This is a genomic window from Populibacterium corticicola, assembly GCF_042683685.1.
GTDB classification, from domain to species: domain Bacteria; phylum Actinomycetota; class Actinomycetes; order Actinomycetales; family Cellulomonadaceae; genus Timonella; species Timonella corticicola.
This window is the reverse complement of sequence record NZ_JBHUOP010000003.1, coordinates 230687-344582: the sequence shown is the minus strand read 5'-3', so window position 1 is coordinate 344582 and position 113896 is coordinate 230687. Positions and strand designations below refer to the sequence as shown.

The window sequence follows — 113896 nt, the reverse complement described above, 5'->3', positions numbered from 1 at the left end:
CGTCGAAGCGGGCCAGGAGTGTCGCGATCGTTGACTTCCCGGAACCGGAGGGCCCGATCAGCGCCGTGATGGTCCCCTCTGCGAGGGTGAAGGAGACATCGTGGAGGGCGAACCCGACGTCTTCGGTTGTGCCGTACGAGTAGGTGATATCGGTGAACACGACATCGTGGCCCTCAGGCGTGGTCTCAGAGGCGTCCTCGTTCAATGTCGGTGTCTCAAGGAGGTCTGTGAGGCGGGTCGCGGCTGCTCCTGCCAGTTGGGACGACCAGGCCGAGTTCATCATGACTTCCAAGCCGTACGGGATAAGGAGAGCGATCAGCGATGTTGCAAGGACATCGGCTGTTGTCACGATGCCCTGCTGTACCAGTAACGTGCCGCCCCCAAGGTTGATGATGAGGATCAATGGTGCTGCCAGAAGCGATGTTCCAAGTGAACTCACGCGAATTAGAGGGCGCACCCACGCATAGTAGAAGTCTTGGAACTCCTCTGCGGATTCCTGATAGGCGCGATGTGCGCGTCCAACCTGGCCGAAGGCCTTCACGACGGTGATGCCAGTGACGAACTCGACCATGCGGGCAGAGACGATACCCAGTTTCTGATCCATCTGCACCGTTTTCTCCCCCATCCCGCGCATGCTGAGACTCATGGCACCCGCATAGAACGGCAGCGTGGCGATAGCCAGGAGGCCGAGCCGCCAGTCGATGAGGAAGGCATATCCCATGAGCGCGAGGGGCATGACCATCGCCACCGTCCCGTCGACAGGCTGGTGTGCGATCAGGTGGTGGACAGTGCCGATGTCGTCCTGTAGCGCCTTGCGCACCCGACCGGAGTTGGTGGATGTGAACCAGACCAGCGGAACGCGGGAGAACCTGTGAACCATTCGCTCTCGGATCAGGTGTCCGAGCTTGATGTCTGCCAGATGGGTTATCAGGAGTGCGGCGAAATAGAAGACCAATCGGAGGGTGAACGTGAGGATCAGGATCGTGATCCAACGATTGACCTCCTGGGCGTTGAGTGTCGTGTCAGCGGTCGCAGCAGCAAGTAGGAGGGCACCGATCTTCACGAGTGAGATGTAGGGGACGACAGCCAGGATCGCCGAACCCACGGCCAGGCCGCGCCCCAGCAAGAGAGGTGCTGCCACTGGTTTCATGAGGTCCTTCAGTGCGCGCGCATCGGCCTTTTGCTGAAGTTTTGCGGCTGCTGCGGCATCGACTTCCGGCCGTTGTGAGCGCGTTTCTGCGGCTGTTGTCATGACTCTCCTCATCCTGACGGCTTCACCCAAGACTATTAGGTTAGGCATTCCTTACTTATTTGTGAATGAAGTTCAGAATATGCCGAAGATGGGTTTCCCACAAGAGGGTGAATAGGTATGGACCCGTGGGGCTGCTGCTCGACACGGTCCCCTGCCGGGGAAATCGTCGAGTTAGAAGGTGCAGGACACGACACGGTTAGCCGTTGGCAACCAGGCATACATGACTCGATAGGGTTGAGACATGAAGAACCCCGAGGACATAATTGGCCTGTTCGCTCATGCTTGGGCGGACCGCGATGCGCAGGCACTCGCGGGCCTGTTTGCCCAGGATGCAGAGTTCGTGAACGTGGTTGGCCTGTGGTGGCACGACCGTGAGGCGATTCGAGTTGCGCATGCCTATGGGTTCGACATGATCTTTGGGGATTCGACTCTCAGCTTTGTCGAGTCTCGGTCCCGGCGGATCGGCGATTCGGCGGCAGTGGTACACGGCAAGTGGAAGATCACGGGCCAGGTGGCCGCAGATGGTTCAGTGGCAGGTGAACGGTGTGGGATCTTCACTTTTGTGTGCGAGAAGCTCCCTGCTGGTGACTGGCAGGTCGTCGCCGCGCAGAACACCGACATCATTCACAACGCCGAGTCGATTGCCGTGATTGACGGGCAATCCGTTCCGAGCGACTACCGGTAGTTCCGGATGCTCGTGCACCTGACGATCTGACCGACTATCCCTCTGTGACCTCGTGATCCGGTGCTGGGATCTCATGTGGTTTGTAGCGTGGAAGCCGTGACGCGGGAACCATGGCTATCGCGCTGACGCCCGCCAGAACGAGTAACCCTAGTTTGAGTGCCTGCAAACGTTGTTCCTCGTTGAGTTGAACCGCTTGTTTCACCTGTTCAGGAGTGGCATCTGTCTGCGACAAGAGCACTTCTTCAAGGTCAGCGTTTGACACAAAGTTCACGTCGTCCAAGTCGACCTGCGCGACCAACTCTTCCGGTAGTTCCGGATGCTCCAGGACCGCACGCCCGACGCCAACGCTGAGCAGGGCCACCAACAATGCTCCAACCACTGCCGTGCCCACCGCTGAGGCCAGGTTTTGTGTACTGCCGCGGATGGATCCCACATCGCCCGCCAGTTCTGCGGGGGCAGCCGTTACCAGAACGTTGAATACCAACGTGACAAGAGCTCCTTGTCCGATACCGAAGACAACGAGACCGAAAACGGTTGGAATGGTTTCCCAGTTATTGGTCACCACGAACGAGAGCCATGTCAATGCCGCAGTCGTGAGTGTAAACGCGGCGACCCCGATCGTTCGCGGAGAATAGCGCCTGTAGAAGCGCACCACGAGTGTGGCTGTGATGAAGACAGTCAAATTGAAAGGCATCATTGCCAAGGACGTTTCGAAGGGCGTTCGTCCCTGCACGATCTGTATATACAGAGGAACAGTGAAGTTCAACGCCGCCTCAAGTGCAACGACAATGAACATTGCGTAGACTGCCGCGCGCTCACGAGACGATCCCAAAACCGACAGATCCACAAGAGGGGCCTTACCCGCACGCATCCGACGCCGAGTCCATGAAAAGAAGGCCTGACCCAACATAATGCCGATGAGGATGAGGATAGGCGCCGGGGATACGCCCATGACGTTGAACGGAGCGCCGACGCTGGCGAGAAAGGCTCCCCATCCATTCAGATTGTTGAAGCCAAGTGTGAGCGACATGATGGCAAGGCCAATCAGGATGGATGCCACGAAATCGATGCTTACGCTTGAATCGCCGTGGTCCGAACGCAGTTTGAAACTGAAGAGGAAAACCACAATGGCGATAGCGAACACAATCATGAAAACTGGTCGCCAACCTACAAGCGTTCCGAGTGTGCCGCCAATCAAAAATGCGCTGATCCCGGAAAGCGCTCGTGCTGAACCGAGCGATCCGATCGCCGTTGCCTGTTGATCGCCGCTGTAGTTCTCCGCGATGAGAGCCACAAGCGAGGGAACAATGATCGCGGCTGCGGCACCAGCCAAGGCCTGTCCGGCAATGGCCCAGCCAACAGATTGGGAAAAGATCATCATCAGCGATGAACCCGCGAAGACCACAATGACGCAGCGGAAGATGAGGACCCAGCCGATACGCTGTCCGAGTTTTGCACCGGTCATGACGAGGGCTGCCACGACAAGACCGTAGACCACGATCGTGGAGCTGGCCACGGTTGGTGCCACACCGAAGTCGGCAACCATACCGCCAATCGATATGGGCAATGCCGCCACATTGAATGACATGAGGATCTGCGCCAAGAACAGACCGATCATAGGAACCCATGATCGTCGTTCCGCCTGCGTTGGGATCGCCGTCTCAGTGGTCATCACACTATCCTTGCGTTCGGGAAGATGCTTTGGAAGCGAATAGATTGAGGCCGAGACCTCGTGAAAGATAAGCGATGGCACGTTGACCACGCACGCTGTTTCCAGCAGAGTTCAGACGAGGTGAGAATGCGCCGATAGCGCCCTTTCCAGGAGCGATGGCCACGATGCCTCCGGCCACTCCGGACTTGGCAGGTATGCCGATTTCAAACAGCCATTCGCCGGAACGCTCATACATGCCACTCGCCGCGAGCATCGCGAGGGTGTCTCCGCATACCTCGGGCGATACCACACGCTGTCCTGTCATCGGGTTTATACCGCCATCGGCCAGTGTCGCCCCCATGATCGCCAAGTCGTGCGCATTGACCAGCAGCGCGCATTGTCTCGTGTAGATATCCACTGTCTCGAGTGGATCGGCGTCAATGCGACCGTAACTCTCAAGTAAACGTGCGATGGCCTTATTGCGGAAGTTGGTGGCCATCTCCGAGGCATACACCTCACCGTCCATGACGAGTTGACGACCAGCGAATGCCGACAGGCCCGTGCGAATCACCTCCCACTGTTCCGCGGAGGACGTGCCGGGGATTAAAGCTGTGGTGGCGATCGCTCCGGCGTTCACCATCGGATTCATGGGATGGCCATCATTGAGTTCCAAGGCCATGACGGAGTTGAACGGTAGGCCCGTATTGTTGACTCCGACCCTCTCCTTTACGCCTGCATGCCCGTATTCTTCGCAGACAAGAGCGTAGACGAAGGCTTTGGAGATGGATTGGATCGAGAACGGATGGCCGCTGTCGCCCGCATCATGTGCTGCTCCGTTGACCTCGATAACTGAGAGGCCAAAAAGTGAGGGATCAACTGCTGCCAAAACGGGGATGTAGTCTGCGATTTCGCCATCATCCAGAGTGAGATAGCGTTCGTGGGCTGCTGAGGTCAGTGATTCCACCTCGTTCCAGCCGGGCAGACTGCCTGTTGAAACAACTCGTGCGATGCTGTCGGATTCAGACGTGATCATATGGTCTCCATGAACCTTCGAGCACAGATGGATGGCTGGGTTGGAGCTAAGGACACCTAGTTTCGTTTCAGCAAAATTGTAGCCCCATCTGTTACCCGTGTCACAAGATAGGTTTGTCTCCTTCAGGCCGAATGGCGTCAACCATCCAGGCGCTTACCTGCCACTATGACATCGGAGTGCTCATATCCAAGCGCATCGTAGAATCCCAGGGCCGCGGCATTGTCACTACGGACCATGAGTTGCACTTTTACGCAGCCCTGCGCCGCAAGTCGACGTTCCGCCTCGTGGACGAGTTTGCTTCCGAGTCCGTTGCCCCTGTGTTCGGGCGTTACGGCGAGGTAGTACAACCATCCGCGGTGTCCGTCGAAGCCGCTCATGACCGTGCCTGCGATATGAACTGGTGTGTCGGTTGCGACGAGGAAGTTTTCAGGCCACGTTGTGTGTGCGCGTTCGATATCGATGACGGGGTCGTTCCACGGACGTGTGAGTCCGGCGGCGTTCCAGAGGTCTATGACTTGTGCGGTATCGGCGGGCGCGAACGGCCTGAGGTGAAAGTCCATGTCGTCATCGTGCCAGACGGACGATGACTCGTGGTGAGCCTTTTAGTCTTATGTACGGGACAGGGCGCCCGGATGGGTACTACTCGTCCGTGCAGATTTCCGACGAGTCCTGCATTTTTGCCTCGCTCCTGCGACTGGTGTTTGTACTGGTGAGGGTCGTGTCTTGTGTTTAACGCAGTGAAACAATGTGACGGCGACCACTAAAATATGGGTACTGCTATCCATTGGTAGGAGGGTCGTTTCTCCAGTTTTTCACCCATAATCGAAACTATACAATTTATTTGTTAGCAAGACTAACAAATGGATTCACAGCGACGTGGATGGAGAGACGATGAGGTCATCGTGGAAGAAAAGGGCGCTCGCGGCCGTAGCAGCCGTCGGGCTCCTCGCAATGGGTGTTGCCCCTGCCGCGCAGGCAGCCGACACCTCGAACACAACGAACAACACGCGCCAATGGCTTACGGGCTACTGGCACAACTTCGACAACGGATCAACCCTGTTGAAGCTCAGCGACATCCCAAGTGCATACAACCTTGTTGCAGTTGCATTCGCTGAGAGCCACCCGTCCATTCCCGGCGGGATTGACTTCACGCTTGAGTCCGAGGAACTTGGCGGATACAGCGAGGCCCAGTTCAAGGCCGACATCAAGGCAATCCAGGCCGAGGGACGCAAGGTCATCATCTCGGTTGGTGGCGAAAAGGCTCATGTCACCATCAACACCCCGACCCACGCGAAGAACTTTGCTGACACCGCGTACGACATCATCACCGAATACGGCTTTGATGGAATCGACATAGACCTCGAACACGGTGTGCACGCAGAGTCGCTGTCCACCGCGCTGCACGATCTCCACAACCGTATCGGCAACGAGTTGATCATTGCGATGGCCCCGCAGACCATCGACTACCAGGCGACCTCGATGCAGTACTACCAGTTGACGCAGAAGATCAAGGACATCTTGACCATCGTCAACGTCCAGTACTACAACTCTGGTGGCATGATGGGCTGTGACCAGAAGATCTACTCCCAGGGCACACCACAGTTTGCGGCAGCACTCGCGTGTATCCAACTCGAGATGGGTCTGCGTCCAGACCAGGTTGGGCTTGGATTCCCATCCGTTCCACGGGCAGCCGGTGGCGGATACATGTCCAATGCCGATGTCGTGAGGGCCGTTGACGCACTCGAACTGGGAACCCCTGTCGGCGGATTCACCGCACCACGCGCCTACGGCCCGATCGGTGGCGTTATGACCTGGTCAATCAACTGGGACGCGACCAACAACTACTCGTTTGCTCAGGCAATGGCCAATCGCCTCAACCTCGGCGGTGAATGGGTACCACCGACCGACCCTGTCGATCCAGATCCTACCGATCCCACGGACCCAACTGATCCGGTTGACCCCACCGACCCAGTCGATCCAACTGACCCCGTTGACCCAGGCACCATCACCTGCGATGGCGTAGCGCTGTGGAATGCAGCGAGTGTCTACACCGGCGGTGCTCGCGCTGTCTACCAGGGCACAGTGTACGAGGCCAAGTGGTGGACCCAGGGTGCCGCACCGGACAGCGATTCCGCGTGGAAGGTCATCAAGATCTGCGACGACAACGGCACCAACCCGGTTGATCCGGACCCAACAGATCCCACGACGCCGGTTGATCCAGGCGAGTGCCCGGCCTGGGTGAGTGGACAGGTCTACGTTGGGGGAGACACGGTTACCTACAACGGCGCAACTTACACCGCCAAGTGGTGGACCAACACCGATGTTCCAGGTGCCTCGCCGTGGGGCCCATGGGCAGCGGGCGGTTCCTGCAACTAAACACAGAGACTATGCGGCCCGAAGTCACGAGGACTTCGGGCCGCATAGACCTCACCGAGTAGCCGCTCGCATCCTATTCGGTGAGGTCAGCACCGAGGCATCACAAGAGGCGGATCACGATTGGGCGACCCAGTATGTGCTGGGTCGCCCAATCGTGCGTTCATGCAGGTGGAATGTCTGCTTTTCTGACAGACTGTCACCCCATACGTCCCAGACGCGGTGGGAAAATGGTGACTAGGGTGAGATGAGATTGGATGCTCGAGCCGCAGGAGAATGTGTGATTACCCGCCCACCCGCAGTCATCTTGGTCAACCTCGGCACGCCCGAGGCCCCAACCGCGTCGGCGCTGCGCGGTTACCTGAGGGAATTCCTCTCTGATCGGCGAGTGGTGGAGATGCATCCCGCCCTGTGGCGTCCGATCCTTGAGGGAATTGTTCTGCGGGTTCGCCCAAAAGACTCGGCGCACAAGTATGCGACTGTGTGGCAGGAAAATGGCTCACCGCTCATGGTGTACTCGCAGCAGCAACGTGATGCCGTTGCACGAGAACTTGACGGTATCGCTGATGTCTTTGTTGCGATGCGATACGGAAGGCCTGCTCTCCATGACGAGCTGACTCGTTTGCACGAGTTGGGCTATCGACAGGTCTTGATCGTTCCGCTCTATCCCCAGTACGCAGCGTGCAGCGCAGGAACCGTGTTTGACGAGGTGTATCGCTGGGGCCTCAGATCTCGTGATCAACTCGAGATTCGCACGATCCGATCCTTCCCGACCGATGCGGGATACATCGATGCCCTCAGCTCAGCACTCACGGATCATTGGGAAGAGGCTGGTCGACCCGACTTCGACGCAGGGGACAGGGTCATCCTGAGCTATCACGGTATCCCTCAGGCAATGCACGATGCGGGCGATCCATACAAACATGAGTGCGAGGCGACGCTTCAGGCCCTCGCGACGGCCCTCGGGATTCCCGTGGTTGATGCGGACGGCGACGAGGGTGGTCTCGCGATGACCTTCCAGTCCGTATTCGGTCCGGCAAAATGGCTGACGCCAGCCACAATCGACACGATGGATCTCCTGGGTAGGAAAGAGATCAAACGGGTTGATGTGATCTGTCCAGGTTTTGTGTCCGATTGCCTCGAGACCCTTGAGGAGATCGACATGCTAAACCGAGAGGCGTTCCTGGAGGCCGGCGGCGAACGGTTCCACTACGTTCCATGGGGGAATGGGCGTGAGGCCTGGACCACGGCCCTGTCAGATGTTGCGCGTCAGCACCTCGGCGGATGGGTTCGTAGCCTCGTGTGAGACAGACTCTGTGAATCATTTGTGCGAGTGTACGCGGCTCACTCGTTCAGTGAGCACTGACAGGGCATGCTTGACACGATAAGCATCACATATCGCTGGTTAGGAAAAACATGCCATTCACGGTGAGTCACATCGCCGGGGTCCTCCCCTTCACGTCCAAAAGGCTGTCGCTACCGTTTGCCGCGCTCGCGATAGGTTCAATGGCACCTGACCTGCTCTATTTCATCCCGCCACTGATTCAGTACGGAACGAGAACGCACGAGGCCCCATACCTGTTCACCGCAAACCTCGTATTGGGGCTTGCAGCCTGGGTTATCTGGCGTCTCATCGCACCGCTCCTACACGACGTGGCACCTGAAGTGGTGCGTGAGCGCTGGCGTCCGGACACATGGATGAGCCATCCGTGGTGGTCAGTTCCGGTGGCGATATGGATCGGCATCGCAACCCACATCGTCCTTGACCATTTCACGCACTCCTGGGGCTGGGGGACTAGGAACATTGAGGCGATCGCGGCCACATACGCAACACCGGTTGGGCTGAAAACCGGATATGAGTTGATGCAGATCGGTCTGAGTGCGCTGGGACTTGTCATCATCTTGGGCGTGCTCTTGTTACAGAGGCGCAGCGTCATCCAGCCAAGCCCCGTTCCGACAATCCAAAGACTGACCTTTCCTCTCGTGCTTGGTGCTGGTGTCTTTGGTGCCATTGCGCGCACCGCTGTCGTTGGAGGGTTCGACTCGCGATTCGAAGCCCTTGCGTTCTATCTTTTGACCGGCGCTGTCGCAGGGATCGTCCTTGCGCTCACGGCCCTTTGCCTCCTCGCCGCAATCGCACGTGGGAGAATCGCGGAGAGGAAGCCAGAAGGAGAGATGGATGACCCAGCAGCGACCTGACCCCGCATCGGTGACTGCCGAGGAGTTCGACACGACTGGACACAAATGCGTCAAGATGCTGCTCAAGATTCGTTCGCGACTCAACGCTCTGCCGGTGGGTGCGCAACTCATCGTCATCTCCGATGATCCCACCTCGGTCTACGATCTACCGGCCTGGTGCCACATGACGCAGTACGACTACCGCGGATACACGAGCGAAGAGGGCATCTACCGCCACACCCTCGCCGTCACTGAGTCCTCCATCCGTACCACCACAAAAAAGGTGTGGGCAAACCCGACGTGACCGACTCGTCGTCAAGCAAGAATCGAAGGCGCCGTGGCGCTGAGACAAAGAATCGGCAAAGGTTCGTGAGTCTCGGCAAAACTCTGTTGGCGCAAACGTAAATTTTTCGTGTTGCGACGCAGTTCACGCCCAAAAAATAAAGACGTACCCGAACGAGTGGGCGTAACATCGAATCGATACGATCGAATCGATTCGAAAACTCCGAGAGAGTCGAACCGAAACGCTCGACCCAACCCCCATCCCACCGCACCACCCCTATCGGAGCAAAGTGTCCCAGCCCAAGAAGACCCTCACCGTCGGCACGCCATGGCGAGTGATTCTCCTCTTCACAGTGCCTCTCCTGATCGGCAATATCGTTCAGCAGATGTACCACGTCATCGACGCGGTGGTCGTGGGTCAATCGCTGGGCGTCAATTCCCTTGCCGCCGTTGGCGTGACGGGCTCGCTGCTGTTCCTGTTCATCGGATTCGCCTGGGGCATGACCTCCGGATTCGCGATCCCGACTGCCCAGGCATATGGCGGCGGCAACTATGCCGCAGTGCGACGTTCCGTCGCGGCTGGCACCATCCTGACCGCAGGCATCTCGCTACTGCTCACCGTTAGTGCGCCGTTCCTGGCAGAACCGCTGCTGCGCCTCATGCGTACCCCGACAGAACTGCTCCCAGAAGCAACCACGTTCGCGGTCATCAGCTTCCTTGGCGCTGCCTCGACCATGTTCTTCAACTACCTCTCCGCAATCATCCGCGCCATCGGTGACGCGCGAACCCCACTGATCTTCCTCATCGTGTCGTGCGTGCTCAACATCGCGCTGGTCGTCCTGTTCGTCTCGATCATGGGCCACGGCGTTGGCGGTGCCGCGTTTGCGACAGTGCTCGCACAACTGGGTGCTGTGATCGGATGCTTCTGGTACCTCAAGGCCAAGCTTCCAGTCCTGCACGTGGAGCGGAAAGACTGGAAGGTCTCATACCAGGAACTCTCCCATCACCTGCGCATCGGCGTTCCCATGGGGTTCCAGGCATCGATCATCGCGATCGGAACCGTGGTAGTGCAGGTCAAACTCAATGAGATGGGCGCTGAGGCGGTTGCCGCCTACACTGCGGCAACTCGCGTGGACGGACTTGCGGTTGCGTTCCTTGCTTCTCTTGGCCTTGCTGTCTCAACGTTCGTTGCCCAAAACTACGGTGCACGACAGTTCGGACGGATTCGCCAGGGCGTACGTCAGTCGCTCGTCATGGCGACCGTCGGATCGATCGTTCTCGCTGTCACGTTGATTGCCGCTGGTAGCCCAATCGTGCGCATGTTCGTTGGAGATGCCGCAGAGAACGTGGTGTCGATGGCGCACTGGTACCTCGTGGTCAACGGCGTCCTCTACTTCACTCTCGGCCTTCTGTTCGTGCTCCGCGGTGCCCTCCAAGGACTGGGACGCACTTTTGTGCCGATGATGACCGGCGTGACTGAACTCGTGGGCCGCGTTGGCGCTGCGATCATCCTTGGCTCGTACTTCGGATTCTCCGGAATCGTGTGGGGCAACCCGATCGCGTGGATCGCTGCAGTTGTTCTGCTCTGGCCCGCCTGGCGCCGCGCGCTCAGGGATATCAGATCAGACGAACTCGCATTTGACCTCATCTCGACTGAGAACGCTCCGGTCGTTGCGGGCGTTAGCGAGGCCGAGCGAGCTGCGGCGGCAAGCATGACCCAGGCAGAGTCCGTAGTGGTGACGGATGCCTGCGAACCGGCTGCACTATATCCAGACGCCATATTGGCCGCCACGGCGGCAGAACCAGATGGTGAACCGCTGGATCTAGAGCAGTCGATCCCAAAGCGCGAGGTGTGCGGGGTCACGACTAACTAGCGAGGAATCGGCTCGATACCCCCGTCATCGACGTTCGGCTGGTGTACGAAGATGATGTGAGTATCGTTTCTCATAGTGGCTGCGCCCCGTGTGGAAAGACCCGTTTGTGTGGGTTTTTCACTCGCGCTATGCAACGCCCACTGACTGTCGCATCACAGTCAGTGGGCGTTCTTTTTGCGAAGCACCTGATCAGCGAGTGAAGCTACAAGAGATTGTGGACAATGCACAAGAACCCAGCAGAAACTAGTAGTTTTCCTAGCAAACGTTAAGCCTTTGATGTTACGCTGAATGAACATTTCGATGATCTACATCCTCCGCTCTGGAACATATTCTGGGCACAGGGACACGATCCAAGGCTGTATTCCCGGCGAGGGTGCTGGTACGGAATTCGTACAGTACCGGTCAGGAATGTAACCTCGGCGACGATTGTTGAAAATGACGAGTTGCAATCCTGACTCGTCACCATATTCCAGCGGGTGTGCCGGGTTAGATCACGGTGACTCGCTCAGTAGCGACTAGTTCGCTACGCGATAGAGGCCCCGGGCATATGCGGAATCGTTTTCGCTCATCGATTTCGCTCAGTTTGGTTTGGCATGCCGCTTCCAATCGGTACTGGATGGTATGCCTGATACCAGGTTGGCTTCGGGGTCCTTGTCGTTCACGGAGAAGAACCTTTAGTCCGGTTTCTCCCTAAAATGATGGTTATGCGTTTAACGTATTTCTTGTCGCATTTCCAACGGTGTAAAGAATGCGGAATACCGGATACGGAAAATACGTACGTATATAGAACCGCGACGACACGGGCTGAGCGGTATACCGACAGCAATTTGGCACACCGCTCTGTAAGAGGTGTTTGCGCTGGCCATAGAAGTGCGGCTCCGCTGTTGTCGGGTGCGGGATAAGTGTGACCTGGAGCACATGTGATGACCTGAATGTCAGGTATAGAACTGTTCTTGGGGAGGAATCGTCCCAAATTTTGAAAAAAGTTGAGGAAATCTTCTCAAAGGTATCCACAAAACATGTGAAGTAGTGCATTATTAAAAATGCGTAGAGGAAGTGTTCAACTTCCAAGACGTAGGAGACGATTAGTCTACTGACGAGTCAACTGAGCGCCGGTACCGCTCAGTTCCGCACCACCGTAGCTGGCGGATTTTTCGCTCATTGAAGTCAGATACGTTGAGGTGTATGCGTGTGAACTCGCAATGATCGCCCCGCAGCCCTTGGGCTGCGGGGCGATTGTGTTTTCCAACTGAAACCTGCCGATTTGGGCACAATCGGCGGTGAACCGGTGCCGTGTTTTGGGTTGGCTGCGAACGTGTGGCTGGCTTGGACGCATTGGTGGCGTGTCACGATGTCGATGGGTTGCTTTTGGTCCGGGTGCACAGTTTTTGTGTGTGCACTTGGACGTTTTTCGGCCCATCGAGTGAATGGACGGCATGCGGATGCATAGTTTTTGCGTACGCCTTTGGATCATATCTGGCCCCATCGACTTTGATTGGCGACGAGATGGCTGGGTTCCCAGAGGTGATTGGTTCTCGGCGGGCTGCGTGAGTACAACGCCGCTTGCCGTGCTGGCGCAACGCGAACGCTCTGTGATGGGGCCTATATGTCCATATTTTGAGAGAGCTGCACGAAACTCGAACCGTGAACGGGCACAGGTGTTGTGAGGCGCAAAAACATGCGGCTGAACAGCGCTAAAAACAAGGAAATTCGTGTGGGACGCTCACTCAGGGAATGGTCACGAGAAGGTTACAATTTTGCGTGGGTCGGATTTTTATAACTGAGTCAGAAAACTGGGACAAACTCAGTCAAACCTGTATCAATTCTCTCAGGAAAACCCCAATCCGTGCTTGAAATTCTCACTGAAACCGTGACCGATATGAGGACGGTGAGTGGCCGTGAGTTCGAGCAAACTGACGCGAGAAGTACAGGGGGTCGTCGTACCCACAGTGCGTTGCGATCTCAGCGATCGGTATCTCCGTCGTCGCCAGAAGTTCCCTGGCCCGTGCCAGGCGGAGATCGTTTTGATAGCGCAGCGGCGGTACTCCCACCCGCTGCTTGAACAGTGCCGAGAACTGTGAAGGACTTAGTTCAGCGAGTGCGGCAAGCTCCTCGACGGAGACCCGCTCCGGGCTGATCCTTTGCAGGTGTTCGAGTGCCATGTCAACGGCGTCTATGGAGTCGCTCGTTGGGCGTTTGCCCGCAGAGATAACGTGGGTGAGCACGTGCCAAGCGGCTCCCGATGCGCGCACCAATCCACCATTTGTGGAGGTGTCGAGCGCCTCGATGACCTGGGCGGTCAGTGCCGCTATCGCGGCGGTGTCCCTGAGATGCGCAACATAGCCGTCAATGATGCTGATCGCGGAGGCAAAGAGTTCGTCCGCATCGGGACCAACTGTATGGAACCACCAGAGTGTCCATGGATCGTCTTGATCGGCTCGGTATTCGTGGGGCAGCCCGGCAGGCAGTAGTACAGCGTCGCCCTTGGTGATGTTCGTTCGCCCTGCGGGCGTGTGGACGTGACCGCTGCCAGCCGTGCATATCAAGAAGATGTGCTCCCGCGCTCCTTCGGGACGCTCGCACTCGTGGCGATGAGCGTGTGGAAAGAAGCCGGCGTCGGTGACCAATAGTTGTTTTGTCACAGGTTGTTTCAGTGCCGCCTGCACGGCTGGCTCGGGAACTACGAAAAATCGGGTTTCAGTAAATCTGTCATCTGAGGCTGTACCTGGCACAGTCGGCGTTTCGTCCATATACGGCATCGAATCACTGCGCGTAGTCTTTCGTCAACCAGTTGAAATCAACCCCAATGGTCAATACGAGTTCACCGTATGGTCCAGTTTGTACAACGATGTAGAAATGTGTTGTGCTCTGCCATGCGAACCACGTGTCCCAGGACAGGTGCTGCACCACAACTCATCGGCACCAGTGATGGCTCGTAGAAAATCACCACGGGCGCTCAACACTGCACGCAGTGGAAGGCGCCGCACCACGAGACACAACGGAGAGAATCGTGAAAAAGATCAGTCCCTGGATCGCAGCAGCGACCGCTGCGGTCCTCCTCGCGTCCTGCTCAAGCGGCGGAAACGGCACCGAGCCAAGTGCCAGCCCAGACGCGTCAGAAACCTCAAACGGGGCTACCGAGGACAAGGAACCTGTAACCCTTGTCGTGTGGGAATCCCCAGACGGGCATGACGAGGTCATCAAGCAGGCGGGCGAGGCGTACACAGCGAAGAACCCGCACGTCACCATCGAATACAAGGCAGTTGAGCTCGGAGACGCCAAGACTCAAATCGCACTCGATGGCCCAGCGGGGGTCGGTGCTGACATATTCGCGGCGCCATCGGACAACGCCGGTGACCTTGCAGCAGCCGGACACATCCTGGCAATCGCGAACCCTGACGCACTCAAGGCTGAACTGGTTGAGGCAGCAATCGCGAACGCAACCTCGGGTGGAACCCTCTACGGCGTCCCCGTCACCGTGGACACCTATGCGCTGTTCTACAACAAGGACCTCATCGATGAGCCGCCAACCACGTGGGAAGGCGTCATCGAGTTCTCCAAGGAGTTCAACGCCGAGAACTCTGGCAAGTACGGCTTTGTGATGCAGCCAAACTTCTACTACACCGCACCATTCCTCTTCGGAGGTGACTCACTTCTGTTCGGTGACTCTGGTTCAGACCCTGAAACCCCAAACACCAACTCTGAAGCTGCAATTGCAGGCATGGAAGAACTCGTGGCGCTCCGCGAAGTCCTGAACGTGGCAGCAGACGACCTCGACACCGCAACGGTCGACGCACTGTTCTCCGGTGGGCAGGCTGCCATGCATGTCTCCGGGCCATGGAACATCAGCGTTTTCGCTGAGGCAGGAGTCAACTACGGTATCGCTCCATTGCCAGCACGTGCAGGCAGCGACACCCCATCGGGCGGTTTCTCCAACTCGCGCACCATGTACGTCTCCGCGTACTCCAAGCACCCGGAGGAAGCACAGGACTTTGCAGCATTCCTCGCATCCCCTGACATGCTGAGCCTCGCATATGGCCTCACCGGTTCCATCCCAGCGGCAGAGATCCAGATCGACAGCGAAGCCACCCTTGGAATAGTCAAGCAGGGTGAGTACGCCTTCCCAACCCCTGCGATCCCTGAGATGGGAGCCGTATGGGCGGCAATGGACGCGGCCGTGGCAAACATCTGGAACGGTGCAGACATCAAGAAGGAACTCGACGCAGCCACCGAGGTCATTCTCAACCAGTAGTCGTGCCCGGCACGGCTCCCTGGCCTGGAGCGCCGTCCCACGCATGTGGGGCGGCGCTCCAACCCCACGAAAGGAACATGGATGACTGCGATGTCGTCTCACCCCGCACCGAAACCATCGCGGGCGCCCTCGTCTCAAGTGCCTGGCAAAGGCCCAGCGAAGGGCTCAACGCCAACCCCAACGATCATCAGGGGTGCGAGTAAAGAGGACCGCGACCTCACCCGGTTGCTGGCCATACTCTTTATGGGCCTTGCCCATCTGACGGTCCTCCGCCAGCGGGTGAAGGGCGCCTTCTTCGCCCTCATCGAGGTGTTGTTCATCCTCGCGATCCCATCGCTGGTCCAGCGCCTGAGCAATCTCGTCACGTTGGGTGAGCAGAACCTGTCCGTCCCGGTCATGGAACGGGACAACTCGATGTTCATGCTCATCGACGGTGTCCTTGGGGTGGCGGTCATCCTCGTGTTCGCGACCATTTACGCGATCTCGGTCCGGAGCGCCCTCCAGGACGCGGACGCTCTCGCGCTGCGTCCGGCACCGACCGCACGCCAGCAGGTCGAAAGCATCACCTCACGGGCGTTCCCGACCATCGGTCTGATGCCGATGCTCGGTCTGATCTTGTTCTTTGTCGTGGTGCCGCTCGTGTTCTCAGCGGCCGTCGCCTTCACCAACTACTCGGCACCCAACAACATCCCACCGGCAAACACCGTGGACTGGGTGGGCCTCGAAACCTTCAAGGACCTGCTCGGCGGGAATGCCCTGTGGACCGGCGCACTCGTGCGCGTGTTCGGATGGACCCTCGTCTGGGCCATCGCGGCAACGATCACCTGCTACTTCGGGGGAATGCTGATTGCGGTCATCCTGCAGGAGTCGAAGATCCGCATCAAGCCTGTCTTCCGGGCAATCTTCATCCTCCCGTACGCGGTGCCAGCGGTCATCACGATGCTGGTATGGCGCAATATGCTCAACGGAGCGTTCGGGGCAGTCAACAAGGTACTCCTGGACTGGGGCATCATTGACGCAGCCATTCCGTGGCTCTCAGACCCGTTGCTCGCGAAGTTCGTGGCAGTAGCCATCAACCTGTGGGCCGGGTTCCCATACTTCATGCTGCTCACCCTTGGGGCGATGACGGCGATCTCGCCGGACATCAAGGAAGCCGCTGAGCTTGACGGCGCATCCAAGGTGCAACAGTTCCGCCGCATCACGCTTCCGCTCGTGCTCTACCAAACGGCTCCACTGCTCATCATGTCCTTTGCCGCGAACTTCAATAACTTCGGCGCGATCTTCTTCCTCACGGGTGGTGGCCCAACCGTCTCCGACACCACGCAGACGGGTGCCGGCGGCACGGACATCATGGTCACGTGGATCTACTCACTGACGATCGACCTACAGAAGTACAACTACGGTGCAGCGCTCGCGGTCATGATCTTCCTTGTCCTCGCACCAGTCGCGATCATGCAGTTCCGTCGCACGAAGTCCTTTAAGGGGGAATTGTGAGCCGTCAAAAGTTTGCCTCGATCGTATGGAATGCGGTCATCTTCCTTGGGCTGGTCCTGGTGTCGGTCGTTGTCCTGTGGCCGATCCTGTACACGGTGTCGAGCGCGTTTGCGCCGGGCAATTCGATTGCCGCGCTCTCGCCGATTCCGTTTGCCTCAGGGTTCACCGCGAGCCACTTCGGCTACCTGTTCAGCAGTACGCTGTTCTTTCGGTGGTTCCTGAACTCGCTGATCATCGCGTTGTCGGTGTCTGCGGGCACGCTGCTGTTCGCCTCGGTCGCGGCGTATATCTTCTCCCGCTTCAACTTCGTGTTCAAGAAGGGTCTGCTCACGACCATGCTGGTGCTGCAGATCTTCCCGTCGTTCGTGGGCATGATCGCGATCTACGTGATCCTGCTGCGCATCGGTGCCCTGGACACGCTGTGGGGCCTGATTCTGGTGTATCTGGCGGGAAACATGCCGTACCAGATGTGGATGGTCAAGAGCTACATGGACAACATTCCGCGTGGCCTCGATGAGGCTGCCCGGTTGGACGGCGCATCGCACCTGCGCGTGTACCTGCAAATCATCTTGCCGGTGGCTCGTCCGATTCTGGTGTTCCTTGCGGTGACCACGTTCGCTGCTCCGTGGATGGACTTCATCTTCCCCAAGCTCGTGCTGCGCAGTCCTGAACAGCAGACCCTGGCGCTCGGTCTGATCAGTTTCGTGTCGGACAAGAACTCGGACTTCACCACATTCGCGGCCGGTGCGATCACGGTTGCGATTCCGTTCATGATCTTCTTCCTTGCAACTCAGAAATCTTTGATCTCCTCGCTTTCGAGCGGTGCGTTGAAGGAGTAGTCGACCGGTACGCGATGTGCGTGCCAACGCGCGCCGAGCGCAGCCTGTGCCGTATCGTCGGCAATTTTTAGGGGGCCAGTTCTGTGAACTGGCCCCTTTGCCGCGTCCCTTGACGACGATCCGGCCACCATGTGGTGTTGCGCTGTAGTGAGCGGTGGATGCGTTGTGTTGCCGTGGAAGTGAGGGGCGTGGACGTAGGCTGGATGCTGAGCCTCCTATCCCGCAGTGCGGGGCCACATCTTGAAAAGAATCGTCTCATGATCCACCGCGTCACCGCCCACACGACTGTGGGCGTCCGTCCGCTGCCTGCTGCCCTTGTGCTTGTGGGTCTCCTGCTCGTCGCTGGAAACCTGCGCGCTGCGATCACGACCGTTGGGCCGGTCCTGCCCCATATTCAGGCCTCGCTGGGAATCTCCTCGGTCGCCGCATCGGTGCTGGTGAGCCTGCCGCTACTCGCGTTCGCGGTGGTCTCACCGTTCGCACCGAGGCTTGCCAACGCGCTTGGCCTTGAACGGGCCATCGCACTGAGCTTGACGGTTCTTGCCGCGGGGCTGGTGCTACGCTCAACGCCGCCGATTGCGCTGCTGTGGGTGGGAACCGCCCTGATCGGTCTCTCCATCGCCGTGTTGAACGTGGTTCTTCCAGCCCTGGTCAAACGAGACTTCCCCACCAAGATCGGTCAGGTGACAGGTGCCTACTCCGCCGTACAATCGATTTTTGCCGCGATAGCCGCAGGCGTTGCGGTGCCGGTGGCGGGTATGTCGGATCTGGGGTGGCGCATCCCCCTGGGCATGTGGGCTGGACTCGCGATAGTGACCATCGGGGTGCTGATCCCGCAACTGAATCATCCGTCATCGAAACCGATGCGCGGTATGAGTTCGCGTCCCACGGGCGATACCGGCGCCGAGGTCGTCGCAGATACAGAACCCACAGGACGAGTGGTGGGCATTCGAGCTGTCGACAATATCAAGGGGAGTGCGGATACCGGCGAGGTCGATGGGTTCAATCCGTGGCGGCGGGTGCTGGCCTGGAAACTCACAACGTTCATGGGCATTCAGTCGGTGGCGTTTTATGTGTTCATCACCTGGCTACCTGCGATAGAGGCGGATGCCGGGATCAGTGAGGCCGCAGCCGGTGGGCATCAATTTCTCCTGAACGCATCCGCAATCATTGGCAACCTCGTGTGCTCAACCCTGATCGCCCGCCTCCCCGACCAGCGACTGCTCGGGGTCTTCGGGCCGACACTGCTTTTGACAGCCACACTGGGCATTCTCTTCGCGCCGCAGTGGGCGGCGGTATGGGCCTGCGTTGCCGGACTGGGCGGAGGATCATCCATCGTGCTTGCACTGTCGTTCTTCGGGTTGCGTACGCGTAATCACACTCAGGCCGGGAAACTGTCTGGCATGGCGCAGGCGGTGGGCTACCTCTTCGCTGCCGCTGGGCCGATTGCCGTGGGTGCACTGCACGATGCCACCGGATCGTGGGTTCCAGCACTCACCGCGCTGGCGGGTGTCCTTGGCGTTCTGGTGGTGGTTGGCTATCACTCCGGGCGCGATCGTTTCGTCGATTAGGGTTCGTTCTTGGTGTCACGCGCTGGGGAGCGTCAGGATCTCGGCCCCATTCTCGGTGATGGCAACCGTGTGTTCGCTGTGCGCAGTGCGTGCGCCGGTTTCGCTGCGGAGGGTCCAGCCATCCGCGTCCGTCACGAGACGATCCGTGTCGGACATGATCCATGGTTCGAGCGCGAGCAACAGGCCGGGTCGAAGTACGAATCCGCGTCCGGGTTGGCCATCATTGGGTACATGTGGGTCCTGATGCATCGTGGAACCGATGCCGTGACCGCCAAAATCAAGGTTGATCTGATATCCAGCGTGTGAAAGAACCTGACCTATCGCATGCGAGATGTCACCGATGCGATTGCCTGGCCGGGCGGCGTCGATAGCGGCAGCGAGGGCCTTCTCCGTCGTGTCGATCATGCGGAGGTCTTCAGGTGCTGCGTGTGTGCCAATCATAAAGCTGATGGCCGCGTCAGCAGCAATGCCGTTCTTTGACACTGCGAGGTCGAGGGTCAGCAGGTCGCCATCCTTGAGTTGGTAGTCGAATGGCTTGCCGTGCAGCACGGCATCGTTGACCGAGGTGCAGATGTAGTGGCCAAACGGGCCACGCCCAAAAGAGGGCGCGTAGTCCACGTAGCAGGAATCAGCGTTCGCGCTCTGGATCATCGCCTTGGTCCACTGGTCTATCTCCAGCAGATTGGTGCCCACTTGGCATCTGCTTTTCAGGGTGTGCAGAATATTTCCGACGAGTCGGCCCGATTCCCGGGCACGCTCGACTTCGCCTGCGGTCAGTATCTCGATCATGCTGCATCCTTCCGTACTGCCAATAACTATACCGGTAATAATATACCGGTATTAGAATGGGTTCATGGTCAGACTGCCACTCACTGCTGAAGAGGTCGAACGCGGAGAACGCCTCGGCGTGATCCTCCGCCAAGCGCGGGGAAACCGCTCCATGCTTGATGTCGCGCTCCAGGCGGGGGTGTCCCCGGAGACGCTTCGCAAGATCGAGTCCGGACGGGTGGCGACTCCCGCATTCCCAACCATCGCGGCAATCGCCGCTGTGCTCGACCTTTCCCTCGACGAGATCTGGGCCCAGATCAGTCGTGCGGATTCTGACACCCTGATGAGCGCATAGAGCGTTCGCCCCTGCGGTCGGCAAGAACTCAGTGGTTTAGCGTCCGGTACGATAAAACGCTATGAGCGAGCAAAACCGGGACGTCATAAAGACTCAACAAGCGGAGTTCCTCGCGCTCTTCAAGGAGTGGGAAGTTCCCGTCATCGAGTCGCTGCGGCACAGAAAGTTCAGCCGCAAGATCGCTTACACCAGTCCTGAGAGCCAGACGGCTGCCGGGATCGAAGTACAGTTCGTTAAGAACTATCGGTTGATGGAGTGGGGCGCTTTATGGGCGGCCACGGTCACGGTGAGTGCTACCGGGGGTGTGCTGTCCACGGTTCCGGCAGCCATTCTGCAGCAACTGTCGCCCCAGAGGGAGGCTGCCCCGGACCTACTGATCTCCTCAACCTATGATCCACTGCAACTCCCACCGCTACGCAGGGATGGAACGCTGACGTTCACGGCGGACACTAGCGTCAGCGCAAACTTCCAGACAATCACCGAGTACCTTCGCGTAGTGTCGTTTCCCCTGCTCAATCACTTTATCCACGGTGAAGACCTTGTCATCGAGGACATTCTCTCGCGCGATGGTTTTGGCTACCGTTATCCGGCGGCGACGATAGTCGCAGCGTGCGTCGCACTTGATGATCCAGAACGACTCTCCTCGGTGGCAGCCACCGCACGGTTCCGTAAACTTCCCGATGCGCGTGCGCAGGGCCGTAAAGTACTCCTCGAATGGGCATCCACGATGATCTAGGGGTCGCACTCCTCACAGCCAACCACGCTGCCACTTTCCATGATCCAGCGGGCCGCGTTCTTGCACCTTGTCCAGCCGCCAACCATATTCTGTCCTGCGCAGGTGGAACCGTAGTTCCTGGTCACGGTGCATCTCACGGGAATCGCGGAGCACCACCTCTGCGAGGGTCTTTCGCGCATCCACCGACACGAGTCGTTGTTCAGGAGAATATCTAGGGGGAGACCCGATAGACCCCTGCGCCATGCGGTCGGCCTGGACGGCATACTTTTCGACGATACGGTCACCCTGGGTAAGTAACTGCGGCATCAGGTTCAGATCCTGGGCAAGGGCAGCATGCGCCGAGGTTTCCCATTCCGACATTTCGGTGACGAACCGGTAGACCACAAGTTCCGGAGAGAGTTCGTCTAGCGAGGCTCCGTCATCCTGTGGCCATTCGATGGTGTGCGGTTCTTCGAGTGTGGAAGCCATGGCTCCTTGGTCACGTAGCAGTGCGGCACAATCAGGGCTATTGCTTTCGAGGGCAACGTCTAGTGCAGTACGCTGCCACACGTCCTTTAGATCGACACGCGCTCCAACGCTCAAGAGAAGCTCGGTGAACTCCACGGCATTGAGCGGCGCGCGTACCGCGTGATGCAGTGCAGTGTCTTCGATGTCGTGAGCCTGTAAGTTCACGTCCGCACCAGCCTTGATGAGAAGTCGAGCAGCGGTGACATCGCCCGTAAACGCAGCGAACATCAACGGCGTGTAGCCCCACTGCCGCAGTAAGACACATTGACTGACATTAACGAGTACTGCTCACTGGCCATAAACATAAATTAGAAACCCTTGGTCAAACTGAGTATCACCCAAGCCCCTATGGTTCGCTCGATGGGGTGAGCCAGGCACAGTGAGCGTTAGAATCAGACACAATCACGTCGGAACGACTCGAAATTTTGTCCAAGCAACTTCTGAGGCACGAGGCCTGTCCAACCAACATGAATGTAGGTGGGAAGCGAGGACTTCCGAGCGCCTACGCGGGTCAAGGATTCTTCATACGCAACCCTGCAACTCGATTGCACACCACTTCTCGTCACGCTCAAATATCCAGGTCAGTTGAGCTCTCGCGATGTGCGCCCATCCAGGCAGCCCCGACCCTGATCACCAGAGTTGAGCATGAACGTCGAGCCCAGGTGACCACCCGTGAAATGAAGCACACCCGTCGACCTGTCCACCCTCGAGGGGCTAGCGCGACCGCCTAGTGAGCTCGAGTGCGTGCCGAATATGATAAATCTGTGTCTCAGTAAGTGGCGTTGCGGCAACTCGAATCGCGGCAACTTGCTCCTCGTGAATTCGGCGTTGATCGATCTTGTCGAGGTCCTGAACACGGATCATGTGCTTGAGCACGTAGCGGCCATCTCGCCCGAGAGAGCAAGCCTTCTCCGACGGCAACTGCCCCGTCCGGATCAGGTGGTAGATGGCATGAACAAGTCGCCCCGGTCTCTCTGCGGCGGAGGGGATGTCTATTCGTTTGTCGGGTTGTTGACTCCGCCCTTCTCAACACCCTCGTCGAGAACTTGTCGTCGCCACCCACAAGTATGACTCATAGTCCGTGGATTATGAGTCACTTTATCTTCATCGTTGAAGTATGACTACCCCTGCGCATCGCATCGCCTTCGGCGATCAACTGCGCAGACTGCGTCAGGAGCACGGTTGGGCATCACAAGAAGCCTTCGCGCATCACGCGGGACTCGATCGCACCTACATCAGCTTGATCGAGCGCGGCCGCCGGAACCCGACGCTCGACGTGATCGTGAGGCTGGCGCACGCGCTAGAGGTCCAGCCCGCGGACCTGCTTACGACGCTTGAGTAGCAAGCAGTGACGAACGTTCCTGAGTTCGAGGACCTCGTGCACCGCATGCGTGCAGCGATCCTCACCATCGACGCGGAACCGAGCCGAAACCGCAAGACGATCTTCCCCGCGATGTGGTGCGAGTACGCATCCATCGTCATCGCGGAGATCCTGGAGCGGAATCATTCGGCCTCGTGGGCGTTCGTCGATGCAGGCCTTCCTGAAGCGCCGAACGGGCATGCGTGGCTCGAGTTACGAGACGACGCCACTCTCGATCAGTTCTCCTGGAACGGCGACGGTTTGCACGTCGGCGCAGAGCAGACGCCGGCCGTGCAAGTCTTCACGACGCGACGATACGAGGGACCTTGGGAAGGATGGAGCGTGCTGACGTACGACCCTTCCTACCACAAGTATGCGGACGGCTTCGCAGCTCAATCTGGCCCCTGATCACATGCGCCAGATTCGACAGCAACTGGGCAACCGAACCTACGGTCGCAACGCAGCCCAGCTGATCTCGCTTTAACTCCTGAACAGGTGTTTTCTTTCCCAGCCGGGTTGACTTGACTCAAGGCCATTGAATGGCGCACTACAACTGAACAGGCGGGGTTCTCTTGACCTCAGCGACGCAGCGCATCGCGCAGTACAACAAAGAAGTGGGCCAGCCGCGCGGCGGGCTGATGAGCCTGAAACTGCTGACTGTAATCCAGCTCGATGACGGGCTCGGAATGCTGGATTATGAGGGCGAAAACGTACGCGCGAGAGTCGTCAGGCTTGCGGTCCACCACCCCAGTCGCCTGACGGACGTCCTCGTCGAGTCGCAGGACGAAGCGCGACAGGTAGCGGAATCAGTTTTTAGAGCGTCGTTGGTCGGCGCTCGACGGCTCAGTGACGCTGGACTGTTTCCTGCAGCGCATCAGGATGCAACGCAGACCTTGCGGGACTTCACGCTCTCGACCTACGCCGACGGCGTTGCTTCAATCAAGTTAGATGAACGTGCTGTGCAATCCGCTTGCCGTCTCGCGTCCTACGAAATCACCAGGCATGCGGGCCTCGCTTGGTACGACCCTGCAGATACTGACCGCTTCCGGGATGCGACGACCGTCTCGCACATCATGATGACGGAGCGGACGCAAGACTTCCTCCGAGAATATGGGCCAGCCATGGCAGTCGAGTTCGCGTTCGCCAGCTAGCATGATGAGCTTGAGAACGAAGATGAAGACGGATATTCGATCACTCTCGACGGCGGTGATGGGGATTTCATCACCGAGCAAGCAGTGTGGGATTAATGAACCAAACCTCACCTCCGAGCAAGGAGCACCTGCTGAAGCTCCTGGTTCACTACCTGATGGGCGCGGGGTCAGGGCTCCCCCAGTTCCGTACGCAGACTCATCTTGGGATCTTCAACCCGAGACTGAACACCGCGTACCGCGTGGCGATCGATGATGTTCCGAAAGATGTGATCGAGACTGTCCGATGCGACATCATTGGATCAGGGAAGATCTAACCATGAGCCTGCCGAGTGAACTGCGCGACGTGGGATCTCTCCGATCCGTGCATACCTCGACGGGGTCTCTCCTGTTCTGGCTGGATCGACATCATTCGGTTAGGCGCATAGTCGATGTCATCCAGATGTCGTCTGCGTTCGGATCGTGTTGATGCATGCCACTGCCCGTTCCAAGGGGATGCGTTCCTGCTCGATTCGACGGTGCCCTGAGAGCTGAGGCCTGAGGAGACGTAGGTACAAGTTCTTCTCGTCAGCGCGAAGTTGTTCAACGGGCCTCGGATCGCTCGCGATGATCAATTTTCCATGCTTGTCATGGTTCGTGCCGTATCGCTCGAATTCGTCGTACGTTGCCACGTCCATGAGCATGGTGTCGATGTCTCGGTTGAAATCGGCGCGGTACCCGTTGAGGATCTCGAGTCCTTCCTTGTCGATGTCGCCCCAGTAGACGACGACGGAAGCGTCGCGAATCCAGTCGAACGCTGCCAACGTCCTGCCACCGCTGCCACCGCCTTCGACACTGATGCCTCCGGTGATGGGTGGGAAGTGGATAGCGGTGTCCTTGTTTTCGGAGATCACCACGATCTCGGGCTCGTACGCTGGTCGGAACGCGTCGTCGACGGTGGCCGAGTCGTGAATCCGTCCGCCCGATGCTCGATGTTCCGGATCAAGGTAGGTGAAGTGGATGCGCGACGGGTGGTTTGGCAGGAGTCCCAGGTCGTCGAGACCTGTCAGTGCGCGCACGCCCGCCCCATGGTTTTGCAGCCACTTCGCGTGGACGCCAGGGATCGGCACCTGACGTGGCGTGATGCCAGCCGTCGCGCGCGACGGGTCGGTAAGGTACCAGTCCGCGGCCGCAAGTAGCAACTCGAAGTCCACCTCGCTGTAATTGTCGATCATGCGGATGACCCGCCCGGCGTCGGCGACTTCGGGGAACCGCACACGCACGACGTCGAGGCGCTCACGCCCGCGGACGAGGCGCGTCAGCCAGTCACCGGCGACGACCGCCGCGGCATGGTCAATCGAATCGATCCGCGCATGCGTCGGCACTGCCTGCGTAGTGCCGCCCTGGGCAGCGCGGTTCGTGTACTCGAGCGTGACGCCGTGGATGTGGGCCCAGTCCTGCCATGTGACAGTCTTTGAGTGAATCGCGGCGTAGTCCTGGCGCAGGTCGGCAGCCGTCGGCCGCCCAAGCGGGAACCTGTGCGGGAAAGCTTGCTCGACGCCGGAGAGATCCGCGTGCCATCGGGCGCTCAGACGCCGACGGATGTCGTTCGTGATGGCCTCGGGCATCTTCATGCGACGTCCTCGGCGTCCGGGTCGTCCTGAAGGTCGACGACAAAGGAGTAGCCGCGCTCGTTCTTCGTGACCGTCAGGAGCAGATCCATGTGCGGCTCCAGCGCCGTGACCTTGTCCAACGGCGCACCGATGACGAGCTGGAACCCGAGGTCCTGCCAGGCGCGGACTGACCGTCCGGCGAACTCACTGTCGGATTTCACGAAGCCTTCGTCGAGGAAGACTGGCGCAAACCTCGGCCGCGAGCGGGTCTCGTCGCCGAGCTGATAGCGCAGGGCCGAGCCGACGATGAACGCGACGAGTTCCTGCGTCTCGCCACCGGACTTGCCACCAAGTGAGTCGTGGGTCGCGATCTCGCGCCGATTCCTGATGTCGTCGAGAACGACCGCGGTGATGACGACGTGCTGACGCACGTCCAAATAGCGATCCCGTTGCGACGTCGAGGCCCGGCCTTCGGGGATGGCGATGCGCGTCATGAAGTCGCGGAGCCTCGTGAACCGCGCCATGATCTGCTTGTCGGACATCTCGAGCGCGAGCCCGGACGACAGCTCTCGCAAACCCCGGCGGAACTTGGTGAGGTCATCGCTCTGCAGGCGTCGCGACTTGATCTGCAGGACACCCTTCCCGCCGAACGGGAGGTTCTCGAGGATTCGGTTGATCGGTACGAGGCGCTCTTCGATGTCCTCGAGGGCGAGGTCGAACGCGTCGTTGAGGCCAAGGAGGTCGTCGCTGGACCACGTGGCGAGCTCGCGCCGCCAGCGGTCGCGTCGCTCGTGCAGACCTTCGGAGCGGATCTTGTCGAGGATCTCGCGGTAGCCGTCCGCGGATGCGGCAGCGGTGCCGAGGTTGTGTTCGTCCCACCGCGCCTTGTACGCCTCGAACATGCTCTCCATCGAACTGATGGCCCGGTGAGCACGCTGCCGGGCGGCGACGGTTTCATCGCTCAACCGCTTGCGCAGCGCACGCACGTTCGCGCTGAACGCCTCGAGATCTGTGACGTCCCAGTTAGCGGCGAACAGCGTGTCAAGATACGCCTGTTGGTCATCGGCGACTGCGGCCGTCTGCGCGGCGACGATCGTATCGATGCCGTCCTGGACACTGTCCTGCTCGGAGACGAGGTCGCCGTGCTCCTTGGTGAGCGTCTTGAGCCGTTCTTCGGCGAGGACCCGCACGCGCGTCGCCTCCTTGAACAGCGGCTTGGTCCTCCCCTCCTCAGCCTCGAGCGCGTCGAGGATTGAGTTCGCTGCGCGCAGCCTCTGGACCTCGCCCTCGAGCTCTCGGATCCGCACGCCGATACCGAGCAGGTCGATGCTGGCCCAGTCGGCGTCCACCACGAATCGGTGCGCGTCGCGCTGCAGGCGGAGATTGCTGACCCGCGCTCGGATTGCCTTGATCTGGCTCTGGATGGCATCGATCTGTGGATCGAGCTCGGCGAGCTGTATCTCGATGTCGGCGAGCCGACGCTCGTTGGAGAAGCCGATGATGTTGCCGTCGCCGGATTCGCCGTGCGCTCCACGGCTCCCGTTACGCGTCTGCCCGGATGGGGTGACTCGTGCACCGGGGCCGCTGAGAGATCCGGAGTCGGGTACGCAGAGGTGGTCGACGTTGTCGCCGCTCACGCGGTCCTGGACCCATGCGGAGAAGGGCGAGCCCTTGAACGCGAGCTTCCCCGAGATGTAGCTCGGGTTTCCGCGCCACTCCTGGTGCTCCTCGAGTTGGACGGCCTGGTAATTCAGGCGGGGACTGATCCGGAGGCCGTCGATCGCTGCCGAGAACCTATCGCGGATCCGACGGTCGATGAGGAGCGTGCGCGCGATGCCGCCGAGCGTGTTCTCCACGGCGGTGCGCCAGTGCGCCTCGTCCGGAAGCACGTCGATGAGCTCGGCGACGAACGGCAGGTCGATCTCGGGGTCAAGCCCGGCCGCCTCGGCCATGGCGACCCTGGCTAGGTGCATCCGTCTCGGCACGGCGCTCTTGCGGTTCGCGAGCGAACGCTTCTCATCGAGGAGGTCGATCTGACGGCTCGTCAAGGGTGCAAGCTCGAGCTGGGCGGCGTCCTCCTCGGCCTGGAGCGTCCGCTCGCGTTCCTCGAACCCGGCAAGGAACTCGGCGGAGGCACGCTGTGCTTCGACGAACTGCTCGGCGGTCTCGGGCGCGACGAGGTCGATGGCTTCCGTGCGGGTCTGGAACCTGATGAGGGCCGTGTGGACATCGCCTTGGCTGCGTTCGAGCCGGGCGATCTCTTGTCTGCGCTCCTCGATGGCTTCGCCGCCGTTACTGCGCTTGTCCTCTCGGATTTGGGCAAGCCGCGACTCGTACTGGGACTCCTTGGCCTTCGCCTGCGCGAGCGTGGACGAGATCCCGACGTGCTCGGCCCGGTTCTCGTCCACGGCCGTGTCGAGCAGCGCGCGTTCGGTCCGCAGTCGCCACAGCCGGAAGGGAGAGGGACCTTCGAGGTCAGCGCCGAACTGACTGATGATCTGCGACGTTGCCTCGGCGTCCGCTAGATCCTTCTGCAGATCGGGCAGCCGCGCCAGAGCCTTCTCCTTGTTCGCTGCATCGACCATCTTGGAGTATGAGGCCTCGAGGTCGGCGAAGTGCAGGAGCGCGGTGTCGGCTGCTTCGTAGGTGATCGGCTGCTCGAGGACCATCGTCTTGTACAGTCCATCGACGCGCTTGACCTCCATGCCCGCCTGGACACGGGCGAGCAGGCGCATGGCTTTCCTGCCGCCGTCACCGCCGCCGATGTCCAGGCGGGTGTGGATGGTGGCCTCGAATTCGCGGAACGTGTTGAAGGTGGCCATCCCGGGGATGCTGGTCTTGAGCGCACGCTTCTCGAAGCGTGAGGAGGCCAGCGGTTCGAAGCGTGAGATGTCGAGGTAGCCCTCGTAGGTCGCGTAGGTCGTGGTGACTTCGGAGGTCGCGCTCGCGCCAGCCTTCGCAAAGTAGATGCGTGTGACCGTGTAGCGACGGCCGCTGTCGTTGATGAACGTGCCGGCCAATGCGCCCCAGATCGGCTCGCCATTACCGCCGCGCAGGACCTGGTCGCGCATCTCGCCGGTGCCATCGACGCTACTGGAATCCATCTTTCCTCGCAGATAGCTCAGCAGGTTGCGCTGATCAGCCGAGCGGGCGCGTCCGCCGGCGTCGTTGGACGCACCGTTGAACGGGATATCCGAGGGCATCATCAACGCGAGGTACGCGTCGAGTACGGTCGACTTACCGGTGCCGCTCGCGCCAGACATCAGCGTGGAGCCCGGCGAGAACTTCACCTCGTGACGGCCGTGGAACCCGCCCCAGTTCGCCATCTGCAGCGACTCCATGCGCCACTGCGCATGATCGAGAACGGGCGCAGGTTGAATGGGTGTCACTATCTCGAGCGTCACTCGCTCTCCTCCATCTCGAACAATTGGCCGGGCCCGCCGTCTGCGTCGAGCACGATGTCAATATGCGCGCCAGCATCGGTACCGTTCTGAGCCATGAACCACGCCAGTAGCGCGCGAAGCTTCTCGATCGGCATGAGTACCTCGATGATCGGCGAGATCCGGAACCGATCCGGGTCGCCGGTCTTCAGGATCACGCCCGCCGTGTTCAGGTTCTCGATCGCCTTGTCGGCGCGCTTCTGATCCATGGCGCGGTCCGTCGCGTGCTCCGGCCGCTGACTGGCCACCTCGTCGAGCAGGCTCTGTCGGTCGACGAATACGGCATCGTCGTTCTCCTGGCGCTGTGCGAAGAACCGCTGTCGGAGATGGATCATGACGATGGTCTCCTCCTTCTGGTGCGCGAGGTCGTTCAGCAGCGACGGCAAACGATCTCCGGTCTCGGTGCGGGCCTGGCGCTTGAACGCGACCTGGTACTCGCGGTCGATGTGCAACTCGAGGTACAGGTCGTTGAGGCGGCTCTTAATCAGATCCTGGTCGGCGACCAGCGTCGCCCACTGCTCGGGATGCCGATCGGCCGAGATGTACCGCTGCTTAAGCAGTGCGTGCAGGCAGCGGCGCTGCTCAGGGTAGAGCGTGCCGGTGTCGCCCTCGAACATCGCCAGGCTCTGCACCTCGGCCTCGTCCTCGAGGTTCGGCGCAGGCTGGTCGAGCGCCTCGAAGAAGCTGAGCGCGTCCTCGCCGGTGCCGTCATCGGCGTCGTCAAGCAGAGTTTCGGTCAACTGGGTTCTCCTTCGTCAGCGACGTCGGTTGTCGCCTGGATGGCCGTGGCTGGCATGTGGAATCGGCGGGTGCTCCCGTCCGGGCGCACGGCCAGGACCTGCTCCCGCAGCGCTGGATCGATCTCGGCCCCGATGCGGGTGAGCAAATGCAGCAGCCCGAGTATCTCGACCGGGCGGCGCAGATCCACCGGCAGGTCGTTGAACAGCGCCGCCGCGGAATCGAGATCGCCCGCGCTCAGCATCGCGTCGATGCGCTCGCTCAACTTATCGAGCGTGGGCCCTCCCTGCTTGCGGATCTCGTCCAGGGACAACGCCGCTGGCGCTTGGCTGGACACGTCCTCGAGCGGCGCAGGTGCTTGTTCGCTGTCGGGGTCGAAGGTGCGGAATCGGAGCACGGCGATGTCCATGGCCGGCGGGATGATTTCAACGTCCACCCGGTCACGAGCTCGGGCCGCCTGCATCCACACGCGCATCTCGCGGTCGATGCCCTTGAGCGCCGCGTCGAGCTCGCGGTTGCGAATGTGGTCGTAGTTCTCGATATGCTCGCGCAGCGTGGCGCTTGCGCGATGGCGCTGTTCCAAGACGTCATCCCTTCCGCGGCGAATCACGTTCACGGCCGTCCGGAGCTGACGCGTCTCGTCAGGCAGGAGCATGCCTGCCAGCGGATGCGCAAGGATGCGCTCGAGATCGTCGCGCAAGTTCATCAGCCAGTCGCGGTTGCGCAGCAGCTCCGTCGCGCCCTCGAATGCCCGCCCTTCCGGAGTCCCGGTCAGCAGCATGGCCGACTGCTCAAGATAGTCGTCGACTACTTCGCCGATGGGGCGTACCTCCTCGCGGAACTTCTTCGTGATGGCCTGGTGCATGTCCCGGACAGCTTCTTCGACGCGGCGGAAGTCCGACGGTAACCCGTCGAGCTCGCGCAGCACGTTCGAGAACTGCTCGGTTACCTCAGACTCGGTTGCCTGCGGCATCTCACCGCCCGAGTCGAGATGATCAAACTCGGCCTGCAGGCGCGCGATCTCTTCAGCGAGCCGGCGCTTGCGCTCCTCGCGATCCGGATTCGCGGCCAAGGCAGCCTCGGAGATGACGCGGCGCATGGTCTCGATGCGCGATAGGGAGACGTTCAGCTGCGTTCTCGTCGCCCTGGTGACGTACTCCAGAGCCTGCTTGGCATCGCCAGTCAGCTGGTACGTCTCCTCGCCTTGGCCCGGGTCGCGGTACAGCCAGCGCTCACGGACCCATTGCATCGCCAGCGTCTTCCCACTGTTCGTCTTCGCGATGCTGTACCCGCTGGCGTTCAGCTCATCGAGCAGCGCGTCGACGACTGTGTGGAACTGCTCGACCGGGACCGGCTGCGCGTCCTCGGGAAAGGCGTTGGCGAACAGCGGCAGCGCGATGCTGGCGGACTTACGGTCCAGCAGCTTCAGTGTTGGCGTGTTGAGCGCCGCTTCTATCCGAGCGACGTCGCCTTCGATCCTGCTCCCCATTGCTCCCCTCCGTTGACGCGATCTCCCAGCTCATGCGCACGCTCAGTATGGCGGGTGCCACTGACATTGCGAGCAGTCTTCGTGATTGGGAATCTACCAGGTTGCGTATGACAATGCTGCACTAAACGTCATACGCAAATACCTGTGGCTATCTGGGGCCACTTGGGTCGAAGGGAGCGCGGCTGTGGCCGTTGTGAACATCAGAGTTGAAGACCACGTCCGCGACCTCCTCAAGCGCAAGGCCGACGACGAGGGTGTGACGCTCAGCGAGTATGTGCGCGAGGTGCTCGTGGCGGCGATCATCCCAGTTGGCACGGCAGCCACCACGGAGCATGGTGACGAACAAGCTCCGGAGACGATGACCTTGTTCAAGCGGCACGATGGCGGGAACTCGCACATCCCCACGCTGGCCTGGTACTCGCGACTGCTCGCGGAGTACCGACGCATCATGGACGCACGTGAGCGCGGCCACACGCGAGAGAGCTACTTGCTCTCAGCCGCAGAGCTACGGCAGGTGAAGGATGCACGGACACACCCGTCGACTCGGCGGAACATGGGGACTGCTGCACGGATAGGTGATAGGTCACCTACTCTTGCAGCAGTCCCGTCTGAGGTCGAGTCGGGCGAGATCACTCCCGACACCCTGTAACGGCTGCTCGCGGGCACCGCTACCGGGTCGAGGATCCCCACACGCAAGTCGAGATAGCCAACGGATAGACACCGAGGGGATGCAGCCAGAAGATCGAAAAGAAAAGATACCCCGCGAGCATTCAGCCCTCGGGGTATCTCCGCCAATGTCCATCGCATCTGCGCTCTATGTATTGATCCGGGCAGAGTCACTGGCGAGGTGCAGTCGCAGAGACTCGTCCATGGTCGCGCGCGCAGCTTCAACCTTCATGTGGTCAGCCACAGGCCAGACAGAGAACCGGCTCTGCATCGCCCCGACCTGTTCAAGCAGCGAGTGAGGCGCACCGCCCGCCACCAGATCCTCGCATCGGGTTTCGGAACCCCTTCTGCGAACGAGCCCGCGCTTCTGTTCTCGATACCGCCTCGTTGAGCGCAACCGCACAGCGGATGCTCCTCTCCCCCGGTATCGGCCTGGTGCGCACCACTAGCGACACTCAGGCTCGCCATCCGGAACGCTCAGCGAGCGCGTGGAACACGCCTACGAGCACCTGCTCACTCATCGTGAAGAGCGTTCCGAGCGCACTTTGAACAATTGAAAGCAGGAGATCGAAGTGACATTAATGGAGAAAGAGCGCTATTAAGCGCGATTAATAGATACTGGCCCTGACCAGGTAAAAATCTGCATCTAACTTGTGGCTACGAAGAGCGCTTGCGCTGACACTGAGGACAGAAAAACGAGGATCGGTTCATAAATTTCACTCGTCGAATGGGTGATCCACACCGCGAGCAGGGTTGCTGCTCGCGGCCATAAGCACATAAATGCATATGGAATGAACCGACTGTCGCATAGGCATTTACGTCTGCCCGTGCTCGATCAATAACTCAAGCACGGGTAGGTGCCCCTGTGAGATTGCAGCGGTCAGTGGCCGATGACCGCCACCCTTACGCATCCAGTCAGGGTCTGCTCCCTGTCCGATAAGCGCTGCAACTTTCGTGACATCTCCACGCTCGCTCGCTGTGACCAGATGATGTGACATGGCTTCTTCTCTCCTGCTCTCCTAGGAGCACTGAAAATGGCTGAGAACGCTCTTGATGTAGTTTAGGCTGACCGCATGAGCATCTGGGTGGCGCTTCTGCGCGGGGTAAACGTCAACGGCATCACTGTGCGTAGCGCAGACTTGGCCGGGCTTTTCCGCGACTTGGGGTTCGAACAGGTAAAAACGGTTCTTGCCTCGGGAAACGTACGATTTAACGCTTCTGGTGACGACAGCGCGGACACGCAGGAGAAACTAAAACAACGAATCGAGGCCGGGTTACGCGAGCGATTCGGGTATGACGCCTGGATCGTGCTTGTCCCACATGAGGCGCTCGCCGATCTGATTGACGCCTACCCATTTGCGCAGGACTCCGAGCATCACGCCTACGTCGTCTTTGCATCCACCGAAGAGGCTCGCGATGACCTTCTGAGCGGCGTGCAGGAGGGCAGTGCTGATGCGGTCGAGCACGTCGCAGGGGGAGCGGGAGTTGTCTACTGGCGCTGCCCCAAAGGCGGCAGCACCGATACGCCGTTCTCCAAGCATGCGGCCAAAGTCCGTTTCAAAGCCACGACCACCAACCGCAACATCAACACGCTGCGCAAACTCCTCTGACTACCTCATGCGAGGTCGCCAAATCAGGCCTCTCTTTGATGAGCGCCCGGGATCTATCGGTCACATCACGCTACCGCCAGCCAAGCCCGGGAGCCACGTGGGTCAGGATTGACTCGATGACGTGTGCGTTGTAGTCCACACCGAGTTGATTTGGCACGGTCAAAAGAAGGGTGTCTGCTTCTTTGATGGCCTCATCGCGTGAGAGTTGTTCGATCAGTTGATCTGGTTCGTCGGCATAGGTGCGTCCAAAGACGGCAAGGCCTTCACTGCCGATCGAACCGAACGAGTCCTGACGCTCTCCCGCAAGCCCGAAGTTACGGCGGTCCTCGTCGTTGACCAGGGCGAAGATGGAGCGTGACACCGACACTCGAGGCTCGAAATCGTGTCCCTGCTCTTTCCAGGCCTCGCGGAAGACTCGGATTTGCTTAGCCTGTTGGATGTGTAGTGGCTCGCCTGATTCATCGACCTTGAGGGTTGAACTCATCAGGTTCATGCCTTTTTCTGCGGCCCACACAGCAGTTGAATCAGAGCCTGCTCCCCACCAGATGCGTTTGCGCAGGGTTTCGGAATGTGGTTCAAGGCGCAGTGGTCCTGGCGGGTTGGGGAACATCGGGCGGGGGTTGGGCTCCGCGAATCCTTCTCCCCTGAGCAGCGTCAGGAAGACATCGGTGTGTTCGCGGGCCATGTCCGCGTCCGTTTTACCATCTGCAGGCACGTGGCCGAAGTGGCGGTAACCGTCTATCACCTGCTCGGGTGAGCCACGGGAGATCCCGAGTTGCAGGCGTTCCCCCGAGATGAGGTCGGCGGCTCCCGCTTCCTCCGCCATGTAGAACGGGTTCTCGTAGCGCATGTCGATCACGCCCGTTCCAATCTCAATGCGGTTGGTGCGTGCAGCAATCGCGGATAGCAGAGGGAAGGGCGAAGCGAGTTGGCGTGCGAAGTGGTGTACGCGGAAGTATGCGCCGTCTGCCCCCAGATCCTCCGCTGCTTGCGCGAGGTCGATGGACTGAAGTAGCACGTCACGCGCCGTACGCGTCTGGCTGGCGGGATGTGGGGTCCAGTGTCCGAAGGAGAGGAATCCGATGTTCTTCATATGCGCTCCAACGTGCGTAGACACCCAACTATTCCGAAATGCTTGAAACTTCATCTATTTATTCCCGACGATACGCGCGTTCCATCCCCGGCGCGCTTTGGCACTCTGCCCGTCTTCCGTGGACGGGGCGAGATTTCGGGTGCCTTCCTTGAGGAGTCGTCGGCGCGAGTGCTGGAAGGCGGCCTTGGCTGCCCACTGCGTGACGCGGGTGGGCGCTCTTGAAGGAGCGACTCGTCGGCAATGGGCAAGGTGCCGGCTGCGCCGAGGCGCTTATTGTGTATATCTCGCAATTCGAGACAATCCCTATTGTCTCGAATGTGTCCTACCTCACTCATTGATTTCCTATGTTAACTACCGGGCGGTCGGTAGAGGGTGCGGAAGCGGTGGTCCGGGCGATGTGGTTAAGAGCGGCCTCCGAGAATTGATTTTCATGGTTTAACAAGGGGAAACATTGAAGATTCGGCTGCTGATGGAGTCGGGGAAACCGATGACGTTAACCCTTTAACATTGAGGACCAGCGGGATCTCCCCGCCACAACATTTCGCACGCTTGGAGGATTCTCGTGACAACAACGAGACGATCGTCATCACGTGCCGGTATTTTTGCTGGCGCGATTGCAACTACCCTGTTGCTCACCGCCTGCAGCGGTGGCAACACGGACGCAGAATCCACTGCGTCGACCGGGGAGAAGACCGAGCCGCAAAGGCTCAAGGTAGCCTTCAGCCACGACTCCGAGAACTACGATCCGCAACAGCCACCGCAGACTGTCACCCGTCTTATCTCGCGTCAGATCACCGACACTCTGACCGAGCAGGACCCCAAAACTGGAGAGATCCTCCCGCACCTCGCAACCGAATGGGAGATCTCTGAAGATGCCAGCACATTCACGTTCACACTCCGCCAGGACGTCACCTTCTCGGATGGAACCCCATTCAACGCTGAAGTTGTGAAGAACAACTTCGACCGCATCATCGAGCTGGGCGCGCTTTCTCGAGTCGCAGGTGGACAACTCCGCGGATACCAGAGCGCTGAGGCAGTTGACGAGTACACGGTGCGCGTCACGTTCGATGGTCCCAACGCACAGTTCCTGCAGGCTACCGCTTCGCAACCACTGGGAATCCTGGCACAGGCGACCCTGGAGCTGTCCCCGGAGGAAGCCGCGGCGGGCAATGTCATCGGAACAGGGCCCTACACCCTTGAGTCGTACTCCCCGGACAGCGGAATCGTACTCAAAGCACGGGAAGACTATGCCTGGCCATCGCCCATCTACACCAACTCTGCTGGCGAGGCATACTTCGACACCGTGGAAATCTCATTTGTCAAAGAACCGACCACTATCGCCGGATCGTTGACAGGCAAGCAACTGGACCTGGCCTTCGAGATCGACCCGGCATCCGTCTCCACGGTTGACGCATCGAGCACCGCCTACATCGAACAGTTGCCAACGCCGGGTATCTCAATTCCACTGCTGCCACTTCCACAGAGCGAAGTACTCAGTGACGTCAAGGTTCGCCAGGCGCTCAACCACGCAACCGACCGAGAAACCATCGTCAAGACCGTCTATCAGGGCCTTAACGATCCGGCGACCTCGGTGCTTTCGCCAATCACCCCGTACTACACGGACTTGAGCGAATACCTCACGTTCGATGTTGACAAGGCAAACCAGCTCCTCGACGAGGCGGGCTGGACGGAACGCGACAGTGACGGGTTCCGCACCAAAGACGACAAACGCCTATCGATTGAGACCAAGTACTCTGGCGCAGGAACCAGTACAGAACTGCTCCTCCAGGCGCTCCAGGCACAGTGGAAGACGGTCGGCCTCGAATTCGTGCTGACTCCAGTACAGGCGCAAGAAATCGCGGAGTTCCAACTGCACACCTACCCATTCGACATCACCACGTGGAGTCAAGGTCGAGCGGAACCCGATGTGCTCCGTACCGTGTTCTCCTCGTTCTACGAAGGGCAGTCGGTACGCTTCGACAACGCTGACGAGGAACTGGATGAACTTCTTGTTGCCCTGCAGTCTGCAACCGGCGACGATCGTGCAGCCGCTGCAGAATCTGCTCAGCGGGACATCCTGGAAAAGGGTTACGCCCTACCGATCTACGACCCCAAGCGCTTCATCGGAGTCTCCAATGAATTGCAGGGCTTCAACGTCGACATCGAGGCAAAGCCGATCTTCTACGATCTGAGCAAGTAACGAGAACTTCCATGAACCACCGCATCACTGGAAACGCCGCCACGCGACGTTACGTCTTGCGCAGGTTGGGACAGGGGGTGATCGTCCTATGGGGGGCGATCACCCTCTCTTTCCTTGTCCTGCATTTTGTGCCCGGCGACCCGGTAGACATCATGCTCGGAGGCGACGGCTCCAGCGATTCCGGGTCCACGGCATCAGCCGAACAGAAGGAAGAGTTACGTGCCCAACTGGGGTTGGACCGGCCCATCATCGTGCAATACCTGACGTTCGTGTGGGGCGCACTTCGACTGGACTTCGGGAACTCCTACTCCACGATGCGGCCAGTATCGGATCTTGTCCTCGAAGGGCTGCCGCATACTCTCCAACTAGGAGCCGTCAGTATCCTTCTGACGGTCGCACTCGGTTTCGTGTTCGCCCTTGGCAGCGTTTTACTGCCAACCGCCGCACTTCGATCGCTGTTCCAAACCATCACCGTTGTGGGAGTCTCGTTCCCCTCCTTCTGGGTCGGAATCATCCTGCTTCAGGTGTTCTCGTTTGGGCTTGGCTGGTTTCCCGCATTCGGGAATGAGGGATTCCAGACCCTGATCCTTCCCGCATTCACCCTCGCGCTCATCACTGCCGGGTCTCTGGCCCAGGTACTCACTCGAGGTCTCAACGATGCGTTGGCGCAACCGTATGCCGACACCGCACGAGCAAAGGGCGTCGCCCACGTGCGTCTTGTTGTGAACCATGCGCTGCGTAATGCCTCGCTTCCGGTGTTCACCATGGTGGGCATGCTGGTCGGCTCCCTGCTGTCCGGTGCCACGATTGTGGAGACGGTGTTTGGGCGTTACGGCTTGGGCAGCATCATGGTCAGAGCCCTGCAAACCCAGGATTTCCCTGTCATTCAGGCATTTATCGTTCTATCCGGTGGACTGTTTGTGATCGTGACGCTCATCGTCGACCTGCTTTACCGGTACATTGACCCCCGCGTCGTGCTCCCTAATTCTGGCAGCGCGAAAGCCTCCCTGTTCTCCAGACGATCCACCCAACAAAGTGCTTCCACCGGAGGTGTCTCATGAGCGCACCGGTACTCCCATCCGTTGTGGTCCCTCCCCAACAGGATCTCAAGCAGCCTGCGAAATCGTTGAACACCAGGCGTTCAGGTGCAGTGGACAGCAGATCAAAACGGGCTGTCAGGGCGCTCATAACGCAGCCCGGTCTCCTCTTGGCACTACTGTTCTGTGCGGTGGTCATCGCGTGGACGATCGCTCCATCGGCTTTCACGTCGATTGATCCGGTTGACGACCTGGATTCCGCGGCATCGCTTTCGGGGCCAAGCAGTGCGCACTGGTTTGGCACCGACGCGCTTGGACGGGACGTCTTCTCACGGGTCGTGCACGGGACGCGGGTCTCCGTCATCGCCGCGGTCATCGCGACATCGCTCAGCCTCGTTGTCGGCAGCATCCTCGGGGTCACGGCAGGATATATTGGCGGCTGGTTTGACTCCGTCATCTCACGCACGGTCGACGTACTGGTGGCAATACCGTCGCTGCTGTTGTCAATGGCTGTGGTTTCGATCCTTGGGTTCGGAGTCACTAACGTTGCGATTGCGGTGGGTGTCGCCGGTATCCCATCATTTGTCCGAATTACCAGGGCTGAGACGCTGAGAATCAAATCGTTCGCCTACATCGATGCCTCGCGTGCGATGGGTCAGGGGAATCTGCGGATTATCTTCGCCCATGTGTTGCCCAATGCCGCAGGGGCAGTGTTCGTTTTGGCCGCATTGGATCTGGGTGGTGCGGTGCTATCGATCTCCGCGCTGAGCTTCCTCGGTTTTGGAAACGTGCCACCCACCCCGGAATGGGGCTCAATGGTGTCCGAGGGCCGCGTACACATCGCCGGTGCCTGGTGGTTGACAACATTCCCGGGGCTCGCCATTGCGGGTCTGGTGTTGTCCGCAAACCGAATCAGTCGTCAGTTTGGAGCGCGTAGAAGATGAGTCGACAGATCCTCGACGTACGGGGCCTAGACGTTGTCTACAAACTGTCCGATCGAACTAATCATGCCGTGCGTGCCATCGACTTCGGCATTGCAGCGGGTTCCATCACTGCGCTTGTCGGTGAATCGGGCTCTGGGAAATCCACGGTGGGTAAAGCCATCATGGGGTTGCACCACGGCCGCACCAAGGTTCGCGGGGCGATCAGCTTCCACGGACGGAACCTGCTTGAGAACTCTTCAAGGCAGTGGCGTGACGTGCGTGGACGTCAGATCGCCCTCGTTCCACAGGATCCGCTGGCAGGGCTCAATCCCCTCAAGACCATTGGCCAGCAGGTCGGCGAGGTGCTGTTCATTCATGGGCTTGCCCGAGGTGAGCAGCTCACGCAGAAGGTAATTGCGGCTCTGGAGTCCGCTGGCCTGCCGGATGCTCGCGAGCGCCTGGGAGACTATCCGCACCAGTTCTCCGGGGGACAGCGTCAGCGTATTCTCATCGCCATGGCGCTCGTGGCTGAACCAGACCTCATCATTGCGGATGAACCCACGTCTGCCCTGGACGTGACGGTGCAGCGGCTCATCCTGGACAATCTGGTCGGCAACGTTCGCGAAAAGAACACGGCACTGCTGCTGATCACGCACGATCTTGCGGTTGCCTCGGATCGAGCCGACTCGGTGATCGTGATGAACCAGGGCGAGATCGTGGAGCACGAACGAGCGGCCCAGTTGTTTACTGCTCCGCAACACCCCTACACCATCAAGCTCCTGCAGTCCGCTCCCGCATTACATTCCGAGCCGCTGATCGCTCCCCGTGTGGGTGTCGGCAACGTTACGAAGCCAGTCCAAGACCTCACCGACAACCGCGTTGAGAACACGGGAGAAAAAGACACCGAGACAGGAGGAACCCTGCCGGTAGTCGCCTCGGTGAGAGCCGTGAACAAGACCTTCCTGTCCGCCAGCGGTCGTTCAGTGGCGGCGGTCCAGGACGTGTCGTTGACTCTGCACAGCGGAGTCAGCTACGCGTTGGTGGGGGAGTCTGGCTCCGGTAAGACCACGACAGCACGCATCCTCCTGGGGCTGGAGACGCCAGACAGCGGCAGCATCCAGGTGGGTGGCCAATCTTGGAACACCACACCGACACGAGTTGCGCGGCGAGCACTCGCCAGCGTCATGCAGCCCGTGTTCCAAGACCCGTATTCCTCCCTCGATCCCACCCACAAGATCGGCAGATTGATCACGGAGCCGATGCGGGTGCTGGGCGGTAGTTCGCGTGCCCAGAGAACAGCGCGACTGCGAGAGCTCCTGGACCGGGTGCGACTGCCCCAGGACGTCATCGGGCGCAAGGTGTTCGAACTGTCTGGTGGTCAACTACAGCGGGTGGCGATTGCTCGGGCGTTGACTGTCAACCCGGATCTGGTGGTGCTTGACGAGCCGGTGAGCGCATTGGATGTCTCGGTCCAAGCGCAGGTTCTGGAACTGCTTGCCGAACTACACCGAGACGCAGGGCTGACCTATCTGATGATCTCCCATGATCTGGCGGTCGTGCGGCTTATCTGCCACCAGGTAGCTGTGATGCAGCAAGGAAGAATCGTGGAACGAGGTGCCACGACCGATGTGTTTGAGCGCCCGCAACATGAATACACGCGGGAACTGCTGGATGCGATTCCAGGCCGTGAGGTAAACGTGTGAAACTTGGCCAACCCTAGTCAGGAGACGACTGGGCGCTTTGAAAGCGTACCCGCTGGGAGGCGAGTGCAGACGGAAGTGACAGGATCGTCGCCAATCCCACAAGACGCGCTCGCGGATCGAAGCGGGGCGTAACGGCTTTGATAGCCTGACGAAATGCGCGCCATGACCATTAGCAAGGATCATCGTCTTGAGTTGGCCGACCTCCCCGAGCCGGTTCCGGCTGACGGGGAGGTGTTGATTGACGTCGTTGCCGCGGGCGTGAACCGTGCGGACCTTGTGCAAGTGGCTGGGAAGTATCCGCCACCGCCCGGCGCGTCTCCGCTGCCAGGACTAGAGGTATCTGGACGCCGCCGCGATACGGGCGAAGAGGTTGTCGCGCTCCTTGCTGGTGGAGGCTACGCCGAGGTGGTTGCCGTACCTCACGAACAGTTGCTGCCCGCCCCACCCGGGCTCTCACTGGTAGACGCCGCTGGCCTTATCGAGGTTGCCGCGACCGTGGTGTCCAATCTGGTGATCGAGGCGGGTGTGCCCGTGGACTGCGCTGCCTCGCAAACGGTGCTCGTACACGGTGGCACTGGGGGAATTGGGTCGTTCGCCATCCAATTTGCCCATGCGCTAGGGCACCGTGTGCTCACTACCGTTGGCTCGGACGCTGGAGTGGAGCAAGCCTTGAAACTAGGTGCTGATCAGGCATGGAATCGGCACACTACGGATGTTCGCGCGGCGGTTTCCGAGGCTGGCGGTGCAGACGTCATCCTCGATGTTGTGGGCGGGTCCGGCCTTAGCGACAACGTGCGCATGCTGCGTGAGCATGGTCGCCTAGTGGTCATCGGCTTGCTGGGTGGGCCACGCGGGGAACTCGACCTCGGCGTGCTGATGTCCAAGCGTGCGCGGGTCATCGGAACTACCCTGCGTTCCCGGCCCCCTCAAGACAAGGGCGCTATCCTCGCTCGTACGCAGGAAATAGTGTGGCCGCTGCTCGCATCGGGAGCCATCCAACTGCCCATCCATGCACGCTTGCCCCTGACGGAAGCTGCTCAAGCACATCGGATACTGCGCGACGGAGGACACCTCGGCAAGGTCATCCTAGAGGTGTGAACCGCGGGTGCGCGGACTAGTCGAGGCAGAACTCGTTTCCCTCAACGTCCTGCATGACCATGCAGGATTCGTTGAAGCCGTCCGCAGGTAGGAGCCGCACCCGCTGCGCGCCAAGCTCTTCCAGCCGCGTTGCCTCCTTCTCAAGGGCTGCAAGGCGTTCCTCGCCTCGAAGACCGGTCACCACACGCACGTCAAGGTGCACGCGGTTCTTCACGACCTTGCCCTCGGGAACGCGCTGGAAGTACAGGCGTGGACCAACGCCATTCGGGTCTTGGCATGCGCTCGCGCCACCCTGCTGTTCGGGCGGGAGTGTGGCATCGAACGCGTCCCACGAGTCAAAGCCGGGAGGCGGATCTGGAAAGACGTACCCAAGGACATGGTTCCAAAACTCTGCGACCCGCATCGGGTTTTCGCAGTCGAACGTAATCTGCACCTGCTTCACATCAGCCATTGAAAAAGTCTATTCGAGTGCCACAGCGTGCGCTTGGTAAGCCATCAAGAATTCACGTGAGTGCTGTAGTGTGCTCGCCATGCAACCCCACGAGTCAAAGCCCAGTGTGCTGTTCGTCTGCGTACACAATGCAGGTCGATCCCAGATGGCCGCAGGCTACCTACGTCACCTTTCTGGCGACCGCATTGAAGTCTGTTCCGCCGGGTCGATGCCCGCCGAGCAGATCAACCCCGTGGCAGTTCAGGCGATGCAGGAAGAAGGCATCGACATCACCGGCGAACAACCCAAAATCCTCACGGTTGACGCGGTCGCGGCAACCGACGTTGTGATCACGATGGGCTGCGGCGACACCTGCCCCTACTTCCCCGGCAAGCGGTACGAGGATTGGAAACTGGATGACCCTGCAGGGCAGGGCATCGAGGCTGTCCGCCCGATTCGCGACGAGATCAAGACTCGCGTTCAACGCCTCGTTGCGGATTTGCTCGTTCAGTAGCGGCTTGGGCACTCAGCGGAAATTCCGGCTGATGGCGCTACTCAGTTGCGAAAGTTGCAGCCACACTAAGGCTCGAGCCAGGGGGCGCATAACCCAAGCGATGAGCGGAAGTCGTGTACGTTGCGGGTTCCGTTCCCACGTCAGGCTTAACCGCAAGTGCGTTCCACCTGCGGCTGGCTCCAACTCAACCCGAATACGTCTAGCGTTGGCGGAGGGTGCATCGGGGTAAGTGAATCGCCACTCAAGCGTGTGTGGCTCGCTTTTTTGGAGTAGTTCGACCCGCTGCTGAATTAGTGAGGGTTTGATTTTGATCGGCTTTCCATCCAACCGTTGCGTGCGGGCGTGAGCCTGCCATGTTGACCCGGTGACGGCTGTTTCTTCATCGTCAATGGTGACTGCGCTGATGCTTGGTTCCCAGTCCGGCATGCGGAGCGGGTCAGCCAGCAGGGCCCACACCTGCTCAACAGCAGCTGGTGCGAACCCTTCCGAAACGCCTGCTAGGTTCTGCCGTGATTTTTGAGCAGACCGTGTCGCCGACCGATACTGTTCTGCTTTATCGAGCGTAGAAATGACCTGCTGTGGCGTTGTGTTGAGGCGATGCAAAATGGCTTCGATCATTCCGCTGGGCTCGACTACAAGTTCGCGCAAGGCGGCTGCTGCGTCTCCGCGAGCACCGCTCTCATTGGCCTTTTTAATGACGACTAGCGGACCCTCGCCCCATTGATAGCCAGCAGTCTGGTGAAACACGATCTCGCCAGGCTCCGGCATGGTTGTGGAGATTCCTAGGGATTCGAGTTGTGCGGCATGCTGTGCCGTGACTGCATCACGCGCCGAATCGAGTGTGATCCCTAGACTGCGTAGGACTTGACCGGCAAGTTGTTCATTGACCACGAGAGCCAGAAACATGTGGTCGATCTCTGCCGTGCGCTGACCATACCGTGAGGCCTCTTCCATCGCGGTGAGTGAGAGCGTGTGTGCAGTGGCTGCCGCATTCGTGAACTTGCTCAACGGTTCCTCCGTGGGGTTGGGATCGTCTGATCGATCTTCTTCGAGTACTTTTTGTGGACTGCCTGCCGGCTCACCCCGAGAGCTTCTGCAACGTCCGACCATCCCATACCTGCGCGTAATGCTGCTTCGACTTGAGTGAGTTCTAGGCGTTCAGTCAAAACTCTCAACGAGGCAACAGCGCGTAGGCCGGATCGTGGATCGCTTGTGTTGGCTGCGATATCTGTTAGATGCATAGACTCCATGTTGTCAACCTATGTTGCTAAGGATTTCTTGTCAACCTTGATTGCTAAGATCCGGTGTTGCGAACCGAGGGCTACTGCACAGATTGGCGACGACACGGTTCCTTCCAGCGCAACTCACCTCCCGGCGGCGGTGCGCTGGAAGAAATGGCTCGTCGACAATTTCGTCTGCTTAACAGCTTCGCGAGTGGGGAGCCCACACGCAGTGGAGGCGTTCACGAGACGAATAAAGTTGGGGTGTCGGAGGGGAACTATAGACTGCTGGCATGATTCGAACCCTTGCCGTGGAGAACTATCGGTCGCTACGAGAGGTCACTGTGGGCCTCGGGCAGTTGACCGTTGTGACCGGTGTGAATGGCAGTGGAAAATCGAATGTGTATAGAGCGCTCAGGCTGGTCGCGGATATTGTCCGGGACGGCGCGCTACAATCCCTCGTCGCTGAGGGTGGGCTGCGCAGCGCTTTATATGCGGGGCGGCGGGAACGCGGCAAAAGAGTCGCGTTGCGGCTCGGGTTCGCGACGGATGACTATTCCTACGCAATTGACCTTGGGTTGCCACAAACCCCGGCATTCGATGTTCCCGGCGGGGTGCTCCTGCTCGATCCAGAGGTCAAGAACGAGACCATCTGGCATGGAACAACATTGCGCCCGTCCGCGATAGTTGCGGAGCGCCGGTCGCTGGCCGTGAAGTATCGCGGCGCCGACGGTAAGTTGTCGGTACTGGATGCGAGGGTGCAAGAGAGCGAATCGATGCTGGCGATGCTCGCGTCGCCCACCGAGACCCCGGAACTGTTTGAGTTGCGCGAATCGGCTCGTCGGTGGCGGTTTTACGACAACCTGCGCACCGACTCGTCTGCTCCAGCGCGGCGTCCGGGGCCTGTGAGCTTCACTCCCGTCCTCAACCCGTCCGGCTCCAATTTCGCTGGCGCTCTGGCGACAGTCCTTGGGTCAGGCGATGGGCTGCGCCTGCAAGCGGCGATTGCTGATGCGTTCAACGGAGCCCACGCTGGGCTGGTCGGAGACGACTCCGGGATCGCGCGGGTCTGTCTGCACCAGCCGGGTCTCGAACGCCCCATCGGCGCAGCCGAACTATCTGACGGCACCCTGCGATTCCTGCTGCTGGCCACAGCGCTCCTAAGCCCACGCCCGCCCGAGTTGCTCGTGCTCAACGAACCCGAGGGCAGTCTCCATCCACGTCTGCTTCCTGCACTTGCGGGACTCATCCTGAGTGCCGCCAAACGTATGCAGGTTGTTGTCGTCACACACGCAGAGCCGCTGGTCGAGGCGCTCGCGAAAGGATCCACCCTCATAGAGCTTGAGAATGACGGATCCGAAACCTCAGTGCGAGGACAACTGCGTTTTGACGGGCCTGACTGGCGCTGGCCCAAACGCTGACTGCGTGTTCGGGTCTTCTTGCGTGGCCTCGAACTAGTCGTATCGTCTAGGCGGCGTAACTCCGGTTCGTCCTGTCAACGGGCGGATTGGCGGCACCCCGGACTGCCAGTGCGGGGTCAAACCTGTGAGTGAGCCGAATCGTAGGCCGCGCGAGCAGTCTCGATGCGTTCTCGATTCTCCACGGCCCACATGCCAAGCCCAATGGACAGTTCCATGAGTGTGCGCCCCAGGTCGGTTAGCTCATACTCGACCCGTGGCGGTACTTCCGCGTGGACCGTGCGGCTGAGCAGTCCATCGCGCTCAAGGTGGCGGAGCGTAAGGGTGAGCATACGCTGCGAGATCCCCGGGATGTGCCCCTGCAGTTCGGAGAACCGCAACCGACCGCCGCGCAGCGTGGCCACCACGAGCAGGGACCACTTGTCTCCGACCCGCGACAGTACCTCGCGGATCATCCGCCCCTCCTCGGCACCATGTTGCCCCTGGCAGGAGCCCTCGTATTCTGTGAGGGGAGCGCAGTCCTCATTCGCTGACGGCATCGAATGTCACCTACTTACTTCAATGTGCCTTTTGCAAGGCCTTCAAACCTGATGCACGATGGGGTTACTTACACATCGTAACCAACCCTACCTACAGTAATGGAGACATAGATGACGATCGCACTGTGGATCATCAACATCCTGCTTGCCGTCGCGTTCCTCGGCGCAGGCAGCATGAAGCTCGCACGGTCCAAAGAAGCCCTCGTTGCGGCTGGTATGGGCTATGCGGAGGACTTTTCGGCCGGGGCCGTCAAGGCTATCGGTGCCGCTGAGGTACTCGGGGCACTGGGACTGATCCTTCCCCTCGCAACCCACATCGCTCCCGTTCTTACCCCAATTGCGGCTGTAGGCCTCACCATCATCATGGTTGGCGCCGTCGTGGTGCACCGGAAGCGCACGGAAAGTGCCACCCCGGCTCTGGTGCTCGCAGTGCTCAGCGCCGTGAGCGCAGTCCTCGGGTTCCTGACACTCGCCTGATGTGAGCGTGTGGGGGATTACTTCTGTGTGCGCAAAAGGAATCGCACACCGAAGCAATTCCCTACACGTTCAGCGGCAGTGTGACTTCGCGGTCGAGATTGGCGACGATACGGCCTCTCCCACGCAACCAACCTCCCAGCGTTGATGCGCTGGGAGGTTGGAAGCGTCGCCAATCAGAGGTGGTTCAGTGCGAGCAGCACCCGTCATCACAGGTGAGAGATCCCTGATCTGTTGCGACAAGTCTGCTGACGGGAGCCGCACAGCAGGCATCGCCCCGCCATGCCTCGATGCCTTCACGCACCGCAACGGCGGCAATGACCAACGCGGCGACCGAATCCGCCCACGCCCACCCGAACAGTGAGTTGAGCAGCAGGCCAGCCAGCAGCGCCGCCGAGAGGTAGGTGCAGATCAGTGTCTGCTTTGAGTCGGCGATGGCTGAGGCGGAGCCAAGTTCCTGCCCGGTTCTACGCTCGAACCAACTCAGGAATGGCATCACCAGCAGGCTCAATGTCGCAAGGACGATGCCAATGGTTGAGTGTTCGGGGTCGCGGAATCCCGCGAGCGACAATACGGCCTCGATGGAAACGTAGGCGGCCAGTCCAAAGAAGGACACCGCGATGATCCGCAACGCGATCTTTTCACGAGACTTGGGGTTGGGCGAGGCGAATTGCCAGGCTACGGCGGCGGCGGAAAGAACCTCGACAATTGAGTCGAGACCGAAACCGATGAGCGCCGCCGAGGAGGCGGCGCCACCTGCTATGAGTGCGATCGTCGCTTCAATGACATTCCAGGTGATCGTGATGGCCACGATGATTCGGATGCGTCGTTGAAGTACTTGGGTGCGGGCCGAGGCCTTCTCAAGTATGGTCACCGTGCATCCTCCGCTTCACTGTTGCCGCAGCATCCGGGAATGGGGCAGGAGGGGTCGATGCATGGTTCGTTCTCATCCACGGCCAAGGTGACGTCGACGAGGGCCGAAAGTGCGGCAGCGAGGTGCGGGTCGGCGATCTCGTAACGGGTCTGGCGGCCCTCTGGTTCGGCTACGACGATGCCGCAGCCGCGTAGGCAGGCCAGATGGTTCGACACGTTTGTACGGGTGAGGTCCAGGTCTCGCGCCAGCTGAGCGGGGTAGCCTGGTCCGTCGAGGAGCTTGAGGAGAATCTGCGCCCGGGTGGGGTCGGACATCGCGCGCCCCAAGCGGTTCATCGCGTCGAGACGGGAAGTAATGGTCAGCATGTACTGACCATACATTGATCACTGTATAGTCAGCAAGGGCTGACCAATCTTTTGCGCAAAGGGTGGGATGTTCAACCCTCAGCAATGAGGCGTATAGGTTTTGTCTTGTGTGTGAGTGGTCTAGACACTAACGAACAAGACAAAACCTATACGCCTAAATGTAGTTAAGCGCCCGGAGGCGTGATCTGAGAACCATCAAAGTTGTCATCAAGCCCGCCGCGCGGTGTCTTCGGTGCGATCAGGCGGGGCGCAACATATAGATAACCAAACGCGAGCAACGCGAAGTCCGCTGCAACCAGCCCCAATATCACCGGCGTGGTCAAAGAGTTCAGAGCCAACAGAACCAGCACGATGAACCCCGTGCTGGAGAAGAACGCCGCCATGATCCACCGTGCCGTGGCCTCGTTGGCCGCAGGAGCCGCGAATCTCTGAGCAAACAGCGCGCCAAACCCGCCAACGACGCCGACCACACCACCGAGTGCAGCGCACACCAGGATGGAGAAGACTGCGAACGTCACGTGATCCGATCCCGCACGCATGGACCACCAGACCGACATGCCGATCCCAAGAACCATGCCAACCAAAGACAAGATCAGTCCGGCCTTCAAAATGGTGAGGACATCGTTGCCTGGGCGAAGGTGCGAGAACTGGTTTTCCATGCGGCCCATTGTGCCACGCGCACATGAGGACAACGGGGTACGTACCGGGCGCACCACTGCAGGGCAGACAATAGAGGTATGAACCCAATCGACAGCCGATCCCACATGACCACGGGTGTCTCACTGATGTTCCTGGCCATGATCTGCCAGGAGGTTGGCGCGTCGATCGCGGTCCTCGTGTTTCCGCAGGTTGGTCCTATCGGCGCGGTGGCACTACGGTTGGCGTTCTCCGCACTGGTTCTGGGAGTGATTGCCCGACCAACGCTGCGCGGTTTGACCCGTGGAAACTGGTGCACGGTCGTCGGGTTCGGGCTGGCGCTCGCGGCTATGAACACGAGTTTCTATCTTGCGCTGGAGCGTATTCCGTTGGGCATCACGGTCACGATCGAGGTCCTTGGCCCGATGATCCTCTCGATAGTCTTGGCGCGCCGCTGGTTGAACACCCTGTGGGTGGCGTGCGCGTTTGGTGGGGTGGTGTTGCTGTCGCATGGACCGCTGCGACTTGACCCGCTGGGCGTCATGTTCGCGCTGATTGCGGCGCTCATGTGGGCGTTCTACATTCTGGGTGCGCGGCGCGCTGGTCGCGAGTTTGAAGGGCTGTCCGGCCTGGCGCTCGCGATGGCCGTGGGCAGCGTGGCGGTTGTGCCGTTCGCCGCAGCGACGACGGGGGCGGTGCTCATCGCACCGCATATCCTCGCGATTGGGCTGGGTATTGCGCTGTTGTCCTCCGCGATTCCCTATGCTCTTGAGCTTCTTGCTTTGCGACGAGTCCCCGCCTCCACCTTCTCTGTCCTGCTCGCATTCGCTCCGGTCGTGGCCGCGCTCGCCGGCTGGCTGGTACTGGGACAGGCGCTCACGCTCGTGCAGTGGTCCGGGGTGATTCTGGTTGTGGCCGCATGTATTGGGGCGATCCGTATGACGACTCGTTCCGCTCGCTTAGATGCGCGCTGAAATATGGGCGACAACCAGCACATAGACTGCGTAGGATCAGTACATATCCACGCAATCTTTTCGTGTGAAACGAGCGAACATGGCAAACGACAAGTTCTTCATCAATCAGCCGGACTACATTACGCACAGTCCAACGGCTGAGCCTTCCGTTTCATATGAGGGTGCTTCTCGCGGGAACGCTGCGCCTGGGGACGACGCTGCGGCAGTCCATGCGCAGCCTGTGGCGGCTGCACAACAGACACAGCAGCACGCACCACACCAAACGCCGCAGCCAGTTCCCGCTCACAATGCGCACCTTCCGAAGGACAGCGCGGCGTCACCTTCCGCGAACCGGCCACAGCAGCCTCGCGTCAGTTACGCCCAGGGCAACTCTGCCAATGGTCAGCAAAACTATGCTGAGGAACTGCCCGAGGATTATTTTGTGGGCCGTAGTTACTCATTCGGTGACAAGCCGATGCAGAAGGAGGAGACGAGCGCCGCCGGCGTTATCAAGGTCATCGGCATGATTGTGTTCGTTCTGTTTTTCTTGGGCGTGGCAAGCCGAGTCCTCTCTGGGTTTGGCGAGGTCTCCAACAACTTCTCCCCGTTCTTCGATGATGGCGGTTTCCTGCCGGGGAGCACCGTGTACTTCGAAGAGGATGATTTCCCGCCGGGCGTTGAACTGCCTGAAGGCGCAGTCATCCTAGACGACGGTGAATACTCGGAAGAGTACTTCGATGATGAGAGTGGCGAGAGCTCAGACCACGACGAATACCTAGATGATGACAACCCCTTTGGGGGCGGGCCGTACAGCATTGATGAGACGACGCTGTTTGGCTTTGGGTTCTAGAGCGTGAGGTCTCGTGGCTGACAGGTTCTTCATTCGACCGCTTGAACACGTAACGCAGAATTCGGTGACTCCACCACCAACCACGGATGTCTCCACCGACGAGGCTCCCGAGTACACCACAACCCGGCAAAACTCGTCAACAACCACCTATACCTCGCTGGGCGCTGGCACGAGCGCGAGCACGGTAACGCGTTCGACCGTCCAGAAGAACCCAGCCGCGCAGACTGCCACGTTCACTGGGATAGTACTGGGCTTCTTGATCCCTATTGCCGTTGCCGCGGTGGTGTTCATAGGGATCATGTCGCTTGCGGTCGACCAGACGGAGGTAACCTCCGAGTTCACTACCCCCGGAATCGAAGAGTTTTGGGACGCCGGTGACGAGGAGTATGGAGAATACGAGGAACCCGACGAATACCGCTTTGAGGTAGATCCCGACGAGGTTTACACGGACAGTTGGCGCTATCAACGGGTGCGGGAGATGGGATTTTCCGAGCCGTATATCTGGTTGGACGACCTCAAGGAACTAGACGAGCAACTTCCCGAGTTTGATTTCACACCACTCATCAGGGCCTTCCAACTCCAGATCGAACAGGTCGGGTTTGACTTCCCCATCACCGAGAACGGTCTAGCACTCGCGCTGGAAAGTGGTGTGCTTGACGCAGAACCGGACTATCAGCAGATCGCATCATTTACTGAAGAACGTGGCTGGTTCAACCAAGATGGTGGTGGTGCAGGGTTCGCGCTACTTGCTTCCGGAGAGTTCGAGCAGGGTCTGGGCGAGCAAGAGATTGCTGAGCTCTTCACCGCCCGGCTGCTGGATCCTGGCATTCCGCGTGACCGTTACTTTGAGAACTACATGGTGGTTGAGGACGGCAAAGTGAAGCCGTACCACGCAGAGGGCATCATTGACGAGATCCAGACCCATATTTCCGGTGAAGATGCGTGGAATGAGATCGCGACGACCGTGGCTGCTCGGGCGTTGCGAGCCGCAGATGAACTTGACTACCAACTCTATTTGCTGGAACAGGGCGAATAGCCGCCACTGTGCTCATCAAGCCCGTGGAGGCACCTGGCTTCCGGTGACAGCCAGATACTGTTCGAATACGGCCCGGGCAAAATCTTGGGCATGATCCAGGTGCACGGCATGCTTACCGGGAATCATGCTGCGAGGAACACCGTAGGTCTCACTCAAACGGGTCACGGAGGAGTGTCGCAGAGTGGGTGAATCGGTTCCGGTGGTGAGCAGCACGGCGTCGGGGACGCGCAGGGCTGTGGGTTCGAATCGTGAAAACATCGCAAACTCTAGGGCGACTCCGGCATCATCGATGCTGGCCAGCGCCGGGGTCCAACTCTCTGAGTACAGGGCCTTCCCAAAACCAGCGAGTCCTTGAGCCGACAGCGCCTGCGCCACGTGGGAGAGTAACCCGGGGGCGAGCGATCCTGCGGCAGGTTCATGCAAGATCCCACCGACCGGTATGGCAGGAGCGTTGCTGCGATATCTGCTGCTCAGGAGTTCCCAGCCGAGGGTTGCCCCGCCAGAGACCCCCACGATGAAGGCTCCGCTCGCCGCGCTGCTCAGGGCATCGATCTCTTCATCCCAGTCACCGTGCTGCGGACGTTTCGGGGCACGGAGTTCCGGTGTGGGTAGTCCCTGGGCGTTGAACAGTCCGAACAGCGCACTGACCACGCCGGTCCATACGGTGGGGCCGGTCGCAGCGCCGTGAATGAACAGGATGGGAGTGCGCATCAGCGGACCGGGGAAAAACTCGTGTATTCGGCCCAGCCGCTGAAGTCGGAGATGTTCTGAGCGGAGTCTAGGGCGTGCGGTTCACACAGGAACCCGAGCACCTGACGGCCATCGGACAACTCGACCTGGCCCACACACATCGGCCGGGCCAAATCCCCAAGAAACTCGGCGAGGCGAGCTACCGGTATCGCCCATTCTTCCCCGATGAACGAGGTTCCTGATCCGGTGTTGCGTACGAGGCCGGGCTTTGGCGGAACGGTGTCGAGCGTGTAGAGCGAGTAGGTGGCGGCGGTGGTGACTTCGCCGAGGAGCCGTGCGCCGCGTGAGGTCAGTTGGTGGTTGAGCGGTTGCCCGGTCAGGTGTGCGCCGAACACCGCAATGGAGGCGTTTTCGGGGAGCCATGTCGAGGGATGGCCCGTCGCCCCGCCTGAACTGGAGGGACGACCCGTGCACACGTGCTGTACGTGGAGCGCGAGGTCCAACAGCGCACGATCCGCGAATGCGGGACCGATGAGCGTGACCCCTACTGGCGCGATTCCGGGAACGGCCATGGCGGAGAGATCGAGCAGGTTCACGAAGTTGGTGTAGGTACCCACCCAACTGTTCACGGCAACCGGATCGGCCCGCACCTCGGCTACGGATGGGTGGCCCGGAGCCGTGGGGAGGATCAGGGCGTCGATCTCGGACCAGACTTCGCCGAGCAAGGCGCGGACCCGAGCGAGCTCAAACTGGTTGTTTGCCAACTCGACGGCGCTCTTGCCTTCCCCTGTCCGCACGATACCGGCCACCGTGGGATCGACGGTGTGTGGTTCGCGATCAAGCAGGGTGCCGAAGGCCGCAGTACGTTCGGCGATCAATGCGCCGTCATACAGGAGCTTCGCCGCACCGAGGAGCGGAGTAATATCTACCTCGACCACGCGCATTCCCGCATCGGTCAGGGCCGCAACGCTGCTCTCGAACGCGCTGCGCCAACTTGCGGACATCGGCTCCAACGCTTGAGAGGTGGGCACCCCGTATACGGGAGCCGCGGGAGCGGCAAGCGGGGCACGGCTGTCCCAGCGACGGCTACGTGGATCGGCCGGATCAGGGTGCGCGATCTGTGCGAGGACCAACTCGGCGGTGCTCAGATCAGCAGCGAAAACGGTGACCGCATCGTAACTTGGAGAAGCCGGCACCACCCCGCTGGTGGAGACGAGGCCGAGGGTTGGCTTGATGCCCACAATCGCGTTGAAGGCTGCGGGGACGCGCCCACTTCCGGCGGTGTCCGTACCCAGCGCGGCATCCACAATGCCCTGAGCCACGGCTACGGCTGATCCGGAACTCGACCCACCTGAGACCAGTTCGGGATCGAGGACCGACACCGGAATCCCATACGGGCTGCGCACCCCGACCAGACCGGTCGCGAACTGGTCCATGTTGGTCTTCCCTAAGATCACGGCTCCCGCAGCCCGCAGCAGCTGCACGCTCGTGGCGTCCTGGTCTGGCGTATAGGAGGCACCCGGTGACGCGCAGGTTGTGGGCATCCCCGCAACGTCGATATTGTCCTTGACCGCGATGACCATCCCGGCAAGCGGCAGGTCCTCACCGTCGGCCACAGCCGCATCAACCTGAGTGGCGGCCTGCATGAGCTCAGAATGCTCGGCCACGTGAATCCACGCATTGCGCTGCCCGAACTGATCAAGATCCGCGAGCGCGCGGGTGATTCGATCGGTTGCTGAACTGGGAGTCTGGGTCATCGGAACATCCTTGGGTGCGAACGTATGTCAACAGTTAGCGGTTGTGCTGCCCCATGTGTTTGGAGCAGCACAACCCAGGGGAGGGAAGAAAGTTAGTGGGTGTGTGCGAGCGAGGCGAGAACGGACTGGGAATCCGAGACTGCTCCGAACACTCCGCCCTGCATTGTGACCATGCGGAGCGCGGCCACGTGGTTGTCGTGGTCGGTGGCTCCGGTGCAGTCGGACAGGATGAGGCATTCGTAGCCGCGGTCGTTGGCCTCGCGCATCGTGGTGTGCACGCACACGTCGGTTGTGATTCCGGTCAGGATGATGTTGGTGATCCCGTGGGAACGCAGCACCAGGTCGAGATCGGTTGCGTAGAACGCGCCCTTGCCTGGCTTGTCGATGATGATCTCGCCGTCGAGGGGCGCGACCTCGGGCACGATGTTCCAGCCTGCCTCGCCGCGCACAAGGATGCGTCCGCACGGTCCGGTTGATCCAATGCCCGCTCCGATCTGCTCGGAACGCCACTTCTTGTTGGCTGGGAGGTCGGACAGGTCGGGTCGGTGGCCTTCGCGGGTGTGGATGATGGTCAGGCCCGCCTTGCGTGCGGCCTCAAGCACCTTGGCGGTCGGTCCGAGTCCGGCCCGGGTCAGGCCGATGTCGTATCCCATCGAGTCGACGTAGCCGCCCGGCCCGCAGAAGTCGACCTGCCAGTCGATCAACAAAAGCGCGGTGCGTTCGGGATCGATCCGGCCATCGAATGGCCACACGTACGGCTGGGCGTCGACGGGCGGGTAGGTGGTCACGGTTTCAGTCATGGTGCGGTCCTAACGTGAGAAGTGGGTTGTGAGCAGCGCGGTCACGTGCGTGCTTGAGTCGATGGCCCCGAAGATGCCGCCGGACATTTCGACGCAGGACAGCGAACCGGTGCGTAGGTCCGGGTCGTATGACACGCACAGGTCCTGCACGATCAGGCACTCATAGCCCCGGTCGTTCGCGGAACGCAGGGTCGAGTGCACGGTGGTCTCCAGCCACGTTCCGGCAAGCAACAGTTGGTCGCGTCCCTGCGCTCGCAGGTACGAGTCGAGTCGCGATTCATAGAATCCGTCGATCTGTGGGGCCGCAATCCACCCTTCGGGTGTTGGTTGCCCATCGGTTTGACACATCAGATTGACGACGATCCCGCCAGTCTCGCGGACAACTCCGGCGAGGGCTTCGGTGGCCTGCGCCTCGCGGCTGGCCGCCCCCGAAGGGGCGGCCAGACCGGACGTCACCACGCCGGAGCCCGTGGGTGACTGGTCAAGGTGACTGCTCGTCGGCAATGAGGAGACGATAAGCAGTGCGAGACGGGATGGATCAAGGTGACCATCCCACGGCCACGCATACGGTGAAGAGGAGGACAGAACGGTCATGATCAGTTGGACGGCAGCGAACCGACGATGCCCTCAACCAGGCAGTTGAAGCCGTTGACGTCAGCGTAGGTGGCCGAGTGGCCCTCGGCCACGAGCACCGAACCATCCTGGCAGTAGATAGGACCAGCGAACACGGACTCGGTGCCGTCCTTGAGGCCCTGCAGGCCGTCCTCGATCTTGGCCTTGGTCTCATCGCTCACCGACGGACCGAACTCAGCCAAGGTCATGGTCGAGTTGTTGTCCGCGAGCGAACCGAGCCAGTTGTCGTTGTACTGCGAGCCAGCGAACTCGCCCGCCTGGACGGTTGTGACGATGTCCTCAAAGACCGGAGCCCAGTTCCACGAGGAGCCAGTCAGCCACGCCTCACCTGCAATGTCGGAGGCATCGTGGTGGTAGCCAACCACCTTCGCACCCGCCTGGACGGCGCTCTGAATCACCGTGGACTGGCAGTCCTGGTGCTGAGAGAGCACGTCGACGCCCTGCGAAACCAGCGCGGACACGGCATCCTGCTGCTTGACCGGGTCACACCAGTCGGAGGTGTTGATGAGGTAGGTCTCCACGTCAGGGTTGGTCTTCTGCGCGCCCAGGTGGAATGCATTCACGTTACCGATGGTCTGGCTGATCGGGAACGCGTAGATGAAGCCGAGCTTGTTGGACTCGGTTGCGTCGCCAGCCGCGATGCCACCCAAACCGAACAGTTCGTACGGGTAGGACCAGTAGGTTCCGAAGTTCTCAGGAAACTCCTCTTCCCACAGGCCACCCTGGTGCAAGACCGTGACCTCGGGGTTCGCCTTGGCGAAGTCGGCCGCGTAACTCATGTAGCCGTAGCTCGTGGCGAAGATGACCTCAGCGCCCTGATCCACCATGGACTGCATGGTGTCGGTGACGGAGTTGTTCTCCGGGATCTGATCGGCGGTCAACACGGTCACGCCGTCGACCTTGTCGAGTTCCTCCGCGGCTACCGCGACGGCCTCGTTGTAGCCCGCATCCTTCACGGAGCCGACCATGACAACACCCACGGTGATGTCGTCGGCACCATTGGGCGTGGACCCGTCGGATGCGTTGCCGTCGTCCGAACAGGCAGTGAGGGCCAACAGGCCGGTGGTTGCGAGAAGAGCGATCGGGGCGAGCTTCTTCATTTCGGTGCCTTCTTTCAGTGTTGTTCCCCAGTACGGGTATGGGGAGGTTTGGGGATTAACGTGCCGCTAGAGCAGCGTTCAAGGCCTCCGGTGCGGCCTTACGCTGCGAGGAGATGACCACGAGAACCACGAGAGTGAGCAGGTAGGGCAGGGCGTCGAGCAGATACTGGTTGACTGCGAAGCCGCGGGCCTGCAGTTGCGATGCGAACGTGATGGCCGCTCCGAACAGGTAGGAGCCGACCGTTGCCCAGTTGGTGCGCCATGCCGCGAAGATGACCACGGTGACGGCAATGAACCCGTAGCCGTTGGTCATGTTGTTACTCCAGTTACCCACCACGCCCACCGAGAGGTACGAGCCGCCGAGACCAGACAGGCCACCGCCGAGAGTTGTGGTGAGGAACTGGATGAGTCGGGGGCGGTTGCCCGCCGCCGCAACCACGAGTGGACGTTCGCCGGTCGCGCGGATGAGCAGACCAACACGTGAGCGGGTCAAGAGCCACCACACGCCCGCGATGAGGGCGAATCCCAGATACACGATCGGGGATTGGTGGAACAGGATGCTTCCCACGAACGGGAGATCGGACAGGCCCGGGATAGCGAGCTTGCCGATGGGTGGGAGGACCTGACCGTTGTACTCGCGCCCGAACATTGACGTGAGTCCGAACAACAGGAACCAGACGATCAAACCCGTTGCGAGTTGGTTGGTCCCGCGGAACACGACCGCCCACGCGAACAGGGCTGCGACCGCTGCGCCAGCCAATATGCCAGCGCCTATACCAAGCCACGGACTGCCAGTCGAGATGCCCATGATCACGCCGGTCAGAGCGCCAGCGAGCATGGCCCCCTCGGTTCCGAGGTTCGTGATGCCTGCCCGCTGCGTCAACAACTCACCCAGCGCCGGGAGGAGGATTGCGGTTCCGGTGGCAATCGCACCGGCCAAGAGGATCTCGATCATCGGGTTGTCCTTAGCGTCGAAGCGAGTGCGGTCAGGGCCAGGCAGGCAAGGCCGAGGAGCACGTAGACGGCGCTTCCGTCGAGGCCCGCCCGCAGTTGCAGCGGATTGCTCGCAACCATGAGCGCCGCGAAGCAGAAGGCGGCAACCAGTGAGCCCAAGATGTTCGAGCGAGCCACGAAAGCGGCAAGGAACGCGATGAACCCGAACGAGGTCAGGATGTCGGGTCGTAACTGACCCTCGAGTCCAATCAGGTTGAGCGCACCGCCCAATCCTGCAAGGCCACCACCCAGGGCCATCGCCTGCACCGACGTCTTGGTGATCGAAATCCCCGAGCGCACCGCGGCCTCCGGGTTTCCACCCGCCACCGTGATCCGGAAACCCCAGTCGGTTCGAGTGGCAAGCCACCAGGCGAATCCGCAGACCGCAAGAGCCACAAGGATCGCAATGGAGATCCTGGTTCCAGGGAGCATGGGAAGCATCGCGGCCGGGTCCAGTGGCCGGGTTTGCGGCTGACCGGAACCGTTGGGGTCCTTCCACGGCTGATAGAGCAGGAAGAGCATGACATCCAGCAGGATGAAGTTCATGAGCAGCGTGGTCACAGCCTCCGGTGCGTTCACCCGTACCCTGAGGTAGGCGCAGAACCCCGCGACCACACCACCGGCAAGCATTCCTGCTACCGCACACACGAGCCAACTGAGCGGCCCTGGGAACGCGGAACCCACCAGAAGGCCAACGCCCGCGGCTGCAACCGAACCGGCGATGAGTTGCCCCTCCGCTCCCACGTTGACCAGGCCTGCTCGTGCGGGAATGGCCACCCCCACCGCAGCGATCATGAGCGGAACCGCCCGCACGACCGTCTGCTGCCAGAAGTTGGGGTTGTTCAGGCCGATCGTGAACGCCTCGATGATCCCGCTGAGCGGAGCATTCTGCGCCAGGGCCAATGCGGCAAACACCGCGAGGGCCGCCGCCACACTGAGGATTGGGCGGATAGCACGCTTGCCAGCCGTCACCGGATTGATGCTGAACCGAGGCCGTGGTGCGCTCGCGGTTTGAGTCGATGCTGCTGCTGTCATGCCGCTTCCACCAATCGAGTCATAAGGTCACCGAGCGCGGCGCGATCGGCGTCGGAGCGGTCAAGGATTCCAGTGATCGAGCCCTCGTTGAGGACCGCGATCCGATCTGACACCTCAAGGAGTTCGTCCAGGTCCTCGGAGACCAGCACTATTGCGAGGCCGCGCTCACGGGCCTCAAGGAGGCGCTGGCGGGTGTCGCGGGTGGTTGCCACATCGAGGCCGCGGGTGGGGTAGGAGACCACGAGCACGCTGCCCGGTGTGGAGAAGGCCAGGGTCAACAGGACGCGCTGGATGTTTCCACCGGAGAGCTCTTCAAGGACGCGGTGCGATGGTGCGACAGGTAGCCCGACCGCCGCTGCTCGTTCCGTGAAGCGGCGGGCTGCCGCCTTGGTGGCGTACGAGGTGTGTTCGCCATGCGCGACCTCCCACAGTGCGGCATGCTGGGCGATACTCATGCCGGGGACCACGAACTGTCGTACGGGATCGGGCACCACGGAGATGACGCCCCGGGCCTTGAATCCACCGGGTTGGCCGCCAGGCACAACGTGGTCGTTGAGCATGACATCCCCGTCCTCTGCGGCGCGTACGCCGGTGAGCACGTCCACGAGTTCTTCCTGCCCGTTACCTGCGACCCCTGCAATCCCAAGGATTTCGCCGGGGTGAACGCGGAACGACACGGAACGCAGGGCCGAGGTTCCATCGCGGCGGGTAAGGCTGGCCGCCGCCAACTCGATGGCTGGCAACGAGGGCGGGAACTGCGTGCGAGAGGATTCAAGCGCGGGTACTGAACGCCCGACCATGGCCTCAATCAACTCGGGGTCAGTAAGGGTGTCGGCGGGAACATCCGAGACGATCGTCTTACCGCCACGTAGCACGGTCACCCGGTCGGCGATCTCGCGGACCTCACGCAGCTTGTGCGTGATGATGACGATGCCCACGCCCGCTGCCCGTAGATCGGTGAGCACCGCGAACAGCGCTCCCACCTCGGAGGGGGTGAGCACGGAGGTCGGTTCATCGAGGATCAGCACGTTGGCCCCGGCGAGCAGCACCTTCAGAAGTTCGATGCGCTGCCATTCACCGACCGAGAGGTCTGCCACGAGTGCGTTTGGCTCGACGGGTAGCCCCCACTTGGCGGAAGCCTCAACGATCATGGCTTTGATGTCTGTGGGCTTCTGGCGCTTTGTGCTGGGCAGGTTCAGCGCGATGTTCTCCCACACGGTGAGCGCGGGGATGAGGCGCATGTCCTGGAACACAAGACCGATGCCCTGGGCTCGGGCTGTGGCCGGGGAATCGATGCGCGTAGGGGAACCCGCCAGCGTGATCTCCCCGGAATCCGGTTGGTAGACCCCGTAGAGCTGCTTGACCAGCGTGGACTTGCCCGCACCGTTCTCGCCGAGGAGTGCGTGCACCTCGCCGGCCCTGATGGAGAAGGAGACGTTGTCGTTGGCGTGGACCGGACCAAATGACTTGGACAGTCCGTGCACCTCAAGAAGCACCGCAGCGTTCATGGCAGATCCTCCGCTGACGTGGCGTGGTGGGCAAGGGTGAGCGCGCGTGCGGCCCGTTCGGTGACGACCTCGCGGGAGGCGCCGATGTGATCGCGCAGGAAGTCGAGCGCTTGGGGAAGTTTGTTCGACAGCACGAGTTCGAGAAGTTCAATGTGCTCGGACATTGTGGCGTCGAGTCGGTCCCTGGTCAGGTAGTCGTACATCCGGACTGAGCGGATACGGGCGCTGACCTGATCGAGCGCCTGGGTGATGGCGCCGTTGCCCGCGGAATCGAGCAGAGTGCGGTGGAACAGTTCGTCCTCCACCACGAACGAGGCGTCGGGGGTGCGACCCTCGTCCTGCATCGTGTGCCAGCGGGTCAGTTCCGTATCGAGGCGGGTGGTGTCGTGGTGGACCGTCGGGTCCGAGATCGCCCGGACGATGCCCTGTTGTTCGAGCGTGACCCGCAGTTCATACAGGTGGGTCAGTTCGGTGAAGCTCGGCACGTGTGGGTACAGGCCGCTGTCGCGTTTGACCAGTAGGCCGTCCGCTAACAGTTGCTTGAGTGCTTCGCGCACTGGAGTGCGGGAGACCGCGTGACGTGCAGCCAACTTCTCCTCGCCGAGGCGCGTGAACGGCGAATACACGCCGTTCATGAGGTCATCGCGCACCTGTAGATACACCCGAGTGCTGAGCGGGAGAGCCTGTTTTGAAGTGTCTGCCAGAACTGTGTCCATAGCTGTATATCGTTCTGTATACAGGTTTCGGGCGAGTCCTCTCAGCGATTTCGTGGGCGTAAATACGGGTGTTAACGCGAGGTTTCGGACTCGTGGTGCGACAGTCGGTGCTGATGGCAGTGGTGTCTTTGGTTATCGCAGGAGCACCGATAGACTTATTTTTATTGTGAAAATTTCCGACGAGTCGTCAGGTTCAGTTCGCAGCGCACCTTCCAGCGCACCCTCGTTGAAGTGGGTGCGGGCGGGCCGGGGGTGAGTTGGTACCGGAACCAACGGTATTTTCTGGCTGAGAACTGTGTCCGGTGCGCTACGGCGGGAATCTGCTTCGCGTGATTCCCACCCCCCGCAGCACCTACCGTGTTCTCAGCCGACTCGTCGACAGTCAAGAAAACCACGAGCAAGAGCCAAAGGGACTGCAACATGAAGCAACGCGCCTCCGTGCCACTGACGTCACCTGCCTACGGCGGTGACTACAACCCCGACCAGTGGGACGCCGAGACCTTTGACCGCGACCTCGAACTGATGCGCGAGGCAGGTGTGAACCTGGTGTCCCTCGCGATCTTCTCGTGGGCGAAACTCGAACCAGTCGAAGGCACCTACGACTTCGACTGGCTTGCAGAACTCATCGACCGCCTGCACGCCGCTGGAATCTCCACCGACCTCGCAACCGGCACGGCCTCCCCGCCCGTGTGGATGGCCGAAAACCACCCCGAAACGCTTCCCGTCACCGCCGACGGAGTGCGCCTCGGGTTCGGGTCGCGCCAGCAATACTGCCCATCGTCGCCAAAGTACCGCGAACGCTCTGCGGCACTCGCCCGTGCGCTCGCGGACCGATTCGCGGACCACCCAGGCGTGGTCATGTGGCACATCAACAACGAGTATGCCTGCCACGTGCACGAATGCTTCTGCGATATCTGCCGTGTGGAGTTCCAGAAGTTCGCCGAGGCTCGATACGCAAACATCGATGCACTGAACCAGGCGTGGGGAACCGCGTTCTGGGCGCAGCGCTACTCGCAGTTCAGCGAGATCAACGTGCCAAAGACGATGCCCACTTTCTCGAATCCAGCGCAGATGTTGGACTGGCGCAGGTTCTCGAACAAGCAGATCCTCGGCTGCATGCTTGGCGAGATCGCAGAGATCCGCGCCATCTCAGACAAACCGATCACCACAAACTTCATGGGTGCCTTCGTGTGGCTTGACTACCGAGAATGGGCGCAGCACCTCGACCTGATCTCCGACGACCACTACCCGGACCCGTCCGACCCCGCCGCAGGACACGACATCGCCTGGCAGGCCGACGTGATGCGCGGACTCGGCGATGGCGCGCCGTGGCTCCTCATGGAGCAGGTCAACACCGCCGTGCAGTGGCGCGGCCGAAACTCCCCCAAACGCCCAGGCCAGTACGAGATGTGGTCCATCCAGCGGGTAGCCCACGGAGCCGACGGCATCCTGCAGTTCCAGTGGCGCCAATCCCACGCAGGTGCTGAAACGTACCACGGCGGAATGGTCGGCCACGCCGGTAAGGCATCCAAGGCCTGGCATGATGTGACCGCGCTCGGCGCGCAACTCTCGAGACTTGCACCCGTCATGGGAACGCGATCGGCCTCCGAGGTCGCAATCGTCATCGACTGGGAATCCGAATGGGCGCAGATGTCCGCTGTCGGACCGGCAGAGCGCACGGAACACTTCGCAGAGGCCAAAGCATGGCACCGCACGCTGTGGGAACAGGGCGTGGCCACCGACGTGATCGGACCGGACGACTCACTCGACGGCTATCGCGTGGTCATCGTTCCCGAGTTGTGGATCGACCGTCCTTCGCTGGCTGACCGGGCTCGCGCCTTCGCTGAGACAGGCGGACACGTGGTGGTCACCCACGGCACCTCCGTGTCCGATGAGAACCTGCGAGCAGTGCTCGGCGGATACCTCGGATCGTTCAAGGAACTGCTCGGGGTGCAAGTGGTTGAGCACGCACTGCTGAGTGGACCTGATTACTACGACTCAACCGAGGATGAGGCGCGTCGGACCACAGTTGATCGACTGTCCCGCGCCGTTGGAACACCTAGTGCCGAAACGTGGGTTGGCCTCGAGGCCACCGCCCCAGCACTGGACCGGGCTGCCGAGGCAGTGGGCGCGGCGGGCCTTGGGCTACGCGGCGGCATGTGGGCCGAACAGGTCATCGCTGCCATTCCATCCGCCGCAGGCATCGGTGTCTCGGCTGCTGACGGCTCGCAGCGATACGACCGAGACCTGCCTTACGGCGAAGTCATCCTCGGGTTCTCCACCCCCGGAAAGGTCGGCGAGGCAGACATTATCGCCTCGTTCGACGGGCGTTCGGGCGGTGCGGACCTCGCGGGGATGCCGGCGATCACGCGCCGATTTGTGAGTGCGCCGGAGGAATCGAACGGTTCTGGTGTGGCTGGGGCTCCTGGTGCGAAGGGCCAGGCCTGGTACATCGCAACCGACCTCGACTCAGTGAGCCGCGCAGCCTTCTGGCAGTTGCTCTCGGTGTCCGCACGGGTCCAGCCGGTACTGCGTGACCTTCCGGACGGAATCGAGGCACAACGCCGCGGTGACTTCCTGTTCCTACTCAACCACGGGGACAAGTCCGCGCAGCTCAGCGGCGTTGTGGGAACCGATCTGATCTCCGGCCAGTCCTGCACCGGACACGTCATGATCGCACCACGCTCCGCGATGGTGGTCGCTCCAACAACCTGACCATCCATTTGAGAGTGACCTAAAGTGCACTCTCACGCACTGAGAGTGCAGATATGCGCACTCTCAAAAGAGCAAGAGCGTTGCGAGTGCGCGAATGATTTTCGACGATTCTGCTGGTTCAGGAGTGTGCCTCCTGAACCAGCAGAATCGTCGTCAAGGTGTCTCCAACTGTCTGCGCAAGTGGGACCTAACCCACTTGCGCAGCCGCGAGTGGGCTAAATCCCACTCGCGGGGAACCTGAAACGAACACCACCGCGTCACTGTGCAGGTGCGCGGATTGTGCGGGAAAACCGACCGAATATGCCCCTGTGTTAACGCGCGTGAGGCACTCTTCTAGAGTGATAATGGGAGCGCTATGCGCGGCATCCGAACAACGGCGACCGGACCGCTAGAAACGAGGGAGTTCTTTGTCTAGTTCCGCGAGACGAACAGTTTCCATCGCAATCGTCGACGACAACAGTCGCGACCGAGATCGACTCGTCGAGTTGCTCGCGGAATACGAACGCGAACACCCCATGCAGTACCGAGTACGCCAATACAGCGATGGTGCGGAACTGCTCGAAAACTACCAACCCGACCACGACATCATCCTGATCGACATCCAAATGGAAGGCGTCGACGGTATGCGGACCGCTGCAGCGATTCGCAAGGTCGACGTGTCAGTGATCATCATCTTCGTGACAAAAACCGCCCAATACGCCACGAGCGGATATGCGGTCCAAGCACAAAACTACCTGCTCAAACCGGTATCCTACTTTGCGTTCCAAACGGAACTCACGCGCAGCCTCAAACAGCTCAAACGCCAAAAACGAGCCTCGATCCTCGTGGGTTCCCGGATCGCACCCAGGCGCGTGGACATCGCCGACATCATCTACATCGAAAGCAACAAGCACAAGATCACCGTGCACACCATTGATGACCCCATCGTCTTCAACGGAACGCTCAAGGAATACGAAGACATCCTGATCGAACGTAATTTCTATCGTTCGAACAGCGGATATCTCATCAACCTCCACCACCTCGTGGCCATTGACGGCGACGACTGCCACATGTCCAGCGGCGAATACCTCAAAGTCAGCAGATCGCGGAAGAAGGGCCTGCTCGAAGCGCTCACAAACTACATCGGCGGTAAACACTTGTGATCCTGCAAGCCCTTCCAGATATCCCTCGGTGGTACACCGGGCTTGCTGAATGGTCCGCCGCACTGGTCTACATCTCCATTATGCGGCCACGATTTGCAGGATGGGCGCGATTCCTCGTCATCGCTGCGGCACTTCCGATCATGATTGCCGTCCAAGTGCTGGTAGGGCGCTTACCCCTTGCCTTCTGGACAGTCGGCATGGCGGCTGCCGTCTTCATGATCTTCGGCTTTATCCATCTGTGTACCAGCGGAAACTCCCGCGACAGCGCCTATCTCACCGCGAGAGCGTTCGTGCTCGCAGAACTCGTGGCCTCCCTCGAATGGCAACTGTGGGTGCACTGGCATCCACAAGATCCAACCCCCTCGCTCGGCAATGCACTCTTTGCGTTGAGTCTCATGCTACTTATCGCAGCCTATGCGGTCGGGTTTGGTGCCGCCTACCTCGCTGAACGTCGCAATTTCCCCCAAGGACAGTGGCTGGGTGTTGAGCGTCAATCGCTCGTGACCGCACTCGCCATCTCGATCGGTACATTCGCCGTGAGCAACCTCAGCTTCCTCACGACCTCCACACCGTTCAGCGGGCGCAACGGACTCGATATCTTCTACATCCGCACGCTTGTCGACCTTGCGGGGTTCGTGGCGCTCTACACTCAACAGAGTCACCGCAATCAGATCAAAAATGCCATGGAACTCGCGGAAACGCGCCTGATGATCAGATCGCAGCACGATCAGTACCTACAGTCGAAACGCAACATCGAAGAACTGAACCGGATGCACCACGACCTCAAGTACTACGTGGCCGCAATCCGCGAAGAAGACTCCGCCGACATGCGTTCCGAGTACCTCAATCAATTGGAGGACAGCATCCGTGGGTACGAGTCCGAGGTGCAGACCGGAAGCCCCGTCCTCGACGTCATCCTGAGTTCCAAACTTGAACGTTGCCACCAAGAACAGATCGCCATGACACTCATGGTTGATGGGGCCGCGCTTGAGTTCATGGATCTGATGCGGATGAGTGCCCTGTTCGGCAACGCCCTCGACAATGCAATCGAAGCATGTCAGGACATCCCAGAACCGCAGCAACGCATCATCAAGGTATCCGCCTACACCCAGGCAGACTTCGTACTCATCAGATTCGAGAACTACTGGCCCAAAGACGTGTCATTGGTCGGCGGACTACCCCAAACCACAAAGGCCGACAAAGCAAAGCACGGCTACGGTCTGCGTAACATGAAATCGATCGTGGAGTCATTCGGCGGCTCCCTCACGATCGGCCTTGAAGACCAATGGTTCAACGTCCGAATACTCATTCCACGAAACAACGCGAAGGTGGCCTGAACTCTCTCTTCTGCGAGAGTGGCGCGGGCCTACGCGAGGACACGGCACGGTGCGTACGAGCAGGACGAACCTAGTTGAACCCAACCAGCAGCTTCGATCCCCGATATCCTGCCCGGACGGCGAACTCCGTTGACTTTCCACGCCGGGACACCACGTTACCCACCAGTGGACGCCGCAGGTTGTACGCCAGCTCGCTGTCCAACTGCTCTATGTCATCCCACAACTTGTACTTCTTCGCAATGGACTCGGGGGTGCCATCACGCATCAGCAGAACCGACGAAACCGATGTGACAAGTGAGGCGTAACGAGTCATGTAACGTTCAAGGCTCACCGGCAGAGTGGCACGCTGACGCACCTCGCTGAGATAGCGAACCATCAACATGTTGACATTGATCTGTTGATCAACGCGACGAATCATCACCTGCTCGTTGACAGACTGATCCGAGCGACCAATGAAATAGCGATACAGGTCAACATCAAGGTATTGAAGCCGCTTCACGTGCGGAAGCGGAACAAACGCAAAGTAGTTGTCCACATAGAAGCTCTTCTCCGGGACGTGCAGGTTGGCATCCCGAAGCAACTGAGTGCGGTAAGTCATCGCGTGCATCAGCATGTACTGCCACGTCCAGAATGACCCAACCTGCTCCCAATTGAGCATTTCGTTCCGGGGGAGTGCCCTCCGGTAGTGGACAACCCGTTTGACCCGCTTACCCTGCTTTTCATACACAAAGTTGGTGATGAGGAGATCCAACTCCTTGCCATCTTCAAAGAGCCCTCGAAGCAGGGTGAGCACCTTGTGATAGGCGCTCTCATCCAGCCAGTCATCACTGTCGACTACCTTGAAATAGGTACCACGAGCTACCCGCAGGCCCGCATTGATAGCCGATCCGTGCCCACCGTTCTCCTTGTGTATCACCCGGACGTGATTTGGATACATGAGTGCGTACTCGTCAGCGATTCGCGCGGTGTCATCGGTCGAACCGTCATTGACAATGATGATCTCAATGTCAGGGCTAGCTGGATCGATCAGTGAATCAAGGCAACGCTTCATGTACGCAGCCGAGTTGTAACACGGAACCACGAGGCTCAAGATCGGGGACATCATCAGTTAACTCAGTACCTTTCAGATACACGTTGTGCCCGACTCCACGAAATACGTGTGAGGCGGGCACAACTCTACATTTTGGTGGTTGCCTCTTTGCAAACCCCAAGTGTTTTTAGGCTGTCAACTCTTCTGTTTCATTCTCAGGGACACGCTTGAAGATGACCTTGAAGATGGGGAAGAAGATCCAGAACGACAACGCGGAGTTGATGATCATGGTGATGACATCAGCAATCGTGCCGCCGGTCGTGCCCATTCCCCAGGTCTCCATGAACAGGTGATAAATCGGCGCCTTGTAAAAGCCCTGCAGAGCAGCAGCTGCGAACGTGATAAGGACGTACGCGATGAAGTACCATATCGCAGCCTTTGCCACGCTCGTATTGGACTTGAACGTCACGTTGCGCTGCGCAAAAAAGTTGATGATTTGTGCGATCGCGAGCGTGATCTGAACCGCGAGGAAGTAGGCAAGGCCTCCGCCGCCCTCGGGAAGCGCTCCCGACGCATAGTCGAAGATGTAGAACGGGGATACACCGTCAGCGCCCGTACCCACTGGGAGCACCTGAAAACTGGTTTCAACCAGACTCGTCCCATTGAAGATATTGCGGAACAGCGGCATCAAAATGAGTTGAAGCGCGGTGACTCCGTTACTCAGGATGAAGAACATGACGAACTGAGCTGAGCCTTGGTGTTTCTCCTCAAAGGCTGCCCACTTGGAGCGAATCTTGTTAAGCACGGTTCCTACTTGTGTGTTGCGGGGATGGACTGATGAGTGGTGGACAAAGCAGTGAACTCGCGCTGCAACGCCTTTTGCCGACGCCGGTTTCCAAAGAACCGGGTGACAACCTGGCCAAAGCCGCGGAAGAAGTGACCGTTCACGATGGTCAAGATGCCCTCGACCATGCGCATGTCCGCGAGGCCACCGCTCATCTTTGCAACTGCCCTGAAGGGCATGCCGTACTGGAACAACAGATTCAGGTCTGGTGTGCCGGACTCCTCGGCCTTACGCAGGCCACGCGCGAGGTAATGCCTGTAGATGGCGCGGCCAACGGGGCTCTTTGCGTATTGCAGATCAGAGAGCGGCGAGTTGATCCCGAGAAGTTGACGGGCGGATACGTCCACAGGTAGAGAGCGACCCAGGAGGACCGCGAAGTCCTGATCGCTCAGTTCCTGCACGTGGCCGGTGGCGTAGCCCGGAACCTCACCTGCAGGGTGCGTTGCCGCTACGCTCTGGCCAGCGACCCTCACAGTGGAGTGAAGCGCGATGTCATTGGCGTTGTGACCGACGCAGACAACGTAGTCTCCGGCAACCGTAATCCACTTCTGGGAAGCCGCGTCAAACTTTCGGAATGAGTATTCATCGAAGTTGATCGTGACGGTCTTCTTTTCGCCGGGATCAAGGGTTATCTTGCGGAATCCCTTAAGCTCAAGAGTCGGCACCGGCCCCAACTTGCGGGCGTCCTCTGGAACCCGAACGTAAAGTTGCGGCACGTCAGCTCCGTGTACGGAACCAACGTTGGTCACCGTGAAGGTCGCGGTATCACGGGTGACGCTCAGGTTGGAGTACTCAAACTGCGAGTAACTGAGTCCAAAGCCGAACGGGAACAGAACGGGGGTGCCAGTCGTGGCGTAATAGCGGTATCCAACGAATGGCCCCTCCTTATAGAGCGCATGCCGGGTCTGCGCAGGGAAGGTCGATGCGGTTGGGGTGTCGGCCAGGCTGAGCGGGTAGGTCTCGGAAAGGCGCCCCGACGGGTTGATTGCTCCAGTCAGAGCGCGAACCATCGCAAATGCTCCGGCCTGTCCGCCAAGATAACCGTGAAGTACCGCCTGGCACTCGCCCAACCAGGGCATCTCGATGGCAGAGCCGGCGGCGAGTACCACGACGACTCGTGGGTTGACGGCCGCGACTGCCCGAAGGAGCGCGATCTGGTTCTCAGGAAGCCGCATGTGCTCGCGGTCCTTGCCCTCGCTCTCCGCGATTTCATCAAGACCCAGGTAAAGAAGCACCGTTTGAGCGGTTTGTGCAGCCTGAACCGCCTGAGCGATGAGCCCGCTGTCAGCGGCCTTCCCATGCTCGAAGCCCTGCACCTGCGCCACAACATTGAGGGAACTCGACGTGAGCGCCTCGATTGGTGTGTCCAGACGTGTGGGATTGACCAGCGATGATCCTGCTCCCTGATAGCGCGGTTTGAAAGCGAACTGGCCGATGACCGCCACTGATTCCGTAGCGGACAGCGGCAGCAAAGAGCTTTCGTTTTTCAGCAGAACAATGCTTTCCTCAGCAGCACGCTGAGCCAGGGCATGGTGAGCATCCTGGAAGTCAGGGTCGCCTGGAACCGGGTTGATGGTGCGGACAAGATCCACCAGTTCCCCAACGCGCTCGTCGAGCTTCTCCAGGTTTGTGCTCTTGGAGTCGAAGATCTGCTGAACAGAGTCAAACCCAGGAGATGGCATCTCAATCGTGCCACCCGCCTCGATCGCTGCGTGTGGGTCGTTTCCTCCACCCCAGTCCGTGATGACAGCCCCAGAAAAGCCCCAGTCATCGCGCAGAATGCTCTGCAGGAGTTCAGGGTGCTCGTTAGCGTACGTTCCATTAATGAGGTTGTAACTACTCATAATGGTGAGAGGGGAAGCCTCTTTGGTGACCATCTCAAAGGCGGTCAGATAAATTTCCCGAAGTGTTGCGGAATCGACCACAGAGTTTGAGGTCATTCGACGCGTTTCCTGGCTGTTGACCGCAAAATGTTTGGGGCAAGCCGCAATTCCCGCGGATTGAATTCCGCGAACATAGGCGGCACCGAACTTTCCGGTGAGGTATGGATCTTCGGAAAAGTACTCGAAGTTACGACCGCATAGGGGGCTGCGCTTAATGTTCAGACCTGGTCCGAGCAGCACATCGACACCCAAGTTCGCGGCTTCGCGGCCCAATGCCGCACCGATCTGTTCCCCAAGTTCCGGGTCCCAACTGTTTGCGATCGTCGCCGCAGTTGGGAAGCATGTAGCGGGTTGGGATGCGTTGATTCCCAAGTGGTCAGAGGAGCCGACTTGTTTGCGCACACCGTGAGGACCATCGGCCATAAAAAGAGGGCGGATATCGAGCCGCGGAATTGAGCGGGTCTGCCAGGTGTTTTGGCCGCTAAGGAGCGCCACCTTTTCAAAAAAGGTGAGGGAAGACAAGACGTCTGACTTCTTGATGGACTCGCTCACGGAGTCTCCTTCGCTGTGCAAGAGATAGCTACATTGGTATCAATGAAAAGCCGCAAAACATTGTTCGGTTCACACTATCCGTGAAGACCATGGAGTCAGTTCGCGGTTACACGAATGGTCGTTAATCCTGCATACATTGTTGGTCTTGAGGCAGAACGGTGCACCAGTTTTACGAAATCCACAGGAGAGATCTTTCGCAGAGGATTCATAACCGTATGCTTGCAAAGATGTCTTTATGACGGCTGGTTGCGTGGCAGTGTGTAAAGCAGCGCCAAGCGCTCACCTGCATTTTCGACGAGAGTTCAACGGATCGTACGCGAAAATCGACAGTTCATGCAGCGGCCCACCAAAACACGGCAGGTGGCCTTTACGTTATAGGAGGACGAAACCTAGGGTTTATGTCCATCCAGAAGTGGGTTCCATCAGATTTTTTGCTAAGACCTAGGACAGAGATGTTTTAGTTCTATGTTGAGTGGTGGAACCTCATGCGCGGACTAAGGAGAGAAGTGAAACGAAAGGCCTTGTCAAAGAAGAGGAAGGTCGTAAGTACCGTTGCCTCGGGTATTGTTGCCGTCTTGATCGCGGCAACAATGGTGGCGGTCAACATTCTTGTCGTTGATCCTCAGAATAGCCGCATGGCTGACAATTTTGTTGGTCGTGGAGACTACATCGATAACAAGGGCGTGAAGACTGCGGATTTTGACCTTGACTACTACAAGCAAGACTACGAGGGCGATGCACTGGTAGCTGAACAAGATCGGATCGATGCCGAGATCGTCGAGCAGGGAACGATCTTGTTGAAGAACGAGTCAAATCTGCTTCCGCTTCAAGCGGGAACATCGGTGAGCTTGTTCAGCGCTAATTCCGTGCCTCAGTCCGGAGGGCTTATGCTTCCGGGGATGGTGCCTCCGACTGATCTCAAAACAGCCCTGAGTAACGCTGGGTTCAGCGTTAATGATGCGCTATGGACCTTCTATGCAGAGGGTGATGGTTCAGAATGTGGTTTGGCTGAAGGCTCCATAGGGTATGGGGACGATGAGGACTTCGCAATTAACGAGTGCAGTTTGGACCGTGTCCTGGCAGGCAAAGGCGTTAAGGAAAGTCTTGAGGGAACGCTACCTATTTATGTCTTCGACCGCGTCGCAGGTGAAGGTCGGGACATGCCACGATCAATGTACAATCATGCTGAAAGCGCTGAGGACAAAGTGCGTTCGTATGTCGAACCCGATTCGACTGAGTTGGAGATCCTTTCCTATCTGAATGATAACTTCGACAACGTTATCTTGCTCGTGAAAGCAAACGCCGCTATCGAGCTAGACTGGGTGGACCAATTCCCCAACATTCGCTCTGTTGTTGTCTCACAGCGAACTCGTGAACAGGTTGCTAGTGTTTTATCTGGTGCTGTTAATCCGTCGGGTCGCACTGTAGACACCTACGCTGCAGACGCGGCTAACTCTCCTGCGGCGCAAAACTTTGGTAGTTATCAGTATGTTGATAGCGCGGGAGAACTCACCAAATATAACTATGTCACGTATGCGGAAGGCATTTACGTTGGATACCGTTACTACGAAACACGGTATGAAGACTTTGTGCTTGGTCAAGGCAATGCGGGCGACTTTGACTATGCTTCCGAAGTCGTATATCCATTTGGATACGGAATTTCCTACACGTCCTTTGACTGGACTGACTATGACGTTAATTGGGAAGGTAAGAAAGCTACGGCACACGTCACAGTTACGAACACAGGCGATGTTCCCGGTCGTGATGTAGTTGGAATCTACATGCAGAGCCCTTACACGGACTATGACGTAGCAAACCGTATCGAGAAGTCAGCCGTTTCGCTCATCGGAATGGGAAAAACACCTGAGTTGGCTCCGGGTGAGTCGACTACTGTTTCCATTGAAATTGATGAGAGTCAGTTGAAATCGTACGACTCCCTCAACACTGGAACATACATTCTTGAGCCTGGCGACTACTACCTGACTGCCGGTATCAACGCACATGAAGCCGTCAACAACATCCTTGCGGTCAAGGGAAAGACGGTTGCAGATGGGATGACGTCGAATGGTGACGCAGCTCTTGTGAGTCTTTACAATCCAAAGATAAGCGAAATTGATGCCACCACTTATGCGGTAGATCCTGTTACAGGAACCAGCATTAAGAATCTCTTCGATGACGCTCGTGGTGATGGTGAGTTCTTGTCGCGATCGGATTGGATGGGTACGTGGCCTGTTCCAGATGGTGAGCCTGACGAGCGGCATATTAGTGAGTGGGGCAACGAAATTAACGGAACGAACGCTGATGGTACGCCAGCTTCGTTTACTCGAGTTAAGAAGATCAGCGACGAAGACTTAGCGAAACTCGATTCGTTCGATTCACTCAATCCTACAGACCCATCGTCAATCACTGATACACCTGTCTATGGTCAAAAGAATGGTCTGACGCTCATTGAGTTGCGCGGTCTAGATTTCGACGATCCGAAGTGGGATCAGTTACTTGATCAGTTGACTCCAGAGGACTACCAAGACATCATCACATGGTCCGGTTACGGAACGCCTTTCCTTGACTCGGTCAACAAGCCTTTTGGTCTTGACGCTGATACGGCATCTGGTCTTATCTATGGTGGTACTGGCCGCATGTACCCAAGCCCAATGATGCTTGCACAGACGTGGAATGATGAACTTGCCTACGACTATGGAAAGCTGATCGGTAACGAATCACTGGTCGGTGGCGCAAACGGTTGGTACGCTCCAGCGATGAATATCCACCGCACGCCGTTTAGCGGTCGTAACGGTGAATACTATTCAGAAGATGCGTGGCTTTCTGGGGTTGTCGGCTCCAAGTCGGCCCTTGGCGCATCAGAGAAGGGTATGTATACCTTCATCAAACACTTCGCGATCAATGAGCAAGAGAATCACCGTGGAGACCGAGCTGGGCAGTTTGGTTTAGCAACCTGGTCTAACGAGCAGGCAATCCGCGAGATTTATCTGATGCCATTCGAGATGAGTATCAAAGCCGGGGATGTGAAAGTCGACTATGTGGCTCAGGGGGAAGACGGCACATTAAGTCAAGCAAATACAACGGTTCGCGCTAGCCAAGCAGTGATGACTGCGTTTAATAGACTCGGGTTCACGTGGACGGGTGGTCATTACCCACTCATTACCGAGCTGCTGCGTGATGAATGGGGATTCAACGGGTTCATTATCACGGACAACGCCAACACAGGTGTCTTCATGGATGCTTACCAGATGATTGAGTCTGGTGCGGATGCAAAGTTGACCGCATTGCGTGAATCTGCGCGGTATGAGTTTGATAAGGACAACCCTGCCGAGTACAAGTATGGTCGCGATGCAATGCACCGCGTGCTTTACACGATGGCGCATTCAAACGCGATGAACGGTGCTATGCCTGGCAGTGTGTTTGTTGAAGCCTTCAAAACAACGGACATGATCCGTTTGGGAGTGAACATCGGTGGCTCGTTGATCTTGCTCCTTCTGGTGGGCTTCACGGTTCGCAGGTTTTGGCCCAACAAGGCCGTTCAAACCCAAGAGGTCTCTGCCTAAACAGGCCCAAACGGCCAGCCAATCTATCTTTGACTAGGCCGATAGGTGCCGAGCATGGCTTCTGTCCTTCTCGCTCGAGGCGCTCAACTGGAAGTCCAGTTGAGCGCCTCGTTTTGATGATGGTGCATCATGTGTGTGCTGAGGTCTGCCGCGACCCCCGCACGTGCCAGCTCTAGGCGGTCATCCTGCGCTGCAGGTAGGACGACACCCGTGTGTTCGGTACGTTGGATCCGGTCAAGGTGCACTTGGATGTCGGACAAAACCATATAGTTCAACGATGAAATGGGTGCCCACACAGCGTGTGGGCACCCATTTCATCTTTATCAGTGCTCGACGAGCGGCGTGAATGCTTGACAACAAAGTAGCTGACGCAAACTGCGCCCCCGCCTGCGTGCTTCAGAGATTGACCTAACCAGCTCGTCGTCAATCGAATACACTCCAGCACGGGTGGAAAATCGACTGATTGCGTTGATACGCATGGAGCTGGCCTGTAGAGCGATAGTTGGCGCGCTAAGCGGAAGCGTTCCGAAGAGCCCTCAGTGACGGGCTGCTGTTAGTGATGCGCGACAACCCCTCAGCAAAAATCTCGCTACCAGTCGTGCACAGAGCCGTCACGGAGCCTGTTGATAGGTAGGTAGGATCGCTCGTATGGGTAGGCATTGGCTAGTTCTTCGTCATACGAGACACCGAGTCCAGGGGCTTCCCCGGGGAAGAGCATGCCGGATTCGAACGTGAAATCCGGAGTGAAGACATCCATGGATAGTGATTGATACCCCGAGTATTCTTGGATACCGAAGTTGTGGAGCGCAGTGTCAAGGTGGATAGCCGCAGCCATGCCTATCGGCGAGACATCTTCGGGTCCGTGGATGCCAGAGCGTACCTGGTAAATGGAAGCAAAGTCGAATATCTTCCGCATGGCAGTGATGCCTCCGCCATGAGTGATAGACATACGAAGGTAATCTATGAGTTGTTCGGTAACGAGAGTTTGAGCGTCCCAAACGGTATTGAAGACCTCGCCGACCGCCAGTGGGGTGACTGTCTTACTTCGTATGAGTCGGTACACTTCTTGATTCTCCGCCGGGACACAGTCTTCGAGCCAGAAGAGACGGTATGGTTCGAGGTCCTGTGCGAGCCGTGCAGCCTCGATTGGCCGTAGACGATGATGGGAGTCATGTAACAGGTGGACCTCCTCACCGAGCTCGCTCCGGGCTGCAGAGAATACTTCTGGGATGAAACGAAGGTAGGACGGAGTGTCCCAGTATTCTGTGACAGGCAGGTTCCCTTGGTCGACTTGATTGGGTAGAGGGACCCCGTAGTTTGAGTCGTGGCCGGGAATTCCAGCTTGCAACCGGACGGCCTTGAAACCTTGTTCCAGCAGTCCGTGGGCATGTTCGACAAGATTTGGAATGTCTTTACCAAAAGCATGTCCATAAGCAAGGCATCCAGTGCGGCTGCGGCCTCCCAAGAGTTGATATAGAGGTATGTTGGCACGCTTCGCTTTAATGTCCCACAACGCCATGTCGATACCCGCAATTGCTGCCATCGTTATGGCACCGCGCCGCCAGTAGACTCCCCGGTAGAGGAGCTGCCAGCATGATTCTATGGCACCATCCTCGTGTCCAATGAGCATAGGAACGAGATGGTCACGAAGGTAGGTTGCAACGGCTTGCTCACGGCCATTGAGGGTAGAGTCACCATAACCGACTACGCCGTCGGAGGTTGTGATTCGCACGGTGACGAATGTGCGGCCCGGTGAGGTGCAGAAGACATCGATTTTTTCGATGAACATAGTCATTTTCCTTCGTTGTTTGGTTTGGCAGGGTCCCATCCCGCTGATAGTGGTGCGGTGGGAATGAATCGACTGGATATCTCGACTACTTGATTGCTAACGGCGGCTTCGTTGATGGACTCCATAATGTCCAGCACGTGCAAGGCAAAGTTCCCGTTGGCGTGCTCTATTTGGCCACTGAGCAGAGACGATGCCAGATTGCTTACACCGATGCCTCGTGACCAATCAAAGGTCGGTGAGGGGACAACTTCGGGTTGATTGGCGCCGCGTCGCCACAAGTGGGTGGCACCTGCAAACTCATTGGGATCGGGAAAAGCTAGGGTTCCTTCGGTGCCGGAAATTTCAACGATACCTGCCCGAGGAAGCGACGAGTCAAAGCTCAGTGTGACTTGAGCGGTGCTGCCTGTCTCGAAAGTAATTAGGGCGGATACGTGAGTAAATACCTCGACTGGGAAAGTCGTGCCAGCGTTTGGGCCTGACGCGATAGTGCGGGTGTCGCGTGACCGGGTGCCAACAGCGCTGACAGATCGGGCAGGACCGAGGATCTGAGCGAGTGCCGCTAAGTAATATGGGCCGATGTCGAAAAGCGGACCGGCACCTTGGGCATACAAGAAAGCGGGAGCAGGGTGCCAAGACTCGGGTCCATCTGTCTGGAAAATGGCTGTCGCGGTGATCGGCGTGCCTATGGCCCCACTTGAGACAAGGCGCAACGCATTTTGAAAGCCCGCGCCCAAAATGGTGTCTGGGGCAGAGGCGATACGAACGCCTCGGTGCTTTGCCTGCTCTAGTAGTTCCCGTCCGGATTTGACATCGAGAGACAAAGGCTTTTCAGACCAGACATTTTTTCCGGCTTCGATGGCGCGACTGCTTATTTCGTGGTGTGCAGCAGGAATCGTTAAGTTAACAACGATGTCTACGCTGGTGTCAGCCAACATGTCGTCAACCGTGCCGGCATGAGGGACCCCAAACTGTTGCGCACGACTCGCGGCGCGATTGATGTCTTGGTCAGCTACCCAACGTACGTCTAGGTGAGGCATACGTTTGAGGTTATTCAGGTACTCCTGGCTGATAACACCTGCTCCGACGATTCCTACGCCTAGTGTGTCGCGGTTCATGTTTCAACTTCTCTCTGCAGGGAATCGCCCTACGTATGAAATTTGGAGGGCGTTGCACCCGTCGCCGAACTGCTTACGGCTCATCAGTACACAGTATAGATGCGAAACATTTCTGAACACAAGAGAAATGTTGACGAAACCGAGTAAAGAAAATAGTGTGTTGACGCAAGCCTCAATGTACTCAACAAAGGAGAAGAAAATGCCTCATGTCAGGGTTGATCTTGACGAAAAGTTCCGCACACGTATCCCCGAGATCGGCGATGCTCTACACCTCAGCCTGGTGCAGGGACTCAACATGGAGGACGACGACCTCTTTCAGATCTTTACCGTGCATCAGCCCGGTGAGATCCGCTTTAGCCCAACTTATCCAGGGGCTCAGCGGTCCGAACTGATTCTGATTCAGATCCTCGCTTCCTTCGGATACACCCCTGACGACAAGCGCGCTTTCTACAAACGAGTAGTCGACAACATGGTTTCGTTAGGGTTTGCGCAGGATGAGTTGCTGGTGTCAATTATCGAGATTGACGGAGAGAACAACTGGCATGCTCCTGAACATTCGGTAACGGAGTAGCCTCAAGCATGCTAGCGGTCGCCCCTAGGATTTTGCTCGGGGCGCCGCTGTGCTCCTTCGCACCACGATTGATGTCGCTAGTTCGATCCTGTCCACCGTTGTCTCCGGCTTCTCTCGGAAACTGACTATCATTTTCGCGGCTTCCATTGCCATCTCCTTGAGATTTTGGCGGATAGTGGTCATGGGTGGACCGGACCACTGCGTGAAGGAAAGATTGTCGTATCCAACAACCGAGAGATCTTCAGGGATCGAAAGGCCCAGTTGGCGGGCGGCTTCATACACACCTAGCGCCTTGACATCACTGGTGGCGAAAATAGCGGTGGGGCGTTTCGTGTGATTGAGTAAACTTAGCGCAGCTGTTGGGTCTGCCTCCATCTCTATGGGTCCGGTATAGATGAGTGTTTCATCAATCTTCAGCCCTGCCGCGTCCATAGCGGCGCGGAACCCTGATACACGCGCCCGCGTGGCCATAAGGTTTTCATATCCCGCCACGACGCCGATTCGTTTGTGTCCTAGTTCTATAAGATGGCGGGTTGCTGTCATTCCACCGGCCCAGTTCGTTGAACCGACGGACGGTACGTCTGATGCTGAGTTTCCAACTGGATCAACGATAACGAAGGGGACCTTTTTGGCGCGCAATTGAGCCTTGTCGGATTCGCTGAGCATGAGTGAAACCAAGATGACGCCGCATGGCGGACGAGTAGTTGTATCTCGACTCCAGGAAGCATCGACGCCATGGAGAACTCCAGTCTCGCGCACATTTGTGGTCATGCCGTACTCGCGCGCCACTTTAGCAGCCCCGCGGATGAGTTCAATCGGCCATTCACCATCTAGCGACTCGAATACCAGGTCGATGTAGGGAGCGAAATCTAGTTGTGCTCCTGGTTTCTCGTACCCGTAAGTTTGGAGGACCTCCCAAACTCTTTCTCGGGTTTGTTCGGATATCCCTTTGCGATGATTGAGGACCTTGGACACCGTAGACAGGGACACCGATGCCTCCGCAGCGATGGTGTCGAGTGTTGCGGTTTTCCGAGTGTCAGGCGGTGTTGAATCTCGAGAGGTTGAAGTGTCGTTCACGGCAGTCTTGGATCCTAGGAGAGAAGGTAATGAGATTTTAGCATAACGAAAACTTTCCAATCAAATGATAAAACTTGACTTTGTTATTTCGCGTGGATAGGTTGCTGCTAACCACAGAGGCGTGGTTTTCTCACAAGGAGGATCTCAATGAAAAGAGTCAAAGGTCAGATTCGCCCAGGAACGCGAGCTTCCGCGATCGTCCTCGCTGCTGCGACGATGTTCGCGGTGGTTGGCTGCACACCGGGCGGCAGCCAAGAGACCGTGACTGAGGGAAGCGCGACATCGGGAACTGTCAACTGGTGGGGATGGACTCCCGAACGGGGCGTCGGTGAAAACTACATCAAGTTGTTCAACGAACAGTATCCCGACATCACCGTCAACTACCGCCAGATTGCTGTGCAGGACTATGACTCGGTTCTTATGCCAGGTCTTTCATCATCTGTTGGCCCCGACGTATTCAACGTCGCACCGGGTGGCGGCATCGGTGGTGTCGATCGTTACGCGTCTTTCACTACAGACATGACACCACAGTTGGAGTCCGCTTTTGGCAGTGACTGGAAAGCAAAAATCGCCCAGAATGGTCCAGTAGGTTTGGAAACTGGCGATGGAATCATGGCAGGACTTCCTGTCGGCTCAACCTTTGCGGGCAGTCTATGGATCAACCAAGACATGTTCGACAAGTACAATCTCCAAGTTCCCGCGACCTACGACGAGTGGGTAACCACGTGCCAGACGCTCAAAACTTCCGGTGAAACATGCCTCGCGTTAGGTGCGGGAGACAGCGGTGCCAACATGGACTTCGTCCATGCGATTGCCGATAGCATCGAGCCTGGTCTATGGACCAAGGCTGTTGCTGGTGAAGCACCTTGGACCAGCCCTTCCATCATCAAGGCTGGGGAGATATTCAAGGAGATGTTTACCAACGGCATCATTCAAGAAGGTGCTCAAGGGATGCAGCAATATCCTGACGTCAACAACCGCTTTATGGCAGGGGAAGCAGCCATGGTCCTCATGGGTACCTGGTACATGCAGTATTCAACCGTGCCAAGCATGACTGCAGCCGTGGAGGCTTCTGGTTCCTCGACAGGCGAGTTGTTCCCCATCGTCAATATCCCACTTCCTGCGATGGGGGACCCTAGCAATCCAGCGCCCCTGTTCGGTGACGTGGACTATGGTCTGGCGGTGAGCACGAACGCGAAGAACCCGCAGGCGGCCACGACATTTGCTACTTGGCTAGCTACTAGCGATGAGGCTCAACAACTGGTTACTGATTCGCTCAACAACCTTCCGTCGCTCAACGAACTAGAGCCGCAGTGGGACCAGATCGAACTCGTAGATGCGCAAGCACAGAAAGATTCGCTGATCGAACTGCAGCAACGTGCCGTGGGCGTTGTGGAGCCAAGGCTGGGTGACATCACTGCTGAACTTGGCGAGGCCATCAAGGTCGCTGTTAACGGCGTAGCAACCGGAAGCGTCGAACCTTTGGATGCTTTCAACGCCCTGCAAGCGTCAGCCGACGCTCTTCGGTAGGTTTTCACAACAATGAACACGAAAAGTTCTTCCTTGGGCGGGGTCGTGAGCGGCGACACGACGCTCAACCCCGCCCCTAGGGCTCAGAGCGACACGAGACGCAAAATGCGGCATCGTGGAAACGGTCTCTTCTGGATACTACCCGCGTTGGTGCTATCAGTAGGCCTAATCTACTATTCCATCGGCTACACACTGTATGTCTCTACCCTCAAATGGGATGGGTTCTCCCCAAATCCAGAATTTGTTGGAGCTGACAACTACGCTCAAGCACTAAACGATCCTGTTTTTTGGATGGCAATCGGTCACACTTTGCTGTCTTTTATAGTTACCTTTTCATTCCAAGTCGCCATTGGTGTGACTCTTGCTGCGCTGCTCCATTCGAACCCTTGGTTCGGTGGTGTCTATCGCGTTCTGGTCTTTATACCGGTAATCCTGGCCCCGGCGATCACTGCTCCTGTTTTTCGGCAAATCTTTGCTCCAGACGGGCAACTTAACGCAATCTTGGAAGTCATTGGTTTAGGAGAGTTTGCCCAGCCTTGGTTGGCTCAAACGAGTACTGCACTACCTATGCTTATGATCATCATGATCTGGCACGGAGCGGGACTCAGTTTTATTCTCTACTATGCAGCGATGAGCCAGATCGAGCCCGAGGTACTCGAGGCGGCTGAACTGGATGGTGCGGGCAACTTCAGAAAAATGATCTCGATCATCTGGCCGAGCGTTCGTGGCACAACTATTGTCTTGGCAACGCTGAACGCTATCGCTTCTCTCAAAGCATTCGACATCCCGTATCTTGTGACAGCAGGCGGCCCAAATTTCGCTACTGAATACCTTGGCACAATGATCTACAGGATTAGTATTCGACTGACTCAAGTCGGGTATGGAGCGGCGCTATCTGTGCTTCTGCTCATTATGGCACTGGTTATCGGTATCGTTCTGAATAGCCGCCGCATCAACGGAAAGCGAGGACAGTGATGTTAACTGCGCGAACAACCGGCGGCAAGCTAATGATCCAATTGGTGTTGACGCTACTGACCATTCCATTCGTCTTGCCCCTCATCGCTATGGTGCAAGGTTCGTTAGCAGGTACTGGCTGGAATAACTATAGGACCGTACTTTCGGTCCCACAGTTACCAGGGTTTTTCAAAAACAGTATCATCATCGCTATTTGTACCGTGGCGCTCGTCTACGTGGTTGGTCTACTGGCTGCTTTTGGATTCTCTAAATTGCGAATTCCAGGAAAAGAGTTCTTCTTCTGGCTCATTTTGGCTGCATTGACACTTCCAGGTGTAGTTATGATTACACCACTGTTCAAGACCGCCAGTACATTAAACCTTTTGAACACCTATCCAGCGGTGGTTCTTCCACTAGCTGCGTTGCAGATTCCGTTTGCAGTACTTATTGCTCGCAACTTCGTCAATGGTATTCCTGATGAAATTATTGATGCGGCACGTATTGACGGAGCTTCTACGTTTCAGAGCTTTTGGCACGTGGTCTTGCCGCTCATGAAGCCCATCGGCGCTACGGTCATCGTTTTTACGTTCATTTCAGCTTGGAATGAATATCTTTTCCCGCTTCTCTTCCTGGTGGATCCAAGCATGCAAACCTTGACTCAGTTACCACAGTTCTTTGTCGGACAATTCAGTAATGATCAGACTAAAGTTCTGGCGTCTGCAGTCATTGTCGCACTCCCTCAGATAGTTGCCTATCTGTGCCTGCAGCGTCTTTTTGAAAGAGGCATGTCGGCTGGTGCCATCAAGTAAACTCGCTTTTCCCTTTTCACTGCATCAGAAGGAAGGTCTCCTGTGCCACGTTCGCTTCGCCCTTTCCAAATATCTCAACTTCGAGTGATTGATATCACTTCTGGAGTGGATACCATGGTTTACCAATCAGACAGCATGCTCTTCGAAGCTCCTAACTGGACTCCGGACGGGACTGCACTCGTGTTCAACGGCGATGGGAGGTTGTTTCAATTCGATGTTGAGTTGCAGCACTTAGCAGAGGTGGACTTGGAAAATCTGGATCCAATCAATAATGACCATGTCATTAGCCCAGACGGGCGCTATGCTTTCGTTTCGTCTGACGATGGGCATATCTATCGGATTGACCTAGAAGGATCAGAGTCGCGCTTCCGGGTCTCTAACGACCACGGTCCCAACTTTCGTTACTACCTGCACGGCATCTCGCCTGATGGGAAGACTTTAGCCTACACAGGTATGACGATTTCGGGCGGTGAACTGCAAACTAACGTCTATCTGATTCCTGCGAACGGCGGCCCAGACACGCAGATCACGAATGATGTGTACCCTGACGACGGTCCTGAATTCTCCCATGATGGTGAGTGGCTCTACTTCAACTCGGAGAGAGGGTCTGATGTTCCAGGTGCTGCTCAACTCTTTGTGATGCGGCCAGATGGTTCCGAATTGCAGCAGTTAACGTTCGACGAAAGAGTGAACTGGTTCCCGCACCCTGATCCTACGGGGCGCCGTCTCTCCTACGTGAGTTTTCCGCCGGGTACGTTAGGACACCCGGCCGACACAGAGGTGATTGTACGTTTGCGTGAGAACGACGGCACAGTCCGTGATCTTGCAACAGTATTCGGCGGTCAAGGGACTATGAACGTGGCGAGTTGGAACCCTGATGGCACCCAACTGGCTTACGTTGCTTACCCGATAGTCAATGATACGAGCGAGGTCCTGTCGTGAGTAATGCACGGCCGCTTTACCTCGATGCAGCAGTTGATTCGTCAGTTCGTGCGCAAGACCTCCTTTCCAGAATGACGTTGGAAGAGAAGGTCGGGCAGATGATGCAACTGGACGCGCGTGAAGATCTCGACGCGCAGGTTCTTGATGTTCATGTAGGGTCAATCCTCCACGCGTCACCCGAGCGATTGCAACGAGCTCATGAATTGGTAAAGAGAACACGCTTGCGCATTCCCCTACTGGTGGGAGAAGACTGCATTCATGGACATTCTTTCCAATACGGCGCTACGATCTTTCCTACGCAACTAGGAATGGCTGCTTCATGGAATCCAGAGTTGCTGGAAGACGTTGCACGGGCCACCGCCCGAGAAGTCGCAGTGACGGGGATTCACTGGACTTTCTCACCAGTGTTATGCATCGCCCGCGATTTACGCTGGGGCCGTGTAGATGAGACCTTCGGTGAAGATCCCTTTCTTATTGGAGAGTTATCTTCCGCGATGATTCGAGGTTATCAGGGTCGGGGTCTTGCAGACCCGGAGAGCATTTTGGCGACAGCCAAGCACTTCGCGGGGTACTCCGAAACGCAAGGAGGGCGTGACGCCACCGAGGCAGACCTGTCACGTCGGAAGTTAAGGTCGTGGTTCCTTCCGCCCTTCGAGCGAGTGGCTCGAGAGGGATGCGGAAGCTTTATGCTCGGCTATCAGACTACGGACGGTATTCCCATCTCGACGAACTCTTGGCTTCTTGACGACGTGTTAAGAGGTGAATGGGGCTATGGCGGGATGCTAGTTACTGACTGGGATAACGTTGGTCGTATGGTATGGGAGCAGAAGCTTCAACCTGACTATGCTCATGCAGCAGCCGCGGCTGTCACTGCCGGGAACGACGTGATCATGACAACGCCACGCTTTTTTGAAGGCGCTCTCGACGCCGTCGCGCAGGGTCTGTTGGCCCCAGACGCCTTCGACCGAGCTGTTTTGCGCATTCTTCGAACTAAGTTCGAGATGGGGCTTTTTGAAGATAATAGGTCGGTGGTGGCTGACCGTGTGCAAGAGGTAGTGGGCAATGCTGAGCATCGTCTTCTCAATCAAGAAGTCGCGCGCCAATCGATTGTCTTGCTGCGCAATCAAGGGCTGCTTCCGTTACCGGTTGGGGACGTGGAAACTACGAGGAAGGTCGCAGTCATCGGGTTGCTAGGCGATGACGCACAGGCACAGTTGGGAGACTGGGCGGGATCATCGGGGCAAGCCAATTGGCTCCCGGATGGGCAGCCTCGAGAGAAGATAACCACCGTCGTTGATGGTCTCAAACTGGTACTTCCTGAGGCATGGAGCGTTAGTTTCTCTCCCGGCTATCGGATGTTTACCCTCGCGCCTGATCCGCTTGGTGACGTGTTTGAGGATGGTCAGCCACGGCCTGAGCTTGTGGTTCCATGTGAACCGGATGAAAGCCTCATCGATGCTGCTGTAGCGGCTGCTCACGACGCAGATTATGTGATTGTGGTCGTAGGAGATCATATCGAGTTGGTGGGTGAAGGGAAATCCACAGCAACTCTAGAACTCATAGGAGACCAAGTCGCTTTACTGGAAGCTATCGCGGCGACGGGCAAGCCGATGGTAACTGTGCTGATGGCATCGAAACCTATGGTGTTACCCGATGTGGCGATGCGGTCCGCTGGCCTATTGTGGGCTGCCAACCCAGGAATGGAAGGTGGCTTAGCAATTGCCGAGATTTTGGCTGGCAGTGTCAACCCTTCGGGGCGTCTACCTATCTCATTTCCTCGGCACGTCGGCCAACAGCCAACCTTCTATAACCAGGTACGAGGGCAGCATGGGGACCGTTACGCAGATTTGACCCAGGAGCCCGCATTTGTTTTTGGTGAGGGGCTATCGTACTCGCCAGTGACCTACTCTAGCGTGACTGTCCACACGGAAAGGGTTGCGCTCGGCGAAGATGTTGTTTTCTCAATTGAGGTAGAGAACATTGGTTCGGTTGCGGTGGTGGAAACTGTTCAGGTCTACGTCAGTGACGTTGTTACGTCCGTGAGTTGGGCGGACCAAGAACTCAAGGGTTATGAACGTGTCCCGCTGGAGGCTGGAGAACTCCGTAGGATTACTTTTAGGTTGCCGAGCAGCAAGTGTTCGATTGTCGATGCTGACGGAAACCGAGTAGTCGAATCAGGAGAGTTTGAGATCCGCGTGGGGCCTTCCTCAAAAATAGAGAATCTTGCTAAAGCGAGATTTTTCATTGATGCCAACTGTATGCCTTAGAGGTTTATGATGGAAACATCTCTCGCCTTTACTTTGGGTGGAGTCAGTTGTCTTTGCTGTCGACGGGCTGCTCACGTGTGAACTGTGCGCAACTGCCGTAAGTGTCTAGTTGAGTAGTTTGGAGATTGCTTTTTGGCAACAAGCCATTAGTATTTGCGGGCTGTGATCTTGTTGAGGTTGTAAAAATGGCTGATTTCATCAGAGGTTTCCGCTTTCACTCCTTTTATAAACTTCTTGAGTGCGCTCGCGTGCGAGCAGGCTCTCCTTGACAGGGAGGCCGTAGCGGAACCCGCCGAGGGTTCCATCGGTGCGCTGGACCCGGTGGCAGGGCACGAACAGTGCGGCGGCGTTCATGGCGCAGGCGCTCGCGGCTGCCCGGACCGCGCTGGGGCGACCGGACCTGTTGGCATATTCGGTGTAGGTGATGACCTCGCCGGGTGCCACCGTGCGTAGGACATCCCACGCGTGTTCGCGGAATGGGCCGGACCTCTGCTGGACCGGAACCCGTGCGAGTAGGGAGGAGTCACCTGCGTAGTAGGCGTTGAGAGCCGCGACCGCTGTGGCGAGGGCGCCGCCATTTGGATCAGAGACGGTCGTGACCTCCTCAAGCCGAGGACGTAGATCGCCGTGAATGAGCGCGATCAGGCTGGCGATATCGTCGGTCCAACCAGACGCAAGAACCGCCTCTTCGCTGGTGACGATGCTGAACGGGCCATCGGGCGTGGTGGTGGTGAAAGCGTAGATCATGCGAGTTCCCTGTCGGTTAAGGAAGATGGTCGTGGGATGGAAGAAGCGGCTTTCCACAGGTGCATGGAGGCGTAGGAGCGCCAGGGTGCCCAAACGCGTGCGTACTCTGCGAGTGCCCTGTGTTCAGCCTGCTTGTTGGGGAGGGAGTCGCTGAGTAGCCCCATCGCCCGGGCTCCGGCGATCAGAGCGACATCCCCGATCATCCAAGAATCGGAGTCACCAAGGACCCTCAGTGCAATGTAGGCGGCAGTCCATGGGCCGACCCCGGGCAGAGCGAGAAAATCCTGGGTGAGTTGCGTTCCATCGGCACCAATGTGCACCTGAAGTTCTCCCGTCGCCAGCCGCCTCGCTGCCGTATGTATGGCTGTCATGGAACGTCTTGGGAGTCGAAGCGCGCGGTCCGGATCGAGTGGGGTGTCCTGTGAAACAGGGACCACAGCGTTCGCGATCTGCTCAGGGGCTGGAAACAGGGTGGTGAGTCCGTCAAACCCGGATTCATACGGCCTGCCGGCGATGTTTGCGAGCCGTGCCAGATGGCCACGCGCTGCTGGAACCGAGATCTGCTGGCCCACAATCGCCCGGATGACCATCTCGTTGGGGTCCACGGACCCGGGAACCCGTATACCCGGGGTCCGCTCCACGAGTGGCCGCAGGTGCGGGTCGTGCAGGAGCGCTTGGTCGATCCCCTCGCAGTCGGCATCCAGGTCAAGGAGTCGTCGGATGCGTGCGAGGACCACGGGGATGTCGGACAACTCGCTGAGTTCGAGATCAGCGTGCAACCGCCATGGCTGTGGCAACTGCCGTGTCTCCGCTTCTGTGAGAGAAGCATGCGCAGCCACTGGGGCCGTTCGAACCTCAGGCATCCGGGTAGCCCTGATTCGGAAGGCGCCCGGTCCAGAGGGTAGCGCAACCGTGCGCGCATACATCAGATGCGACGGATCGCTCAGATCAGCCTGTTCAACTCCCACAATTGCACGCGCAGCGAGGAACTCAAACACCCCCAGGGCATCAAACGGAGCACGCACCGGGAGCGAGAGCGTGACCTGAATCCTGGGGCCCAGAACGGTGCTGCCAGAGGTGAGAGTCGCCGTGGAGTGTTGAGCACGCTCGCGGATTGCTGACGGTTGCGCATCGAATACCGCACGCATCGTGTCGTTGAACTGCCTGATGGACCCGAACCCAGCGGCGAATGCCGCGTCTGCCAACTTCAGATCCGTGCCCACGAGTAGGCTGCGGGCCAACTGTGCCCGTTTCGCCCGAGCCAGCGAGACGGGCGATGCGCCGAGTTCAGCAACCAGGGTGCGGTGAACGTGTCTAGGCGTGTAACCCAGTTGCGCGGCCAACCCCTCAACCCCCGAGCGGTCCACAACGCCGTCAGAGATAAGCCTCATCGCACGCGCCGCCAGATCCTGGCGAATGTTCCACTCGGGCGTTCCAGGTGTCGCTTCGGGCAGGCAACGTTTACATGCACGGAAACCAGCCTCATGCGCCGCCGCTGATGTGGTGAAGAACGTGACATTCTCAGGTTTTGGGGTGCGCGCCGGGCAGGAGGGGCGACAGTAGATTCTGGTGGTCTTGACTGCGGTGAAGAACTGTCCGTCAAAGCGCTGGTCCCGCGAACTTATTGCCCGATAGCGCTCGGCGAAGAGGGTGTCGTGGTGGGGTGGACGCTGTTCGGACATGACTTCACCATACCCGTGTGAATCCCTGCGGTATAGCGGAAAACGGACATGTCTGTGATAGGTGATTCGCACAGATCGGCCTTTCCACGAGGGGTCTGTTCGCGTGGCTGTGGATGTCCTGCCTGCGACTGCCCTGCGAGGTCTCCTTCGCGCTGGAAACGATCTAACAATGTGTAAGTACTTTCCATATTGGTAACTATTTGTTACGATTGCTTCATTCATCGAGAAGAGCAAGAACGGATCGCAACATGACAGCAACTGACATCAGCACACTTCGCCTGAGCCTCAAGTGGGCGTGGATCGGCCCTGCTGCCGGCATCGCCTGCATGGTCGCGTTGTTTATCGTCGGCCTCGCAACACAGACTTCGGGCCTGATGGTCGTGGCCGCATCGGTTGCAGCTGCCCTCTGTGGCGTGTGGGTAGCTGTCATCGCATCGCTGCGTCGCGCGATCGTACAAAAGGAGCAGCGATGAGCGAGACCACGGACGGCAGCCCCACTCCGGAAGAGGCGCAGGCACTACTCGCGCAGGTTGCCCAGTTGGAATCGACCACAAAGACCGGATCGAGTTGGCCGCAGATTGCAGGGCTTCTGACACTAGGTGCAACATCTTCGCTCGCTCTCCCTGCCATTGCGTTCGCGTCGGACGGATTGCTCGCGCTACCCATGATCTTCATGACGTTGTGGATTGCAGTATCGTTCGTTTTCATGACTGTGTTCAGCACATCCGTAAAGCGCGGCTTCGGCAGACGGTGGTTCGTCACGGTGGGTATCTGGGCTGTCATCTGGGTCATCGGTATCCTTGGCGTGTCGACCTGGTTCGTGGATCAGGCTTGGTTCCTTGCTGTTGCATGCGCTGCCTTGACGGCCATTACGATGATCGGCGCATGGATCGAGGCCAGACGATGACGGTCGAACACCCTCGGCACCAACTCGTGGAAGCCCTCTCCCACCCGGTTCGGTTCTCTCTGGTGGCAGCGCTAAACGGTGTCGAGAGCATTGAGTTCGGGACGACCCGAGACCAACTCCAGGTAAGCGACTCTGTGCTGAGCAGACAAGCCACTCACCTAGAGAGCCTCGGCATCATCGAGATCAGGAAAGGCTATGTCGGCAAGCGGCCGCGCACCTGGCTGGCCCTGACAGAGAACGGGCGCTCACAGTGGGCATCGCACGTCGCAGCATTGCAGGCAATCGCTGGCGGCCACGCGTTCGAATAGGCGCTGCGCTTTTCTCATGTCAGTACGAGAAGCGGAGCCAGAGGCTGCATTAGATCAGGGTATTTGTAGAGCGTTCTTGTGGGAAGGTGCAGTTCACGCGGTGAGTAACAGGTAGGTCAGCCCCGTTGCGTTCCACGCCACGTGTGTCGTGACTGGAACGAGTAGATTGCGTGCCGATACGAAGTAGGCGACGGTCAAGGCTGCGGCGTAGCCGACATATAGGACGCCAAACTGCCATTCTCCCGCTCCACGTAGATGGATAGCGCCGAACGCGAGACAGGACAGAACAACCGCTACGCTCGTGAGTAACCGAGATCGAGGCCGACGGAACGGGAGTTCTCTGAAAACGATTTCCTCGACGATTGGCGCCACGAAACCTCCAACGCCGATGAAGAGCAAACCCTCAAGAAGCGATGTCGATGATGTGAGCACCTCAGCGTTTATCGCCACCTGGTTTTCGCTAGTTACTGGGGGTGTGAAGAAGAACATGACAACCTGGCTCAACGCCGATGCCGCTCCCATAAGCGCAAGCCCAAACACGGTTGAACCCGCTGCCAGAAGTGGGCGTTGCCGCGTCACGCGCCAACTTCTCGCAAATCCATCTTGGAACGCCCAGAATCCCAGAAGCATGGTGGCGACGTAGCCGGCGTTCTTCAACGCTGCGAAGACGGGCTCGTGCACGAAATCCCGACCCACAAGAATCCACGCAGTGAGCACAATGTAGAAGCCTAGGAAGAGCCGCCATCGTGAGATTGAGCGGGGCGCTGCTTCCCGTAGGTTGGTTCTCACTGATCCTCTTATCTTCCTGGGCGACTGCCCACGATTCGCATGCACCAGTAAACCATGTACTCGCGGCTGAACTTGGGCATTATCTCCTAGAGTCAGCCAGAGGCGAGCACCCATACCCACTACGTGGGAACCCTGTGCGGGGTGATAGTCGCCCTCATCGGAGGGTACATGCTCATCCGTAGGCTGCCCGATCGCTGAGGTGATTTGCCGACCATCGTTCGGTGTTGCCGCGAGTGCACAGGCCTGGAGGGCCCAGATGACTCTCCCGTGATCCAGTTCCCAGACATTCCCGATACGGACTTAAAGCACTATCCAAAGTGCCAAAACGGCGGGAGAATTAACTATGGAAGCGGCAACAAGACTCTGGGAACAGAAGATCGATTTCGGTGGAAACGGCTATTTCGTGGTTGCCACCATTTTGAGTTTGATCGCGGCGGTCATCATGATTGCAGTGAGCGAAAAGAGCAGTGATGCGGCGGGGGTGTCCGCTGTGCTGCTTGTGCTAGCGGTTGCGGCGATCACTGTGGGGTTAAGCGTGCGGATCAGGCGCGCCAAGGCTGACGCTGAAACTCAGCGTGCGATCCTTCGCCAGTTAGCCAGGCAGAACCAGCAGAACGAGGAAATAATCGAGCGCCTGCACAATATGAACGCAGCGATGGAGGCGTTCGGCATCATCGATCCGAATTAAATGACAGCCTGTCATAAAGGTCGGGGCGTGAATATGTTTATGCCCAACTTAGCGGCATGAAAGTCTAAACAAACTGCCATAGTCCCATTTTTTCGTCGCTCGTGTTTCCAACCGGGCCTCATGCTGCTAGAAAAGACCTATGCCCCAGAGCCCCCGCACCCCCAAAATGAATAGTACGCACCAGGCAAGTGCGCGCCTCAACGCGTGGGCGGCCGATACTCTTAGTGCCTTGACAACGGACGAGGAGGAAACGAACAAGCACGACCGCACGGTCACGGAGGATGGAAACCGTTACTTTGCGTGGGCCGTGGCTTGGCTGTTTCCAACGATATTCTTCACGCTTGCTGGGGTGGACATCGAATCCAACTGGCAGTGGCTGTTTTGGATACTCGGGGTCCTGTTCTCGGCCGGAGTGATGGTCAACCTGACTCAGGGATTGTGGGCCCGCCGTCGCCGCGCCACCCTCGACTCCGAGATCTACCTTGAACTTCTCACCACGCTTGAGGTTCAGCGTCGCCACAACGAGGAGGTCCTGCTGCGCTTGAAGTGCATCGAGAACCAGATCAAGCACGGTCAGCAGGGGCAGTAGGCCGCCGCAAATGATTCAGGTGAACAGTGGCGTCACCTTGTTCTCGAAGGTTGAGAGCGCTGCTCCGATGGCCATGTGCATGTCGAGATACTGGTAGGTTCCGAGCCGCCCACCGAACACGACCCCCTGCGTTGCCTCGCGTGTGGCCAGCGCCCGGTATTGCTCGAGCTTCTCCCGATCCGCGGTGGTGTTGACGGGGTAGTAGGGTTCATCGTCAAGGTCTGCGAATCGGGAGTACTCCCGCATGATCACGGTCTTGTCCCCCGGATAGTCGGTGCGTTCCGGATGGAAGTGCCTGAACTCGTGGATGCGGGTGTAGGGAGTTTGGGCATCGGCGTAGTTCATGACCGATGTGCCTTGGAAGTCGCCGGTGGGAAGCACCTCCCGCTCGAAATCGAGGGTCCGCCATCCTAAGCGGCCATGACAGAAGTCGAAGTAGCGATCAAGCGGTCCCGTGTAGACAACCGGCACCTGTCCGCGAACCCGCTCCTTGCTCAGCGGTTGGTCCGCATCGAAATAGTCGGTATCGAGCCTCACCTCGATCAGCGGATGGTCCACCATTCGTTCAAGCCAGGCCGTGTAGCCATCAACGGGCAGACCCTCGTAGGTGTCGTTGAAGTATCGGTTGTTGTACGTGTACCGCACGGGGAGACGACTGATGATCTCCGGTGGCAGGTCCGTGACGGGAGTCTGCCACTGCTTGGCCGTGTAATCGCGGATGAACGCCTCATACAGTGGGCGACCGATCAGCGAGATCGCGCGTTCCTCGAGGTTCGTGACCTGATCCGAGGCGATCTCGGCTGCCTGTTCGGCGATCATTTCCCGCGCTGCGTCAGGGCCGAGCGCGCTGCGGAAGAACTGGTTGATCGTTCCGAGGTTGATCGGCAGCGGATACACCTCACCCCTGTACGTTGAGTACACGCGGTGCTGGTAGTCGGTGAACTGCGTGAACTGGTTGACGTAGTCCCACACCTTCTTGTTCGAGGTGTGGAAGAGGTGTGCGCCGTACCTGTGGACCTCGATTCCCGTCTCGGGGTCGGTTTCGGAATAGGCGTTTCCACCCAGGTGGCTGCGTCGTTCAATGACGGTCACCTTCTTGCCGAGAACCCGTGCCGCGCGTTCCGCGACGGTTAGCCCAAAGAAACCAGAACCGACAATCAACAGATCCATTGCGCAATGCTATCAATGGCCTGCAGCGCATAGGAGCCTGCCTGCATGAAAGCGTCATACCCACACATGATTGGCGACGATTCGGCAGTTTTCTACGCACTGTCCGGTTGAGTGATCGTCTGGCAGGGCAGGGCGCACGGCCGTAGAGTTGAGGCACGTCGCAATCACTGCCGAAGCCGTGGTCTAGTGGCAATATCATCTCTAGCAACTATGAGCGGTGCAGCCATGAGTGCGGTCCGTTGAGGTAGCATGGGAGCGCTCTCACGATAGAACCTACATTTCAGGAAATCTCATGCCTCTTACCCCCGACTTAGAGTCCGGCGATCGTTCCCACTCGCTTTCTCCGGTGGAATCTGTCGCTCAGATCTCCGTGATTTTGCAAGATACTGACCCGACGTTGGATCCGGAGCTTGCTTCGCTCGCTCGTCAGGCCGCAGCGGAAGGGATCGTTTTACTACGTAACGAACGTGAGACGCTGCCACTTGGTCTTCAGTCCGTTGCAGTTTTTGGTCGCGTACAGTACGACTGGTTCACAGTCGGCTATGGGTCAGGTGGCGACGTGAAGGTTCCCTATGTATGGAATCTCATCGCTGGTCTTCGCGATGCGGGGATTGCTGTGGACGGTGAACTTGCTGGTGTATATCAAGAGTGGTGTGCGCAGAACCGACCCAGCCATTCCGGCACCTGGGGCACATGGCCGCACCACTTTCCCGAGATGCCGTTGGAGGATGGTGTAGTCAAGGCAGCAGCTCTGCGCACCGATATTGCATTAATAGTGATTGGGCGAGCTGCTGGTGAGGCACGTGAAAGCCTGCGCGAGCCCGGTAGCTTCCTGCTTACTGACGACGAGCGTCACCTACTTGATCAGGTCACCACTTCTTTCGAGCGTACTGTGGTCGTAATCGATGCCGGCAACGTCATGGATCTCAGTTGGCTTTCCGACTATGGCGAGCGCATTAGCGCCGTGCTCTACGCCTGGCAGGGCGGCATGGAAGGCGCGCGCGCCGTCGCTGGCGTGCTCGCCGGCGAGTTGATGCCAAGTGGAAAACTGACTGACACAATCGCGTTTAGTTACGAGGACTATCCCAGCAGCGCGAACTTCGGAGATCCGGATGTCAGCCATTACGCAGAGGACGTTTTCGTCGGCTACCGCTACTTCGAAACCTTCGCACCCGAGCGTGTCCAGTTCGGCTTCGGCTTCGGGCTGGGGTACACGACTTTCGCGTTGGAAATCGAGAAGACGGTTATAGATTCCGATACCCTCATTGCCGTCGTCAATGTATCTAACACAGGCACGCAACACTCTGGAAAAGAGGTTGTACAGATCTACGTAGGTGCTCCTGACGGGGCGCTTTCCCAGCCTGCGCGACGTTTGGCCGCCTACGCGAAAACACCCGAACTTGCCCCCGGTGAGAAGGCTCGCGTGGAAATGAGTTTTGCCCTGACCGACTTCGCGTCATTTGACGACAGCGGAGTTACCGGTCATCGCAGCGCCTACGTGCTGGAACCGGGCACATACCCTGTATTCCTTGGTACTGATGTTCGTTCCGCTGTCGAGATCACCGCGTTCGAGGTATCCGAATTGCGTATTGTGCAGAAGTTGCGTGAGACTGCTGCTGTTAAGGCCGAAACACCGTTCGACCGAATGGTGCTTGCGCGCGACGCGGAAGGCCGCGCAGTCGTAGCGTGGGAACCTGCGCCAACCGCATCTGTGGCACGCGCTGAGCGTGTGCGAGCTGGACTCCCTGAAGAGGTTAGCCCCACGGGCGACCAAGGTATCGTGCTTGATGATGTCGCAGCAGGCCGTGCGACGCTGGACTCGTTTATCGCACAACTTAGCGACGTCGAGTTGGCTGCAATTGCGCATGGTGATATCACAATGCACAGCCCGCTAGGGGTGCCTGGAAATGCGGGAGTTCTTGGTGGTGTCACCGAGTCGCTGCGCGCTAAGGGCGTGCGTCCGGTCACAACGACCGATGGTCCAAGCGGTATCCGCATCGGCGCGTATGCTTCCTTGCTGCCGTCAGGCACCGCACTAGCCTCCAGTTGGAACACATCACTAGTAGAGGAACTCGCCGCGTTGCACGGCCAAGAGATGGTGCACAAGGGTTCAGATGTGTTGCTCAGCCCTGGTATGAATCTGCACCGTGACCCACTGTGTGGTCGGAATTTTGAGTATTTTTCTGAAGACCCTCTGGTCACGGGGCGTACGGGGGCTGCTGTAGTGCGCGGCGTGCAATCGGCGGGAGTTTCAGCGTGTCCTAAGCACTTTGCAGTCAACAATCAGGAGACTAACCGTACTCGTCATGATGCGCGCGTTTCGGAGCGCGCGCTGCGTGAGCTCTACCTGCGGGGTTTCGAGATCTGTGTGCGTGAAGCCAACCCGAAAACGATTATGACTTCTTACAACAAGGTCAACGGCGTTTGGGCGCATTACCACTACGATCTAGTTACATCTCTCCTGCGTGAGGAATGGGGCTATGAGGGATGTGTCATCACAGACTGGTGGATGGAAGATGATGTTGATCCTGATTTCCCAGCGTTGACTAACAACGCATTCCGTGTGCGAGCACAGGTCGATGTACTTATGCCGGGTGGCGTAAAGACTGAGAGCGGACCACAAGATTACGCGGATGACACCATACTCACCTCGCTGCAGCAAGCCGAGGGTCTCACCCGTGGTGAACTACAGAGAGGCGCCCGTAATGTGCTTGGTCTGGTACTTGCGCTGACCCCAACCATTGATGGTCGAAGCTCGAGTAGATAGGTCTAACCTGACTACGCGAGCGTGCCCTCGGAAAACTCTCAGCCTCAAGAACAGGAATAGGTCAGAGAGGCCTTAAGTCGAGTAACCAGAGCAATAGGGGAGGAATTGGGATCCTCTGCGTGGAGTTCAAGATTTTGCTGTGAGCACTGTTTAGCGAGCGCTGACCTGTGCATTTCAGTCTGCAGGTCGTACCCAGCCGGCACTTAACTAGTCAATCTGCCGGACGTTTACTAGTCAATCTGCCGACTGTGCCGTCCGGTGTCACCCAACGGCGGTTCAGGATCTACACGCGCAAGGCGTGATGAATGCATAATCCGTGCATGTCCCAATCGTGCCGAGCGGTGAGGGGTTATTCGCCGATGTAGTTCCAGTGCCACGGTTCCTCGGGGATCGTCTCCGCGAACCCGTAGGCTGCGGCGTGCGCGCGGAGCCATTCGACCGCATCCCAGTCGAGCTTGAGGTCCACCGCCGTACCGAGTCCATGCTCCGACGTACCGACCGCCGCAGCGCGCCCGCCTTCCTCCAAGAGTCCCAGGTCTTCCACGAGTTCCTCCTGCTCCTCGATGGTCCGGTAGGCGGAGTTCAGGGTGTAGGCATACCCGGCCTCGTTGAGCGCGGCGGTCATTTTTGCGAAAGCCTGAGCGGCGGGCTTGATGAGTTGATACCCATCGCCGATGTCCTGCAGTTCCTCTTCGGGAATCTTCCCGTTCTCGTAGTGCGGCGTCTCCACCGCGACGGGGCTGATCGTGGAGAGGGGTTGCACCTCGCCCTCACGTGCGTGGTTGTTGTTTCCATTCAGTGCGAAGGCGAGCGCGATACTTCCCGCTACCAGGCCGAGTACACACGCGGCCAGCAGCAGTTTCACAGGCGGCAGGCGCTTGGGTGGGTTCAGATCGAAGACGGGCTGCGCGGTGCGGGACACCTGCACGCCACCGTGCGGTCGCGCGCTGGTGCGCACGCCCGATGCTCCCGCGTCGCCTGTATGACGGGACTGATTCTGGTGGACGGGGCCGAGTGGTCGCACATTGCGTGAGTGCGGGTTTGCTGACGAACCGTACAGGCCATCCTGTCCCGTCATCCTGATTGGGTGGCTGGGTTGCCGTGGAGGCTGCGTTGCCTGGTCATTTCGTGGCGTCGATGACTGAGCGGACACGGATGTACCTGACCCGGGCGTATGCGCCGGACCTAGTGGAGGCGGGGGCGGAGGTGTTGCAACCATACTGTTCAGTATCGCGAGGCGCTGTGGAGGTGCGCGTCAGGCAGTGGGCTGATCTTCGGCGGGTTCTGTGTGCTGTGGCGTCACTCCTGGGAGTTACCTGCCGGGCGAGGGGACGCTACCTGGGTCGTACGGCGTAGTAGTGGCACGGTGCTGGTCAGTACGAGCAGTTCCACGAGGGTTTGGGTGACCACGGCAAGGGCGACGAGTTCGTTTCCGGTGGCAATGGCCGCAGGGAGGACGACCAGGGAGTTTCGAGTGGCTCCGCTCAGTGCGACTGCCTTTTGTCCCGGTACGTCAAGGCCTGCCACGTGGGCGGAGGCCCAGCCCAGCACCATCATGACGAGTGCGAACGCAAGGTAGATCGGAACGAGCCGCGCGAGCACACCGATCTGCGAAGCCACGGCCGGAAGTTGCGACGCCACGACAACCCACAGTGTCACGGCCATCAGCGGCACCATCGCCTCGAGCACCCGTACCTGAACGACGGCGGCCACCCGCCACCGAGTTCCAGCCCACTGCGTTGCCCACGCCAGCGCGAGTGGTACAGCGATGAGCAGTACGAATGCCTCAACGAATGGCCCCACCTCAAGCACCGCATCCGAGCCGGTCATCAACCGCAAGAACATCGGGACCGCGGCAATCTGCGCGACGGTCAGTAGCGGGGTTGCGGCCAGCAGCCGCTCCTTCGACCCGCCCGCAAGCCCGGTGAACACGATGACATAGTCCACACACGGCGCGAGCAACACCAACAGCGCCCCGAATACGAGCGGCTGGTCCGCCGCGATGGGTCGCGTCAGGAGGTAGGCCAGGGCCGGTACGAGTACGAAATTGGCGACGAGTAGCGCACCCACAAACCGCCCCTCGCGCAGTGCTCGGGTCACCTGGGCGGCGGGAACGGCAAGGAACGTTGCATAGAGCAACACCATGAGTACCGGGTTGACCAGCGGTTCGACCGCGTTCCCCACGGCGTGCGCTTGGGCTTCGGGAAGCGTAAGGGTCACCGCGACTGCGAGGGCGATTGCCCCGAGATATATCGCCACCTGATAGCGCTCCATGACCTCGACGGTCCTATCCCAACGGGTGGGGGACTCGTCGGCATGGCTCATGTCAGGTACTTTACCGGTCGTGGGCTGCCTCTCAACGTGCGGGTCGGTATCGCATGGCGACTGCTCCCGAGCGGAACTCCCGGCGATCCACTAGCTCAAGCGGGATGCTCTTGCGCAAACCAGCAAGCACTGTTGGTCCGCGCCCGGCAAGGATTGGCTGCACAAGGAACTCGTATTCGTCGATCAGGCCCAGATTCGCCAAGGCCAGAGGGAGTGCGACACCACCCACGGACAGAGCGTCCCCAGGCTCTTGCTTGAGCCGCTGAACCGTTTGCCTCAAGTCGCCTTGTAGTAGTTCGGCATTCCAGTCGACCTCGCTGAGCGTGTTCGACACGACGTACTTTTTTGCCCGGTCGATGACCTCGGCAAACGGAGTCTCCCATTCCTCCATCCAATCGGGCCACACGCCTGTGGTTGGCCGACGCCACGCTGATTCCATCATCTGGTAGGTCACCCGGCCGAACAGCAGCGCGTCGGCGCGTCCCATCTGATCGGTCCAATAGCGCATCGACTCCTCGTCCGGTGGGAGTCCCGCCTCGTGATGACAGCACCCGTCGAGCGTGATGTTGATCGAGTAGCGAAGTGTTCTCATTGACTTATTATCACGCCGTCAGATCACGCTGCCCACCCGAAAACCGACGAAACCACCTATCTTTTGTCGCTGGTTTCATCGATTTTTGGGTGGTTAGTGAATGGCTAGTCGGAGGGGTGGTGCCTGTCGTACCAGGCTCGCTCGCGGTCGAGCATACGCACCTTGAAGTCCACGCCGTAACTTCCGTACTGGCCCGGAGAACCATCGCCGCGGATGACCCGATGACACGGAACGAACAACCCCACCGCGTTGCGTGCGCAGGCAGTCGCAGCAGCCCGGACAGCGGCGGGCCGTCCGGCCAGTTCCGCCAACTCGCCATACGACACAACCTCGCCGCACGGAACATCCCGCAACGCCGTCAGCGCCAACCCCCGGAACGGTCCACCACGTTGCAGGACGGGAACCTCTCGAAGCAGTGACGGATCGCCGTCGTAATACGCCAACGTTGCCCGCGCAGCCCGACCCAACACGGCCTCATCGCACGCGAGGGGGAGGGCGAGAGCTGAGGGCTCGTCGAAAATCTGGATTGTCGTGGGAGCGGGACGTAACGAGTCATGTACCCCCGAGAGAACCGAGCCAAGGCTGAGTACCGTGCCCTCTGTGTTTCGGTCAGGGGCTGTTCCGCCGTGCTCACTCGTGCCCAGTGGGAGGCTGGCGCGCCAGCCAGCCGCGATGACATGGCTGGGCGTGGCGACGATTGTGAACGGGCCGTCGTCGGTGTCGAGCGTTGTGGCGAAGGTGGGATTCGGCATGAATGCGCTGTCTGGCTGGAAGCGGGCGTGGCTAGGATTCAGCGTACCGCGAGGGAGCCTAGGCGTCACCCACCCAAAAACTGTTGAAACTGGCCATCTTTTGGGGCTAGTTACGACCATTTTTGACTAGGCAGTGAAGAGCGGCGAGTTATGGAGGGGTGTACGATCGTACACATGGATTACTTTGAGGGCGATGATCGCACCAACTACCAGCGCATGATGGATGGCGACTACTACGTTGCCGAGGGCGAGGAGATTCCCAACGCCACCAAGCGTGCGTTCGAGTTGCAGAACCGTTTCCTCGAACTGAGCCGCACAGACCCGGCTGCCGCCCACGAAGTTCTCGTGGATCTGCTGGGATCGCTCGGGAAGGACTCATTCATACGCCCGCCGCTTGCCGTGGACCTCGGATTCAACATTCACATGGGCGATCGCTCGTTCGTGAACTTCAACTTCGTGGCCCTCGACGTCGCCCCGATAACCATTGGAAACGATGTTCTGATCGGCCCGAACGTCCAACTCCTCACCCCCGTGCACCCGCTGCAGCCCACCCCGCGACGCGACAAACTCGAGAGCGCCAAGCCCATCACCATCAAGGACAACGTGTGGCTCGGCGGCGGCGTCATCGTCTGCCCAGGCGTCACGATCGGCGAGAACACCGTGGTCGGCGCGGGTTCGGTGGTCACGAAAGACCTGCCCGCGAACGTCGTGGCTGTAGGGAATCCTGCGCGCGTGATCAAGGAGCTTAGCGAGGAAGGGTTCGATCCTCGGCTGGCCACGCATCCCGATGTGGTGGGTGCTGCCGGTTCTGGTGCTGGTTCTGCTGAGCCCGATTCTGCTGAGTCTGATCGTGTTGGGCCGGGTGACGCTGCGTCGGACGGCGCCGAGTTGGCGGTGGGGTAGTCATGGGCGACGGGCGGGTGACGAGAGCGAGCGACCCAGATCGCAGGGAACGAATCATCGCGGCGGCGCGAGAACTGATCGCCGCCGAAGGCGTCGACGGTGTCAGCCACCGCAAGGTGGCGGCACTCGCCAAGGTTCCGCTCGGGTCCATGACCTACCACTTCACCGGGCGCGACGAACTCATCTTCGAGGTGTTCACCCGTTTCGCGCAGGAGATGTCCGACCGCTTCCAAGCCGCGTTGAGCGCGGCGGTGAGCCGGGAGGAGGCGGTGGGAATCGTCGCCAATCTGATCAACAACGATGTGCTGACCGATCCCGATGAACTCGTCTTGACGCATGAACTGTATGCGCTCGCGGCACGCGATCCGAAGTATCGCGAGGTCACGCATGCGTGGATGTCTCGAAGCCGGGCGGCGTTTGAACGGCACTTCGATCCCCTGACGGCCCGGCTGATCGATGCGCTCGTGGAGGGGTTGAGCATCCACCGGGCGTTGGACGTGGACCCTGAACTGGCTGGGCTGAGCAGTGAGGAACGCCGCGGCTTGGCGACGGAGGCATTGCGGCGACTTGTGGGGTGATTGAGGTGCGTTGGCTGGTGTATTTGGTGGGCGTGTTCGCTGTTTGACGAGTTGGGTGTGGCGGTGGCATGCACAGGTGTGGGTTAACAGTTGTGGATAGGAGAATCGCGTGAAGCAGGCGAGAGGTGAACGGTTCGGGTCCGCCCCGGTCATCCGAGGTGTCTTCTATCGCGCAATTGATCCGCGGTTCCGTGAGGCTGCGATTTCAGGGTCCCGGTCTGCTGGGCGTTACTCACGGCCAGGCGAACCAACGCTCTACCTCAGTTCATCCGTTGAAGGCGTTGAAGCCGCGATGATCGCGCACAGGGATGGTCGGTCCTCTTCGCTCGACATCGTTGAGGTCACGGTTGAGGCGACTGGGGTTGTCGATCTTCGCGATGATTCCGCTCTCGCCGAATTTGGTGTCGATCTGCCGGATGCGATTGCGCCCTGGCAGGACATTGTCCGGTCTGGCGGTACCCCGTCGTCGTGGAAGGTTCGTGACCGTCTCGTGGAAGCCGGGGCAAATGGGCTCATTGATCCTTCGCGCAAGAGTCCTGGTCTCTGGCATCTCGTGTTGTTCCGATGGAACGATGGCGATCCCGGAAGTCCTGTTGTCTCGGTCGTGGGTGGACAACCAGGATTTGGGTTAGGAGTCGTTTGCTATGGCGCATGATCGGTTTGAGGATCGCGAGGTTTTTGGTGCTGGGCCGAGCGAGGAGACTCTTGAGGGTGGTGGAGTCAACGTTGTCGTGCGGGTTGACGATACTGTGCGGCGTCCAGTTCATCCGTGGACTCCAACCGTGCACTTGCTATTGGCCGCTGTTCGGGCGCAAGGCTTCACGGGTGTTCCCGCAGCTCATGGATACGACGAGCAGGGACGCGAAATCTTGGACTTCGTGGAGGGTGCGGTTGGGAACTATCCCCTGACCGATGAAGTGCGGAGCGTGGAGGCGTTGGTGTCGGCTGCGAAACTGCTGCGGGGATTCCACGACGCGACGATGCACTGTGTTGCAGACCTTGATGAGGGGTGGCAGCAAACGGCTTTGGAGCCGGTTGAGGTTATCTGCCACTCGGACTTCGCTCCGTACAACTGTGTGTTCCGCGATGGCCAAGCGGTAGCGCTCATCGACTTCGACATGGCGCGGCCGGGTCCGCGTTCATGGGATCTGGCCTATGCGCTTTACCGGTTTGCACCGCTCACGGCCCCAGAGAATCCTGACGGATTCGGGGACATCGAGATGCAGGCCTCTCGCGCTCGACGGTTTTTGGACGCCTACGAGTGTACCCGCGAACTGCGGGCAGACGCCATGAACGCTGTCGTGCCGCGTCTACGCGCTCTCGTGGATTTCATGCGCGAGGCCGCTGAACATGATGCCAACTTTGCCGATCAAATCGAGGCAGGACACCTTGACCTGTACCTGACGGATATCGCCTACGTAGAAAACCATCGTGAGGCACTAGATCGCGTGGTGACTGGCTCCTAGCGAGGTGTGCAAGCTCTGGACCGATCGTATTCGGTGATTATGTATTGTGAGCAACGTTCGTGAGGAAATGTGGGTGATGCACCCGTCTCTAGGTGCTTGGTCCCAGGTTCCAGTACTGTTCGGGCGATACAACTAGATATATCGGTTCCGCGCTGGCAGTGGGTTGCGGTGCGCGAACCGTATCGGGGCTATGGCGCAGTTGGTAGCGCGTCTCGTTCGCAATGAGAAGGTCAGGGGTTCGAATCCCCTTAGCTCCACCCAATAGTCGATGTTCAAACTTGCGACGTCCGCAGGTTTGACATCCTCCCCCGCACGCAGCCTGGCCTCGTAAGCCAGCGCTGCGGCGTGAAGGTGCGGATCGAGCAGCGCATCGAACGGTTCGCCGGGCTCACCGACGCTGACGGTGAAGGGTTCTCGCTGAGCGCTGCGGCCGCGGCCGTGCGTGACGAGCTCGACCGGGGCGGGGTGGAGCGGGCGCATCTGGTGTCACACTGACCGTGACGTGTTCGTGCACTGATCCGGGCCTGCGCGTGCATGGGCGGTTCGGCTGGGTTCAGGTTCAGGTGCAGGTGTCGTCCCCATCGACGGGCCTCACCGGCAACGAAGCGAGCCATTTGTTGACCTCGCGCTGCCCGCACAACCGGATCACTGGCACCCCCTCGGAAATGAGCACCCGCATGCGGCGGCGGGTTACCGCATGATTGACCCATGCCCATCGGATGATGTTGCGGTGCGGATCCCACCTCAACCAAGTCAATGGGTTCTCCCGGTTACCGTGCCACAGTTCCTCGCGGGTGACCGCTCGTCGCAGAGTCCGGAGGATCACACGACGCATCACCGTGCGTCGGGGATGATCGAGCCATACGAACGTATCGGCACCGTTCGGCGTTCCCGGGTCGAGCAGGCCATCGAGGCGATTCACCCACCCACCATCGCTGACCCAACCGTCCGGATGCTCTGTGACGAATTCTCGGATGATGTGGTGCGCTTCGTCTAAGTCACGATAGGTCCACTCTGCATCCCAGAACACGGCGTCCAGATCCAATCGGGGAAGACCCATACGTGCGGCCACCGCCTGCGCCAGATGAGACTTGCCGGAGCCCGAGACTCCGACGATTCGTAAACGCTGGGGAGGGATGCCGTCCGGTGGAGGCTGAGCAGGCATCCAATCATTGTTTCGCGACCGTCGCCGTGCACGCAATCGTCACACTCCACACCAAGATTTCCGCGCCGATGCGCGATCGGTACTCATATTAGCACGCTCGTGCTAATATGAGTACCATGCATTGTGACTCATTCATGAAAGCTCACCCGTGATTCTGCTCGCCATCATCGCGTGCGAGGTCGGGTTCTGGGTCGCGATCATTGCGGGACTTGCCGCGCGGTATCTTGCGGGTCGGCCACGCCTGGGCTCTGTGTTGTTGGTCGCGGCTCCGGTGATCGATGTGGTGTTACTCGTGCTGGTCGCGGTCGATCTGATCGGGGGCGGCACTGCGTCGTGGCATCACGGCTTGGCCGCCCTCTATATCGGTGTGTCCATCGCGTATGGGCGTCGCATGATCTCCTGGGCGGATGCGAAGTTCGCCGTCCGCTTCCGCGGTGCACCGCCCCGGCCGACACTCGGCGGCATGGCGTACGCGCTCGCCTGCTGGAAGGATGTTGCACGCACGACCCTCGCCGCGGGCATCGCAGCGGCGATCCTGTACGGCCTCATCTGGATCGTCGCAGCGCCCGAGCGCACCGCTGAACTTGACGCGTTCTTCCCGATTCTTGGGGTGATCGTGGGGGTTGAGCTGCTCTGGGCCATCAGCTACACACTGTGGCCCAAGAAGGTCTCGGCCGACGCGAGGGGGTGACCGGATGCCACGACTGATCGACCATGCGCAGCGCGAGCGTGACATCGGCGACGCCGCGTGGCGGGTCCTCACCCGCGACGGGCTTGCGGCGCTGTCGGTGCGTCGCGTGGCGGAGGAGGCGGGCATCGCCACAGCCTCACTACGGCGCGCATTTCCTACCCAAGAGGCACTGCGTCGGTTCTGTCTTGACCGGATACGCAGCGATGCCGGCGCACGCATCCGGGCATTGACCGGCGAGGGGACAGGGCTCGCGCTGGCGATGTTGACCGAACTGCTGCCGCTGGACACCACCCGGCGCACCGAACTCATCGTCCAACTCCAGTTCGGCTCTCTCGCCCTGACCGATCCCAGCCTCACTCAGCACGTGACCCAGCTGCACCGCGCCGTGCGCTCGTTGTGCCAACGGGTTCTGACAGAACTTGACCGGACCAGCCCCTTACCCGCTGATATGGACCTGGATGTCGAGGCCGAGCGTCTCCACGGGCTTCTGGATGGACTCGCGATTCACGCGCTCTGGGCATCGACCCCAGACGCGGGCGACCGTGCCGTCGCGATCCTCACCCACCATCTGACCACCCTTACGAGATAAAGGATGCTGCGCCCATGATCCGTATCGGCAGAGCCGTTCTCCCTGTTACCGACCTCGCCGCCGCCATCGACTGGTACGTCAGCTGCTTCGGCTTCCGCGTCCTGTTCGACCAGGAACTCTTCCCCGGGTTCCGATCCGTGCATGTCGGCCCCGGGGACATGAGCGACCCGGGCGTGTGGCTGTTTCCCACCGATCACCCCCACACGCGGCAAGAGCCGGCGCTCGTGCTGTACAGCACAGACATCGACGCCGCCGCCGCGCGGCTCGGTGAGCTCGACACCCCGCTCGTCGCGCCGATCACCGGTGAGAGGGGAAGCCGCTCACTGCAGGTACGCGACCCGTCCGGCAACGTCCTCGTGATAGCCGAGGTCGACGAACACACCACGGAGAACCGCTAATGCCACTAACGGCAAAAGTCGAACGAATCAGGGTCGATGAAAGCCTCACCGAACAGCAACGACTGTGGAAGGCAATCGCGACCCTCGCGAAACACATCGATGACGGAGACTCCACCGACATCCTCTCCGCACTTTTCGGCAACTGACTCACACTGACAAGGTCGCTCGAAAACCTGCCTTCGAATCCGCGCCTATAACTGTTCGCCCACGCCGAGAAGGAAGTTGACCCACGCAACCCCGGTCCCGGCAAGGGCCGCCGCGCCGAGGGCTACCCAGGCTCCGAGGCGGGCTTTGGTGGCTGGTGAGGGCATACGACCTGTTGAGGTTGTCGGCGAGGAAGATGTTGCCGATATAACGGTCGTCTCCGCCGCTGATGGTGGTGTACCCGGCGACTTGGGTGCTGTGCGGGAGGCGGTACGGGGTGGCGCGGTCCATGATGGGCTCGACGCGAACACTTCCACAGATGAGGTTGTTGACGAAGACACCGCCCTGACTCGCGACCTCGAGTGAGGCGGGTGAGGCGAGGACGTTGTGGTCGACCAGGTGTGGGCCGTTGGAGACCTCGATGAACAGGTCACGGTTGTTGCGGTAGAGCAGGTTGCGTGTGACGCGCGTGCCCTGCGTCTGCCAGTCGAGCCAGATACCAAGGGAGGTGTCGTGGATACGGTTGTGCTCGATGGTTGTGTCGATGGCGGCGTGGAGCTTGATGCCGGCGATTTCGTGGCCGTAGAACTCGCGCTTGAGGGCGATGTTGTAGATGTGGTTATCCTCGATGCGGGAGAAGGCGCATCCGAGGTGACCAACGACGGCGTTCTGGCCGCAGTCGAAGATAGTGTTGCGGCGCACGATGTGCGAGCCGATGTGCTCACGGTCCCAGCCGACATGGCGGGCAGCGAACACGGACTCGAGCTGGTATTGGTAGCCGGGTTTGTCGCCTCGCTGGTGTGCGTAGTTGTCCCCGGTGGAAGCTTCCTTGCCGAGGGAGATTGCTGAGCATTTGGCGTCGTGGATAGTGTTGTCTTCGATGATCCAGCCCTTAGCCCAGTTGGGTCCGATAAGGCCGGGCTGATCCGCAGTAGGAGGCGCCCAAGGTGTTGCGGCGTGCGCCATCTCGAAGCCGCGGACAGTGATGTAGTTCAGGTGGTGTACGGCAGGGTAGAAGATGGAGCGGCGGACGTTGATTTCGACGAGTTCTACGTTCGGGTCTGCGTCATGAAAGTTGGCCCAGATGGTGGTGTTCTCGGAGTCGACTTTGGCGTACCAGAGGTAGCGTGTCTGCTCGGGGTCGCGAACGGGGACGGTGACGCCGATCCAATCGTCGACGATCTCGGTACGGGGCGTGGGGTTGTTCAGGGAACTGAGGTTGGGGGCTTCGTAGAGGCTGCGTCCGTTCAAGTAGACCTCGCCTAGATGGCGCGGAGGATCGCCCACCTCGGGGCACACGACCCAGTCGCCCTCGACGATGCACGAGTAGGGGTTGAAGTCGCCAAACAGTGTGTTTGGCACACGGGCCGTCCAGACCCCCGTCCCCGAGTTGCTCCCAACCTGAGATTCTCTCCGAGCCCTTGATGACGACGCGCTCTCCAGCTGCGGCAGCATAGGTGATGCGCCGATCCTCACTCAAGCCTCCCCGTGCAGGCTTGACCCATTCACGGTACTCGCCCTCATGGACGAGGATGGTGTCCCCCGCGTGCGCGAGCATCGATGCACGAGAGATCGTGCGAAGCGGACTTGCCTCCGTGCCGATGGACTCGTCGGAGCCGTGCGGGGAGACATGGAAAATGGAAGCCGTGGGTTGACCATTCTTTTGATTCGTAGGAGAAAGCATGAGAAGTGATGGGTAGCGGTACGTTGAAGCTAGATATGCCAAGGTAGGAAACCTGCGCTTGAGGAGGGTACGTGATCACTCTCCCTCTGGTGCGGGCCAGGGGAAATCATCACGCCGCGCAACCGCAGTAACTCCCGGGTAGCAGAGAGGAAGATATGGCGCCCGGATTTGGTCGGCGCTTCTTTGCGAATCAAATCAGCGTACGATGCAGGATCCGTCAGGACCAGATACCGGTCGCAGCTGTCTCTTGTGCGTATTCGACGAAGGAGCGGGGCTTCTTTCCAAGGGCCTCCTGGACGCCACCGCTCAGGAACGCGTCCGATCCGTTCGAGATTTCGCGAAGGTACTGCGCGACTGCAATGGCCGCCTCCGATGGGTGACCGCCCCGCTCCAGAGCCGCGGCGGACTCTGCAACCGTTGCCTTCACGTGCTTGATCTTTCGCCCCACAGCATCGCTGATGATCTCGAGCGCTTCTCCAAAAGAGAGAAGGTCGGGACCCGAGAGGTCGTAGGCCTTGCCATGGTGGTCTGACGACGTCAGAGCCGCGACAGCGACCTCAGCTATGTCTTCCGCATGGATGAAGGGTTCCCGGCCATTGCCGGCGGGCGTAGCAACAACTCCCGCTCGCACTCCGTCGAGGAAGTACTCTGGCGCGGAGAAGTCTTGTGCAAATCAGCAGGGTCTCAAGAGTGTCCACTGAAGGCCGGACCGCGTGACTGCCTGCTCGGTCGGGCGGTGCTCGCCCTCCCTGCTCAGTCCGCGCACCGACAGTTGGACGATCCGCTTTACGCCCTCGTCTTTGGCAACAGCCACGAATGCAGATCGATCTTCGAGGTTGAGCGTTTCAGTCGGAAGGAAGAATACGGCGTCCACGCCTGAGATCACCTGTGGCCATGTCGTTCGATCGTTCCAGTCAAAGGGAACCGAGCTTGATCGCGAGGCTCTCCTCACGAGGTGCCCTTCCGCTTCAAGCTTGTTCGCGACCAGCGAGCCGACTTTTCCGCTTGCGCCCAAGACGAGGACCTCGCACTGAGGGATGATGGATATGGTGGACCTCTTTTCTAGTGATGTATTCGGTCTATTTTTCAGATACGAGGCTGTTGGACGCGCGGTTTAACCGCGCCCGCGAAGATCAGCGACGTGAGGACGGCGGCGAGGACGACCAGTAGTGCATTCCGAATCCCGAAATGCTCGCCTAGGAACCCCAGCACTGGCGGGCCGATAAGGAAGGCGGCATAGCCTGCGGTAGCCACGAGGCTGGCGCGGCGCGCGGCATGAACTGGGTCATCGCCCGCCGACGACAGTGCCACAGGAAACCCGAGAGAGGCACCCACGCCCCAAAGCAGGACGCCGAGAGCGCCAACGAGGACGTTAGGTGCGGTGATGACGATGATAATTCCGACAGCGGCTGTGATGATGCTGGAACGCATAACGGGCGCCCGCCCGAACCTGTCGATGATGGCACCTCCGGCAAAACGGCCGATCGCCATCGTTAGCCCGAAGAACGCATAGACAACAGCCCCGGTGGTGGCGGCTTGACCAAATCCGTCGACGACAATCAAGGGAAGCCAGTCATTGGCGGATCCCTCGGCCAGAGCCATCCCCAAGATGATTGCGACGAGAGCAAGCAGCCGTGAGTCCAGCCAGCCGCGGGGACTCTTTATGGGTGCGCCCGACTTAGACGGGACGTTTGCCCCGGTGTCAGCGGGAAGCTGCCTGACAAGCCACAGCGTTGCTGCAAGCCCCATCAAGAGCATGGCCGCCAGATGCGTCGGGGCCGGCACAACAAGAGCGTTCGCTGCCAGGCCGATCATCCCGCCAACGAAGACGCCGAGGCTGTAGAACCCATGCAAGCCCGGAACGATGCTGCGCTGGACCTTGACCTCGAGTTCGACTGCCTCGATGTTCTGCCCGATCTCCCCCGATCCCATCCCCGCACCGAAGAAGGCCAGTCCGCCGGTCACGACCCATCCCTCAGCGAGCATCGTGCCAGTTGCGATGACGGCAAGCCCGGTCAAAAGCAGGAGCATACCCATGGCAATCACGAAACGAGCGCCCCGGCGCGCTACCAGCACTCCACCAACGGCGATCCCGATCATCGATCCCACCGACAAACCCGCGATGATGAGCCCCATCTCGGCAGTGGAAGCCTCCAGAGCGTCTCTTATCGCAGGCGTTCTCGACACCCATGTGGCCATGCCAAGGCCAGTCAGCATGAAAGCAGCAGACAGCGCGACCCGAATCCGGGTGTGCGATGGTTCGTGGCTGCGGGTGTGCCTGACCGTGGAAGAGGGGACGTGCTTAACAGACATTGGGAGCCTCAAGGAGTGGGGGTCGGTTTACTCGGGCCGCCGAAGCGGCGGGCGATGGCGCGATCGTAGTGAGAGACGTCGTGGCGACAATCTGTTCGGCTTAGCTCCCGTTGCGGAGCTGGTCGAGCGAGCGCTGCTCGAATACGACGTCAGTGAACTCCACCGGACACCCGGGGCCCATCGGGCTCTGCACCTCGAAACCGATGTGGGGTTGGGTGTCGGGAATATCTAGCACGAACGCCCGGGCGAAAGACCAAGAGACACCGTCGGTCGAAGAGTGGAATGTCCAAATTGCACCCTTGCGGGCGATTCTCAGCCAGACGTGATTGTCAGATATAAGCATGCCATTCGCGTCGTCAGCGACGTCGCGTGCGACAACAGAGACCACCATCGGCTGACCCTGGGGCGAATACTCAAAACAGAGTTTGGCCCAGTTCTTTTCGTTGAGCCACAGCATCAGCACCCCGGCATCGAAGGTGGACGCGAAACCGACCTCAACCCGTGCGCTGAAGATAAAGTCGCCGTCCGGGGCTTGCCCCATGAGGCGGACGGCAGACAAATTCGAGGGCGCAACACTCCCATCGCCGCTCGGGTCGATGAAGACATCACTGTGAGGCTTTGCGACTGCGGAGACCCCATGCTCTCCGATCGTCCATTCCCACTGCTCGGAGAGCTCCAAAGGGAACGGGACGCCTGCAACTGCGACCATCGGACACACCTTTCTTTCTTGGGAAAACGGCTCAGAAGGATGTGAACGGCTCGCTTGCCGATCCGAGCCGATCCAAGGGAGCACGGCGCGCGCATAATTGACCTTCGAGGGAGTCTTCCCGTGGTCGAACCGTGAACGTTCACGGTCCTAACGGTAGCGCTAGAATAACCACATGGCAACCCCCCCGAAACACACCACGATCATCGACGTGGCGCGTGACGCCGGAGTGTCGCGACAAACGGTGACACGTGCCCTGAATGACATGGCTGATGTGAGCGAGGCGACTCGTGCCCGGGTTCTTGAGTCCGCGCGGCGCCTCCGATACCGGCCCAACAGGGCCGCTCAGGCACTCGTGCGCGGCGGAGGTGTGGCGGTCGGATTCCTAGTCGACAACTTCAAGAACCCGTACTACGCCGAACTTGCATCGGCGCTGACCCGCGCGGCCGCCGAACACGGGTGGAACGTCATCCTGGCCGACCTAGCCGACGACGAAGTTCGTTCGCGCGCACAGGTGCAAGCACTCCTACCTCGGATTGACGCCTTAGTCCTCACGGGGTGTCGAGGCGGCACAGTCGGCATGATCCCGATCGATGACCTACGAGGCGGACTCCTCGGGATCCCGACCGTCATGATCGACGGGGACGACGCCACAGCGGTCGACGCGGTAGTGGAGGTCGACCACATCACGGGGGTGCGCGACGCGATAGCCCACCTTGTTAGCCGCGGACGGCGGCACATCGGCATGATCACCTCCACACAGTTTCCGGGCTCGTTGCGACACGACACATTCCGGACGAGACTAGACGAACTCGGACTACACCGCGACGCTCGCTCCGAAGCCGCGGCCACCGAAACCTACCGAGGGGGCGAGGGAGCAGCAGGCCGACTGCTCGCTGGCTATCCAGACCTTGACGCGATCCTCGTCTACAATGACGCAATGGCGTTGGGAGTCATCAAGGAACTGTCACGCCAGGGGGTCGCCGTACCCGGGCAAGTCGCGGTGATCGGTATCGACGGCCTAGAGATCGGGGAACTGATCACACCTGAGCTCACGACCCTGAACGTCGACAAGGAAGAACTTGCCCGCTACGCAATCGATGCAATCCAGGCCACCATGTCGTTCGGCGTCGACTCCGCTCGAGGCACAGTCCGGAACGTTCCCCTCGTATTGCGCGTCCGGGAATCAGCCTAAAAGTGACGCACGCGCGCCAGTGCCGCGAGCACTTCGACGCTAACGGGTTAGCCAGTTCTTCGCCGATCCGGTAGGGAGCACGGCCCGCGCGGTGAAGTGTGAGTTGGTCCAGGTCCCCGAGGATCAGAAGCGACCGAACTGCCTGATCGATCTCAAGGATGTCAATGTGTTTCATGCTATGGGGTGCGCTGATGCGCCCACCACTGCTGATCCTGCTCTCGCTGCGATGCCCTGTTGGGCTTGGACGGTGTCCGGGGTCGAGGATGTTGATCGGTGGGGCGCGGTCATGAAGGTGAGGGGCTCGACTCCGTGGCACCTGACGAGCTGCCCGGACTGTGGGGTCGTCGCTTCAGGTCGTGGGTGGCGAGTTCGGGGGTTGCACGATGTCTCGCACGGCGCCGTGCGGGTCGCGCTCCAGTGGTATGGTGCTGCCCTGATCCTGGGTGCCCGCGTGGCACGTTCGCAGAGCAGTCCCGAACCTAGTCGCTGCGCGAGGTTCGCCGACGGTCTGGGTGGTGACTTGGGCGTCGCAGAGCACATCTTGCACCACCGTGGCCTGCGCATGTGTGAACCCAAGGAGTTGACCGGGACGGTTGACCTGACTCGTGAACAGCACGGACGCACCCATTCCCGGCTGCTGGACTTGGTCTAGGGGCAATACTGTTCAGTTAAGGAGTTTGGCGGCATTGGCGGTATGCCTCGTTCTGGATGGAAGAAGCCGGTTTCGGATCGGCGGTTGTCGGATTTAGTGTCGGTTGGGCTACGGAGGCGCGTGTTCCCTGCGGATGTGGTCGATGAGGTTATCACCGCGTCGGGTCGTCCCCAGGTGCTAGCTGCCAGGTGGCGAGAGGGCGACCCGATCACGGTCCGCGTCATCGATTACCAGATCGACGACTGACGCGACAATCCCGAGGAATACCGGCTCCTGAAGCCGGACGAAGCCCCCGCCGACGCTCTCGCTGCCGCATACGTGCAGCGGTGGGAGATCGAGTCGATCTTCGATGAGTTCAAGACGCATCAGCGCGGCCCGCGGGCGGTGCTGCGCTGAAAAGACTCCTGATCTGGGGCAGCAGGAGATCTGGGGTCACCGGTGCTGTCACTACGTGGTCCGCACTGTGATGGCCGATACTGCTACGCATTTGGGCCACGATCCCGACAGAGTGTCGTTCGTCAAGACCCTCCGGACGGTCCGCTGCACTGTCACGCAGGGCTCTTTCCCTCTCAATAGCCTGAACAAGCCGATGTGCTTTGGCGCCGCGCGATCGACTGGATGGACCGCAACCTCAACCCACGTAGGTAGCCTCGCGCGAACCCACGCGTCGTGAAACTTAAAGTCCTCGAATGGGCCGCAAAGCGCGGACAGCACGTACACTGGCCACAATCCAACACGCTAGCTGCTCACACCATCCTCACCACTAACTGAACAGTATTGAGTTTAGCTGAGGAGCATGTGCAGGTCTTCGGCGGAAAGCCGAGAGCCACCAACCGCTCGTGGCGTACGGGCAACACCAGTACCGGCCGAAACGCCCGTGCCCTTGGCATCCGCAGTATCCGCGGCAACAACGGAACCCTCAACCTCCTCAGCCGAGCCGCTGCCAGCAGAGGCCGTGGTCTGGGAGGCGGGAGGATCGTCGCTAAGCAGAACCTCAGCAACCAGTTGCCGCTTTGCGTCCTGCAAAGCGAGCACCTTTTCCTCGATTGTGTCCTGCGAAACCAGGCGGTACACGTGCACAGAACGGGTCTGGCCGATGCGGTGCGTGCGGTCTACGGCCTGTGCCTCGACGGCGGGGTTCCACCACGGGTCGCAGATGATGACGTAGTCGGCCATCGTGAGGTTGAGGCCCACGCCACCGGCCTTGAGGCTGATGAGGAAGACCGGATCGTCGCCATCGGCGAAACCATCGATCACCTTGCGCCGGTTGGTCGTGGATCCGTCGAGGTAGGAGTACTTCACGCCCGCAGCGTCCAACCGCGCCGCGATCATGCGCAGATACGTGGTGAACTGGCTGAACACGAGCGTGCGGTGCCCCTCCTGCGTTGCCTCCTCAAGTAGCGGAAGCAGCACATCCAACTTGGATGATGGAGCGGACGCCCCGGTATCCACGAGCGCTGGATCAATCGACATCTGCCGCAAACGAGTCAAAGCGCTCAACACCTCGACCTGGTTGTGCTCGATGTCCTCGGCAAGATGCAATACCCGCTGGCGTTCGCGCTGCAACTGCCGGTCATAGAGCCGCCGGTGCGCAGGGGCCAGCTCGACTTGGATGATCTGTTCCTGTTTCGCAGGCAGCTCGCTTGCCACGAGTTCCTTGGTGCGGCGCAGTAGGAACGGGGCAATCCGGCGGCGCAGGGTCGAGAACTGCGCACTCGTGTCCACCGCCCCCCTTTCGATGGGGCGCTGGATCTTGTCGCGAAACTGCTGCGCATTGCCCAAGAGTCCAGGCGCGGTCAGCGCGAACATCGCCCACAACTCGCCCAAGTTGTTCTCCATCGGCGTTCCGGTAATCGCGAATACCGTTGGTGCTTTGACTGTCAGGATCGCACTGAATGTCTTGGACGCAGGGTTCTTGGCCTGCTGGGCCTCGTCGAGAACAAGGCCAACTGGGCTAAGTGCAGCGTACTCATCCTGTTCAAGGCGCAGCAGGGTGTACGACGTGACGACGATATCCGCACCCGCAGCGACCTCGGCAAGTGGGGTGCCGCGTTTTTTAGCAGTCGAATCCACAACCACAACGTTCAGGTTCGGCGTGAACTTCCGGGCCTCGGCGGCCCAGTTCGCGACCACGGAGGTTGGAGCGATGACAAGCCAAGGCCCACGGTTGTCGGGATCGGATTTGGGTTGGGGATCGTCGATTGGTTCGCGTAGCTCGGTCGGCGTCAACTCGGGTGCAGGAGGCGCGCCCAAAGCGCCGGGTGCATCAGACGCACCAACGGAGACATCGGCGGAGTACGGGTGTGGGTTTTCGCGCTCGTCCTGAATCATCGCCAGAGTCTGCACGGTCTTGCCGAGTCCCATGTCATCGGCCAAAACCCCACCGAGGCTGGACCTGCGCAAGCGCGACAGCCACTCAAAGCCCTCGCGCTGATACGGACGCAGTTCGGCGGTAAGCCCTGACGGAAGCGGAGCAGGCTCGGGTGGGCGTGCGATTGCATTCTGAAGCGCGCTCAGCCATGAGTCCGCAGACTTCTCCACAATGGCGAGTGTGAACAGGTCCTCCCACCACGACAGCCGCACCTGCGGGACACGGAGGCCCTTGCGCTTCGGGTTGGTCAGTTCCAGTGCCTCTTCAAGAAGCTCCCGTAGCCGCTCTAGTTCCGGGTTGTCGAGTCGCACGTACTCGCCCGACACCAAGAACAGCACCTTCTCCTTGCGGGTCAGCGCGGTCAAGATGGTGGGCATCGGGATCTTGTGCTCGCCCACCTTCATGGTCAGATTGAGGTCGAGCCAGTCGCGGGTGCCACCCTCGCCGGGTGCTGCATCGAGTTGAATGGAGGGCGCTGACTCTTCGCGGAAGTTCGGGATCTCACCAACCACTCGGACCTCCACTCCGAGTTCCTGCACACGGGGTAGTAACTGCTCTGCGAAGTGCACCGCATCGAGGCCGCGCAACTGGGACACGTGGCGTGGGAACTGAAACTCTGCACGTTCCTCATCGGTCGTGTTGACTGCGCCGGACTCGCCGCCACGACCCGTACCGGCGTTCGCACTGGAACCCGGGACTGCGCCAGCAACCTCAGCACCTCCACCCTGACCAAGTTCGCGAGCCAAATCATGTGCCGCTGTCGCCGCGCCTGGAGAATCATCCAAAGCAGTCGGAAAGTCCTTGAAAACCTCTCCAACCTTGGCCAGCCGCGAAGCATCCTTCACGAACTTCTCGGTCGGCTCCCACGAAAACGGGATCAACCGCTCGGTCCACTGCCGCTGCCCAACACGTTGCAGATCAACCGTGACCGAAGGTCGCGGAACACCCAACTCAAGCGCCTCGAAATCGGAACGAAGTAGGTCGGCTGCCATATCGTCGGCAATCCACGACCAGTGCAGAATCGCATGCGGAGGCCGACCCTCCTGCTCGCCCACTCGCGGCCGGAAACCGACCGTGAGATGTAGCGCGTCAACGGGTGGTGGCGGAGGAGTGAAGC

At 59.3% G+C, this 113896-nt stretch carries 110 protein-coding genes, 1 tRNA gene and 4 pseudogenes (2 of these 115 cut by a window edge); 60 read left to right on the top strand and 55 right to left on the bottom strand.

Annotated elements, in window-relative coordinates:
- Nucleotides 1-1252, bottom strand: the 5' portion of a protein-coding gene (locus ACFSYH_RS08435) for an ABC transporter ATP-binding protein (protein WP_377466455.1). 575 nt of this gene lie to the left of the window's left edge; 1252 of the gene's 1827 nt are visible here — the first part of the coding sequence; it begins with the start codon at nt 1250-1252; its stop codon lies off the left edge, out of view.
- A 241-nt stretch (nt 1253-1493) separates the two neighbouring features.
- On the opposite strand from ACFSYH_RS08435, the gene ACFSYH_RS08430 reads away from it, so the two are divergent.
- Entirely contained in the window at nt 1494-1937 is a 444-nt protein-coding gene (locus ACFSYH_RS08430) for a YybH family protein (protein WP_377466453.1), read from the top strand.
- A gap of 34 nt (nt 1938-1971) precedes the next feature.
- Here ACFSYH_RS08430 and ACFSYH_RS08425 read toward each other — a convergent pair whose 3' ends face one another.
- From ACFSYH_RS08425 to ACFSYH_RS08415, 3 genes are all read right to left on the bottom strand, one after another.
- Entirely contained in the window at nt 1972-3609 is a 1638-nt protein-coding gene (locus tag ACFSYH_RS08425; protein ID WP_377466451.1) for an MFS transporter, read from the bottom strand.
- A gap of 4 nt (nt 3610-3613) precedes the next feature.
- On the bottom strand, nt 3614-4621 hold the full coding sequence (gene glsA / locus ACFSYH_RS08420) for a glutaminase A (RefSeq protein WP_377466450.1): 1008 nt from the start codon (nt 4619-4621) through the stop codon (nt 3614-3616).
- Nucleotides 4622-4758: 137 nt separating this feature from the next.
- Nucleotides 4759-5181, bottom strand: coding sequence for a GNAT family acetyltransferase (locus tag ACFSYH_RS08415; RefSeq protein WP_377466449.1), 423 nt, complete (start codon nt 5179-5181; stop codon nt 4759-4761).
- 331 nt (nt 5182-5512) lie between these two features.
- Here ACFSYH_RS08415 and ACFSYH_RS08410 point away from each other — a divergent pair, with 331 nt between their 5' ends.
- From ACFSYH_RS08410 to ACFSYH_RS08390, 5 genes are all read left to right on the top strand, one after another.
- Complete coding sequence (locus ACFSYH_RS08410; RefSeq protein ID WP_377466448.1) at nt 5513-6997, top strand: carbohydrate-binding protein; 1485 nt, start codon at nt 5513-5515, stop codon at nt 6995-6997.
- A gap of 277 nt (nt 6998-7274) precedes the next feature.
- Complete coding sequence (gene hemH, locus ACFSYH_RS08405; protein ID WP_377466447.1) at nt 7275-8300, top strand: ferrochelatase; 1026 nt, start codon at nt 7275-7277, stop codon at nt 8298-8300.
- A 110-nt stretch (nt 8301-8410) separates the two neighbouring features.
- Nucleotides 8411-9193: a DUF4184 family protein gene (locus ACFSYH_RS08400; RefSeq protein ID WP_377466446.1), complete on the top strand. Its 783-nt coding sequence runs from the start codon at nt 8411-8413 to the stop codon at nt 9191-9193.
- On the top strand, nt 9174-9476 hold the full coding sequence (locus ACFSYH_RS08395) for a sulfurtransferase TusA family protein (RefSeq protein ID WP_377466445.1): 303 nt from the start codon (nt 9174-9176) through the stop codon (nt 9474-9476). The genes ACFSYH_RS08400 and ACFSYH_RS08395 overlap by 20 nt, the downstream gene beginning before the upstream one ends.
- 268 nt (nt 9477-9744) lie before the next feature.
- A complete protein-coding gene (locus ACFSYH_RS08390) occupies nt 9745-11328 on the top strand; it encodes an MATE family efflux transporter (protein ID WP_377466444.1) in 1584 nt (527 codons plus the stop codon).
- A gap of 1090 nt (nt 11329-12418) precedes the next feature.
- Here the strand turns inward: ACFSYH_RS08390 and ACFSYH_RS08385 are convergent.
- A complete protein-coding gene (locus tag ACFSYH_RS08385; RefSeq protein ID WP_377466443.1) occupies nt 12419-12577 on the bottom strand; it encodes a hypothetical protein in 159 nt (52 codons plus the stop codon).
- 610 nt (nt 12578-13187) lie between these two features.
- Nucleotides 13188-14078 carry a helix-turn-helix domain-containing protein gene (locus tag ACFSYH_RS08380; RefSeq protein WP_377466442.1) on the bottom strand — a complete coding sequence of 297 codons (891 nt, stop codon included), beginning with the start codon at nt 14076-14078 and terminating at the stop codon, nt 13188-13190.
- Nucleotides 14079-14338: 260 nt separating this feature from the next.
- On the opposite strand from ACFSYH_RS08380, the gene ACFSYH_RS08375 reads away from it, so the two are divergent.
- The 4 genes from ACFSYH_RS08375 (at nt 14339) to ACFSYH_RS08360 (ending at nt 19484) form a co-directional block, all read left to right on the top strand.
- On the top strand, nt 14339-15580 hold the full coding sequence (locus tag ACFSYH_RS08375) for a sugar ABC transporter substrate-binding protein (protein WP_377466441.1): 1242 nt from the start codon (nt 14339-14341) through the stop codon (nt 15578-15580).
- A gap of 81 nt (nt 15581-15661) precedes the next feature.
- Nucleotides 15662-17074, top strand: a complete 1413-nt coding sequence (locus ACFSYH_RS08370) for a carbohydrate ABC transporter permease (protein WP_377466440.1) — start codon at nt 15662-15664, stop codon at nt 17072-17074.
- On the top strand, nt 17071-17913 hold the full coding sequence (locus ACFSYH_RS08365) for a sugar ABC transporter permease (protein WP_377466439.1): 843 nt from the start codon (nt 17071-17073) through the stop codon (nt 17911-17913). The genes ACFSYH_RS08370 and ACFSYH_RS08365 overlap by 4 nt, the downstream gene beginning before the upstream one ends.
- Before the next feature lie 257 nt (nt 17914-18170).
- Nucleotides 18171-19484: an MFS transporter gene (locus tag ACFSYH_RS08360; protein ID WP_377466438.1), complete on the top strand. Its 1314-nt coding sequence runs from the start codon at nt 18171-18173 to the stop codon at nt 19482-19484.
- A 15-nt stretch (nt 19485-19499) separates the two neighbouring features.
- Here the strand turns inward: ACFSYH_RS08360 and map are convergent, their stop codons facing one another.
- Entirely contained in the window at nt 19500-20273 is a 774-nt protein-coding gene (map, locus tag ACFSYH_RS08355) for a type I methionyl aminopeptidase (protein ID WP_377466437.1), read from the bottom strand.
- A 64-nt stretch (nt 20274-20337) separates the two neighbouring features.
- On the opposite strand from map, the gene ACFSYH_RS08350 reads away from it, so the two are divergent.
- Together ACFSYH_RS08350 and ACFSYH_RS08345 are read left to right on the top strand one after the other, a co-directional pair.
- Nucleotides 20338-20607: a helix-turn-helix transcriptional regulator gene (locus ACFSYH_RS08350; protein ID WP_377466436.1), complete on the top strand. Its 270-nt coding sequence runs from the start codon at nt 20338-20340 to the stop codon at nt 20605-20607.
- Nucleotides 20608-20668: 61 nt separating this feature from the next.
- Nucleotides 20669-21343, top strand: coding sequence for a hypothetical protein (locus tag ACFSYH_RS08345; RefSeq protein ID WP_377466435.1), 675 nt, complete (start codon nt 20669-20671; stop codon nt 21341-21343).
- A 12-nt stretch (nt 21344-21355) separates the two neighbouring features.
- Here the strand turns inward: ACFSYH_RS08345 and ACFSYH_RS08340 are convergent, their stop codons facing one another.
- Nucleotides 21356-22105, bottom strand: a complete 750-nt coding sequence (locus ACFSYH_RS08340) for an ankyrin repeat domain-containing protein (protein WP_377466705.1) — start codon at nt 22103-22105, stop codon at nt 21356-21358.
- Nucleotides 22106-22967: 862 nt separating this feature from the next.
- Between ACFSYH_RS08340 and ACFSYH_RS08335 the strand changes: the two genes are divergently transcribed.
- The 4 genes from ACFSYH_RS08335 to ACFSYH_RS08320 all read left to right on the top strand — a co-directional run bounded on the left by ACFSYH_RS08335 (nt 22968) and on the right by ACFSYH_RS08320 (nt 24675).
- Nucleotides 22968-23192 (top strand): helix-turn-helix domain-containing protein, encoded by a 225-nt coding sequence (locus tag ACFSYH_RS08335; RefSeq protein WP_377466434.1) that lies wholly within the window; start codon nt 22968-22970, stop codon nt 23190-23192.
- Nucleotides 23193-23198: 6 nt separating this feature from the next.
- The gene (locus ACFSYH_RS08330) at nt 23199-23618 is read left to right on the top strand and encodes a hypothetical protein (protein ID WP_377466433.1); all 420 of its coding nucleotides are present in this window, start codon (nt 23199-23201) and stop codon (nt 23616-23618) included.
- A gap of 164 nt (nt 23619-23782) precedes the next feature.
- Entirely contained in the window at nt 23783-24361 is a 579-nt protein-coding gene (locus ACFSYH_RS08325) for a hypothetical protein (RefSeq protein ID WP_377466431.1), read from the top strand.
- 95 nt (nt 24362-24456) lie between these two features.
- Nucleotides 24457-24675, top strand: a complete 219-nt coding sequence (locus tag ACFSYH_RS08320) for a hypothetical protein (RefSeq protein ID WP_377466430.1) — start codon at nt 24457-24459, stop codon at nt 24673-24675.
- 117 nt (nt 24676-24792) lie between these two features.
- Here the strand turns inward: ACFSYH_RS08320 and ACFSYH_RS08315 are convergent, their stop codons facing one another.
- Genes ACFSYH_RS08315 through ACFSYH_RS08300 form a run of 4 tightly spaced genes read right to left on the bottom strand, consistent with a single transcriptional unit; the run spans nt 24793 to nt 31617 of the window.
- Complete coding sequence (locus ACFSYH_RS08315; RefSeq protein WP_377466429.1) at nt 24793-25971, bottom strand: Wadjet anti-phage system protein JetD domain-containing protein; 1179 nt, start codon at nt 25969-25971, stop codon at nt 24793-24795.
- Nucleotides 25968-29354, bottom strand: a complete 3387-nt coding sequence (locus ACFSYH_RS08310) for an ATP-binding protein (protein WP_377466428.1) — start codon at nt 29352-29354, stop codon at nt 25968-25970. The genes ACFSYH_RS08315 and ACFSYH_RS08310 overlap by 4 nt, the downstream gene beginning before the upstream one ends.
- On the bottom strand, nt 29351-30130 hold the full coding sequence (locus ACFSYH_RS08305) for a DUF4194 domain-containing protein (RefSeq protein WP_377466427.1): 780 nt from the start codon (nt 30128-30130) through the stop codon (nt 29351-29353). The genes ACFSYH_RS08310 and ACFSYH_RS08305 overlap by 4 nt, the downstream gene beginning before the upstream one ends.
- The gene (locus tag ACFSYH_RS08300) at nt 30127-31617 is read right to left on the bottom strand and encodes a DUF3375 family protein (protein WP_377466426.1); all 1491 of its coding nucleotides are present in this window, start codon (nt 31615-31617) and stop codon (nt 30127-30129) included. Before ACFSYH_RS08300 ends, ACFSYH_RS08305 begins: the two co-directional genes overlap by 4 nt.
- Before the next feature lie 184 nt (nt 31618-31801).
- Between ACFSYH_RS08300 and ACFSYH_RS08295 the strand changes: the two genes are divergently transcribed.
- Nucleotides 31802-32266, top strand: coding sequence for a hypothetical protein (locus ACFSYH_RS08295; protein ID WP_377466425.1), 465 nt, complete (start codon nt 31802-31804; stop codon nt 32264-32266).
- Nucleotides 32267-32670: 404 nt separating this feature from the next.
- Complete coding sequence (locus tag ACFSYH_RS08290) at nt 32671-32832, top strand: hypothetical protein (RefSeq protein ID WP_377466424.1); 162 nt, start codon at nt 32671-32673, stop codon at nt 32830-32832.
- A gap of 108 nt (nt 32833-32940) precedes the next feature.
- On the opposite strand, the gene ACFSYH_RS08285 is transcribed toward ACFSYH_RS08290, so the two are convergent.
- Nucleotides 32941-33069, bottom strand: a complete 129-nt coding sequence (locus tag ACFSYH_RS08285; RefSeq protein ID WP_377466423.1) for a zinc finger domain-containing protein — start codon at nt 33067-33069, stop codon at nt 32941-32943.
- A gap of 29 nt (nt 33070-33098) precedes the next feature.
- A complete protein-coding gene (locus ACFSYH_RS08280) occupies nt 33099-33281 on the bottom strand; it encodes an ankyrin repeat domain-containing protein (RefSeq protein WP_377466422.1) in 183 nt (60 codons plus the stop codon).
- 75 nt (nt 33282-33356) lie between these two features.
- Between ACFSYH_RS08280 and ACFSYH_RS08275 the strand changes: the two genes are divergently transcribed.
- On the top strand, nt 33357-33893 hold the full coding sequence (locus tag ACFSYH_RS08275) for a DUF1697 domain-containing protein (protein WP_377466421.1): 537 nt from the start codon (nt 33357-33359) through the stop codon (nt 33891-33893).
- A 70-nt stretch (nt 33894-33963) separates the two neighbouring features.
- On the opposite strand, the gene ACFSYH_RS08270 is transcribed toward ACFSYH_RS08275, so the two are convergent.
- Entirely contained in the window at nt 33964-34986 is a 1023-nt protein-coding gene (locus tag ACFSYH_RS08270; RefSeq protein WP_377466420.1) for an LLM class flavin-dependent oxidoreductase, read from the bottom strand.
- A gap of 562 nt (nt 34987-35548) precedes the next feature.
- On the opposite strand from ACFSYH_RS08270, the gene ACFSYH_RS08265 reads away from it, so the two are divergent.
- From ACFSYH_RS08265 to ACFSYH_RS08245, 5 genes are all read left to right on the top strand, one after another.
- Entirely contained in the window at nt 35549-37186 is a 1638-nt protein-coding gene (locus ACFSYH_RS08265; protein ID WP_377466419.1) for an ABC transporter substrate-binding protein, read from the top strand.
- A gap of 11 nt (nt 37187-37197) precedes the next feature.
- Nucleotides 37198-38247, top strand: coding sequence for an ABC transporter permease (locus ACFSYH_RS08260; protein ID WP_377466418.1), 1050 nt, complete (start codon nt 37198-37200; stop codon nt 38245-38247).
- A complete protein-coding gene (locus tag ACFSYH_RS08255; protein WP_377466417.1) occupies nt 38244-39167 on the top strand; it encodes an ABC transporter permease in 924 nt (307 codons plus the stop codon). The genes ACFSYH_RS08260 and ACFSYH_RS08255 overlap by 4 nt, the downstream gene beginning before the upstream one ends.
- Nucleotides 39164-40849, top strand: coding sequence for a dipeptide ABC transporter ATP-binding protein (locus ACFSYH_RS08250; protein WP_377466416.1), 1686 nt, complete (start codon nt 39164-39166; stop codon nt 40847-40849). The genes ACFSYH_RS08255 and ACFSYH_RS08250 overlap by 4 nt, the downstream gene beginning before the upstream one ends.
- A 153-nt stretch (nt 40850-41002) precedes the next feature.
- Nucleotides 41003-41947, top strand: a complete 945-nt coding sequence (locus ACFSYH_RS08245; RefSeq protein WP_377466415.1) for an NAD(P)H-quinone oxidoreductase — start codon at nt 41003-41005, stop codon at nt 41945-41947.
- Nucleotides 41948-41963: 16 nt separating this feature from the next.
- On the opposite strand, the gene ACFSYH_RS08240 is transcribed toward ACFSYH_RS08245, so the two are convergent.
- Nucleotides 41964-42398, bottom strand: coding sequence for a VOC family protein (locus ACFSYH_RS08240; protein ID WP_377466414.1), 435 nt, complete (start codon nt 42396-42398; stop codon nt 41964-41966).
- A 79-nt stretch (nt 42399-42477) separates the two neighbouring features.
- On the opposite strand from ACFSYH_RS08240, the gene ACFSYH_RS08235 reads away from it, so the two are divergent.
- Nucleotides 42478-42891, top strand: coding sequence for an arsenate reductase ArsC (locus tag ACFSYH_RS08235; RefSeq protein WP_377466413.1), 414 nt, complete (start codon nt 42478-42480; stop codon nt 42889-42891).
- Nucleotides 42892-42903: 12 nt separating this feature from the next.
- On the opposite strand, the gene ACFSYH_RS08230 is transcribed toward ACFSYH_RS08235, so the two are convergent.
- Complete coding sequence (locus ACFSYH_RS08230) at nt 42904-43899, bottom strand: SRPBCC family protein (protein WP_377466412.1); 996 nt, start codon at nt 43897-43899, stop codon at nt 42904-42906.
- Complete coding sequence (locus ACFSYH_RS08225) at nt 43896-44141, bottom strand: hypothetical protein (protein ID WP_377466411.1); 246 nt, start codon at nt 44139-44141, stop codon at nt 43896-43898. The genes ACFSYH_RS08230 and ACFSYH_RS08225 overlap by 4 nt, the downstream gene beginning before the upstream one ends.
- A 263-nt stretch (nt 44142-44404) precedes the next feature.
- On the opposite strand from ACFSYH_RS08225, the gene ACFSYH_RS08220 reads away from it, so the two are divergent.
- Nucleotides 44405-45532, top strand: coding sequence for an AAA family ATPase (locus tag ACFSYH_RS08220; protein WP_377466410.1), 1128 nt, complete (start codon nt 44405-44407; stop codon nt 45530-45532).
- A gap of 116 nt (nt 45533-45648) precedes the next feature.
- On the opposite strand, the gene ACFSYH_RS08215 is transcribed toward ACFSYH_RS08220, so the two are convergent.
- Nucleotides 45649-46068, bottom strand: a complete 420-nt coding sequence (locus ACFSYH_RS08215; protein ID WP_377466408.1) for a winged helix-turn-helix transcriptional regulator — start codon at nt 46066-46068, stop codon at nt 45649-45651.
- 111 nt (nt 46069-46179) lie between these two features.
- On the opposite strand from ACFSYH_RS08215, the gene ACFSYH_RS08210 reads away from it, so the two are divergent.
- Nucleotides 46180-46545 carry a DoxX family protein gene (locus ACFSYH_RS08210; protein ID WP_377466407.1) on the top strand — a complete coding sequence of 122 codons (366 nt, stop codon included), beginning with the start codon at nt 46180-46182 and terminating at the stop codon, nt 46543-46545.
- Between the two features lie 184 nt (nt 46546-46729).
- Here the strand turns inward: ACFSYH_RS08210 and ACFSYH_RS08205 are convergent, their stop codons facing one another.
- From ACFSYH_RS08205 to ACFSYH_RS08195, 3 genes are all read right to left on the bottom strand, one after another.
- Entirely contained in the window at nt 46730-47416 is a 687-nt protein-coding gene (locus ACFSYH_RS08205) for a cation transporter (protein ID WP_377466406.1), read from the bottom strand.
- Nucleotides 47413-47781: a Cd(II)/Pb(II)-sensing metalloregulatory transcriptional regulator CmtR gene (gene cmtR / locus ACFSYH_RS08200; protein WP_377466405.1), complete on the bottom strand. Its 369-nt coding sequence runs from the start codon at nt 47779-47781 to the stop codon at nt 47413-47415. Before cmtR ends, ACFSYH_RS08205 begins: the two co-directional genes overlap by 4 nt.
- Before the next feature lie 164 nt (nt 47782-47945).
- A complete protein-coding gene (locus ACFSYH_RS08195) occupies nt 47946-48440 on the bottom strand; it encodes a hypothetical protein (protein ID WP_377466404.1) in 495 nt (164 codons plus the stop codon).
- A gap of 78 nt (nt 48441-48518) precedes the next feature.
- Here ACFSYH_RS08195 and ACFSYH_RS08190 point away from each other — a divergent pair, with 78 nt between their 5' ends.
- The 3 genes from ACFSYH_RS08190 (at nt 48519) to ACFSYH_RS08180 (ending at nt 51256) form a co-directional block, all read left to right on the top strand.
- On the top strand, nt 48519-49391 hold the full coding sequence (locus ACFSYH_RS08190) for an EamA family transporter (RefSeq protein WP_377466403.1): 873 nt from the start codon (nt 48519-48521) through the stop codon (nt 49389-49391).
- A gap of 79 nt (nt 49392-49470) precedes the next feature.
- Nucleotides 49471-50220, top strand: a complete 750-nt coding sequence (locus ACFSYH_RS08185; RefSeq protein WP_377466402.1) for a hypothetical protein — start codon at nt 49471-49473, stop codon at nt 50218-50220.
- A gap of 64 nt (nt 50221-50284) precedes the next feature.
- A complete protein-coding gene (locus ACFSYH_RS08180; protein ID WP_377466401.1) occupies nt 50285-51256 on the top strand; it encodes a hypothetical protein in 972 nt (323 codons plus the stop codon).
- 15 nt (nt 51257-51271) lie between these two features.
- On the opposite strand, the gene ACFSYH_RS08175 is transcribed toward ACFSYH_RS08180, so the two are convergent.
- The 9 genes from ACFSYH_RS08175 to ACFSYH_RS08135 form a co-directional block, all read right to left on the bottom strand.
- On the bottom strand, nt 51272-51967 hold the full coding sequence (locus ACFSYH_RS08175; protein WP_377466400.1) for an alpha/beta fold hydrolase: 696 nt from the start codon (nt 51965-51967) through the stop codon (nt 51272-51274).
- Complete coding sequence (gene atzF / locus ACFSYH_RS08170; protein WP_377466399.1) at nt 51967-53703, bottom strand: allophanate hydrolase; 1737 nt, start codon at nt 53701-53703, stop codon at nt 51967-51969. The genes ACFSYH_RS08175 and atzF overlap by 1 nt, the downstream gene beginning before the upstream one ends.
- 92 nt (nt 53704-53795) lie before the next feature.
- Entirely contained in the window at nt 53796-54503 is a 708-nt protein-coding gene (biuH, locus tag ACFSYH_RS08165) for a biuret amidohydrolase (protein WP_377466398.1), read from the bottom strand.
- A gap of 9 nt (nt 54504-54512) precedes the next feature.
- Nucleotides 54513-55097 (bottom strand): isochorismatase family protein, encoded by a 585-nt coding sequence (locus ACFSYH_RS08160; protein ID WP_377466397.1) that lies wholly within the window; start codon nt 55095-55097, stop codon nt 54513-54515.
- 2 nt (nt 55098-55099) lie between these two features.
- Nucleotides 55100-56236, bottom strand: a complete 1137-nt coding sequence (locus ACFSYH_RS08155; protein WP_377466396.1) for a BMP family ABC transporter substrate-binding protein — start codon at nt 56234-56236, stop codon at nt 55100-55102.
- 55 nt (nt 56237-56291) lie between these two features.
- A complete protein-coding gene (locus tag ACFSYH_RS08150; protein ID WP_377466394.1) occupies nt 56292-57191 on the bottom strand; it encodes an ABC transporter permease in 900 nt (299 codons plus the stop codon).
- Entirely contained in the window at nt 57188-58264 is a 1077-nt protein-coding gene (locus tag ACFSYH_RS08145) for an ABC transporter permease (protein WP_377466393.1), read from the bottom strand. Before ACFSYH_RS08145 ends, ACFSYH_RS08150 begins: the two co-directional genes overlap by 4 nt.
- Entirely contained in the window at nt 58261-59772 is a 1512-nt protein-coding gene (locus ACFSYH_RS08140) for an ABC transporter ATP-binding protein (protein ID WP_377466392.1), read from the bottom strand. The genes ACFSYH_RS08145 and ACFSYH_RS08140 overlap by 4 nt, the downstream gene beginning before the upstream one ends.
- A complete protein-coding gene (locus ACFSYH_RS08135) occupies nt 59769-60488 on the bottom strand; it encodes a GntR family transcriptional regulator (RefSeq protein ID WP_377466391.1) in 720 nt (239 codons plus the stop codon). Before ACFSYH_RS08135 ends, ACFSYH_RS08140 begins: the two co-directional genes overlap by 4 nt.
- A 420-nt stretch (nt 60489-60908) precedes the next feature.
- Here ACFSYH_RS08135 and ACFSYH_RS08130 point away from each other — a divergent pair, with 420 nt between their 5' ends.
- From ACFSYH_RS08130 to ACFSYH_RS08120, 3 genes are all read left to right on the top strand, one after another.
- Nucleotides 60909-63203, top strand: coding sequence for a beta-galactosidase (locus tag ACFSYH_RS08130; protein WP_377466389.1), 2295 nt, complete (start codon nt 60909-60911; stop codon nt 63201-63203).
- Nucleotides 63204-63610: 407 nt separating this feature from the next.
- Nucleotides 63611-64345, top strand: coding sequence for a LytR/AlgR family response regulator transcription factor (locus ACFSYH_RS08125; protein ID WP_377466387.1), 735 nt, complete (start codon nt 63611-63613; stop codon nt 64343-64345).
- Nucleotides 64342-65682 carry a sensor histidine kinase gene (locus ACFSYH_RS08120; RefSeq protein WP_377466386.1) on the top strand — a complete coding sequence of 447 codons (1341 nt, stop codon included), beginning with the start codon at nt 64342-64344 and terminating at the stop codon, nt 65680-65682. The genes ACFSYH_RS08125 and ACFSYH_RS08120 overlap by 4 nt, the downstream gene beginning before the upstream one ends.
- A 70-nt stretch (nt 65683-65752) precedes the next feature.
- Here ACFSYH_RS08120 and ACFSYH_RS08115 read toward each other — a convergent pair whose 3' ends face one another.
- From ACFSYH_RS08115 to ACFSYH_RS08105, 3 genes are all read right to left on the bottom strand, one after another.
- On the bottom strand, nt 65753-66787 hold the full coding sequence (locus tag ACFSYH_RS08115; protein ID WP_377466384.1) for a glycosyltransferase family 2 protein: 1035 nt from the start codon (nt 66785-66787) through the stop codon (nt 65753-65755).
- Nucleotides 66788-66899: 112 nt separating this feature from the next.
- Nucleotides 66900-67517: a hypothetical protein gene (locus ACFSYH_RS08110; RefSeq protein WP_377466383.1), complete on the bottom strand. Its 618-nt coding sequence runs from the start codon at nt 67515-67517 to the stop codon at nt 66900-66902.
- A gap of 5 nt (nt 67518-67522) precedes the next feature.
- A complete protein-coding gene (locus ACFSYH_RS08105; protein WP_377466381.1) occupies nt 67523-69991 on the bottom strand; it encodes a glycoside hydrolase family 3 C-terminal domain-containing protein in 2469 nt (822 codons plus the stop codon).
- A gap of 506 nt (nt 69992-70497) precedes the next feature.
- Here ACFSYH_RS08105 and ACFSYH_RS08100 point away from each other — a divergent pair.
- A complete protein-coding gene (locus tag ACFSYH_RS08100) occupies nt 70498-73554 on the top strand; it encodes a glycoside hydrolase family 3 N-terminal domain-containing protein (protein ID WP_377466379.1) in 3057 nt (1018 codons plus the stop codon).
- Between the two features lie 83 nt (nt 73555-73637).
- Here the strand turns inward: ACFSYH_RS08100 and ACFSYH_RS08095 are convergent, their stop codons facing one another.
- From ACFSYH_RS08095 to ACFSYH_RS08085, 3 genes are all read right to left on the bottom strand, one after another.
- Nucleotides 73638-73814 (bottom strand): hypothetical protein, encoded by a 177-nt coding sequence (locus ACFSYH_RS08095; RefSeq protein ID WP_377466378.1) that lies wholly within the window; start codon nt 73812-73814, stop codon nt 73638-73640.
- A 329-nt stretch (nt 73815-74143) separates the two neighbouring features.
- Entirely contained in the window at nt 74144-75343 is a 1200-nt protein-coding gene (gene manD / locus ACFSYH_RS08090; protein ID WP_377466377.1) for a D-mannonate dehydratase ManD, read from the bottom strand.
- A 2-nt stretch (nt 75344-75345) separates the two neighbouring features.
- Entirely contained in the window at nt 75346-76458 is a 1113-nt protein-coding gene (locus ACFSYH_RS08085) for a Gfo/Idh/MocA family protein (RefSeq protein WP_377466375.1), read from the bottom strand.
- A 199-nt stretch (nt 76459-76657) separates the two neighbouring features.
- Here ACFSYH_RS08085 and ACFSYH_RS08080 point away from each other — a divergent pair, with 199 nt between their 5' ends.
- Nucleotides 76658-77029 (top strand): tautomerase family protein, encoded by a 372-nt coding sequence (locus ACFSYH_RS08080; RefSeq protein WP_377466373.1) that lies wholly within the window; start codon nt 76658-76660, stop codon nt 77027-77029.
- Between the two features lie 24 nt (nt 77030-77053).
- Here the strand turns inward: ACFSYH_RS08080 and ACFSYH_RS08075 are convergent, their stop codons facing one another.
- Nucleotides 77054-78106, bottom strand: coding sequence for a LacI family DNA-binding transcriptional regulator (locus tag ACFSYH_RS08075; RefSeq protein WP_377466704.1), 1053 nt, complete (start codon nt 78104-78106; stop codon nt 77054-77056).
- A gap of 147 nt (nt 78107-78253) precedes the next feature.
- Between ACFSYH_RS08075 and ACFSYH_RS08070 the strand changes: the two genes are divergently transcribed.
- The 5 genes from ACFSYH_RS08070 (at nt 78254) to ACFSYH_RS08050 (ending at nt 84608) form a co-directional block, all read left to right on the top strand.
- A complete protein-coding gene (locus ACFSYH_RS08070) occupies nt 78254-79636 on the top strand; it encodes an extracellular solute-binding protein (protein WP_377466372.1) in 1383 nt (460 codons plus the stop codon).
- 45 nt (nt 79637-79681) lie between these two features.
- Nucleotides 79682-80611, top strand: a complete 930-nt coding sequence (locus tag ACFSYH_RS08065) for a carbohydrate ABC transporter permease (RefSeq protein WP_377466371.1) — start codon at nt 79682-79684, stop codon at nt 80609-80611.
- Nucleotides 80611-81399 carry a carbohydrate ABC transporter permease gene (locus ACFSYH_RS08060; protein ID WP_377466703.1) on the top strand — a complete coding sequence of 263 codons (789 nt, stop codon included), beginning with the start codon at nt 80611-80613 and terminating at the stop codon, nt 81397-81399. Before ACFSYH_RS08065 ends, ACFSYH_RS08060 begins: the two co-directional genes overlap by 1 nt.
- Before the next feature lie 84 nt (nt 81400-81483).
- Entirely contained in the window at nt 81484-82341 is an 858-nt protein-coding gene (locus ACFSYH_RS08055) for a TolB family protein (protein ID WP_377466370.1), read from the top strand.
- Nucleotides 82338-84608, top strand: a complete 2271-nt coding sequence (locus ACFSYH_RS08050) for a glycoside hydrolase family 3 N-terminal domain-containing protein (RefSeq protein ID WP_377466369.1) — start codon at nt 82338-82340, stop codon at nt 84606-84608. Before ACFSYH_RS08055 ends, ACFSYH_RS08050 begins: the two co-directional genes overlap by 4 nt.
- A 198-nt stretch (nt 84609-84806) precedes the next feature.
- On the opposite strand, the gene ACFSYH_RS08045 is transcribed toward ACFSYH_RS08050, so the two are convergent.
- Nucleotides 84807-85355, bottom strand: coding sequence for a methylated-DNA--[protein]-cysteine S-methyltransferase (locus tag ACFSYH_RS08045; RefSeq protein ID WP_377466367.1), 549 nt, complete (start codon nt 85353-85355; stop codon nt 84807-84809).
- Nucleotides 85352-87037 (bottom strand): DNA-3-methyladenine glycosylase 2 family protein, encoded by a 1686-nt coding sequence (locus ACFSYH_RS08040; protein ID WP_377466366.1) that lies wholly within the window; start codon nt 87035-87037, stop codon nt 85352-85354. The genes ACFSYH_RS08045 and ACFSYH_RS08040 overlap by 4 nt, the downstream gene beginning before the upstream one ends.
- A gap of 248 nt (nt 87038-87285) precedes the next feature.
- Here ACFSYH_RS08040 and ACFSYH_RS08035 point away from each other — a divergent pair, with 248 nt between their 5' ends.
- From ACFSYH_RS08035 to ACFSYH_RS08025, 3 genes are read left to right on the top strand one after another with little or no spacing between them, the layout of a single operon-like run.
- The gene (locus ACFSYH_RS08035; protein ID WP_377466364.1) at nt 87286-87510 is read left to right on the top strand and encodes a hypothetical protein; all 225 of its coding nucleotides are present in this window, start codon (nt 87286-87288) and stop codon (nt 87508-87510) included.
- Entirely contained in the window at nt 87507-87944 is a 438-nt protein-coding gene (locus tag ACFSYH_RS08030) for a hypothetical protein (RefSeq protein ID WP_377466363.1), read from the top strand. Before ACFSYH_RS08035 ends, ACFSYH_RS08030 begins: the two co-directional genes overlap by 4 nt.
- Nucleotides 87941-88252, top strand: coding sequence for a winged helix-turn-helix domain-containing protein (locus ACFSYH_RS08025; protein WP_377466362.1), 312 nt, complete (start codon nt 87941-87943; stop codon nt 88250-88252). The genes ACFSYH_RS08030 and ACFSYH_RS08025 overlap by 4 nt, the downstream gene beginning before the upstream one ends.
- A gap of 93 nt (nt 88253-88345) precedes the next feature.
- Here ACFSYH_RS08025 and ACFSYH_RS08020 read toward each other — a convergent pair whose 3' ends face one another.
- Nucleotides 88346-89041: a CPBP family intramembrane glutamic endopeptidase gene (locus ACFSYH_RS08020; protein WP_377466361.1), complete on the bottom strand. Its 696-nt coding sequence runs from the start codon at nt 89039-89041 to the stop codon at nt 88346-88348.
- Nucleotides 89042-89384: 343 nt separating this feature from the next.
- Between ACFSYH_RS08020 and ACFSYH_RS08015 the strand changes: the two genes are divergently transcribed.
- Together ACFSYH_RS08015 and ACFSYH_RS08010 are read left to right on the top strand one after the other, a co-directional pair.
- Nucleotides 89385-89729 (top strand): hypothetical protein, encoded by a 345-nt coding sequence (locus tag ACFSYH_RS08015; protein WP_377466360.1) that lies wholly within the window; start codon nt 89385-89387, stop codon nt 89727-89729.
- 229 nt (nt 89730-89958) lie between these two features.
- Nucleotides 89959-90318, top strand: coding sequence for a hypothetical protein (locus tag ACFSYH_RS08010; protein WP_377466359.1), 360 nt, complete (start codon nt 89959-89961; stop codon nt 90316-90318).
- Nucleotides 90319-90333: 15 nt separating this feature from the next.
- On the opposite strand, the gene glf is transcribed toward ACFSYH_RS08010, so the two are convergent.
- Complete coding sequence (glf, locus tag ACFSYH_RS08005) at nt 90334-91488, bottom strand: UDP-galactopyranose mutase (protein ID WP_377466358.1); 1155 nt, start codon at nt 91486-91488, stop codon at nt 90334-90336.
- Nucleotides 91489-91780: 292 nt separating this feature from the next.
- On the opposite strand from glf, the gene ACFSYH_RS08000 reads away from it, so the two are divergent.
- Complete coding sequence (locus ACFSYH_RS08000) at nt 91781-94255, top strand: glycoside hydrolase family 3 protein (protein WP_377466356.1); 2475 nt, start codon at nt 91781-91783, stop codon at nt 94253-94255.
- Between the two features lie 349 nt (nt 94256-94604).
- On the opposite strand, the gene ACFSYH_RS07995 is transcribed toward ACFSYH_RS08000, so the two are convergent.
- The 4 genes from ACFSYH_RS07995 to ACFSYH_RS07980 form a co-directional block, all read right to left on the bottom strand.
- Entirely contained in the window at nt 94605-95408 is an 804-nt protein-coding gene (locus ACFSYH_RS07995; RefSeq protein ID WP_377466355.1) for a M15 family metallopeptidase, read from the bottom strand.
- Between the two features lie 146 nt (nt 95409-95554).
- Nucleotides 95555-96580: an arsenic resistance protein gene (locus ACFSYH_RS07990; RefSeq protein WP_377466353.1), complete on the bottom strand. Its 1026-nt coding sequence runs from the start codon at nt 96578-96580 to the stop codon at nt 95555-95557.
- Between the two features lie 31 nt (nt 96581-96611).
- Nucleotides 96612-97172, bottom strand: coding sequence for a dihydrofolate reductase family protein (locus ACFSYH_RS07985; RefSeq protein WP_377466352.1), 561 nt, complete (start codon nt 97170-97172; stop codon nt 96612-96614).
- Nucleotides 97173-97276: 104 nt separating this feature from the next.
- Nucleotides 97277-97924 (bottom strand): methylated-DNA--[protein]-cysteine S-methyltransferase, encoded by a 648-nt coding sequence (locus ACFSYH_RS07980; protein WP_377466351.1) that lies wholly within the window; start codon nt 97922-97924, stop codon nt 97277-97279.
- Between the two features lie 174 nt (nt 97925-98098).
- On the opposite strand from ACFSYH_RS07980, the pseudogene ACFSYH_RS07975 reads away from it, so the two are divergent.
- From ACFSYH_RS07975 to ACFSYH_RS07950, 6 genes and pseudogenes are all read left to right on the top strand, one after another.
- Nucleotides 98099-98674, top strand: a pseudogene (locus ACFSYH_RS07975) (sugar O-acetyltransferase); the annotation flags it as partial.
- A 155-nt stretch (nt 98675-98829) separates the two neighbouring features.
- The gene (locus ACFSYH_RS07970; RefSeq protein WP_377466350.1) at nt 98830-99405 is read left to right on the top strand and encodes a TetR/AcrR family transcriptional regulator; all 576 of its coding nucleotides are present in this window, start codon (nt 98830-98832) and stop codon (nt 99403-99405) included.
- Nucleotides 99406-99514: 109 nt separating this feature from the next.
- Nucleotides 99515-100060 carry an RES family NAD+ phosphorylase gene (locus ACFSYH_RS07965; RefSeq protein WP_377466349.1) on the top strand — a complete coding sequence of 182 codons (546 nt, stop codon included), beginning with the start codon at nt 99515-99517 and terminating at the stop codon, nt 100058-100060.
- On the top strand, nt 100050-100871 hold the full coding sequence (locus ACFSYH_RS07960) for a phosphotransferase enzyme family protein (protein WP_377466347.1): 822 nt from the start codon (nt 100050-100052) through the stop codon (nt 100869-100871). The genes ACFSYH_RS07965 and ACFSYH_RS07960 overlap by 11 nt, the downstream gene beginning before the upstream one ends.
- Nucleotides 100872-101055: 184 nt before the next feature.
- Nucleotides 101056-101128: transfer RNA gene (locus tag ACFSYH_RS07955), tRNA-Ala, on the top strand.
- Between the two features lie 88 nt (nt 101129-101216).
- The gene (locus ACFSYH_RS07950) at nt 101217-101366 is read left to right on the top strand and encodes a hypothetical protein (RefSeq protein WP_377466346.1); all 150 of its coding nucleotides are present in this window, start codon (nt 101217-101219) and stop codon (nt 101364-101366) included.
- A 64-nt stretch (nt 101367-101430) separates the two neighbouring features.
- Here ACFSYH_RS07950 and ACFSYH_RS07945 read toward each other — a convergent pair whose 3' ends face one another.
- Nucleotides 101431-102036: a toxin gene (locus ACFSYH_RS07945; protein ID WP_377466345.1), complete on the bottom strand. Its 606-nt coding sequence runs from the start codon at nt 102034-102036 to the stop codon at nt 101431-101433.
- 148 nt (nt 102037-102184) lie between these two features.
- Here ACFSYH_RS07945 and ACFSYH_RS07940 point away from each other — a divergent pair, with 148 nt between their 5' ends.
- Genes ACFSYH_RS07940 through ACFSYH_RS07925 form a run of 4 tightly spaced genes read left to right on the top strand, consistent with a single transcriptional unit; the run spans nt 102185 to nt 103860 of the window.
- Complete coding sequence (locus ACFSYH_RS07940) at nt 102185-102727, top strand: hypothetical protein (protein ID WP_377466344.1); 543 nt, start codon at nt 102185-102187, stop codon at nt 102725-102727.
- Nucleotides 102728-102731: 4 nt separating this feature from the next.
- Complete coding sequence (locus ACFSYH_RS07935; protein ID WP_377466343.1) at nt 102732-103316, top strand: TetR/AcrR family transcriptional regulator; 585 nt, start codon at nt 102732-102734, stop codon at nt 103314-103316.
- 14 nt (nt 103317-103330) lie between these two features.
- Nucleotides 103331-103714: a VOC family protein gene (locus tag ACFSYH_RS07930; protein WP_377466342.1), complete on the top strand. Its 384-nt coding sequence runs from the start codon at nt 103331-103333 to the stop codon at nt 103712-103714.
- Nucleotides 103714-103860: a hypothetical protein gene (locus ACFSYH_RS07925; protein ID WP_377466341.1), complete on the top strand. Its 147-nt coding sequence runs from the start codon at nt 103714-103716 to the stop codon at nt 103858-103860. Before ACFSYH_RS07930 ends, ACFSYH_RS07925 begins: the two co-directional genes overlap by 1 nt.
- 45 nt (nt 103861-103905) lie before the next feature.
- Here the strand turns inward: ACFSYH_RS07925 and ACFSYH_RS07920 are convergent, their stop codons facing one another.
- Complete coding sequence (locus ACFSYH_RS07920; protein WP_377466340.1) at nt 103906-104025, bottom strand: DUF6112 family protein; 120 nt, start codon at nt 104023-104025, stop codon at nt 103906-103908.
- Here ACFSYH_RS07920 and ACFSYH_RS07915 point away from each other — a divergent pair.
- A complete protein-coding gene (locus ACFSYH_RS07915; protein ID WP_377466339.1) occupies nt 104009-104224 on the top strand; it encodes a hypothetical protein in 216 nt (71 codons plus the stop codon). The two genes, ACFSYH_RS07920 and ACFSYH_RS07915, sit on opposite strands and share 17 nt — an antisense overlap.
- A gap of 18 nt (nt 104225-104242) precedes the next feature.
- Here ACFSYH_RS07915 and ACFSYH_RS07910 read toward each other — a convergent pair.
- The 6 genes and pseudogenes from ACFSYH_RS07910 to ACFSYH_RS07885 all read right to left on the bottom strand — a co-directional run.
- Nucleotides 104243-105313: pseudogene (locus ACFSYH_RS07910) on the bottom strand (right-handed parallel beta-helix repeat-containing protein); the annotation flags it as partial.
- A gap of 103 nt (nt 105314-105416) precedes the next feature.
- Nucleotides 105417-105542, bottom strand: a pseudogene (locus tag ACFSYH_RS07905) (hypothetical protein); the annotation flags it as partial.
- Between the two features lie 217 nt (nt 105543-105759).
- Nucleotides 105760-106173 (bottom strand): hypothetical protein, encoded by a 414-nt coding sequence (locus ACFSYH_RS07900; RefSeq protein ID WP_377466338.1) that lies wholly within the window; start codon nt 106171-106173, stop codon nt 105760-105762.
- Nucleotides 106174-106215: 42 nt separating this feature from the next.
- On the bottom strand, nt 106216-106557 hold the full coding sequence (locus ACFSYH_RS07895) for an SDR family oxidoreductase (protein WP_377466337.1): 342 nt from the start codon (nt 106555-106557) through the stop codon (nt 106216-106218).
- Nucleotides 106558-106628: 71 nt separating this feature from the next.
- Nucleotides 106629-107855 (bottom strand): MFS transporter, encoded by a 1227-nt coding sequence (locus ACFSYH_RS07890; RefSeq protein WP_377466336.1) that lies wholly within the window; start codon nt 107853-107855, stop codon nt 106629-106631.
- A 100-nt stretch (nt 107856-107955) separates the two neighbouring features.
- Nucleotides 107956-108564: a DUF1349 domain-containing protein gene (locus ACFSYH_RS07885; RefSeq protein WP_377466335.1), complete on the bottom strand. Its 609-nt coding sequence runs from the start codon at nt 108562-108564 to the stop codon at nt 107956-107958.
- Nucleotides 108565-108736: 172 nt separating this feature from the next.
- Here ACFSYH_RS07885 and ACFSYH_RS07880 point away from each other — a divergent pair, with 172 nt between their 5' ends.
- The 3 genes and pseudogenes from ACFSYH_RS07880 to ACFSYH_RS07870 all read left to right on the top strand — a co-directional run.
- Nucleotides 108737-109756, top strand: coding sequence for a LacI family DNA-binding transcriptional regulator (locus ACFSYH_RS07880; protein WP_377466334.1), 1020 nt, complete (start codon nt 108737-108739; stop codon nt 109754-109756).
- A 166-nt stretch (nt 109757-109922) separates the two neighbouring features.
- Nucleotides 109923-110408, top strand: a complete 486-nt coding sequence (locus ACFSYH_RS07875; RefSeq protein ID WP_377466333.1) for a hypothetical protein — start codon at nt 109923-109925, stop codon at nt 110406-110408.
- A gap of 180 nt (nt 110409-110588) precedes the next feature.
- Nucleotides 110589-110979 (top strand): annotated as a pseudogene (locus ACFSYH_RS07870) (IS4 family transposase); the annotation flags it as partial.
- Between the two features lie 212 nt (nt 110980-111191).
- Here the strand turns inward: ACFSYH_RS07870 and ACFSYH_RS07865 are convergent.
- A protein-coding gene (locus ACFSYH_RS07865; protein ID WP_377466332.1) for a DEAD/DEAH box helicase crosses the window boundary here: on the bottom strand, nt 111192-113896 show its 3' portion. Its footprint extends 1132 nt past the window's final position; the window shows 2705 of its 3837 coding nt (coding positions 1133-3837); the start codon falls outside the window, past its right edge; the stop codon is at nt 111192-111194.

Excerpts from the sequence above, each read along its gene's own strand:
- ACFSYH_RS08240 (WP_377466414.1), bottom strand. The coding sequence starts at position 42,398 with ATGGCTGATGTGAAGCAGGTGCAGATTACGTTCGACTGCGAAAACCCG.
- ACFSYH_RS07920 (WP_377466340.1), bottom strand. The coding sequence starts at position 104,025 with ATGCCCTCACCAGCCACCAAAGCCCGCCTCGGAGCCTGGGTAGCCCTC.
- ACFSYH_RS08395 (WP_377466445.1), top strand. The coding sequence starts at position 9,174 with ATGACCCAGCAGCGACCTGACCCCGCATCGGTGACTGCCGAGGAGTTC.
- ACFSYH_RS08235 (WP_377466413.1), top strand. The coding sequence starts at position 42,478 with ATGCAACCCCACGAGTCAAAGCCCAGTGTGCTGTTCGTCTGCGTACAC.
- ACFSYH_RS08035 (WP_377466364.1), top strand. The coding sequence starts at position 87,286 with ATGACAGCAACTGACATCAGCACACTTCGCCTGAGCCTCAAGTGGGCG.
- ACFSYH_RS07945 (WP_377466345.1), bottom strand. The coding sequence starts at position 102,036 with ATGCCTGCTCAGCCTCCACCGGACGGCATCCCTCCCCAGCGTTTACGA.
- ACFSYH_RS08320 (WP_377466430.1), top strand. The coding sequence starts at position 24,457 with ATGAACCAAACCTCACCTCCGAGCAAGGAGCACCTGCTGAAGCTCCTG.
- ACFSYH_RS08150 (WP_377466394.1), bottom strand. The coding sequence starts at position 57,191 with ATGATCGAGATCCTCTTGGCCGGTGCGATTGCCACCGGAACCGCAATC.
- ACFSYH_RS08145 (WP_377466393.1), bottom strand. The coding sequence starts at position 58,264 with ATGACAGCAGCAGCATCGACTCAAACCGCGAGCGCACCACGGCCTCGG.
- ACFSYH_RS08115 (WP_377466384.1), bottom strand. The coding sequence starts at position 66,787 with ATGATGTCCCCGATCTTGAGCCTCGTGGTTCCGTGTTACAACTCGGCT.
- ACFSYH_RS07985 (WP_377466352.1), bottom strand. The coding sequence starts at position 97,172 with ATGAGAACACTTCGCTACTCGATCAACATCACGCTCGACGGGTGCTGT.
- ACFSYH_RS07885 (WP_377466335.1), bottom strand. The coding sequence starts at position 108,564 with ATGGTCGCAGTTGCAGGCGTCCCGTTCCCTTTGGAGCTCTCCGAGCAG.
- ACFSYH_RS08300 (WP_377466426.1), bottom strand. The coding sequence starts at position 31,617 with ATGGGGAGCAGGATCGAAGGCGACGTCGCTCGGATAGAAGCGGCGCTC.
- ACFSYH_RS08255 (WP_377466417.1), top strand. The coding sequence starts at position 38,244 with ATGAGCGCACCGGTACTCCCATCCGTTGTGGTCCCTCCCCAACAGGAT.
- ACFSYH_RS08000 (WP_377466356.1), top strand. The coding sequence starts at position 91,781 with ATGCCTCTTACCCCCGACTTAGAGTCCGGCGATCGTTCCCACTCGCTT.
- ACFSYH_RS08210 (WP_377466407.1), top strand. The coding sequence starts at position 46,180 with ATGACGATCGCACTGTGGATCATCAACATCCTGCTTGCCGTCGCGTTC.
- ACFSYH_RS08185 (WP_377466402.1), top strand. The coding sequence starts at position 49,471 with ATGGCAAACGACAAGTTCTTCATCAATCAGCCGGACTACATTACGCAC.
- ACFSYH_RS08430 (WP_377466453.1), top strand. The coding sequence starts at position 1,494 with ATGAAGAACCCCGAGGACATAATTGGCCTGTTCGCTCATGCTTGGGCG.
- ACFSYH_RS08370 (WP_377466440.1), top strand. The coding sequence starts at position 15,662 with ATGACTGCGATGTCGTCTCACCCCGCACCGAAACCATCGCGGGCGCCC.
- ACFSYH_RS08140 (WP_377466392.1), bottom strand. The coding sequence starts at position 59,772 with ATGAACGCTGCGGTGCTTCTTGAGGTGCACGGACTGTCCAAGTCATTT.
- ACFSYH_RS08225 (WP_377466411.1), bottom strand. The coding sequence starts at position 44,141 with ATGGAGTCTATGCATCTAACAGATATCGCAGCCAACACAAGCGATCCA.
- ACFSYH_RS08045 (WP_377466367.1), bottom strand. The coding sequence starts at position 85,355 with ATGATCTACGCTTTCACCACCACCACGCCCGATGGCCCGTTCAGCATC.
- ACFSYH_RS08425 (WP_377466451.1), bottom strand. The coding sequence starts at position 3,609 with ATGACCACTGAGACGGCGATCCCAACGCAGGCGGAACGACGATCATGG.
- ACFSYH_RS08190 (WP_377466403.1), top strand. The coding sequence starts at position 48,519 with ATGAACCCAATCGACAGCCGATCCCACATGACCACGGGTGTCTCACTG.
- ACFSYH_RS08135 (WP_377466391.1), bottom strand. The coding sequence starts at position 60,488 with ATGGACACAGTTCTGGCAGACACTTCAAAACAGGCTCTCCCGCTCAGC.
- ACFSYH_RS08025 (WP_377466362.1), top strand. The coding sequence starts at position 87,941 with ATGACGGTCGAACACCCTCGGCACCAACTCGTGGAAGCCCTCTCCCAC.
- ACFSYH_RS08215 (WP_377466408.1), bottom strand. The coding sequence starts at position 46,068 with ATGCCGTCAGCGAATGAGGACTGCGCTCCCCTCACAGAATACGAGGGC.
- ACFSYH_RS07880 (WP_377466334.1), top strand. The coding sequence starts at position 108,737 with ATGGCAACCCCCCCGAAACACACCACGATCATCGACGTGGCGCGTGAC.
- ACFSYH_RS07890 (WP_377466336.1), bottom strand. The coding sequence starts at position 107,855 with ATGTCTGTTAAGCACGTCCCCTCTTCCACGGTCAGGCACACCCGCAGC.
- ACFSYH_RS08060 (WP_377466703.1), top strand. The coding sequence starts at position 80,611 with ATGTTAACTGCGCGAACAACCGGCGGCAAGCTAATGATCCAATTGGTG.
- ACFSYH_RS08315 (WP_377466429.1), bottom strand. The coding sequence starts at position 25,971 with ATGAAGATGCCCGAGGCCATCACGAACGACATCCGTCGGCGTCTGAGC.
- ACFSYH_RS08270 (WP_377466420.1), bottom strand. The coding sequence starts at position 34,986 with ATGAAGAACATCGGATTCCTCTCCTTCGGACACTGGACCCCACATCCC.
- ACFSYH_RS08285 (WP_377466423.1), bottom strand. The coding sequence starts at position 33,069 with ATGCATTTATGTGCTTATGGCCGCGAGCAGCAACCCTGCTCGCGGTGT.
- ACFSYH_RS08400 (WP_377466446.1), top strand. The coding sequence starts at position 8,411 with ATGCCATTCACGGTGAGTCACATCGCCGGGGTCCTCCCCTTCACGTCC.
- ACFSYH_RS08245 (WP_377466415.1), top strand. The coding sequence starts at position 41,003 with ATGCGCGCCATGACCATTAGCAAGGATCATCGTCTTGAGTTGGCCGAC.
- map (WP_377466437.1), bottom strand. The coding sequence starts at position 20,273 with ATGATCGAGATACTGACCGCAGGCGAAGTCGAGCGTGCCCGGGAATCG.
- ACFSYH_RS08345 (WP_377466435.1), top strand. The coding sequence starts at position 20,669 with ATGAGCGAGCAAAACCGGGACGTCATAAAGACTCAACAAGCGGAGTTC.
- cmtR (WP_377466405.1), bottom strand. The coding sequence starts at position 47,781 with ATGCTGACCATTACTTCCCGTCTCGACGCGATGAACCGCTTGGGGCGC.
- manD (WP_377466377.1), bottom strand. The coding sequence starts at position 75,343 with ATGTTCATCGAAAAAATCGATGTCTTCTGCACCTCACCGGGCCGCACA.
- ACFSYH_RS08360 (WP_377466438.1), top strand. The coding sequence starts at position 18,171 with ATGATCCACCGCGTCACCGCCCACACGACTGTGGGCGTCCGTCCGCTG.
- ACFSYH_RS07960 (WP_377466347.1), top strand. The coding sequence starts at position 100,050 with ATGGCGCATGATCGGTTTGAGGATCGCGAGGTTTTTGGTGCTGGGCCG.
- ACFSYH_RS07980 (WP_377466351.1), bottom strand. The coding sequence starts at position 97,924 with ATGCCGAATCCCACCTTCGCCACAACGCTCGACACCGACGACGGCCCG.
- ACFSYH_RS08175 (WP_377466400.1), bottom strand. The coding sequence starts at position 51,967 with ATGCGCACTCCCATCCTGTTCATTCACGGCGCTGCGACCGGCCCCACC.
- ACFSYH_RS07930 (WP_377466342.1), top strand. The coding sequence starts at position 103,331 with ATGATCCGTATCGGCAGAGCCGTTCTCCCTGTTACCGACCTCGCCGCC.
- ACFSYH_RS08415 (WP_377466449.1), bottom strand. The coding sequence starts at position 5,181 with ATGGACTTTCACCTCAGGCCGTTCGCGCCCGCCGATACCGCACAAGTC.
- ACFSYH_RS08280 (WP_377466422.1), bottom strand. The coding sequence starts at position 33,281 with ATGTCACATCATCTGGTCACAGCGAGCGAGCGTGGAGATGTCACGAAA.
- ACFSYH_RS08350 (WP_377466436.1), top strand. The coding sequence starts at position 20,338 with ATGGTCAGACTGCCACTCACTGCTGAAGAGGTCGAACGCGGAGAACGC.
- ACFSYH_RS08085 (WP_377466375.1), bottom strand. The coding sequence starts at position 76,458 with ATGAACCGCGACACACTAGGCGTAGGAATCGTCGGAGCAGGTGTTATC.
- ACFSYH_RS08275 (WP_377466421.1), top strand. The coding sequence starts at position 33,357 with ATGAGCATCTGGGTGGCGCTTCTGCGCGGGGTAAACGTCAACGGCATC.
- atzF (WP_377466399.1), bottom strand. The coding sequence starts at position 53,703 with ATGACCCAGACTCCCAGTTCAGCAACCGATCGAATCACCCGCGCGCTC.
- ACFSYH_RS08080 (WP_377466373.1), top strand. The coding sequence starts at position 76,658 with ATGCCTCATGTCAGGGTTGATCTTGACGAAAAGTTCCGCACACGTATC.
- ACFSYH_RS08220 (WP_377466410.1), top strand. The coding sequence starts at position 44,405 with ATGATTCGAACCCTTGCCGTGGAGAACTATCGGTCGCTACGAGAGGTC.
- ACFSYH_RS08070 (WP_377466372.1), top strand. The coding sequence starts at position 78,254 with ATGAAAAGAGTCAAAGGTCAGATTCGCCCAGGAACGCGAGCTTCCGCG.
- ACFSYH_RS08040 (WP_377466366.1), bottom strand. The coding sequence starts at position 87,037 with ATGTCCGAACAGCGTCCACCCCACCACGACACCCTCTTCGCCGAGCGC.
- ACFSYH_RS08030 (WP_377466363.1), top strand. The coding sequence starts at position 87,507 with ATGAGCGAGACCACGGACGGCAGCCCCACTCCGGAAGAGGCGCAGGCA.
- glf (WP_377466358.1), bottom strand. The coding sequence starts at position 91,488 with ATGGATCTGTTGATTGTCGGTTCTGGTTTCTTTGGGCTAACCGTCGCG.
- ACFSYH_RS08250 (WP_377466416.1), top strand. The coding sequence starts at position 39,164 with ATGAGTCGACAGATCCTCGACGTACGGGGCCTAGACGTTGTCTACAAA.
- ACFSYH_RS07935 (WP_377466343.1), top strand. The coding sequence starts at position 102,732 with ATGCCACGACTGATCGACCATGCGCAGCGCGAGCGTGACATCGGCGAC.
- ACFSYH_RS08195 (WP_377466404.1), bottom strand. The coding sequence starts at position 48,440 with ATGGAAAACCAGTTCTCGCACCTTCGCCCAGGCAACGATGTCCTCACC.
- ACFSYH_RS08335 (WP_377466434.1), top strand. The coding sequence starts at position 22,968 with ATGACTACCCCTGCGCATCGCATCGCCTTCGGCGATCAACTGCGCAGA.
- ACFSYH_RS08160 (WP_377466397.1), bottom strand. The coding sequence starts at position 55,097 with ATGACCGTTCTGTCCTCCTCTTCACCGTATGCGTGGCCGTGGGATGGT.
- ACFSYH_RS07925 (WP_377466341.1), top strand. The coding sequence starts at position 103,714 with ATGCCACTAACGGCAAAAGTCGAACGAATCAGGGTCGATGAAAGCCTC.
- ACFSYH_RS07970 (WP_377466350.1), top strand. The coding sequence starts at position 98,830 with ATGGGCGACGGGCGGGTGACGAGAGCGAGCGACCCAGATCGCAGGGAA.
- ACFSYH_RS08260 (WP_377466418.1), top strand. The coding sequence starts at position 37,198 with ATGAACCACCGCATCACTGGAAACGCCGCCACGCGACGTTACGTCTTG.
- biuH (WP_377466398.1), bottom strand. The coding sequence starts at position 54,503 with ATGACTGAAACCGTGACCACCTACCCGCCCGTCGACGCCCAGCCGTAC.
- ACFSYH_RS07990 (WP_377466353.1), bottom strand. The coding sequence starts at position 96,580 with ATGAGCCATGCCGACGAGTCCCCCACCCGTTGGGATAGGACCGTCGAG.
- ACFSYH_RS08155 (WP_377466396.1), bottom strand. The coding sequence starts at position 56,236 with ATGAAGAAGCTCGCCCCGATCGCTCTTCTCGCAACCACCGGCCTGTTG.
- ACFSYH_RS08130 (WP_377466389.1), top strand. The coding sequence starts at position 60,909 with ATGAAGCAACGCGCCTCCGTGCCACTGACGTCACCTGCCTACGGCGGT.
- glsA (WP_377466450.1), bottom strand. The coding sequence starts at position 4,621 with ATGATCACGTCTGAATCCGACAGCATCGCACGAGTTGTTTCAACAGGC.
- ACFSYH_RS08380 (WP_377466442.1), bottom strand. The coding sequence starts at position 14,078 with ATGGACGAAACGCCGACTGTGCCAGGTACAGCCTCAGATGACAGATTT.
- ACFSYH_RS08410 (WP_377466448.1), top strand. The coding sequence starts at position 5,513 with ATGAGGTCATCGTGGAAGAAAAGGGCGCTCGCGGCCGTAGCAGCCGTC.
- ACFSYH_RS08015 (WP_377466360.1), top strand. The coding sequence starts at position 89,385 with ATGGAAGCGGCAACAAGACTCTGGGAACAGAAGATCGATTTCGGTGGA.